Origin of the sequence: Reyranella sp. (assembly GCF_044224635.1) — a bacterium.
Classification (GTDB): Bacteria; Pseudomonadota; Alphaproteobacteria; order Reyranellales; family Reyranellaceae; genus Reyranella.
Window position 1 is genome coordinate 1 of sequence record NZ_JBGAKA010000019.1, and the last position, 114,422, is coordinate 114,422.

Annotated in this window: 100 protein-coding genes, 1 tRNA gene and 2 pseudogenes (1 of these 103 running past the window's edge); 50 read left to right on the plus strand and 53 right to left on the minus strand. The window is 67.2% G+C overall.

Annotated features, from left to right (window positions below):
- The first annotated feature begins 21 nt into the window (after positions 1-21).
- Together ACILR9_RS17780 and ACILR9_RS17785 are read left to right on the plus strand one after the other, a co-directional pair.
- The gene (locus ACILR9_RS17780) at positions 22-1,236 is read left to right on the plus strand and encodes an acyl-CoA dehydrogenase family protein (protein ID WP_395711288.1); all 1,215 of its coding nucleotides are present in this window, start codon (positions 22-24) and stop codon (positions 1,234-1,236) included.
- A 141-nt stretch (positions 1,237-1,377) separates the two neighbouring features.
- Positions 1,378-2,394, plus strand: a complete 1,017-nt coding sequence (locus ACILR9_RS17785) for an aldo/keto reductase (RefSeq protein WP_395711289.1) — start codon at positions 1,378-1,380, stop codon at positions 2,392-2,394.
- Positions 2,395-3,120: 726 nt separating this feature from the next.
- Here the strand turns inward: ACILR9_RS17785 and ACILR9_RS17790 are convergent.
- Positions 3,121-3,999 (minus strand): TauD/TfdA dioxygenase family protein, encoded by an 879-nt coding sequence (locus ACILR9_RS17790; protein WP_395711290.1) that lies wholly within the window; start codon positions 3,997-3,999, stop codon positions 3,121-3,123.
- Positions 4,000-4,163: 164 nt separating this feature from the next.
- Here ACILR9_RS17790 and ACILR9_RS17795 point away from each other — a divergent pair, with 164 nt between their 5' ends.
- Complete coding sequence (locus ACILR9_RS17795) at positions 4,164-5,972, plus strand: autotransporter assembly complex family protein (protein ID WP_395711291.1); 1,809 nt, start codon at positions 4,164-4,166, stop codon at positions 5,970-5,972.
- A complete protein-coding gene (locus tag ACILR9_RS17800; protein ID WP_395711292.1) occupies positions 5,972-10,207 on the plus strand; it encodes a translocation/assembly module TamB domain-containing protein in 4,236 nt (1,411 codons plus the stop codon). The genes ACILR9_RS17795 and ACILR9_RS17800 overlap by 1 nt, the downstream gene beginning before the upstream one ends.
- A gap of 150 nt (positions 10,208-10,357) precedes the next feature.
- Here the strand turns inward: ACILR9_RS17800 and ACILR9_RS17805 are convergent, their stop codons facing one another.
- On the minus strand, positions 10,358-11,470 hold the full coding sequence (locus ACILR9_RS17805; protein WP_395711293.1) for a glutathionylspermidine synthase family protein: 1,113 nt from the start codon (positions 11,468-11,470) through the stop codon (positions 10,358-10,360).
- A 2-nt stretch (positions 11,471-11,472) separates the two neighbouring features.
- Here ACILR9_RS17805 and ACILR9_RS17810 point away from each other — a divergent pair, with 2 nt between their 5' ends.
- Positions 11,473-11,739, plus strand: coding sequence for a hypothetical protein (locus ACILR9_RS17810; protein ID WP_395711294.1), 267 nt, complete (start codon positions 11,473-11,475; stop codon positions 11,737-11,739).
- A gap of 166 nt (positions 11,740-11,905) precedes the next feature.
- Here the strand turns inward: ACILR9_RS17810 and ACILR9_RS17815 are convergent, their stop codons facing one another.
- From ACILR9_RS17815 to ACILR9_RS17835, 5 genes are all read right to left on the minus strand, one after another.
- Complete coding sequence (locus ACILR9_RS17815) at positions 11,906-12,316, minus strand: DUF350 domain-containing protein (protein WP_395711295.1); 411 nt, start codon at positions 12,314-12,316, stop codon at positions 11,906-11,908.
- An 18-nt stretch (positions 12,317-12,334) separates the two neighbouring features.
- Complete coding sequence (locus ACILR9_RS17820) at positions 12,335-13,102, minus strand: SDR family oxidoreductase (RefSeq protein ID WP_395711296.1); 768 nt, start codon at positions 13,100-13,102, stop codon at positions 12,335-12,337.
- An 11-nt stretch (positions 13,103-13,113) separates the two neighbouring features.
- The gene (locus ACILR9_RS17825; protein ID WP_395711297.1) at positions 13,114-13,926 is read right to left on the minus strand and encodes an enoyl-CoA hydratase/isomerase family protein; all 813 of its coding nucleotides are present in this window, start codon (positions 13,924-13,926) and stop codon (positions 13,114-13,116) included.
- Between the two features lie 231 nt (positions 13,927-14,157).
- Positions 14,158-15,690 carry an anthranilate synthase component I gene (gene trpE / locus ACILR9_RS17830; protein ID WP_395711298.1) on the minus strand — a complete coding sequence of 511 codons (1,533 nt, stop codon included), beginning with the start codon at positions 15,688-15,690 and terminating at the stop codon, positions 14,158-14,160.
- 12 nt (positions 15,691-15,702) lie between these two features.
- Positions 15,703-17,631, minus strand: coding sequence for a peptidyl-prolyl cis-trans isomerase (locus tag ACILR9_RS17835; protein WP_395711299.1), 1,929 nt, complete (start codon positions 17,629-17,631; stop codon positions 15,703-15,705).
- A 256-nt stretch (positions 17,632-17,887) separates the two neighbouring features.
- Here ACILR9_RS17835 and tpiA point away from each other — a divergent pair, with 256 nt between their 5' ends.
- The 5 genes from tpiA to ACILR9_RS17860 all read left to right on the plus strand — a co-directional run bounded on the left by tpiA (position 17,888) and on the right by ACILR9_RS17860 (position 22,897).
- Positions 17,888-18,643, plus strand: coding sequence for a triose-phosphate isomerase (gene tpiA / locus ACILR9_RS17840; RefSeq protein WP_395711300.1), 756 nt, complete (start codon positions 17,888-17,890; stop codon positions 18,641-18,643).
- 51 nt (positions 18,644-18,694) lie between these two features.
- On the plus strand, positions 18,695-19,033 hold the full coding sequence (gene secG / locus ACILR9_RS17845) for a preprotein translocase subunit SecG (protein ID WP_395711301.1): 339 nt from the start codon (positions 18,695-18,697) through the stop codon (positions 19,031-19,033).
- A 99-nt stretch (positions 19,034-19,132) separates the two neighbouring features.
- Complete coding sequence (locus ACILR9_RS17850) at positions 19,133-20,764, plus strand: CTP synthase (protein ID WP_395711302.1); 1,632 nt, start codon at positions 19,133-19,135, stop codon at positions 20,762-20,764.
- Positions 20,765-21,209: 445 nt separating this feature from the next.
- Positions 21,210-21,974, plus strand: a complete 765-nt coding sequence (locus ACILR9_RS17855; RefSeq protein ID WP_395711303.1) for a hypothetical protein — start codon at positions 21,210-21,212, stop codon at positions 21,972-21,974.
- A gap of 2 nt (positions 21,975-21,976) precedes the next feature.
- Positions 21,977-22,897, plus strand: a complete 921-nt coding sequence (locus ACILR9_RS17860; protein ID WP_395711304.1) for a peptidoglycan-binding domain-containing protein — start codon at positions 21,977-21,979, stop codon at positions 22,895-22,897.
- A 155-nt stretch (positions 22,898-23,052) separates the two neighbouring features.
- Here ACILR9_RS17860 and nthB read toward each other — a convergent pair whose 3' ends face one another.
- On the minus strand, positions 23,053-23,670 hold the full coding sequence (nthB, locus tag ACILR9_RS17865; RefSeq protein ID WP_395711305.1) for a nitrile hydratase subunit beta: 618 nt from the start codon (positions 23,668-23,670) through the stop codon (positions 23,053-23,055).
- 14 nt (positions 23,671-23,684) lie between these two features.
- Positions 23,685-24,281 (minus strand): nitrile hydratase subunit alpha, encoded by a 597-nt coding sequence (gene nthA / locus ACILR9_RS17870; protein ID WP_395711306.1) that lies wholly within the window; start codon positions 24,279-24,281, stop codon positions 23,685-23,687.
- A 127-nt stretch (positions 24,282-24,408) separates the two neighbouring features.
- Here nthA and eno point away from each other — a divergent pair, with 127 nt between their 5' ends.
- Entirely contained in the window at positions 24,409-25,689 is a 1,281-nt protein-coding gene (eno, locus tag ACILR9_RS17875; protein WP_395711307.1) for a phosphopyruvate hydratase, read from the plus strand.
- Between the two features lie 155 nt (positions 25,690-25,844).
- Here the strand turns inward: eno and ACILR9_RS17880 are convergent, their stop codons facing one another.
- A complete protein-coding gene (locus tag ACILR9_RS17880) occupies positions 25,845-26,165 on the minus strand; it encodes an antibiotic biosynthesis monooxygenase (RefSeq protein WP_395711308.1) in 321 nt (106 codons plus the stop codon).
- Positions 26,162-26,653, minus strand: coding sequence for an acyl-CoA dehydrogenase family protein (locus ACILR9_RS17885; RefSeq protein ID WP_395711309.1), 492 nt, complete (start codon positions 26,651-26,653; stop codon positions 26,162-26,164). The genes ACILR9_RS17880 and ACILR9_RS17885 overlap by 4 nt, the downstream gene beginning before the upstream one ends.
- A 192-nt stretch (positions 26,654-26,845) precedes the next feature.
- Here ACILR9_RS17885 and ACILR9_RS17890 point away from each other — a divergent pair, with 192 nt between their 5' ends.
- The 9 genes from ACILR9_RS17890 (at position 26,846) to ACILR9_RS17930 (ending at position 35,817) form a co-directional block, all read left to right on the plus strand.
- Entirely contained in the window at positions 26,846-27,676 is an 831-nt protein-coding gene (locus ACILR9_RS17890; RefSeq protein WP_395711310.1) for a helix-turn-helix domain-containing protein, read from the plus strand.
- Positions 27,677-27,722: 46 nt separating this feature from the next.
- Positions 27,723-28,436, plus strand: coding sequence for an alanyl-tRNA editing protein (locus ACILR9_RS17895; protein ID WP_395711311.1), 714 nt, complete (start codon positions 27,723-27,725; stop codon positions 28,434-28,436).
- Positions 28,437-28,689: 253 nt separating this feature from the next.
- Positions 28,690-28,989, plus strand: a complete 300-nt coding sequence (locus tag ACILR9_RS17900; RefSeq protein WP_395711312.1) for a septum formation initiator family protein — start codon at positions 28,690-28,692, stop codon at positions 28,987-28,989.
- Between the two features lie 182 nt (positions 28,990-29,171).
- A complete protein-coding gene (pdhA, locus tag ACILR9_RS17905) occupies positions 29,172-30,224 on the plus strand; it encodes a pyruvate dehydrogenase (acetyl-transferring) E1 component subunit alpha (RefSeq protein ID WP_395711313.1) in 1,053 nt (350 codons plus the stop codon).
- A 5-nt stretch (positions 30,225-30,229) separates the two neighbouring features.
- Entirely contained in the window at positions 30,230-31,612 is a 1,383-nt protein-coding gene (locus ACILR9_RS17910; RefSeq protein ID WP_395711314.1) for a pyruvate dehydrogenase complex E1 component subunit beta, read from the plus strand.
- Positions 31,613-31,625: 13 nt separating this feature from the next.
- Complete coding sequence (locus tag ACILR9_RS17915; RefSeq protein ID WP_395711315.1) at positions 31,626-32,936, plus strand: pyruvate dehydrogenase complex dihydrolipoamide acetyltransferase; 1,311 nt, start codon at positions 31,626-31,628, stop codon at positions 32,934-32,936.
- 9 nt (positions 32,937-32,945) lie between these two features.
- A complete protein-coding gene (gene lpdA, locus ACILR9_RS17920) occupies positions 32,946-34,358 on the plus strand; it encodes a dihydrolipoyl dehydrogenase (protein WP_395711316.1) in 1,413 nt (470 codons plus the stop codon).
- 6 nt (positions 34,359-34,364) lie between these two features.
- Entirely contained in the window at positions 34,365-35,324 is a 960-nt protein-coding gene (gene lipA / locus ACILR9_RS17925) for a lipoyl synthase (RefSeq protein ID WP_395711317.1), read from the plus strand.
- 7 nt (positions 35,325-35,331) lie between these two features.
- Positions 35,332-35,817, plus strand: a complete 486-nt coding sequence (locus tag ACILR9_RS17930) for a type II toxin-antitoxin system RatA family toxin (protein ID WP_395711318.1) — start codon at positions 35,332-35,334, stop codon at positions 35,815-35,817.
- Here the strand turns inward: ACILR9_RS17930 and ACILR9_RS17935 are convergent.
- Both ACILR9_RS17935 and ACILR9_RS17940 read right to left on the minus strand, forming a co-directional pair.
- On the minus strand, positions 35,777-36,268 hold the full coding sequence (locus ACILR9_RS17935) for a CinA family protein (protein ID WP_395711396.1): 492 nt from the start codon (positions 36,266-36,268) through the stop codon (positions 35,777-35,779). The genes ACILR9_RS17930 and ACILR9_RS17935 overlap by 41 nt on opposite strands.
- A gap of 262 nt (positions 36,269-36,530) precedes the next feature.
- Positions 36,531-37,697, minus strand: coding sequence for a bifunctional 2-C-methyl-D-erythritol 4-phosphate cytidylyltransferase/2-C-methyl-D-erythritol 2,4-cyclodiphosphate synthase (locus ACILR9_RS17940; protein WP_395711319.1), 1,167 nt, complete (start codon positions 37,695-37,697; stop codon positions 36,531-36,533).
- 125 nt (positions 37,698-37,822) lie between these two features.
- Between ACILR9_RS17940 and dusB the strand changes: the two genes are divergently transcribed.
- The 11 genes from dusB (at position 37,823) to ACILR9_RS17995 (ending at position 49,821) form a co-directional block, all read left to right on the plus strand.
- Positions 37,823-38,830, plus strand: a complete 1,008-nt coding sequence (gene dusB, locus ACILR9_RS17945) for a tRNA dihydrouridine synthase DusB (RefSeq protein WP_395711320.1) — start codon at positions 37,823-37,825, stop codon at positions 38,828-38,830.
- 1 nt (position 38,831) lies between these two features.
- Positions 38,832-39,944 carry a nitrogen regulation protein NR(II) gene (locus ACILR9_RS17950; RefSeq protein WP_395711321.1) on the plus strand — a complete coding sequence of 371 codons (1,113 nt, stop codon included), beginning with the start codon at positions 38,832-38,834 and terminating at the stop codon, positions 39,942-39,944.
- Entirely contained in the window at positions 39,941-41,419 is a 1,479-nt protein-coding gene (gene ntrC / locus ACILR9_RS17955; RefSeq protein ID WP_395711322.1) for a nitrogen regulation protein NR(I), read from the plus strand. Before ACILR9_RS17950 ends, ntrC begins: the two co-directional genes overlap by 4 nt.
- 4 nt (positions 41,420-41,423) lie before the next feature.
- Positions 41,424-43,661: an ATP-binding protein gene (locus ACILR9_RS17960; protein ID WP_395711323.1), complete on the plus strand. Its 2,238-nt coding sequence runs from the start codon at positions 41,424-41,426 to the stop codon at positions 43,659-43,661.
- 34 nt (positions 43,662-43,695) lie between these two features.
- On the plus strand, positions 43,696-45,102 hold the full coding sequence (locus tag ACILR9_RS17965) for a sigma-54-dependent transcriptional regulator (protein ID WP_395711324.1): 1,407 nt from the start codon (positions 43,696-43,698) through the stop codon (positions 45,100-45,102).
- A gap of 243 nt (positions 45,103-45,345) precedes the next feature.
- Positions 45,346-46,209, plus strand: a complete 864-nt coding sequence (locus tag ACILR9_RS17970; RefSeq protein WP_395711325.1) for a D-amino-acid transaminase — start codon at positions 45,346-45,348, stop codon at positions 46,207-46,209.
- Positions 46,206-46,862 (plus strand): HAD family hydrolase, encoded by a 657-nt coding sequence (locus ACILR9_RS17975; RefSeq protein WP_395711326.1) that lies wholly within the window; start codon positions 46,206-46,208, stop codon positions 46,860-46,862. The genes ACILR9_RS17970 and ACILR9_RS17975 overlap by 4 nt, the downstream gene beginning before the upstream one ends.
- A gap of 105 nt (positions 46,863-46,967) precedes the next feature.
- A complete protein-coding gene (hfq, locus tag ACILR9_RS17980; protein ID WP_020696000.1) occupies positions 46,968-47,216 on the plus strand; it encodes an RNA chaperone Hfq in 249 nt (82 codons plus the stop codon).
- A 1-nt stretch (position 47,217) separates the two neighbouring features.
- A complete protein-coding gene (gene hflX, locus ACILR9_RS17985) occupies positions 47,218-48,597 on the plus strand; it encodes a GTPase HflX (RefSeq protein ID WP_395711327.1) in 1,380 nt (459 codons plus the stop codon).
- 80 nt (positions 48,598-48,677) lie between these two features.
- Positions 48,678-48,965, plus strand: a complete 288-nt coding sequence (locus tag ACILR9_RS17990) for a co-chaperone GroES (RefSeq protein WP_395711328.1) — start codon at positions 48,678-48,680, stop codon at positions 48,963-48,965.
- A 4-nt stretch (positions 48,966-48,969) separates the two neighbouring features.
- On the plus strand, positions 48,970-49,821 hold the full coding sequence (locus ACILR9_RS17995; RefSeq protein ID WP_395711329.1) for an inositol monophosphatase family protein: 852 nt from the start codon (positions 48,970-48,972) through the stop codon (positions 49,819-49,821).
- A gap of 180 nt (positions 49,822-50,001) precedes the next feature.
- Here ACILR9_RS17995 and mazG read toward each other — a convergent pair whose 3' ends face one another.
- The 10 genes from mazG to ACILR9_RS18045 all read right to left on the minus strand — a co-directional run bounded on the left by mazG (position 50,002) and on the right by ACILR9_RS18045 (position 60,208).
- On the minus strand, positions 50,002-50,835 hold the full coding sequence (mazG, locus tag ACILR9_RS18000; RefSeq protein WP_395711330.1) for a nucleoside triphosphate pyrophosphohydrolase: 834 nt from the start codon (positions 50,833-50,835) through the stop codon (positions 50,002-50,004).
- A 76-nt stretch (positions 50,836-50,911) separates the two neighbouring features.
- On the minus strand, positions 50,912-51,556 hold the full coding sequence (locus ACILR9_RS18005; protein WP_395711331.1) for a hypothetical protein: 645 nt from the start codon (positions 51,554-51,556) through the stop codon (positions 50,912-50,914).
- Positions 51,557-51,631: 75 nt separating this feature from the next.
- Positions 51,632-52,414 (minus strand): MBL fold metallo-hydrolase, encoded by a 783-nt coding sequence (locus ACILR9_RS18010; protein WP_395711332.1) that lies wholly within the window; start codon positions 52,412-52,414, stop codon positions 51,632-51,634.
- Positions 52,405-53,193, minus strand: a complete 789-nt coding sequence (locus ACILR9_RS18015; protein WP_395711333.1) for a TatD family hydrolase — start codon at positions 53,191-53,193, stop codon at positions 52,405-52,407. The genes ACILR9_RS18010 and ACILR9_RS18015 overlap by 10 nt, the downstream gene beginning before the upstream one ends.
- Positions 53,194-53,196: 3 nt before the next feature.
- Positions 53,197-54,750 carry a methionine--tRNA ligase gene (metG, locus tag ACILR9_RS18020; RefSeq protein ID WP_395711334.1) on the minus strand — a complete coding sequence of 518 codons (1,554 nt, stop codon included), beginning with the start codon at positions 54,748-54,750 and terminating at the stop codon, positions 53,197-53,199.
- A 51-nt stretch (positions 54,751-54,801) separates the two neighbouring features.
- Positions 54,802-55,944, minus strand: coding sequence for a DNA polymerase III subunit delta' (locus ACILR9_RS18025; protein ID WP_395711335.1), 1,143 nt, complete (start codon positions 55,942-55,944; stop codon positions 54,802-54,804).
- A gap of 208 nt (positions 55,945-56,152) precedes the next feature.
- Positions 56,153-56,794, minus strand: coding sequence for a dTMP kinase (gene tmk / locus ACILR9_RS18030; protein ID WP_395711336.1), 642 nt, complete (start codon positions 56,792-56,794; stop codon positions 56,153-56,155).
- Positions 56,791-58,083, minus strand: a complete 1,293-nt coding sequence (locus ACILR9_RS18035) for a D-alanyl-D-alanine carboxypeptidase family protein (protein WP_395711337.1) — start codon at positions 58,081-58,083, stop codon at positions 56,791-56,793. The genes tmk and ACILR9_RS18035 overlap by 4 nt, the downstream gene beginning before the upstream one ends.
- Positions 58,067-59,080 (minus strand): septal ring lytic transglycosylase RlpA family protein, encoded by a 1,014-nt coding sequence (locus tag ACILR9_RS18040; protein ID WP_395711338.1) that lies wholly within the window; start codon positions 59,078-59,080, stop codon positions 58,067-58,069. Before ACILR9_RS18040 ends, ACILR9_RS18035 begins: the two co-directional genes overlap by 17 nt.
- 234 nt (positions 59,081-59,314) lie before the next feature.
- Positions 59,315-60,208 carry a lytic transglycosylase domain-containing protein gene (locus ACILR9_RS18045; protein WP_395711339.1) on the minus strand — a complete coding sequence of 298 codons (894 nt, stop codon included), beginning with the start codon at positions 60,206-60,208 and terminating at the stop codon, positions 59,315-59,317.
- Positions 60,209-60,520: 312 nt separating this feature from the next.
- Here ACILR9_RS18045 and ACILR9_RS18050 point away from each other — a divergent pair, with 312 nt between their 5' ends.
- The 4 genes from ACILR9_RS18050 to ACILR9_RS18065 all read left to right on the plus strand — a co-directional run bounded on the left by ACILR9_RS18050 (position 60,521) and on the right by ACILR9_RS18065 (position 63,517).
- Positions 60,521-61,504 (plus strand): Bug family tripartite tricarboxylate transporter substrate binding protein, encoded by a 984-nt coding sequence (locus ACILR9_RS18050; protein WP_395711340.1) that lies wholly within the window; start codon positions 60,521-60,523, stop codon positions 61,502-61,504.
- A gap of 10 nt (positions 61,505-61,514) precedes the next feature.
- The gene (locus ACILR9_RS18055) at positions 61,515-62,375 is read left to right on the plus strand and encodes a TauD/TfdA dioxygenase family protein (protein WP_395711341.1); all 861 of its coding nucleotides are present in this window, start codon (positions 61,515-61,517) and stop codon (positions 62,373-62,375) included.
- 11 nt (positions 62,376-62,386) lie between these two features.
- Positions 62,387-63,211, plus strand: a complete 825-nt coding sequence (locus tag ACILR9_RS18060; protein ID WP_395711342.1) for a phytanoyl-CoA dioxygenase family protein — start codon at positions 62,387-62,389, stop codon at positions 63,209-63,211.
- Positions 63,212-63,427: 216 nt separating this feature from the next.
- Positions 63,428-63,517: transfer RNA gene (locus ACILR9_RS18065), tRNA-Ser, on the plus strand.
- 241 nt (positions 63,518-63,758) lie between these two features.
- Here ACILR9_RS18065 and ACILR9_RS18070 read toward each other — a convergent pair.
- The 7 genes from ACILR9_RS18070 to ACILR9_RS18100 all read right to left on the minus strand — a co-directional run bounded on the left by ACILR9_RS18070 (position 63,759) and on the right by ACILR9_RS18100 (position 68,399).
- Positions 63,759-64,166: a hypothetical protein gene (locus ACILR9_RS18070; RefSeq protein ID WP_395711343.1), complete on the minus strand. Its 408-nt coding sequence runs from the start codon at positions 64,164-64,166 to the stop codon at positions 63,759-63,761.
- 267 nt (positions 64,167-64,433) lie between these two features.
- Positions 64,434-64,652, minus strand: a complete 219-nt coding sequence (locus ACILR9_RS18075; protein WP_395711344.1) for a hypothetical protein — start codon at positions 64,650-64,652, stop codon at positions 64,434-64,436.
- A gap of 182 nt (positions 64,653-64,834) precedes the next feature.
- Positions 64,835-65,824 (minus strand): Bug family tripartite tricarboxylate transporter substrate binding protein, encoded by a 990-nt coding sequence (locus ACILR9_RS18080; RefSeq protein ID WP_395711345.1) that lies wholly within the window; start codon positions 65,822-65,824, stop codon positions 64,835-64,837.
- A 131-nt stretch (positions 65,825-65,955) separates the two neighbouring features.
- Positions 65,956-66,843, minus strand: a complete 888-nt coding sequence (locus tag ACILR9_RS18085; RefSeq protein WP_395711346.1) for a DMT family transporter — start codon at positions 66,841-66,843, stop codon at positions 65,956-65,958.
- A 61-nt stretch (positions 66,844-66,904) separates the two neighbouring features.
- Positions 66,905-67,210 carry a hypothetical protein gene (locus ACILR9_RS18090; protein WP_395711347.1) on the minus strand — a complete coding sequence of 102 codons (306 nt, stop codon included), beginning with the start codon at positions 67,208-67,210 and terminating at the stop codon, positions 66,905-66,907.
- A gap of 828 nt (positions 67,211-68,038) precedes the next feature.
- A complete protein-coding gene (locus tag ACILR9_RS18095; protein WP_395711348.1) occupies positions 68,039-68,230 on the minus strand; it encodes a hypothetical protein in 192 nt (63 codons plus the stop codon).
- A 25-nt stretch (positions 68,231-68,255) separates the two neighbouring features.
- Positions 68,256-68,399 carry a hypothetical protein gene (locus ACILR9_RS18100; protein WP_395711349.1) on the minus strand — a complete coding sequence of 48 codons (144 nt, stop codon included), beginning with the start codon at positions 68,397-68,399 and terminating at the stop codon, positions 68,256-68,258.
- A 137-nt stretch (positions 68,400-68,536) separates the two neighbouring features.
- Between ACILR9_RS18100 and ACILR9_RS18105 the strand changes: the two genes are divergently transcribed.
- Positions 68,537-69,688 carry a sterol desaturase family protein gene (locus ACILR9_RS18105; RefSeq protein ID WP_395711350.1) on the plus strand — a complete coding sequence of 384 codons (1,152 nt, stop codon included), beginning with the start codon at positions 68,537-68,539 and terminating at the stop codon, positions 69,686-69,688.
- A gap of 44 nt (positions 69,689-69,732) precedes the next feature.
- On the opposite strand, the gene ACILR9_RS18110 is transcribed toward ACILR9_RS18105, so the two are convergent.
- Positions 69,733-70,758, minus strand: a complete 1,026-nt coding sequence (locus ACILR9_RS18110) for an amino acid ABC transporter substrate-binding protein (protein WP_395711351.1) — start codon at positions 70,756-70,758, stop codon at positions 69,733-69,735.
- Between the two features lie 23 nt (positions 70,759-70,781).
- The gene (locus ACILR9_RS18115) at positions 70,782-73,391 is read right to left on the minus strand and encodes a tetratricopeptide repeat protein (protein WP_395711352.1); all 2,610 of its coding nucleotides are present in this window, start codon (positions 73,389-73,391) and stop codon (positions 70,782-70,784) included.
- Between the two features lie 195 nt (positions 73,392-73,586).
- Between ACILR9_RS18115 and ACILR9_RS18120 the strand changes: the two genes are divergently transcribed.
- Entirely contained in the window at positions 73,587-74,576 is a 990-nt protein-coding gene (locus ACILR9_RS18120; protein ID WP_395711353.1) for a Bug family tripartite tricarboxylate transporter substrate binding protein, read from the plus strand.
- Between the two features lie 4 nt (positions 74,577-74,580).
- The gene (locus ACILR9_RS18125) at positions 74,581-76,218 is read left to right on the plus strand and encodes a thiamine pyrophosphate-dependent enzyme (protein ID WP_395711354.1); all 1,638 of its coding nucleotides are present in this window, start codon (positions 74,581-74,583) and stop codon (positions 76,216-76,218) included.
- A 194-nt stretch (positions 76,219-76,412) separates the two neighbouring features.
- On the opposite strand, the gene ACILR9_RS18130 is transcribed toward ACILR9_RS18125, so the two are convergent.
- Both ACILR9_RS18130 and ACILR9_RS18135 read right to left on the minus strand, forming a co-directional pair.
- Positions 76,413-77,507, minus strand: a complete 1,095-nt coding sequence (locus tag ACILR9_RS18130) for a mandelate racemase/muconate lactonizing enzyme family protein (RefSeq protein ID WP_395711355.1) — start codon at positions 77,505-77,507, stop codon at positions 76,413-76,415.
- Complete coding sequence (locus ACILR9_RS18135) at positions 77,504-78,043, minus strand: hypothetical protein (RefSeq protein WP_395711356.1); 540 nt, start codon at positions 78,041-78,043, stop codon at positions 77,504-77,506. The genes ACILR9_RS18130 and ACILR9_RS18135 overlap by 4 nt, the downstream gene beginning before the upstream one ends.
- A gap of 60 nt (positions 78,044-78,103) precedes the next feature.
- Here ACILR9_RS18135 and ACILR9_RS18140 point away from each other — a divergent pair, with 60 nt between their 5' ends.
- A complete protein-coding gene (locus tag ACILR9_RS18140) occupies positions 78,104-79,243 on the plus strand; it encodes an alanine racemase (RefSeq protein ID WP_395711357.1) in 1,140 nt (379 codons plus the stop codon).
- Positions 79,244-79,426: 183 nt separating this feature from the next.
- On the opposite strand, the gene ACILR9_RS18145 is transcribed toward ACILR9_RS18140, so the two are convergent.
- Positions 79,427-80,194: a glucose 1-dehydrogenase gene (locus ACILR9_RS18145; protein WP_395711358.1), complete on the minus strand. Its 768-nt coding sequence runs from the start codon at positions 80,192-80,194 to the stop codon at positions 79,427-79,429.
- 58 nt (positions 80,195-80,252) lie between these two features.
- On the opposite strand from ACILR9_RS18145, the gene ACILR9_RS18150 reads away from it, so the two are divergent.
- From ACILR9_RS18150 to ACILR9_RS18165, 4 genes and pseudogenes are all read left to right on the plus strand, one after another.
- A complete protein-coding gene (locus ACILR9_RS18150) occupies positions 80,253-81,014 on the plus strand; it encodes an SDR family NAD(P)-dependent oxidoreductase (protein ID WP_395711359.1) in 762 nt (253 codons plus the stop codon).
- A gap of 53 nt (positions 81,015-81,067) precedes the next feature.
- A complete protein-coding gene (locus tag ACILR9_RS18155; protein ID WP_395711397.1) occupies positions 81,068-82,213 on the plus strand; it encodes a CynX/NimT family MFS transporter in 1,146 nt (381 codons plus the stop codon).
- Positions 82,210-82,869, plus strand: a complete 660-nt coding sequence (locus ACILR9_RS18160) for a DsbA family oxidoreductase (RefSeq protein WP_395711360.1) — start codon at positions 82,210-82,212, stop codon at positions 82,867-82,869. Before ACILR9_RS18155 ends, ACILR9_RS18160 begins: the two co-directional genes overlap by 4 nt.
- A 357-nt stretch (positions 82,870-83,226) precedes the next feature.
- Positions 83,227-83,352, plus strand: a pseudogene (locus tag ACILR9_RS18165) (helix-turn-helix domain-containing protein); the annotation flags it as partial.
- A gap of 361 nt (positions 83,353-83,713) precedes the next feature.
- On the opposite strand, the gene mfd reads toward ACILR9_RS18165, so the two are convergent.
- Together mfd and ACILR9_RS18175 are read right to left on the minus strand one after the other, a co-directional pair.
- Positions 83,714-87,205 (minus strand): transcription-repair coupling factor, encoded by a 3,492-nt coding sequence (gene mfd, locus ACILR9_RS18170; protein ID WP_395711361.1) that lies wholly within the window; start codon positions 87,203-87,205, stop codon positions 83,714-83,716.
- A 182-nt stretch (positions 87,206-87,387) separates the two neighbouring features.
- Positions 87,388-87,657: a succinate dehydrogenase assembly factor 2 gene (locus ACILR9_RS18175; RefSeq protein WP_395711362.1), complete on the minus strand. Its 270-nt coding sequence runs from the start codon at positions 87,655-87,657 to the stop codon at positions 87,388-87,390.
- An 82-nt stretch (positions 87,658-87,739) separates the two neighbouring features.
- On the opposite strand from ACILR9_RS18175, the gene recG reads away from it, so the two are divergent.
- Positions 87,740-89,821, plus strand: a complete 2,082-nt coding sequence (recG, locus tag ACILR9_RS18180) for an ATP-dependent DNA helicase RecG (protein WP_395711398.1) — start codon at positions 87,740-87,742, stop codon at positions 89,819-89,821.
- Between the two features lie 341 nt (positions 89,822-90,162).
- Here recG and ACILR9_RS18185 read toward each other — a convergent pair whose 3' ends face one another.
- The 9 genes from ACILR9_RS18185 to ACILR9_RS18225 form a co-directional block, all read right to left on the minus strand.
- Complete coding sequence (locus tag ACILR9_RS18185) at positions 90,163-92,199, minus strand: DUF4139 domain-containing protein (RefSeq protein ID WP_395711363.1); 2,037 nt, start codon at positions 92,197-92,199, stop codon at positions 90,163-90,165.
- Between the two features lie 179 nt (positions 92,200-92,378).
- Complete coding sequence (locus tag ACILR9_RS18190; protein ID WP_395711364.1) at positions 92,379-94,757, minus strand: PAS domain S-box protein; 2,379 nt, start codon at positions 94,755-94,757, stop codon at positions 92,379-92,381.
- A 146-nt stretch (positions 94,758-94,903) separates the two neighbouring features.
- Positions 94,904-95,311, minus strand: coding sequence for an iron-sulfur cluster assembly scaffold protein (locus ACILR9_RS18195; protein WP_395711365.1), 408 nt, complete (start codon positions 95,309-95,311; stop codon positions 94,904-94,906).
- Positions 95,308-96,528: an aminotransferase class V-fold PLP-dependent enzyme gene (locus ACILR9_RS18200; protein WP_395711366.1), complete on the minus strand. Its 1,221-nt coding sequence runs from the start codon at positions 96,526-96,528 to the stop codon at positions 95,308-95,310. The genes ACILR9_RS18195 and ACILR9_RS18200 overlap by 4 nt, the downstream gene beginning before the upstream one ends.
- Positions 96,525-98,177 carry an NTP transferase domain-containing protein gene (locus ACILR9_RS18205; RefSeq protein WP_395711367.1) on the minus strand — a complete coding sequence of 551 codons (1,653 nt, stop codon included), beginning with the start codon at positions 98,175-98,177 and terminating at the stop codon, positions 96,525-96,527. The genes ACILR9_RS18200 and ACILR9_RS18205 overlap by 4 nt, the downstream gene beginning before the upstream one ends.
- Positions 98,174-98,902: an XdhC family protein gene (locus ACILR9_RS18210; protein WP_395711368.1), complete on the minus strand. Its 729-nt coding sequence runs from the start codon at positions 98,900-98,902 to the stop codon at positions 98,174-98,176. Before ACILR9_RS18210 ends, ACILR9_RS18205 begins: the two co-directional genes overlap by 4 nt.
- Before the next feature lie 2 nt (positions 98,903-98,904).
- Entirely contained in the window at positions 98,905-99,225 is a 321-nt protein-coding gene (locus ACILR9_RS18215; RefSeq protein WP_395711369.1) for an XdhC family protein, read from the minus strand.
- A 3-nt stretch (positions 99,226-99,228) separates the two neighbouring features.
- Positions 99,229-100,467 (minus strand): VWA domain-containing protein, encoded by a 1,239-nt coding sequence (locus tag ACILR9_RS18220; RefSeq protein ID WP_395711370.1) that lies wholly within the window; start codon positions 100,465-100,467, stop codon positions 99,229-99,231.
- A 206-nt stretch (positions 100,468-100,673) separates the two neighbouring features.
- Entirely contained in the window at positions 100,674-101,597 is a 924-nt protein-coding gene (locus ACILR9_RS18225) for an AAA family ATPase (RefSeq protein WP_395711371.1), read from the minus strand.
- 117 nt (positions 101,598-101,714) lie between these two features.
- Here ACILR9_RS18225 and ACILR9_RS18230 point away from each other — a divergent pair, with 117 nt between their 5' ends.
- Together ACILR9_RS18230 and ACILR9_RS18235 are read left to right on the plus strand one after the other, a co-directional pair.
- Positions 101,715-102,458, plus strand: a complete 744-nt coding sequence (locus tag ACILR9_RS18230; protein ID WP_395711372.1) for an SDR family NAD(P)-dependent oxidoreductase — start codon at positions 101,715-101,717, stop codon at positions 102,456-102,458.
- 21 nt (positions 102,459-102,479) lie between these two features.
- Entirely contained in the window at positions 102,480-103,886 is a 1,407-nt protein-coding gene (locus ACILR9_RS18235; RefSeq protein ID WP_395711373.1) for an amidase, read from the plus strand.
- Positions 103,887-103,930: 44 nt separating this feature from the next.
- Here the strand turns inward: ACILR9_RS18235 and prpB are convergent, their stop codons facing one another.
- From prpB to ACILR9_RS18260, 5 genes are read right to left on the minus strand one after another with little or no spacing between them, the layout of a single operon-like run.
- Positions 103,931-104,851: a methylisocitrate lyase gene (gene prpB / locus ACILR9_RS18240; protein ID WP_395711374.1), complete on the minus strand. Its 921-nt coding sequence runs from the start codon at positions 104,849-104,851 to the stop codon at positions 103,931-103,933.
- Positions 104,852-104,868: 17 nt separating this feature from the next.
- A complete protein-coding gene (locus ACILR9_RS18245) occupies positions 104,869-105,750 on the minus strand; it encodes a DMT family transporter (protein ID WP_395711375.1) in 882 nt (293 codons plus the stop codon).
- A gap of 6 nt (positions 105,751-105,756) precedes the next feature.
- Positions 105,757-106,710, minus strand: a complete 954-nt coding sequence (locus ACILR9_RS18250) for a hypothetical protein (protein ID WP_395711376.1) — start codon at positions 106,708-106,710, stop codon at positions 105,757-105,759.
- 11 nt (positions 106,711-106,721) lie between these two features.
- The gene (locus ACILR9_RS18255; protein WP_395711377.1) at positions 106,722-107,393 is read right to left on the minus strand and encodes a DUF1007 family protein; all 672 of its coding nucleotides are present in this window, start codon (positions 107,391-107,393) and stop codon (positions 106,722-106,724) included.
- Complete coding sequence (locus tag ACILR9_RS18260) at positions 107,390-107,776, minus strand: acyl-CoA thioesterase (RefSeq protein WP_395711378.1); 387 nt, start codon at positions 107,774-107,776, stop codon at positions 107,390-107,392. The genes ACILR9_RS18255 and ACILR9_RS18260 overlap by 4 nt, the downstream gene beginning before the upstream one ends.
- Positions 107,777-107,885: 109 nt before the next feature.
- Between ACILR9_RS18260 and parE the strand changes: the two genes are divergently transcribed.
- The 3 genes from parE to ACILR9_RS18275 all read left to right on the plus strand — a co-directional run bounded on the left by parE (position 107,886) and on the right by ACILR9_RS18275 (position 111,638).
- Complete coding sequence (gene parE / locus ACILR9_RS18265; protein ID WP_395711379.1) at positions 107,886-109,901, plus strand: DNA topoisomerase IV subunit B; 2,016 nt, start codon at positions 107,886-107,888, stop codon at positions 109,899-109,901.
- A gap of 96 nt (positions 109,902-109,997) precedes the next feature.
- On the plus strand, positions 109,998-110,561 hold the full coding sequence (locus ACILR9_RS18270; RefSeq protein WP_395711380.1) for a hypothetical protein: 564 nt from the start codon (positions 109,998-110,000) through the stop codon (positions 110,559-110,561).
- A 33-nt stretch (positions 110,562-110,594) separates the two neighbouring features.
- Positions 110,595-111,638 carry a quinone-dependent dihydroorotate dehydrogenase gene (locus ACILR9_RS18275; RefSeq protein ID WP_395711381.1) on the plus strand — a complete coding sequence of 348 codons (1,044 nt, stop codon included), beginning with the start codon at positions 110,595-110,597 and terminating at the stop codon, positions 111,636-111,638.
- Positions 111,639-111,731: 93 nt separating this feature from the next.
- On the opposite strand, the gene ACILR9_RS18280 is transcribed toward ACILR9_RS18275, so the two are convergent.
- Together ACILR9_RS18280 and ACILR9_RS18285 are read right to left on the minus strand one after the other, a co-directional pair.
- Positions 111,732-112,706 carry a Bug family tripartite tricarboxylate transporter substrate binding protein gene (locus ACILR9_RS18280; RefSeq protein WP_395711382.1) on the minus strand — a complete coding sequence of 325 codons (975 nt, stop codon included), beginning with the start codon at positions 112,704-112,706 and terminating at the stop codon, positions 111,732-111,734.
- 24 nt (positions 112,707-112,730) lie between these two features.
- A pseudogene (locus ACILR9_RS18285) lies at positions 112,731-113,590 on the minus strand (alkylhydroperoxidase-related (seleno)protein).
- Between the two features lie 62 nt (positions 113,591-113,652).
- Between ACILR9_RS18285 and ACILR9_RS18290 the strand changes: the two are divergent.
- Positions 113,653-114,422: the 5' portion of a DMT family transporter gene (locus ACILR9_RS18290; RefSeq protein ID WP_395711383.1), read on the plus strand. Its footprint extends 136 nt past the window's final position; 770 of the gene's 906 nt are visible here — the first part of the coding sequence; it begins with the start codon at positions 113,653-113,655; the stop codon falls past the right edge of the window.

Here is a 114,422-nt window from a genome sequence, read left to right on the forward strand (position 1 = left end):
GACAGCGAAGCGGAGTAGCGAATGGACCTCGCATTCAGCAAGGATGAGCTCGCCTTCCAGAAGGAGGTGCGCGACTGGATCAGCGCCAACATGCCGGTCGAGGTGGCGGAGGAGAGTCGGCGCAGCCGCACCAGCCACGTCTCCAAGGAACGCCTGCTGCAGTGGCAGAGGAAGCTCGCCGAGCGCGGCTGGCTCTGCCCGAACTGGCCGAAGGAGCACGGCGGGCCGGGCTGGAGCTCGACGCAGAAATTCATCTTCGAGATGGAGATGGCGCGCGCCGATTCGCCCTACCTGTCGTCGTTCAGCCTCAAGATGGTGGCGCCCGTCCTGATGAAGTACGGCAGCGATGCGCAGAAGAAGCGCTTTCTGCCGAAGATTGCCGCCGCCGAGGAGCTGTGGTGCCAGGGCTACTCCGAGCCGGGCTCGGGCTCCGATCTGGCGAGCCTGCGCACCAGGGCCGAGCGGCAGGGCGACCACTACATCGTCAACGGCCAGAAGATCTGGACGACCAACGCCCATTTTGCCGACTGGATCTTCTGCCTGGTGCGCACCTCGAACGAGGGCAAGCGCCAGGAGGGCATCTCGTTCCTGCTGATCGACATGAAGTCGCCGGGAATCAGGATCGATCCGATCTACCTGGTCGACGGCACGCGCACGCCGATGCGACACGAGGTCAATCAGGTGTTCTTCACCGACGTCAAGGTGCCGGTCGAGAACCGCGTCGGCGAGGAGAACAAGGGCTGGACCTACGCCAAATACCTGCTCGAGTTCGAGCGTGGCGGCCAGGCGCACGGGCCGCGCCTGCGCAAGGCGTTCCGCCATCTGCAGACCTTGTCGAAGACGCAGCTGGACGCCGGCGAGCCGTTGTCGGCCAGCCCGGCGTGGCGCGAGAAGATGGCGGCGCTCGAGATGGAGATCGATGCCGTCGAGATGAACGAGATGATGTTCTACTCCAGCCTCAAGACCGGCGACGCCCCCGGCAACATGGCCTCGGTGGTCAAGATGCGCGGCACCGAGGTCGGCCAGAAGGTGACCGAGATGGCCGTCGAGGCGGTCGGCTGGTACGGCGCGCCGTTCACCGAGCTGCGCAACTACGACAGCAACATCGTCCCGGTCGGCGGCGAGTATGTCGACGACGTCTCGCCGCGCTACTTCAACACCCGCAAGACCACGATCTACGGCGGCTCGTCGGAAGTGCAGCGCAACGTGCTGGCCAAGGCGATGCTGGGGCTGTGAGGCGATAAGAGGAAAGGTCCCTCGCTGCGCTCGGGATGACAACAGTGGTGGGGAAGCGCCGCTACGCCAATACTGTCATCCCGAGCGCAGAGAGGGATCTTTCTTTTCATCGTCATCCGATCAGCAAGGACAGGAATCACCATGGACTACCGTCGTCTCGGCCGGGCAGGCCTCAAGGTCTCGGAGATCTGCCTCGGCACCATGACCTTCGGCAATGGTGCCGACGAGGCCGAGGCGGCGCGCATGGTGCATGCGGCGTTCGATGCCGGCGTCAATTTCTTCGATACGGCCAACACCTACGTCGCCGGCGTGTCGGAGACCATGCTGGGCAAGGCGCTGAAGGGCCGACGGCAGGATGCGGTGATCGCCACCAAGATGTTCAACCCGACGGGCGGCAGGGTCAACGATTCGGGCATGTCGCGCCTGCACATCAAGCAGGCCGTGGAAGACAGCCTGCGCCGCCTGCAGACCGACTACATCGACCTATACTACATCCACCATGTCGACGTGCAGACGCCGCTCGAGGAGATGCTGCGCGCCTTCGACGACCTCGTGCGCCAGGGCAAGGTGCTCTACACCGGCTGCTCCAACTACGAGACGTGGCGCCTGATGGAGGCGCTGTGGGTCAGCGACACCAACGGCTGGGTCCGTTTCGACGCCTACCAGCCGCAATACAGCCTGGTGGTGCGCGACATCGATGAGGAGCTGGTGCCGGCGTGCGAGGCCAAGGGGCTGGGCGTCGTGGTGTGGTCACCGCTCGCCGGCGGCTACCTCGCGGGCAGGTACAAGCCCGGCAACCTCGAGGCCGACGGCACGCGATCGGCCGAAGGCTGGGGATCGGGAGGTCGCTTCTTCGCGCGCAATCACGCCGAGATCCTGCAGGCTCTGCTCGACACGGCGCGCGAGATCAACCGCTCGCCGGCGGAGACGGCGCTGCGCTGGGTGATGGACCAGCCCGCCATCACCAGCGCAATCGTGGGCGCGCGCAACGCCCGGCAGCTTGGCGAGACGCTGAGCGCCGGCGGTTGGCGCCTGCCGGCCGAGGCGCTCGAGCGGCTGAACAAGGTCTCGGCGCAACCGCACCGCTACCCGCGCGCCTTCGAGGAGACCATGGTCGAGCGGCGCCAAGCCGCGATCAAGATGCCGGGGAAGAAGTAGCGACCAACTCATCCTCTTCGCTGCTAGGGAGTGGACACATCTCGAATCCCTCCCCCGTAATCGGGGAAGGTGCCCCGTCATACGGGGCGGAGGGGAAAGCCACACTCGAGATCTTTCTTGATTCCGACGTCGGAATCTAGTCGATCTCGTTTGAGGCCTTCCCCCTCCGCCCCCTTCGGGGGCACCTCCCCCGTAAGACGGGGGAGGAATGGAAATGTGTCATGGCCGGCCACCATGACTGAATCAGGGGGCTTTTCTGTTGGGAGGGCTTGCCAAGCTCCGGAAGATCGCAAGTATCGTTCGCCAGGGTGATGCGCCTGGCAGCCGAATGGTGGTGCAAGTCGATGATGTCGTGGATGCGTCGCATCTCGTGCCGGCAACAAGAAGACCGACGCACTGACGCAATACGGATTTGGCGAGTGGCCTTGCGTCAGCCTCAAGCCATTGAAAAATCGGGAGGACTGACGCACTGACGCAACTGACGCAAGAATCGCCCCTGAATCTCCACGCGACGAAAGGAGCAGAAATCATGCGCTGGGAGCGTGCCACTGCTGGCGGAGCAACCTCCGCTCACCGATGGCGCTCCTCTTGTCGACCCCTTAGCCCATGAGCGCCATCGGATCTGCCTGCGCGAAGCCCAAGCGGCTTCCCTTCGGCGAAGGCAGGGTGGCGCTCTCAGCGGAAGAGTCTGTTCCTTGTCTCAGCAACGAGTCGTGACACTACTTATTACCCCGCGAGCACCGGCTCGCCGACGATCTGCGTGCGGTGCATCAGGCGGTGCAGGCTTTCGTCGAAGGCGTCGCGGCGATGCATCACGCAGCGATTATCCCACATCACGAGATCGCCGACGCGCCACTTCTGGTACCATGCGAAGCGCTCCTGGGTGGCATGTTTCCACACCGCGTCGAGCAGCCGCTCGCTGTCCTCGACCGACAGGCCATGTATGTAGGCGCCCGGCCTGCGACCGAGGAACAGGGCGTTGCGCCCGCTCACGGGATGTCGACGGACGAGCGGATGGACGGCGCCCGGTGTCCGGCGGATATCGAGCGTCCGCTGGAAGCCCTTGCGCAACTCACCTGCCGAGTTGCGGCTCGAATCGTGGATGCAGGTCCGGCCATCGATGGCGCGCTTGAGATCGTCGGGCAACGTCTCGTAGGCAGAGTACATATTCAGGAAGCCGGTGTTGCCGCCGTCGGGCGGCACCTCGAGCGCATAAAGCAGGCTCGCGCGCGGCGGCAAGGGGTTGTAGGACATGTCGGTGTGCCAAACGAGCTCGTAGCTTCCCAGTCCGCCGACCGGCTTGCCGTCGTGCACGACGTTGGAGATCACGGCGACCCAGGCCTCGGCCTCCTTCGCCAGGCCCGAGTTTGTGCGGTCGAGGCTGGCCGCCGCGATCGGCACGCGATCGAGCTCGCCGAAGCGCGCACTGAAGGCCATCAGCATGTCGTCGCCGATCTTCTGCCCCGAGAAACGCAGGACCAGATGATCGCTCCACGCCTCAGCGATGCGCTGAAAGACAGAGCCGCTGACCTCCCGCGAAAGGTCGACCCCGTGTATGTCGGCGCCCAGCGCGCCACCGGTCGGCTGAACCCACACATCGCTCATCGCCGTCTCCTCGCTGGTGCCAGTTTGGCACAATTGCGTGCGGCCACGCATCCATTTGCGTGGCCGGGCGTTGGTGTTCCGTAGATATGCGTCGTTGGCATCCAATCACTGTCGTCTGGTGCGCATGCACCACGGAGCGGGCTTGGTTGGGTTGCGTCCTGGCGATGGCTGTCCTTCTGGTTCTCGGCCCCTGCAAGATCGCCGAGGCGCGAACCGGCCGCATCGTCCTGGTCGTCACGGGAGACGAGACCATTCAGGGTGACCTGAAGGAACTCGTCGAGAACTTCGAGAAGACGCAACCGCTCTCCGGCGACAGCCTGGGTGTCCTGCAGGGTGCCCAGTCGATCGTGGCCAGGATCAACAATGCGCTGCGCTCGCGTGGCTACTACGACGGCAGGATCAACGCCACGGTCGACGGCCGTCCGATCGCTGAAGCGGATGCGTTGGACGCCATCGATGCGAAGCCGGAGAACGAACCGGTTTCCATCTCCGTCGAGGTCGCCACCGGGCCGCGCTATCGCATCACCGAGATCGCCATCCGCCCGCCGCAGTCCCAAACCTCCTTGCCCGACGTCGATCGCGACAAGCTCGGTCTGGCGAAAGGCGACCCGGCCGATGCCGCCGCCATCCTCGCCGCCCAGGACAAGCTGCTGATCGAGCTGCGCCGGCACGGCTACGCGCTCGCCCGGATCAAGCGCGAGGTCGTGGTCGATCACGCGACGCACGACGCGGAAATCACCTTCACCGTCGAGACCGGCCCTCTCGCCAAGATGGGGCCGGTGCGCTTCTCGGGCAGCGAGAAGGTCGACATGGTCTGGCTGCAGCGTCGAGTCCCCTTCAAGGAGGGCGAGCCGTACGATCCCGAGAAGGTCGAGGCGATGCGCGGCCGGCTGACCTCCCTCGGTGTCTTCAATACAGTGCGCATCAACCAGGCGGGGACCCTGAATGCCAACGGCGAGCTGCCGTTCGATGTCGAGTTGACGGATCGCGCGCCTCGCACGATCGGCTTCGGCATCAGCTACGAGACCCAGCTCGGCTTTTCCGTCAACGGGTTCTGGACCCACCGCAACCTGTTCGGCCAGGCGGAAAGCCTGCGCCTGTCGGCCGAGATCAACCATATCGGCCAGCAAGGCTATTCCGCGCTCGACACTGGCTTTGCCTTTCGGGCCGCCTTCCGCAAGCCCGACTGGTGGCTTTCCGGCCAGGACGCCCGGCTCGAGGCAGCAGGACTGCGAGATGTACTGGATGCCTACACGCGCAATGCCGTGACGGCCTATGCCGGGTTCGACCGTGTCGTCTCGCCGAGACTGACGGCGCGGGCAGGGCTCGCCGGCGAGATCTCTCGGATCACCCGCAACGGCATGACGATGGACTATCAGCTGGTCGGGCTGCCGCTCTCGATCCTGTACAATCGCGCCAACAGCGACGTCGATCCGACCAAGGGCTATCGCATCGATGCCGAGGTGACGCCGTGGATCGGCAACACTGACTTCTTCACCGTCCTGCGCGTCACCGGCCGCACCTATTTCGATCTCGGCGAGCCGGGTCGGACGGTGCTGGCGACCCGCGCCTCGCTCGGCAGCGAGCCGGCCATCAGCATCGGCGGCATTCCACCCGACAAGTTCTTCTATGCCGGCGGCGGCGGCTCGGTGCGCGGCTTCGTCTTCCAGAGCGCCGGCCCGCGCGATGCGTTCAACAATCCGCTGGGCGGCGCCAGCGTCGTCGAGGCCAGCGTCGAGCTGCGCCAGCGCATCGGCAAGTCGTTCGGCGCCGTGGCCTTCGTCGACGCCGGCAGCGCCTATCCCTACTTCTTTCCCGACTTCTCGCTGTTCGCCCCTCGGATAGGCGCGGGCGGCGGCATCCGCTACTACACCGACTTCGGGCCGGTGCGTCTCGATGTCGGCTTCCCGGTCAACCGGCGCGAGGGCGATCCGGCGTTCGGCCTCTATGTCAGCCTGGGACAGGCGTTCTGATGCGCTGGCTGCGACTCCTCGGCAAGATCATCGTCGGCTTGGTGGCCGTGCTGGCGTTCGCCTTCGCCGCCCTTCAGACGGCTCCGGGGCAGCGCGCCCTCGCTTCGCTCGTCTCGAAGCTGGCGACCACGGCCGATGGCGGCCTGGAGATCGCGGGCCTTCACGGCTTCTTTCCAACCGACCTGACGGTCGAGCGGCTTGCCTATCGCGATCGCGACGGGCCATGGCTCACCGCCGACAACCTTCGTCTTCGCTGGTCCTTCGCATCGCTGTTCGAGCGGCGACTGCAGATCGAGGTGCTCTCCGCCGATCGCATCGGCGTCGTGCGCCCGCCGCTGCCCGACAAGCAACCTGCCGCGGAGAAGAGCGGCGAGCCGTTGTCGCTGCCGCTGGAGATCGATCTGCAGGCGCTGTCGATTGCCGATCTCCATCTCGGCGCCGCGTTGGCGGGTATCGACTCGCGCTGGAAGATCACGGGCAACGCCCATCTGCCGCCTGATCTCGTGCAGGGGCGGCTGGTGCTCGATGGCACGCGCATCGACGGTCCGGCCGGCAAGCTCTCCGCCAACGTCCGCTTCGATGCCCGGCAGAGGTCGATCGATGGCGAGGTGAGCCTGAGTGAGCAGCGCGGCGGGATCGTCGCCGTGCTGCTGGAGCGGCCCGACATCGAGGACCTGTCGATGCGCCTCGTGGCGCGCGGCGACGCCCGCACCGGCCAAGCCGACCTGAACGTGACCGCCGCCGACGCCGTCCGCATCACGGGCAAGCTGACCTGGGAACCCCAAGGCGCCACCACCAAGGTTGTCGCCCGCATCGACTCGGCAGCGCCCGGCCTGCCGCAGAACCCGGTGGCCGATGCCCTGCGCGGACCGATCCGCCTCGACGCCCAGGCCACGATCGACGACAAGGTCGTCGTGCTGAGCGGCTTCAAGCTCGCAACCACGCCGGTCACGGTCGATGCATCGGCGCGCTACGACATCGAGGGCGACCGGCTCGATGCGACGGCGACGGTCGACTCGCCGGAGCCGGGGGCGCTCGGCCCGCTAGCAGGTGGCGCCTCCTGGCGCGGGCTGCGGGTGCAGATCAAGGCCGATCTCGGATCGCTGGCGACCTTGCCGCAGGGCTCGGTCACGCTCACCGGGAGCGCCGCCGACGTCTCGCTGGTCGCGATCAATCCGCAGATTCCGGCATTGGGGCCGATACGGCTGCAGGCCAATCTGGGCTTTGCCGACGGCAAGGCCACGGTGCAATCGCTCGACGTCCGCTCGACGCCGGCCTCGCTGATCGGCACCGGGTCCTATGTCCTGGCGAGCAAGGCCGGGGAGTTGAAGGCAACTGTCACACTGCCGGATTTCGCCGTGTTTTCGACCCTGGCCGGCCAGCCGCTGGCAGGGCAGGGCGCCTGGGACGTGACCGCGACATCGGACGCCAAGGGCTTGTCCGTGTCCTGGCAGGGAACGGTCAGCGACCTCGGGGCGACCGGCCTGCCGCCACAGCTCGTGAATGCTCGGGTAGCGCTCTCGGGGGCGGCGACCTGGCAGTTCGACCAGTCCTGGACGTTGAAGGACGTTCGCGTGGCGGCTGCCGACAACGCCGTGCTCAGCATCAGTGGACGAGGGCAGGCGGAGACCGCCGATCTCGATCTGTCGCTCGACCTGCCAAGCCTTGCCTGGGTGCAGCCGGATGTCGCCGGCAGGGCCAAGATCACAGCGGCCGTTCGCCAGAGCACCGCCGGCACCGATCTTCGCGTTACGGGCGAGGTGAGCGATCTCCATCACGGCCCGCTGACGTCGCGCCGCGTGTCGCTCACGGCGTCGCTGTCACGCGACCCTGCCGGCGCGATCCAGGGCACGATGACGACCAACGGCGATCTGGTCGACCAGGCGCTCTCCCTGGAGGGGCGCTTTCGCTACGATTCAGGTGGTCTTGCCGTGCCGACCTTCCAGGGCAAATGGGCGAGCGCCGTGTTGGACGTCGTCGATCTGGCGATCACGCAGACACGGCGATCGGGGCGCGCGCAGTTGAAGATTGCGCGGCTGCAGGATGTCGCGCCGCTGGCCGGCACCGAACTCGCCGGCTCGATCGACCTTGATTTGACAGCCGCCGATATCCCGGCCGACAGCCAGGCGACGACCGATCCCGCTGCAGCCGGCCAGGTGACCGTGACCCTGCAGGGCAAGGGGCTGCGCAGCGGCGCCACGTCGATCGCCTCGCTCGCTCTCAAGGGCACGGTCAAGGATCCGCTCAATGCCGCCATCACCGATGCGACCCTCACGGCCAACGGGATGGGTGGAGTGGCCGACATCGATCGCGTCACGGTGACGGCCAACGGCAATCGCAAAGGGCTGGTCGTCGCACTGCAGGCTGCGGGGGCGCGAACCGGCGCCGATCTGCGAGGCAAGGTGGAGCCTGACGGAAACGACATCCTGATCAGCCTGTCGCGCCTGGACGGCCGTCATTCGGGTATCCCGGTCGCGCTCGCCGCGCCGACGCGGGTGCGCATTGCCGGACAGCGCGTCGTCCTCGATCCGACAAACCTCCGACTGGGCGGCGGCCGGCTGTCGGCGCGCGGCACGATCGATCCGACCGCGAGCGATTTGCAGCTCGAATTGGCGGCCTTGCCGCTGTCACTGGTCGACGCCGTGGCGCCGGGTACCGGCCTCGAGGGAACGGCGCAGGCGAAGGTGCAGGTGCGCGGCGCGCTGACGGCGCCCCGGATCGACGCCACCTACGGCGTCACAGGCCTGCGTCTGCGCCGTCCGGACACGGCGCTCGTGCCGCCCTTGTCGATCCAGGGCTCGGGCACGATGTCGGGCAACCAGGCAAGCGTCGATGCCCGGCTCAGCGCCGGCGGTGCAACGAACCTCACGGTCAAGGGCAGGGTGGCCATTCCACGCAGCGCCGGCGCGCCGTCGGGCTCGGCCACGGTTACCGGCGCGCTCGACATCGCGCCGTTCTCACCGCTGCTCGGCAACGACCTGCGCAATGTCACCGGCACGCTGCGCCCGAACCTCACGGTCGACCTGTCGGGATCGAAGATCAGCGGCAGCGGCACCATCGATTTCGCCAACGGCGCGCTCGCTTTGCCCGAGTCGGGCCTGCGGCTGAGCGGCGGCGAGGGGCGGCTCGCGCTGCAGGGCGACACGGTGCAAATCCAGCGTCTCAACTTCCAGACCGGCCGCAACGGCACCCTGTCGCTCGCCGGCACCATCCGGCTGGATGCGCAGCAGGGCGTGATGCCCGATATTTCAGTGACAAGTCGCAACGCCCTGCTGGTCAACCGGCCCGATCTCATGGCGGCCGTTTCGACAAATCTCAAGGTGTCGGGGTCGACGGGCACGGCCATCGACATTTCCGGCCCGATCACCATCGACCGCGCCGAGATCTCGATCGGCGGTCAGCAGTCGGCATCGTATCCCACGCTTGACGTGCGCGAGGTCAACAGGCCGGGCAGTTCGCCGCCGGTGCCGACCGCGCAGCCGGCGGCCCGGCCGCGCCAGCCGCCGCCCCCGACGGCAACGCCGATCCGGCTCGCGCTCAAGATCCAGGCGCCGCGTGCCGTGTTCGTGCGCGGACGCGGCCTCGATGCCGAGATGGGAGGCGAGCTCCAGGTCAGCGGATCGCCGACGGCGCCCGCCGTCGCCGGCGGCCTGACGATGCGCCGCGGCGAGTTCGACCTGCTGGGGCGGCGCCTCACCTTCAGTCGCGGCGTGGTAACGCTCGACAATCTCGACGCGATCGATCCGCGGCTCGACTTCCTGGCCAGCACTACCGTGCAATCGACCACCGTCAACGTGGAGATCAAGGGCACGGCGCGGGCGCCGATCATCAGCGTCAACGCAGGCGGCCTGCCGCCCGACGAGGCGATGGCCATGCTGCTGTTCGGCAAACCTGCATCGGGTCTCAGTCCGTTCGAGCTCGCCCAGGCCGCACAAGGGCTCGCCGAGTTGACGGGAGCCTCACCGGGGTCGGGCGTGCTGAGCCGTCTGCGCGGCGGTCTCGGTCTCGACCGCCTGTCGGTCGGATCGAGCGGCAGCGGCGCCAATCCGCAGATGTCGATCGAGGCCGGCCGCTATGTCGCGCCCGGCGTCTATATCGGGGCGCGCCAGGGCGCGTCCGGCAATTCCAGCCGCGGCGTCGTCCAGATCGACGTGCTCGACAACGTCAAGATCGAGGGCGACATCGGCGCCGATTCCAACGGCCGCGTCGGCGTGAAGATGCAGTGGGATTATTGACCCTTCTTTATCCTCCCCAAGCTTCGCTTGGGGAGGTGTCCGCGTAATCGCGGACGGAGGGGTCATAGGCCACCTCTCGTTGCTCATGACCCCTCCGTCGCCGTATGACGGCGACACCTCCCCAGCGAAGCTGGGGAGGAAGCCGATCAATCACTCGAAATAGTGCGGTACGAAGCGGCTGTTGTTGTGGGTGATCCGGCGTTCGTCCTCGCGCATGCCGATGCCGGCCGGCTTGCCGTCGATGATCCAGGAGCCGACGAGCGCATAGCAGCCGTCGAAGCGGGGCAGCGGCTGATAGGCCTGCCACACGAAGCCCTCGCTGCCGTAGTCGCCGCCGGCCGTGTCGAACACGCCGGGTCCGACCACCGTCACGTTGTGGCCCTCGCGGCCGAAGATCGGCTTCTTGACGAACGAGCGGCCGAGATCGGCATGCTCGCTCTCGAACGCCGGCAGCAGGTTGGCGTGGTTGGGAAAGCCCTCCCAGAGGAGCGGCAGCAGCATCTTGTTGGACAGGATCATCTTCCACGCTGGCTCGATGAAGGCGGTGGTGTCGGTGAGCACGTGCACGCCGAATTTCTCGCGCGCCATCCATTCCCAGGGATAGAGCTTCGACATGACCTGGATCGGCATCTCGTCGAGATCGGTGAAGCGGCGGCCGTTCCAGCCGATGTCGGGGACGGCGATCGGCTTGCCGGCGAGGCCGGCCTGCAGCGCGGTATCGCGCAGATATTCCGAGGTCGCGAGATCCTCGGGATGGTCCTCGAAGCGGGCGAAGTGGACCAGGCCCTCGGGCGGCAGGCGGCGCAGGACGCCGCGCCAAGCCTCGATCAGCTTGTCGTGGATCGAGTTGAACTGATCGGCCTCGGGCTTCACGTCCTTCAGCCAGTACCATTGCACCACCGCGGCCTCGTAGAGCGCGGTCGGCGTGTCGGCGTTGTACTCCAGGAGCTTGGGCGGCTCCCTGCCGTCGTAGGCGAGATCGAAGCGGCCGCACAGGGTGGGATCGCTGCGCCGCCACACGCGCTCGAGGTAGTCGCCCCACACCGGCGGGATGCGCATGCGCTCCCACAACTTGTTGGCGACGACGTACTCGACAGCCTTCAGGCAGAGGCCATGCAGCTCCTCGCTGGCCGCCTCCAGCTCGTCGATCTCGGCCGAGGAGAAGGCGTAGCAGGCCTGCTCGGTCCAATAGGCCTTGCCTTCCAGATTGTAGAAACTGAAACCGATCTGCTCGAGCTTCTGCTGCCAGCCCGAACGGGGCACGGATGCTTCGCGGCGCATGTCAGCTCGATGAACTGTGCGACGATCCGGTCGAGCCGAACCCGCCGCGCTGGCTCGTCGTCGACGTGGCGCCGCTGCTCTCCGACGTCGAGGAACTTCTGCTGCTGCTGCTCGTGCTGCTGCCGCTCCTGGACGACGATGCGGTCCCCGTGCTGCTGGAGCTGCTGCCGCTGCTCGTGCCCGTGGCCTGTTGCTGCGGCGGACAGACTTGCCCGGGCGGGCAGGGCGCGGCGGCGACCGGCGGGCGATAGAACGGGTTCGGCAGGAACCAGAGGTAGGGCAGCGCCCCCAGCCCGGCGCCGACGCTCGGCGCGCAGGAATACAGCAGTGCCGCGCCGGCCACGCCCATGACCGCGAGCTTGACGCCGCTCGACATGCGCGAGCCGCTGGGCTGCGGGGGTGAGGCCTTGGCCATTGTCAGGACGTAAGGCAGGCCGCGTTGATGAGCCCGAAGCAGGTGGCGAAGCCGCCCGCGGCAATGCCGGCTGCCGCCTTGTCCTCCTCGATCGCCTGCTTCAGTCCCGGCAGCATGACGCGCAGGCCGACATGGACCAGGACCTGCACGAGCAATGCCACCAGCGCCCACACGACGACGTCGGTCAGGCTCACCGAATGGGCGATCGTGTTGGCAAGTGGCAGGCAGAAGCCCAGCAGTGCCCCGACCAGCGCCGTCGCCGCGGCGGAGTTGCCGGCGCGGATCAGCCTGAATTCCGGCCATGGCGTGACCAGGACATAGACCCACAGGAACAGCGCCGCCAGCGCGAAGCCGACGACGACATAGCGCGCGAAGTTGGGGAAAGACTGGACCAGCCAGGCGAGCTCGGGCATGGGGCGACTCTCGTCGGCTCAGCCGTGCATGGTCAAGCCGCCCGACACGCTGATCGTCTGGCCGGTGATGAAGGAGGCATCGTCGCTGGCCAGGAAACACACCGCGCCCGGGATGTCCTCGGGCTGGCCGACCCGCTTCATCGGGATGGCGCCGACCAGCGCCGCCTGGAAGCGCTCGGCGCGTTCGCCGACACCGGCGGCCGACGCCAGCAAGGGCGTGTCGGTCGGGCCGGGACAGACGGCATTCAGCGTGATGCCACGCCGGGCCACTTCGCGCGCCACGGTCTTGGTGAAAGCGATGATGCCGCCCTTGCAGGCGGAGTAGACCGCCTCCTGCGAGGAGCCGACGCGGCCGGCGTCGGAGGCGATATTGACGATGCGACCATGGCCGCGCGCCACCATGCCTTTCAGCACGAAATGGCTCATGTTGAGCGGGCCGCGCAGGTTGATGTCGATCAGCTTGTCCCAGAGGTCCGGCGTGGTGTCGATGAAGTTGATGAAGGTGTCCCAGCCGGCATTGTTGACCAGGATGCCGGTCGGGCCGATCTCGCTCTCGAACGCCGCGATCGCCTTGCCGACGCCGGCATAGTCGGCGATGTCGACATCGGAGACAAATGCCCGCGCGCCCGCCTTGCACACCTCTTCGGCGACACGCTTGCCGCCCTCGGGGTTCTTGTCGAACACGCCGACATTGGCGCCATAGCCGGCGAAGCGCCGGCAGATAGCGCTGCCGATCGCGCCGCCGCCGCCGGTGACGATGACGTTCTTGCCTTGCAGTCCACGCATCGCGCGCTCCGTCAGATGGGCGAGTAGGGGTCGAACTTGGGCTTGCGCTTCTCGAGATGCGAGGCGAGCCCTTCCTTCACCTCGGGGCCGAGGAAGCCCAGCATCTCGAGCGCCGTCGAGGCGTCGAACGACGGGCCCATCATGCGCAGCCAGTTGTTGAGCGCGTACTTGGTGAAGCGGATCGAGGTCTGGGCGCCTTCGGCGAGCTTGGTGGCGACCTCGAGCCCCTTGGCCTCGAGCTCTGAATCCTCGACGCACAGCGAGACCAGGCCGATGCGCTCGGCTTCCTCGCCGTCGACCGCCTCGCACAGCAGGAGGTAGTACTTGGCCTTGGCCATGCCGCAGAGCAGTGGCCACACGATCACCGCGTGGTCGCCCGCGGCGACGCCGAGCCTGGTATGACCGTCGATGATCTTCGCCTTCTTCGAGGCGATCGACACGTCGGCCAGGATGCCGGCAACCAGGCCGGCGCCGACCGCCGGACCGCGCATGGTGCTGACGATCGGCTTGGAGCAGTTGATCACGTTGTAGACGATGTCGCGCGCTTCCTTCCAGGTCCGCAGCAGCGCATTGTAGTCCTTCATGTTCTTTTCGATGATGTCGAAGTCACCGCCAGCCGAGAACACCTTGCCGCCGGCGCCCTGGATGATCACGCAGTTGACCGTGTCGTCGCCGTCGATGTCGCGCCAAACGTCGACCAGCTCGCGATGCATGATCGCATCCGTGGCGTTGTACTTCTCCGGGCGGTTCATGGTCACCCGCAGCACCTTGGGATGCGGGCGGTCGAAAACCAGGCGTTGGTAGCGCTTCTGCCAGTCGGACATAGAGTTCCTCCGTTGCCAAAGGACCCTAGAGCGCTTTCCGATTGGATGGAACAGCCGAACCGAATCCGACCGTTCCATCGCATCGTTCCTGTCGTCCTGAGCGCAGCGAAGGATCTCATCGCCAGCGGTTCCGCAGCACACTCATGGCAGCCGGCGATGAGGTCCTTCGCTGCGCTCAGGACGACAAGAAGCTTGCGGATCCGCTATGGCCCGTCCGATACCGGGCCGGCCTCAGCGCCGCGTGTTGCCCGCGCTCCACTGGCCGGCATTGGCGAAGCGAACCGCCTCCTCCGCCGCGCGAACCAGGGCGCGCGCCTTGTGCACGCTCTCCTGGTACTCGGCCTCGAGGTCGGAGTCGGCGACCACGCCGACGCCCGCCTGCACGTACATGATGTTGTCCTTGACCAGGCCGGTGCGCAACAGGATGCAGGTGTCCATCGAGCCGTTGGCGGCGAAGTAGCCGGCGCATCCGGCATAGATGCCGCGCCGCACCGGCTCGACCTCCTCGATGATTTCCATCGCCCGGACCTTGGGGGCGCCCGACAAGGTGCCCGCGGGGAAACCGGCCTTCAGCGCATCGATCGCCTCCAGCCCGTCCTCCAGCCGACCTTCGACGTGGCTGCTGATGTGCTGGACGTGGCTGTACTTCTCGATGGTGAACTGCTCGACCACCCGGACCGAGCCGATCTTGGCGACGCGGCCGACGTCGTTGCGCGCCAAGTCGAGCAGCATCAGATGCTCGGCGCGCTCCTTGGGATCGGACAACAATTCGTCGGCCAGGCGCTTGTCCTCGTCCGGGGTGGCGCCACGCGGTTTGGTTCCGGCGAGCGGGCGGATGGTGACGATGTCGTCGCGCAGGCGGACCAGGATCTCTGGGCTCGAGCCCACGATGGAGAAGTCGCCGTAGTCGAAGAAGATCAGGAAGGGCGAGGGGTTGATGCGGCGCAGCGAGCGGTAGAGCGACAGCGGCGGCAGCTTGAAGGGCAGCGAGAAACGCTGCGACGGCACGATCTGGAAGGCGTCGCCCGCACGGATGTACTCCTTGCAGGTCTCGACCATGGCCTTGAAATCGTCCTTCGACATGTTGGCCTGCGGCTCGGGCAGGCCGTCGAGCGCATCGGCACCCTCGCGCCGGAAAGGCAGGGAGCGCTCGAAGTCGGACACCGCATCGGCCAGCCGCTCCTGCGCCGATTCGTATGCGGCGCGCGCGCCGATCCCGTCCTGCGGCCAAGCCGGCGTGACCAGGGTCACGTTGTCCTCGAGGCGGTCGAAGATGCAGATCAGGGTCGGCCGTACCATGATCGCGTCGGGCAGGCCGACCGGATCGGGGTTGGTATCGGGCAGCCGCTCCATGTCGCGGACCATGTCGTAGCCCAGGAAGCCGAACAGACCGGAGGCCATCGGCGGCAGGCCGGGCGGCAGGTCCATCTGGCATTCGCGGATCAGCTGCCGCAGCGTCTCGAGCGGCCGTCCTTCGAGCGGCACGAAGGCGCGCGCGTCGCTGCGCGCCCGGCGATTGATCTCGGCCTGTCCCTTGATGCAGCGCCAGATGACGTCGGGCTTGAAGCCGATGATGGAATATCGGCCGCGCACCGAGCCGCCTTCGACCGATTCCAGCAGGAAGGAGTTGGCCCGCCCATCGGCGAGCTTGAGGTAGGCGGAGACCGGCGTCTCGAGATCGGCGACCAGCTTGGTCGACACGAGCTGCGGCTTGCCGGCACGGTAGCACGCCTCGAAGGCGTCGAAGTCGGGCGAGATCGTCATGGCCGGACCCGCCTATTGCTGCGGCTTGAAGGCCGCCATGAAAGCCGGCTCGTCGACCGTTACGCCAAACTTGGCGCGCAACGCACTGACCAGCTGGAGGATCAGGTCGTTGGCGACCATGGTGTCGAGCTGCTTGCCGAAGCGATCGATCGCTTCCTTGTCCTTGGCAAGGTCGATCGGCTCGATCTTGTCCAGGCGGACGATCACGCTGCCCTCGCCAGTGCGCACCGATTGCACCTTGCCGGCCTCGAGCTTGAACAGCGCCTGCACGGCTGTCTGGTTGAGGTAGTTACCCTGGTCGGCCTCGAAGCGCGTCACCGCCTTGGCCGTCCTGAGCTCGAGTCCCAGGTCCTTGGCGATGGTCGCGAGATCAGCACCGGCATTGGCCTTCTCGACCGCTTCCTTGACCTTGACTTCAGCGAGCTTGCGTCGCTCCTCGGTCTGCCAGGCATCGGTCACCTTGCCCTCGACCTCGGCGAGCGTCGGCACGCGGGCGGGGGTGATGCGGTCGGTGCGGACGACGAAATACTCGCCCTTCGGCGTTTCGAGGAGCTCACTCTCGGCGCTCTCGCGGGTGGCGAAGGCAGCTTGCACCAGCTCGGCCGCGGCCGCACCGATCACCACCTGCTTGCCCGACGCATCCTGGCCGCGCGCATCGACGTTCTCGTAGGTCTTGACCTTGAGGCCGAGATCTTCGGCCGCCGTTTTCATCGACTGCGTCTTGGACAGCAGGCGTTCGAAGTCGGTCACCAGCTTGATCAGGAGGTCGGGCGCCTGCTGCGCCTTCAGCTCGGCCTCGAGCTTATCCTTGACCTCGTCGAACGACTGCGACGTGCCGGCCTCGATCTTGTTGACGCGCACCACGTGCCAGCCGAGCGGCGACTGGATCGGCGCCGGCGCCACACCCTCCGGAATGCCAAAGACGCCGTCGGCCAGCGGACCGGGCGGCAGGTCCTTCTTGGTGACTGCCCCGAGCTTGATCACGCCATCGGTGTTGCCGAGGACCTCCTTGGCCGCATCCTCCAGCGACTTGCCGCCCTTGACGCCGGCAATGATGGCCTTGGCCTTGTCCTCGCTGTCGGCCATCGCCTGGTCGACGTCGCGCTTCTCGGGCGTGCCGAACTGCGCGGAGCGCGCGGCGTATTCTTGCTTGAGCTGATCCGGGGTGATCGTGATCTGAGGCAGGATGTCGTCGACCGACAGCAGCACGTAGGAGAAGGCGCGAAATTCGGGAATTTGGAACCGGGTCTTGTTGGCCTCGAAATAGGCGTTGAGCTGCTCGGCCGTCGGCTTGGGCACGTCGGTGATGATCGCGTCGGGAATGTAGATCGTCTGGGCGACGCGCTTCTCGCCTTCCATCTTGAAGACGTCGTCGCGCAGCGATCTCGGCGCCAGCCCCTCCGCCCGCACCACGCCGAACAGCTGGCTCGCCGCGATCTCGCGCCGGACATCGACGACGTACTGCGCCTCGCTGATGCGCGCCTGCTGCAGGCGATTGCGGTAGAGCAGGGGATCGAACGCTCCGCCGGTCCCGGCGAAGGCTGGGTTGCGCGCGATCGCCGCGCGCACCTCGGCATCGCTCACCACCAGGCCGAACTGCTGGATGGCATAGTCGAGCACGGTGCGCTGGATGACCTCCTCGAGGGCGCGGACATGCAGGCCATAACGCATGGCCTGCTCGGGCTCCGGCCGCTGGCCGGTCTGGCGCTGGATGCCTTCGAGCTGGCGGTTGAACTGCTCGCGCACCTCGTTGATCGACACCGCGGCACCACCGACCCAGCCGTACAGCGGGATGTGCGTGCCGCCGACATGGGCGACTTCGGTGCTGCGGCCGCCCATGCGCAGCATGTCACCGACACCCCATAGGCCGAAGCTGATGATCAGCATGCCGAAGAGGATGGTGAGGACGACGTACTTGGCGTACTTGCGGAAATTATTCACGGTTTGCCGGGGCGGTTTGTTTGCGGCGCATGCCTAGCACCCGACCTGCGGACAGGCAACCAACCGGCCTTTGACCAGCGCATCAGCGGCCGCTAGAGACGCCTCTTCTGCCCTCCCCAGCGAAGCTGGGGAGGTGTCGCGTCTTACGCGACGGAAGGGTCATGAGCCATAGTCGCGACGCTCATGACCCCTCCGTCCGCGATTACGCGGACACCTCCCCAGCGAAGCTGGGGAGGAGACATGAAGGGGAGAAATCATGGCGCGTTCGCGGCAACCTCTGATCGCCGGCAACTGGAAGATGAATGGCCTCCGGGCCGACGCTCTGACGCTGGCCAAAGGGGTGGCCGACGGCGTGCGCCAGGCGGCATGGCAGGACCGCGCGGTGCTGGTCTGCCCTCCGGCCACCCTGCTGGCGGCGGTTGCCGAGTCCGTGAAATCGAGCGGCGTGCTGGTCGGCGGGCAGAACTGCCATGCCAAGGCAAGCGGCGCCCATACCGGCGATGTCTCGGCCGAGATGCTGCGCGATTGCGGTGCCAGCCACGTGATTGTCGGTCACTCGGAGCGGCGGGCCGACTACGGTGAGACGGACGCCATCGTCCGCGCCAAGGCCGAGGCGGCCTGGCGGGCCGGGCTGGTGCCGATTGTCTGCATCGGCGAGACGCTGGCCGAGCGCGAGGCCGGCAAGACGCTGGCCGTGCTCGAGGCCCAGCTGCGCGGCAGCGTGCCCTCGGGGGCGACCGCTGCCACACTGGTCGTGGCCTATGAACCCGTCTGGGCGATCGGCACGGGCAAGACACCGACCACGCCGGAAGTTGCCGCAGCGCACGCGCATATTCGCGGGGTGCTGGGCAGCCTCACGGCCGACGCGCAGTCCGTGCGGCTTCTCTACGGCGGTTCGGTGAATGGCAGGAATGCCGCCGAGCTGCTGGCGGCGGGCGACGTCGATGGCGGCCTGGTCGGCGGCGCGAGCCTCAAGCCCGACGAATTTTTGGCTATCGCCAAGTCAGCCTAAAGCGGCTAGAAGCGCCGGCTTGCGGGCATCACCTCGCGATTCTGGACGGAAATGGACGCGGTAAGAGGCTTTCTGCACGATTGGCGCCTGGTGCTGCTGATCATCCATGTCGGCGTGACCGCCGCGATGATCGTCGTCATCCTGCTTCAGCGCAGCGAGGGCGGCGGCCTCGGCATGGGCCGCACGGATGCCTTGTTCTCGGTGCGCGGACAGGCCAATGTGCTGTCGCGCATGACGGCGATCTTTGCTGGAATCTTCTTCTTCCTGAGCCTCGTCATGGCCTGGAGCATGTCCGATCCCGGCAAGAATGCCCGGTCGATCATGGATCGCGCCCCGACGGCGCCCACTGCGCCTGCTCCGCCGCCGCAACCGGCGGCGCCGACCCGCTAGGAACATCACCCTTGTCGAGCCGTTCTCTCCGCCGAAGCTTCTTCGGCGGAGCGATATCCCCATGGCTGCGATCCACTCGGTTTGGTAGGTTGTAGGCCCATGACGCGCTTTATCTTCATAACGGGCGGCGTGGTTTCCTCGCTTGGCAAGGGTCTTTCATCAGCGGCGCTGGGCGCGCTGCTGCAGCGCCGCGGCTATCGGGTCCGGCTGCGCAAGCTCGACCCTTACCTCAATGTCGACCCTGGTACGATGAGCCCGTACCAGCATGGCGAAGTCTTCGTGACCGATGACGGCGCCGAGACCGATCTCGATCTCGGCCACTACGAGCGCTTCACCGGTGTCGATGCGCGGCAAAGCGACAACATCACCACCGGCCGCATCTATTCGACCGTGATCCAGCGCGAGCGGCGCGGCGACTATCTCGGCGCTACGGTGCAGGTGATCCCGCACGTCACCGACGCGATCAAGGAATTCGTGCTGACCGACACGGCCGAGGAAGATTTCGTCCTGGTCGAGATCGGCGGCACGGTGGGCGACATCGAAAGCCTGCCCTTCCTCGAGGCGATCCGCCAGATCGGCAACGAGCTCGGCCGCGAGGTCGTGATGTACGTGCATCTGACCCTGCTGCCGTGGGTGCCGACCGCGGGCGAGCTCAAGACCAAGCCGACCCAGCATTCGGTCAAGGAACTGTTGAGCGTCGGCATCCAGCCCGACCTGCTGGTGTGCCGCAGCGGCGACAAGGAGATCCCGGCCAACGAGCGGCGCAAGATCGCCCTGTTCTGCAACGTGCGGACCGAGCGCGTGATCGAGGCGCGCGACGTCGACACCATCTACCAGGTGCCGATCGCCTACCACGAGCAGGGCTTCGATCGCGAGGTCTGCCGCTATTTCGGCCTCGACGCCGACACCGAGCCGAACCTCGACCGCTGGCGCGGCATCGTCCGCTCGGTGCGCGAGCCCGAGGGCAAGGTGACGATTGCCGTGGTCGGCAAGTACACGGTCCTTCTCGACGCCTACAAGTCGCTCTCCGAGGCGCTGACCCACGGCGGCTTCGGCAGCAACGTCAAGGTCGCGATGGAATGGATCGACTCGGAGATCTTCGAGCGCGACGACGCGGTCAGCCATCTCGAGCACGTGAACGGCATCCTGGTGCCGGGCGGGTTCGGCGAACGTGGGACCGAGGGCAAGATCCACGCCGTCCAGTTCGCCCGAGAGCGCAATGTGCCGTTCCTCGGCATCTGCTTCGGCATGCAAATGGCAGTGATCGAGGCCGCCCGTAACCTGCTTGGCCTGGAAGGCGCGTCATCGACCGAGTTCGGCCCCTGCGAGCACGCGGTCGTCGGCCTGATGACCGAATGGATGAAGGGCAACGAGCTCGAGAAGCGGGCCGCCAACGGCGAGCTCGGCGGAACGATGCGGCTCGGTGCCTATCCGGCCCGTCTGCGGCCCGGTACCAAAGTTCACGAGATCTATGACCAGGACGTGATCAGCGAGCGCCACCGCCATCGCTACGAGGTCAACGTCAACTACAAGGACCGGCTCGAGCAGGTCGGCCTGCGCTTCTCGGGCATGTCGCCCGACGGCATTCTGCCGGAGATCGTCGAAATCCCCGACCATCCCTGGTTCATCGGGGTGCAGTACCATCCCGAGCTGAAATCGCGACCGTTCGCGCCGCATCCGCTGTTCAGCTCGTTTGTCGGTGCGGCCAAGAAGCAGAGCCGCCTGGTCTAGAGCATGATTGGTTTACGGAGGACCAACTCGGCATTTATTGCGTCATCCTGAGCGCCGCGAAGGATCTCATCGCCAGAAATTTCAAAGTGCTCCCGTTGCAGGCGACGATGAGGTCCTTCGCTGCGCTCAGGACGACAGAAAAACGTCGCTCAGTTCCAAGCGAACCGATCAGGCTCCAGAGCGTGATTTTCCTGGTTTGAAACGCCAAAGAACTCCTCGCCCTGAGGAGCCACGCGAAGCGTGGCGTCTCGAAGGAGGGTCGGCAACAGAGGTGATTTCGGCCAACCCTTCGAGACGCGGCCTGCGGCCACTCCTCAGGGCGAGGACCTCTTTGTCGCTTCGATCAAAGAAGATCAAGCTCCAGGCGGACCGGTCACCATCCAGGGAGCGGTCAGCGCCGGGAGGGTCGTATTTCGGTCAAGTTTGTAGGTTGGAGTCGGAGGCCATGCATCGTCTGCTCGCCGTTATCCTGCTCGCAGCCATAGCTGCAGCGCCGGGCGCCTGGGCCCAGCCTGCCTCGCAGTCGCCGTACGGCAAGGCGGAGCGACGTGACCCGGTGTTCCTGCGCTTTCCCGAGATGGCGGAGCGCTACTGGGTCAACTCGGAGACCAATGCCGCCAGCCATAAGGTAGTCGCCGTCCCGCTGCCGCGGCAGTGCGCGTTCGTCTATGCCGATTCCTACTCGCGGGGGCAGATGAGCGAGAGCGAGGTGCAGCAGCTCGCGCTGTCGAACTGCAATCGCAAGCTCGCCGAGCTGGGACCGCTCGGCGAGAACTACAATGTCGATTGCCGCTGTCAGGTCGTGATCAGCAACGAGACCTACGTCGTGCCGCGCAACGTGATGCCCGACGCCTCCTACGGTCCGGTCTCGATCTTCTATCGCGACGACCGTGGCAACGTCGCCCGGCTGAATGGCGTCGCGCGATACGGCGCCTTGATCGGCCGCGATCGGTCGGTCACCTTCAACGTCGAGAACCTGCGCGGCGAATCGGTTTGCGAGGGCACGTTCACCAACGAGGCACCGGGCAGCGGGCGATTCTCACTGTCGTGCTTCGCCGGCAAGTTCTCCGGTAACGGCAGCTATCAGAGCCGGATGGGCGCGCCGAACGACCATATCGTGGGCCGTGGCCAGACCGGACGTGGCCTGCCGATCGTGATGGTGATCGGCCTGCCGGCCCAGCTCGCGCTCAACACCTACGGCGGCATCTGACCATGCGACGCAGCACCTTTGCCTTGTTCGCCCTGGCGGCGGCGCTGCCCGTCGCGGCGCTTGCCCAGAGTGCCGGCGAGGTCGAGCGCTGTTTCCAGAACCCGGCTGCCTGCCATCAGGGTGGCGGCGCACCACCCGCAGCGCCGCCGGCCGCGCCTTCTGTCACGGTGACCCGTCCGGCTCACCCGGCAGCCCCGGCGCCCGACTACGCGACGGTGCTGCAAGGCTCTGAAGCCGAGCGCAAGAAGATCCAGGAATCGTTGCGAACACTCGACAAGTACAACGGGCCGATCGACGGCAACCTGCAGTCCGACGCCACGCAGAAGGCGATTGGCGACTGGCAGAAAGGCCGCGGAACTCCGCCGGTCGGCAAGCTGACGCCGCAGGAGGCGCAACAGCTCAACGCCGAAGCGACCCGTGCGCCGATCCGGCGCATTGAGCCGCCGACCCAGACTGCCACGCCGACACCGCTTTCACCTGCCGCACCGTCGAACGCCGATGCGTTGAAATCGCTGCAGGCCAGGCTCGCCGAACGGCGCAAGGCCGCCGAGCCCAAGGCCGAGGCGGCGAGCCAGGCCCTGATCCGCGATCTCAAGGCCTATGTCGCAGCCGACGGGAAGGGGATCGCCGGCGAGCAATTCGCGGCCTTCGCCAAATGGTACGCCGACAACAAGGCGGCGGGCCGGGCGATCGGCGACATCACCCCGGCGATCGACGACTACGGCGAGGCCAAGGCCGGCGCCGCCGTGTCGAGCGAGATCAACTTCCAGACCAGGCAGGGCGACGCGACCTTCTCGCAATGCCTGATGTTCGCCTGGATCGAAGGCAACCCGCGCAAGAACCCGCAGGTCCTCTCCTGCGACGACGTCGCCGCCGTCGAGAAGTGGAAGACCGACCAGTCGCTGCGCAGCGCCTGGCGCTGAACGACCTCAAGTTCCTCCCCAAGCGTAGCTTGGGGAGGTGTCGCCGTCTTCGGCGACGGAGGGGTCATGAGCAACCCGACCTGATGCCTCTGACCCCTCCGTCCGCGATTACGCGGACACCTCCCCAGCTCCGCTGGGGAGGGGGATGACATGGGTCAGTCCATCCGCTCCAGATAGCTCTCGAACACGCCGACATGGACGAAGGCCGGGTCGGCGGAGTTGGGCCACAGCTCCTCGGCGTTGAAGCGGACGTCGTAAGTCGGCTCGTCGACCGCCTCGACGCCGTGGGCGTGGGCATCGGGGAACGGGTAGGCGGGGGATACGCCCACGACCACGCCGGTCTTGCCGCGAATGTAGCCGGGCATGCGAACATGGCCGGGCACGTAGTCGGCTCGCACGCGGACGCGGTCACCAGGCTGGAGGCGCTGGCGACCGTCGACATTGCCGCGGCCGGGAGCGCTCGGCGAGGACAGCGGAAACTGTCCCTGAGCGCGGCGCTCCAGCTCCTCGCGCGTCACGATTCCCTTCTCGACGCACAGCGTCGCCAGGCTGGTCAGCGAGCGCTCGTAGTAGCTCGCCGACAGGTAATGTCGCGGCTCCATGCGCTCGATCGCATGGCGGTACTCGTCCATGTTGAAGATGCCGAGCTTCACCGCAAGCGAGTAGAGCGCGTTGACCCGCTTCTCCCACGGCTCGTGGAATGTCTGGGCCTTGAGCGAGTAGCGGACCCGGCCGAAGCCCTGCTTGCCGCCGAGATCGTGCATGCCGTCCATGAGCCTCTCCGGTCCTACAGGCGGGCGACGCCGATCATCGAATCCTTGGTGACGAGCTTGGCGAGCTTGTCCTCCGGCCAGCCTTCGGTCCCGGCCGGCCGCACCGGCAGCACCATGTAGCGGGTATCCGCCGTCGTATCCCACACGCGGATCTCCATCTCGTGCGGCAGGTCGAGTCCCATCTCCTTCAGCACGGTGCGCGACTGGCGCACAACGCGGGCGCGATACTCGAGATCCTTGTACCAGTCGGGCGGCAGGCCGATGATCGAGAAGGCGGTGCACGAGCACAGCGTGCAGCAGATCACGTTGTGCACCGTCGGCGTGTTCTCGAGCACCACCAGATGGCGATGATGGGCCGGCATGGAGAGGCCGAGCTCGGCCACGGCATCGCGGCCGTTGGCCATCAGGCGCTGCTTGAAGGCAGGGTCAGTCCACGCCCTGGCGACGACGCGGGCACCGTTCTCCGGCACCCATTGCTCTTCGGCCAGGTGCTTGAACTCCTCGACGAAGGCGCCGGCCTTCAGGCCACGCTCCTCGAGCGCATCCTGGATGGCGTCGACGCGGCGCTCCACGGGTGCGACGGTCTGCTGAATGTGGGTCTGATCGGGCATGGCCTCGCTCCCGCAATGGTCAGAGGGTCTGGATGTTGGCCGGACTATAGAAAACTGCCGCAGCCCCGTCACTTGCTCCCCATCCCCCGGCTGGGTAGACAGGCCGCGCCCAACAGGAGTCGTTTCCATGAGTGCCATTGCCGAAGTCCGCGCGCGTGAAATTCTCGACAGCCGGGGCAATCCGACGGTCGAGGTCGAGGTCGAGCTGGACAGCGGCGTGATGGGCCGGGCGGCCGTTCCATCGGGCGCTTCGACCGGTGCCCACGAGGCCGTCGAGCTGCGCGACGGCGACAAGACGCGCTACGGCGGCAAAGGCGTGCTCAAGGCCGTCCAGGCGGTGAACGGCGAGATCATGGATCTGCTGGCCGGTCTCGATGCCCTGGAGCAGATCAAGATCGATCGCGCCCTGATCGAGCTCGACGGCACGGCCAACAAGGGCCGGCTCGGCGCCAACGCCATCCTCGGCGCTTCGCTCGCCGTGGCCAAGGCCGCGGCCAGGGAATGCGGCCTGCCGCTCTACCGCTACGTCGGCGGCAGCCAGGCCTCCATCCTGCCGGTGCCGCTGATGAACATCATCAATGGCGGCGTCCATGCCGACAATCCGATCGACATCCAGGAATTCATGATCATGCCGGTGAAGGCGGACCGCTTCGCCGACGCCCTGCGCATGGGGTCGGAGGTCTTTCACGCCTTGCGCAGCCAGCTCCGCGAGGCCGGTCACAATACCAATGTGGGCGACGAGGGTGGCTTTGCGCCCAACCTCGCATCGGCCGACGAGGCCTTGTCCTTCATCATGAAGGCGATAGAGCGCGCCGGATACAAGCCGGGCGAGGACATCGTGCTGGCCCTCGATCCGGCGTCGACCGAGTTCTACAGCGGCGGCAAATACAAGCTGGTCGGCGAGAAGAAGGTGCTCGATGCCGGCGGCATGGTCGACTACTACGCCGAGCTGGTGCGGCACTATCCGATCGTCTCGATCGAGGATGGCATGGCCGAGGACGACATGGCCGGCTGGAAGACCATCACCGAGCGTCTTGGCAGCAAGATCCAGCTGGTCGGCGACGACCTGTTCGTCACCAATCCGGAGCGCCTGGGCAAGGGCATCAAGGAGGGGCTGGCCAACGCCATCCTGATCAAGGTCAACCAGATTGGAACGCTCACCGAGACCATGGAAGCCGTCTCGATGGCGAGCCGTGCGGCCTACGGCGCCGTGATGTCGCATCGCTCGGGCGAGACCGAGGACTCGACCATCGCCGACCTCGCTGTCGCGACTAATTGCGGACAGATCAAGACCGGCTCGCTGTCGCGGTCCGACCGGCTCGCCAAGTACAACCAGCTGCTGCGCATCGAGGAACAGCTCGGCACCCAGGCACGCTACGCCGGCCAATCGATCCTGCGCGGAGTGTAACATCATCTTCCTCCCCAGCGAAGCTGGGGAGGTGTCGCCGTCTTCGGCGACGGAGGGGTCAGGAGTCACGTGAGGGGGCCTATGACCCCTCCGTCCGCGATGACGCGGACACCTCCCCAGCAAAGCTGGGGAGGAGAAGAGTGGAGCGTCGGCTCTCACCCTTCATCCGACGGGAACGACGTCACTTCGTAGTGAGTAGCGAAGTCATCGAAGGCGGCGAGCACGGCGCGGGCTTCGGGTTCGACGACCGCGACGCTGATGTCCTGGCCGGCAAAGGCTTCAATCGCTGCTCGCGAGTCCCAGAGCGTGAGGACCCGGATCTCGATCCGATCGTCGGCCTGCTCGCGCAGCAGGTGCGCGCCGCGGAACCCGGTGAGATGCCTCAACTCCGGCACGACGGTCTCGCTTAGATGCCTGGCATAGGCATCGGCATTTGCCGCACCGATCGCCTCACCGCGCCACATACGGCCAATCATGAAACACCTCGGTATTCGGTCTCTCCCGCCAACGCGCGGGCAATGACGAGTCGCTGGATGTCGGACGTTCCGGCCGAGATGCCATTCTTGCCGGCGGCCGGATCGGTCACGGCGAAGACCAGGGCAAGATCGGCGCTGGCTCCTGAGGTGATGAATTGCTTGGTGCCGCAGAGCGCAAACCGGTTGCCGCGCCGATAGGCGCGCGTGGTGATCGCGCCGGCGTCCGATCCCGCACCGGGCTCGGTGAGGCAAAAGGCACCGAGCTGCTCGCCGCGGGCGAGGGGACGCAGATAGTGTTGCTTCTGCTCGGGCGTGCCGTGCCGCAGGATGGTCTGACAGACCAGTGAGTTGTGGACCTGAAAGGCGGTCGACGTCGCGCCATCGGCGGCGGCGATCTCGATCACGGCGAGAACGTATGAAACGTGATCGACGCCGGCGCCGTCGAACGCCACCGGCACGGTCATGCCCAACAGGCCGAGCTCTGCCATGCGCTGGAATGCCTCCCGCGGAAAGCGCGGGACCCGGTCTCGATCTCCCCGCGGTCGGCGCCAGCTCGCGTTGGGCGAACTGACGCACCATGTCGCGCACCTGGCGCTGCGATTCGGTAAGCATGCCGGCAGGCTAGGCGCGAGAGGGCCGGGGGGTATTGGCCAAAATTGATGGTGCAGGTACCTTTCGGCGTGGCGCGCATCGACCCGAGGAATGTCACCCGATACTGGTGGGACCGGCACTTGCCGGGCCTCAGCCTGCTGCGCGCCGACTTTACCACCCACGAATACCCGCCGCACACTCACGAGGCTCTCGTCGTGGCGGTGACGGAGCACGGCGGATCGGTCATCAAGAGCCGGGGCCAAGTCGAGGACGCCGAGACCTCGCGGCTCTTCATCTTCAATCCCGCTGAACCACACGCCGGCTGGATGGGACGCAGCGAGCGCTGGCAATATCGCTCGCTCTACCTGACGCAACTCGCACTCGGCCGGTTGGCCGATTGCCTGGACATCGAACAGGTGCCGTACTTCACCAATAATGCGTTCGAAGACGCCGACCTGGTGAGCGGGTTCCTGGCCATGCATCGCGCGATCGAGCTCGGGCGCGACGTTTTTCAGGAACGCGAGCTGCTCGTCGGTACCTTCGGCCTGCTGTTCCAGCGCCATGGCAGTGGCGGCAGCCGAATTGCGCCAGCTCCGCGAGATCGGACGCTCCTGGCGCGGACGACCGGGCGCATGCGCGCCGACTACGCGCAGGATCTTCACCTCGAGGAGCTTGCCCGGGATGTCGGCCTTTCGACGTTTCAGCTGATCGGCTTGTTCAAGCGGGCGGTCGGCCTGACGCCACACGCTTACCTGACGCAGGTTCGACTGAGCGCGGCCTGCCGGCACCTGCGGCACGCCCAACCCATTGCCGAGGTGGCCGCCGACGTCGGCTTCTACGACCAGAGCGCGCTCACCAAGCACTTCAAGCGCTGCTACGGGATCACGCCGCTCCAGTTCGCACGCGCCGCGGCGGCCTGACAATTTTCGCCAATATCGGCTGCACGACGGCGGCTATGCGTCTGTCATGCATCTCTATTGCCATGACTACCCTGAAGCCTTGACCGTCGAGACCACGGTCGCCGCCGCCTCGCCCGGCAAGGTCACGCTCGCCGACACGCCCTTCTACCCCGGCGGCGGAGGGCAGCTTGCCGATCGGGGGGTGCTGCGCTGGCGGGGCGGCGAAGCCAAGGTCATGGGCTTCGAGGTCAGTGCCGGCAAGCTGTGGCATCTCCTGGACAACCAGGCCGAGCTCGACGGGGCCGTCGAGGCCGCGGTCGATCCTTCCTTTCGCCAGACCATGCGCCAGCTCCATACCGGCACGCACATCCTGAACGCGTTCGTTTTCCAGAGCTTCGACGGTGCGCTGGTGACCGGCGTGCAGATGGCCGACGACGGCACCGCACGCATGGACTTCGACGTACCGGGTGCCGACAATGACCGGTTGCGGGCGCTTGAGGGGCCGATCAACGACGTGATCAGGCAGGACATCGCTGTGAGCTTTGCCTACGTGCCGATGGCGGAGGCGCAGGCGGAGCGTGGGTTGATTCGCAGCCGCTCTGTTGCGCCACCGCCCACGCCCGACGGCAAGATCCGGATCGTCGAGATTGCCGGGGTCGACCGCCAGGCCTGCGGCGGCACCCATCTCGCCTCGACCGGCGCCTCACCACCGATCCGCATCCTCAAGGTCGACAACAAAGGCCGGCACAACCGGCGGGTTCGCATTGCGCTGGTGCGGTGACTCTTCGCTGGGACCGCGCCACTCCGATGGCGCTCATCTCATTCTCCTCCCCAGCTTCGCTGGGGAGGTGTCCGCGTAATCGCGGACGGAGGGGTCATGAGCAACCCCTCCTGTGCCCTTGACCCCTCCGTCGGCGGAGACGCCGACACCTCCCCAGCAAAGCTGGGGAGGAGAATGAAAGGTTGCCGCCTGCCTCAAATCCGCTTGACGAGCGGATACCAGATGTTGCCTTATGGGGTTAGGGAATCGGCATATGTTGTTGCGGCCGCGACAAATTCTTGCTCCGATCATCTTTGCGACGGTGTTCGGATATTTCGGCTATCACCTCGTCAACGGTGATCGCGGACTGCTGGCCATGGCGCACCTGCAGCGCGAGGTGCTGATCGCGGAGCAGAACCTCGCCGAGGCCGAGGCGACGCGGAAAATCTGGGAGCGCCGCGTGGCCGCCCTGCGCAACCAAAGCCTCGATCCCGACATGCTCGACGAGCGGGCTCGCGTGCTCCTGAACTACGCGCGCAAGGACGACATCATCGTCTTCATCCCGACTCGCTGACCAGCGCCACGCCGTTCGCCTTGCGGGCGGCCGAAAGAAACTGTCCAGCGCGCCGGTCTGCTCGAAAACATTCGCTCAATTGCTGCGGCGCACTGCTCAACATTCTGGTTTTTCCTGTTGGATCAACCACATCGCCTCACGCGATGCTATAAGCCCGAACGTGATCAACGTGGGGGGATCGAATGGCGAAGCCGGCCACCAAGCCCAAGGTCGATATTGTTTCTGCCGGTTCGAAATCGCCAGGCAAACCGCCCAGTAGCGGCGACAACAGCGTGAGCGCCGACCAGCTCAAAGCATTCTATCACGACATGCTGCTGATTCGGCGCTTCGAGGAGCGTGCCGGCCAGCTGTACGGCATGGGGCTGATCGGCGGCTTCTGCCATCTCTACATCGGCCAGGAAGCGGTCGTGGTCGGCATGCAATCCACCATCGACGGCAAGGATGCGATCATCACCTCCTATCGCGACCACGGCCATATGCTGGCAGCGGGCATGGATCCGAAGGGCGTGATGGCGGAGCTGACCGGCCGCGGCTCGGGCTACTCCAAAGGCAAGGGTGGCTCGATGCACATGTTCAGCCGCGAGAAGAATTTCTATGGCGGCCACGGCATCGTCGGCGCCCAGGTACCGATCGGCACCGGCCTCGCGTTCGCCCACAAGTACAACGGAGACAAGAATGTCTCCCTGACCTATTTCGGCGACGGAAGCGCCAACCAGGGACAGGTCTACGAGGCGATGAACATGGCGGCGCTGTGGAAGCTGCCGGTCATCTACATCATCGAGAACAACCGCTATGGCATGGGCACCTCGGTCGAGCGCGCCTCGGCGACCACCGAGCTCTACCGGCATGGTGAGGCCTTCGGCATCCCGGGTGAGCGGGTCGACGGCATGGACGTGCTCGCCGTCCGGGCGGCGGGCGAGAAGGCGGTCGAGCACGCCCGCAGCGGTGCCGGGCCCTACATCCTGGAAATGCAGACCTATCGCTATCGCGGTCATTCGATGAGCGATCCCGCGAAGTACCGGACCAAGGAAGAGGTCGACAGGTACCGCAACGAGCGCGACCCGATCGACCACGTGCGCAAGATGCTGATCGACGACAAGCTCGCCGACGAAGCCGCACTGAAGACGATCGACGCGGAGATCCGCAAGATCGTGAACGATGCCGCAGAGTTTGCCCAACACAGTCCCGAGCCGGATCCGTCGGAGCTTTGGACCGACGTCCTGATCGAGGCCTGATCACCATGTCCATTCCGGTTCTGATGCCCGCCCTGTCACCGACGATGACGGAGGGCAAGCTTGCCAAGTGGCATGTCAAGGTCGGCGACGCCGTCAAGTCGGGCCAGGTGATCTGCGAGATCGAGACCGACAAGGCGACCATGGAGGTCGAGGCGGTCGACGAAGGCACGGTCGCTCAAATTCTGATCGAAGAGGGCGCCGAAGGCGTGGCTGTGAACACGCCGATCTGCATCCTGGCCGCTGAAGGCGAGAGTGTCGCCGACGCCGCCAAGGCCGCTCCCGCCGCCGCACCGGCGCCGGCCAAGGCCGAGGCTCCCAAGCAGGCACCGCCGCCGTCTGCGGCGGCGACTGCACCGGCAGCGCCGCATGTCGCCGCTCCGGCGCCTGAGCCGGAATGGAAGGGCGGGACCACGCAGATGACGGTGCGCGAAGCCCTGCGCGACGCCATGGCGGAGGAGATGCGCCGCGACGAGAAGATCTTCCTGATGGGCGAGGAAGTCGCGCAGTACCAGGGCGCCTACAAGGTGAGCCAGGGCCTGCTCGACGAGTTCGGCGCGCGGCGCGTGATCGATACGCCGATCACCGAGCACGGGTTTGCCGGGCTGGGCGTCGGCGCGGCATTCGGCGGCCTGAAGCCGATCGTCGAATTCATGACCTTCAACTTCGCCATGCAGGCGATGGATCAGATCATCAATTCGGCGGCCAAGACCCATTACATGTCGGGCGGCCAGATGACCTGCCCGATCGTGTTCCGCGGCCCCAATGGCGCGGCCGCGCGCGTCGCTGCCCAGCACTCCCAGTGCTACGCCAGCTGGTACGCCCACGTGCCGGGCCTGCGCGTGCTGGCGCCGTGGAATGCCGCCGATGCCAAGGGCCTGCTCAAGGCCGCCATCCGCGATCCCAATCCGGTGATCTTCCTGGAGAACGAGATCCTCTACGGCCAGTCGTTCGACGTGCCGCAGGATCCCGAGTTCATCCTGCCGATCGGCAAGGCCAAGATCGAGCGGGCAGGGAAGGACGTCACGATCACGGCTTTCTCGATCATGGTCGGCAAGGCGCTAGCTGCCGCCGAGGAACTCGCCAAGCAGGGCATCGATGCCGAGGTCATCAACCTGCGCAGCCTGCGGCCGTTCGACACCGAGACCATCGTCGCATCCGTGAAGAAGACCAACCGCCTGGTTTCGGTCGAGGAGGGCTGGCCCTTTGCCGGCATCGGCTCCGAGCTCGCCGCCCAGATGATGGAGCAGGCCTTCGATTGGCTCGACGCACCGGTCAAGCGGGTGCACGGGCTCGACGTGCCGCTGCCCTACGCCGCCAATCTGGAGCGCATGGCGTTGCCGCAGCCCGAGAATATCGTCGAGGCCGCGCGCGCGGTCTGCAATCGCTGAGGCGGGGGCGGCTATGTCCATCAACATCCTGATGCCCGCGCTGTCGCCCACGATGACCGAGGGCAAGCTCGCCAAGTGGCACGTCAAGGTCGGCGACGCCGTGAAGTCCGGGCAGGTTATTTGCGAGATCGAGACCGACAAGGCGACGATGGAAGTCGAGGCGGTCGATGAAGGCAAGGTCGGCCAGATCGTCGTCGAGGAAGGCGCCGAGGGCGTGAAGGTGAATGCCGTCATCGCCGTCCTGCTCGAAGAAGGCGAGAGCGAGATGCCCAAGCGCGCGGCTGCACCAGCCCCAGCCGCCGCAGCACCGACGCCGGCCGCCGCGAAGCCGGCAACGCCACCAGCGAGTGCGCCAGCAGCGGCGCCTCCAGCTCCCAAGCCTGCATCGGCGCCAGCGGCCGCTCCGGCCACTGCGCCCGGCGGCGGCCGCATCTTCGCCTCGCCGCTGGCCAAGCGCATCGCCGCGGAGAAGGGGCTGGACCTTTCGCGCATCAAGGGCAGTGGGCCGAACGGGCGCATCGTGAAAGCCGATGTCGAATCGGCTCAGCCGGTGCCGGCCGCGGCACCGCCCGCCGCCAAGCCGGCGGCGAAGCCAGCTCCCGTGCCGGCCGGCGCGCAGCCGGTATTCGTGGCGCCCGGCGACACGCGCGTGCCGCACACGTCGATCCGCAAGGTCATCGCACGGCGCATGCTCGAGTCCAAGCAGACCGTGCCGCATTTCTATCTCACGGTAGAGCTCGAGATCGACGCGCTGCTGGCGGCGCGTCAGGCCATCAATGCCGTGATCGAGAAGAAGGGCACCAAGGTCTCGGTCAACGACATGGTGATCAAGGCCTGTGCCAAGGCCTTGCGCGATCATCCCGAGTGCAACGCCGCGTGGACGGAAGACGAGATGATCCAGTACGGCGCGGTCGATATCTCGGTTGCCGTCGCCACCGATCGCGGCCTGATCACGCCGATCGTGCGCAGCGCCGACATGAAGGGCCTGGCGCAGATCGCGACCGAGATGAAGGACCTCGCCGCACGCGCCAAGACCGGCAAGCTCAAGCTCGACGAGTTCCAGGGCGGCGGCTTCACGATCTCCAACCTCGGCATGTTCGGCATCAAGGACTTCGCCGCCATCATCAACCCGCCGCAGGCCATGATCCTCGCAGTCGGGGCGGGCGAGGAGCGGGCGGTCGTGCGCAAGGGCCAGATCGTGGTGCGCACCATGATGAACTGCACGCTCGCGGTCGATCACCGCGTGGTCGACGGCGCGATGGGCGCGCAATGGCTGCAGACGCTGCGCGGCTATATCGAGCAACCGGCGGCGATGCTGGCGTAGGAGCGCACGATGGCCGAGACGAATTTCGACATCATCGTGGTCGGCGGCGGGCCGGGCGGCTACGTCGCCGCCATCCGCGCCGCCCAGCTCGGCATGAAGACCGCCGTCGTCGAGCGCGAGCATATGGGCGGCATCTGTCTGAACTGGGGCTGCATCCCCACCAAGGCGCTGCTGCGCACCTCCGAAGTCTACAGCCTGATCAAGCATGCCGATTCCTTCGGCCTGTCGGTCAAGGAGGTCGCCTACGATCCCAAGAAGATCGTCGAGCGCTCGCGCAAGGTCGCGAACCAGCTCAGCAACGGCGTCAAAGGGCTGATGCGCAAGAACAAGATCACCGTGTTCGACGGCACCGCCAGGCTCGCCGGCACCGACGGCGGACAGCGCAAGCTCGCGGTGGCGATGAACGACAAGAGCAACGTCATGCTTACCGCCAGGAACGTGATCCTGGCGACCGGCGCGCGCGCCCGCCAGCTGCCCGGTCTCGAGTCGGACGGCAAGCTGGTGTGGACCTACAAGGAAGCGATGGTGCCGCCCGACTTCCCCAAGTCGCTGCTGGTGATCGGCTCGGGCGCGATCGGCATCGAGTTCGCGAGCTTCTATCGCACCATGGGAACCGAGGTGACGGTCGCCGAAGTCGTCGATCGCATCCTGCCTGTCGAGGACGAGGAGGTGTCGGCCTTCGCCAAGCGCGCCTTCGAGAAGCAGGGCATGAAGATCCTGACCGGCGCCACGGTCGGCAATCTCAAGAAGGCCAATGACAAGGTGACGGCCACCATCACGGCCGGCGGCAAGAGCCAGGAGATCACCGTCGATCGCGTGATCAGCGCCGTCGGCATTGTCGGCAACGTCGAGAATCTCGGCCTCGAAGGCACCAAGGTCAAAGTCGAGAAGACCCACATCGTGATCGACGCCTGGGGCTTCACCGGCGAGCCAAACGTCTACGCCATCGGCGACGTGGCGGGCCCGCCGTGGCTGGCGCACAAGGCGATGCACGAGGGCGTGCTGGTGGTCGAGAAGATCGCCGGCGTCAAAGGCGTGCACCCGATGAATACCAACAACATCCCGGGCTGCACCTACTGCCAGCCGCAGGTCGCCAGCATCGGCCTGACCGAGGCGGCTGCCAAAGCCAAAGGGCTGCAGGTCAAGGTCGGGAAATTCCCGTTCATCGGCAACGGCAAGGCGATCGCGCTGGGCGAGCCCGAGGGCTTCATCAAGACGATCTTCGACGCCAAGACCGGCGAGCTTTTAGGCGCCCACATGATCGGCGCCGAGGTCACCGAGCTGATCCAGGGTTACAGCGTCGCCAAGACGCTGGAGACGACCGAGGCCGAGCTGATGGCCACGGTGTTCCCGCATCCGACCCTGTCGGAAATGATGCACGAGTCGGTACTGGCAGCCTACGGCCGGACGCTCCATATCTAGACGGCGATGGACGGCTCGATCGACAAGGTTCCGCTGAGCCGGGCCGAGCGCCATCCCGAGAAGGCGCACCGCCCGGACAATCCGATTCCGCGCAAGCCGGTGTGGATCCGGGTGCGCGCCCCCAATTCGCCGGAGTATGCCGAGACGCGCCGCCTGATGCGCCAGTACGGGCTCGCCACTGTTTGCGAGGAGGCGGCGTGCCCAAACATCGGCGAGTGCTGGAAGCAGAAGCACGCGACCTTCATGATCATGGGGGACACCTGCACGCGCGCCTGTGCGTTCTGCAATGTCGCCACCGGCAAGCCGGGCGCCCTCAATCCGCACGAGCCTGCGAATATCGCCGAGGCCGTCGGCAAGCTCGGCCTCGGCCACGTCGTCGTGACATCGGTCGATCGTGACGATCTGCCGGACGGCGGGGCAGCGCATTTTGCCGCGGTGATCAGCGCGCTGCGCCAGTCGGCGCCCGATACGACCATCGAGGTCCTGACGCCCGACTTCCTGCGCAAGGATGGTGCCGTCGAGATCGTGGTCGCGGCGCGGCCCGACGTGTTCAACCACAATCTCGAGACCGTGCCGCGGCTCTACCCGACCATCCGGCCCGGCGCACGCTACTTCACGTCCCTGCGCCTGCTGTCACGCGTGAAGGAGATCGATCCGGCGAGCTTCACCAAGTCCGGCCTCATGGTTGGCCTCGGCGAAACACGCGAGGAGATCCTGCAGGTGATGGACGATCTGCGCGCGGCCGATGTCGATTTCCTCACGATCGGGCAGTACCTCCAGCCGACACCCAAGCATGCGCCGCTCGATCGCTTCTGGACGCCGGCCGAGTTCGACGAGCTGGCCGTGCTGGCGCGCGCCAAGGGCTTCCTGATGGTATCGGCCTCGCCGCTGACCCGGTCGAGCTATCACGCAGGCGACGATTTCGCGCGCCTCAGGGCAGCCCGCACCGCCAATCTCGAGGCCTGAGCGCGACGTGCTGACCCGTCATGCCGAACGCCGGGTGGTGGCCTATGCGCCGCGCCAGCTGTTCGATCTGGTGGCCGATGTCCGCCGTTATCCCGAGTTCCTGCCGTGGTGCCAGGCGGCCCGGGTGCGCAGCCGCACGGGTCAGACCGAGATCGCCGAGCTGGCGATCGGCTTCGGCCCGTTTCACGAGCGCTTCGTGTCGCGCGTTGAGCTGGCGCCGGATCGCGCCGGCGGCCCCCGCATCGACACGACGGGAATCGAAGGCCCCTTCCATCGGCTGGTGAGCCGATGGACCTTTCATCCGCATGCTGACGGCACCGAGATCGAGTTCGAGCTCGAGTTCGAGTTCCGCTCGCTGTTGCTGCAGCAGACCGTCAGGCTGCTGTTCGCAGAGGCCGTCCGCCGCATGGTCGCGGCGTTCGAGGCCCGCGCCGCGCAATTGTATGGCAAGCCTAGCGTTCGGCCAGGGCAGCCAGCATCGCAAGCGCCGTAAGCACCGAGACGCGGCGAATCGCATCGCGATCGCCGGGAAAGACGTGGCGCTCGACGATGGGGTCGTAACCGGAGCGCGCCGCCGCGAAATGAACCAGGCCGACGGGCTTGTCGGGCGAACCGCCGCCCGGACCGGCGACGCCAGTGACTGAGACAGAGATATCGGCTGCGGAGCGGGCGAGGGCGCCCGCCGCCATGGCGCGTGCCACGGGCTCGCTCACCGCGCCGTGGCCCAGCAGGGCGTCCCACGGTACGCCCAGCATCTCGCGCTTGGCCTCGTTGGCGTACGTGACGAAGGCGCGCTCGACAACATCGGACGATCCGGCGATGGCGGTCAGCGTCGCGGCGACGAGGCCGCCCGTGCACGATTCGGCTGTCACCACCTTGAGCCCGCGCTTGCGGCATGCCTGCAAGACGCGATCGGCAGCGTCCCTCATCTCGTGATCGAACATGTTCATCCCTCTTCTTCTTCCGGACCGCGAGCGTTCGTGGTTGGGAACACGCCACTCATAGGCGCTAACTTAACTTTTGGGCTCTCCTCCCCAGCTTCGCTGAGGAGGTGTCCGCGTCTTCGCGGACGGAGGGGTCATGGGCAACGGGACTGGGGCTCATGACCCCTCCGTCGCCGTAAGACGGCGACACCTCCCCAGCGAAGCTGGGGAGGAGAGCTGAAAAGTTAGCGCACATGAGTGGCGCGCTCCCAGCCATGAACTCTCAAGTCCGTGGCATCTCTATCGTCGCCACGGCCTGGGCGGCAATGCCTTCGCGGCGGCCGGTGAAGCCCAGTCCTTCGGTGGTCGTCGCCTTGACGCTGACGCGGCCAGGCTCGACGCCGGTGATGCGGGCGATGGCCTCGACCATCGCCTGGCGATGCGGTCCGATACGCGGCGCCTCGCAGATCAGCGTGAGATCGAGATGCACGATGCGCCCGCCGGCGGCCTGCAGCAGGCCCGCGGCGTGGCGCAGAAAGCGGTCGGACGAGACGCCGCGCCACTGTGGATCGGACGGCGGGAAATGCTTGCCGATGTCGCCGGCGCCGATCGTGCCCAGCACGGCATCGGTCAGCGCGTGAAGCGCCACGTCGGCGTCGGAATGTCCGACAAGCCCGCGGGCATGCGCGATGACGATGCCGCCCAAGGTCACCGACTCGCCGGGACCGAAGCCGTGAACGTCGAAGCCGAAGGCGGTGCGGGTTTCCATGGCTGTGGTCAGATGGAGGTCCTCGGCAGTGGTGATCTTGCGATTGTCCTCATGGCCTCGGACCATGACCACCCGCAGGCCGGCGCGCTCCGCGACGGCTGCGTCGTCCGTCAGCGCCGTGCCCTCGCTTGCGGCCAGCGTCGCGGCCGCGCGATGCGCCTCGAGCAGGGGCCGATAGCGAAAGACCTGTGGGGTTTGGGCGCGCCATAGGCCGGCACGCGGAACGGTGGCTGAAATGACTCCGCCGTCATCGGCACGTTTCAGGGTATCGGCGAGCGGCACGCCGAGCACGGCGCCACAGACCTCAGGATCAGCCAGGGCGGCGAGGCAGGCCGCGATGTCGGTCGGCCTTACGAAGGGACGGGCGGCATCGTGCACGGCCACGAGATCGGGAGGACTTCCGGCCAGGGCTTCGAGGCCGTTCAGCACCGACTGCTGGCGGCTTGCGCCGCCCCGGACCGGAGACGGCAGGTCGAGGTCGCCGACGGCCGCCTGATAGGGCGCGTCGTCATCGGCCCCGATCACGACCTGCACATCGTCGATCCCGGGAGCGCCGCGAAAGGCCATGACGGACCGGCGGAGCACCGGTTCGCCCGCAAAAACGGCATATTGCTTGGGCAGTGAGCCGCCGAAGCGGGCGCCGCGGCCCCCAGCGACGATCAGGACGGTACAGGTTGGCACGGATGCCTAATTATCACCGGCGCATATCTGGCGCACGGCCAACGCTTGCACCCGGAGCCGGGACCCGCTATTGCTCGATCAATTATTGTGCACTGCACAAGATGCCTACTTGTTGATCACACGCCATGGATTGCCCGCCTCGCCTACAGCCCATCGACATCGGCCCGGTCCGCCTTGAGGATCCCGTGATCCTGGCGCCGATGTCTGGTGTCACCGATATGCCGTTCCGCCGCCTGGTCAAGCAAGGCGGCGCGGGGCTGGTCGTGTCGGAGATGATCGCCTCAGCAGCCATGGTCCGCGAGAACCGCAAGACCCTCCTGATGGCGAAGAATTCGCCGGAGGAGTTCCCGATGTCGGTGCAGCTCGCCGGCTGTGAGCCCGAGGTCATGGCCGAAGCGGCCAAGCTGAACGAGGATCGCGGCGCCGCCCTGATCGACATCAATTTCGGCTGCCCGGTGAAGAAGGTCGTGAACGGCCATGCCGGCTCCTCGCTGATGCGTGACGAGGTCCATGCCGCGAAGATTCTCGAGGCGACGGTCAAGGCAGTGAAGCTGCCGGTCACGCTGAAGATGCGCACCGGCTGGGACGACAACAATCGCAATGCCCCCAGCCTGGCGCGTATCGCCGAGTCGTGCGGCATCAAGATGCTGACGGTGCATGGCCGCACGCGCTGCCAGTTCTACGACGGCCACGCCGATTGGCAGTTCGTCGCCAAGGTGAAGGCAGCGACCCGCTTGCCGGTCATCGTCAACGGCGACATCGACAGCCTCGACGCCGTCGATCAGGCGCTCACCCAGTCGGGCGCCGACGGCGTCATGATCGGCCGGGGAGCCTACGGGCGCCCCTGGTTCCTCAATCAGGTGATCCACTATCTGCGCACCGGCGAGCGGACGGCCGATCCGACATTGGCCGAGCAGTACGCGATCGTCCGCCAGCACTTCGATGCCATGCTGTCCCACTACGGCGAGGACACGGGCGTGCGCATGGCCCGCAAGCATCTCAGCTGGTACTCCAAGGGCCTGCCGGCTTCGGCTGATTTCCGCGCTACGGTGAATCGCGAAGCCGATGCGAACAAGGTGCGCGCCATGCTGGCCGCCTTCTTCCTGCCCGTGCTCGATCGGCAGGCTGCCTAGGATGGCCGTTCATCCCCTCAAGAGGACGGCGGCGCTGGGCGGCCAATTTCCGACCGCGATCCTCGACTCGCTGTCGGAGGCCGTCGTCGTCGTCGATGCCAGCGGCTTGATCCATTATGCCAACCTCTCGGCCGAGCAGTTCTTCGGCGTCGGACGGGCCCGCCTGATCGCCCATCCGCTGAGCGAGTTCATGCCGGAGGACGCACCCCTGTTCTCGCTGCTGGAGCAGGTCATCGCGACCGGCGGCGCGGTGGCGGAGAATGGCGTCACCCTGGTGTCGCCGCGCATCGGCAACCGGTTCTGCGCGCTCCGCCTGTCGCCGGTCGTCGACAGCGACGGCCTGGTCGCGGTGTCGCTGGTCGAGCAGACGATCGCCCGCAACATCGATCGACAGATGTCTCACCGCAGCGCGGCACGCTCCGTGAGCGCGCTCGCCGCCATGCTGGCGCACGAGGTCAAGAACCCGCTGTCCGGCATTCGCGGCGCCGCCCAACTGATCGAGCAGTCCGTGCCCGATTCCGAGCGCGAGCTGACCCGGCTGATCTGCGAGGAGACCGACCGCATCGTCGCCCTGGTCGATCGCATGGAGGCGTTCGCCGACGGCCGGCCGATCGAGCGCAGCCCGATCAATATCCACCAGGTGCTGAACCACGTGCGCCGCATCGCCCAGAACGGTTTCGGCAAGGGCGTGCGCTTCATCGAGACCTACGACCCCTCGCTGCCGGACGTTCACGGCGACCGCGATCAGCTCATCCAGGTATTCCTCAATCTGGTGAAGAATGCCTGCGAGGTGCCATGCGACGGCGACCGGGAAATCGAGTTGTCCACAGCCTACCGCCACGGCTTGCGGCTGGCCGTGCCGGGCCAGCAGGCCAAGGTGAACCTACCCCTGGTCGTATCCGTCCGCGACAACGGCAGGGGCGTCCCGGAGGAGATCCGGGCACACCTTTTTGACGCTTTTGTTACGAACAAGCCGACCGGAACTGGCCTGGGTCTTGCCTTGGTGGCCAAGATCATCAACGACCACGGCGGGGCCACCGAGTTCGAGAGCGAGCCCGGCCGCACGGTATTCAGGGTCATGTTGCCGTTGCAGTTTCCCCAGGGCATGTCATGAGCACCGCCGCCACCATCCTGGTCGCCGACGACGACCGGGCTATCCGAACGGTCCTGCACCAGGCGCTGGGCCGCCAGGGCCACAACGTGCGCAGCACCGGCGCTGCCGCCACCCTCTGGCAATGGGTCCAGGAGGGCGAGGGGCAGCTCGTGATCACCGATGTGGTCATGCCCGACGAGAACGGCCTCGACCTGGTGCCGCGCATCCGCAAGCTGCGGCCCGATCTGCGGATCATCGTGATGAGCGCGCAGTCGACACTATTGACCGCCGTGCGCGCCAACGAGCGCGGCGCCTTCGAGTACCTGCCCAAGCCGTTCGACCTCAACGAGCTGATCTCGGTGGTGAACCGCGCCCTGTCGGCGCCGGCCTCGTCGGCGGCGCGCAGCGCGCAGATCCAGGAGGAGGGCGAGCGCCTTCCTCTGATCGGCCGGTCGCCGGCCATGCAAGAGATCTACCGGGCGCTGGCCCGCCTGATGTCGACTGATCTGACGGTGATGGTCACCGGCGAGTCGGGCGCCGGCAAGGAGCTGGTGGCGCGGGCGCTGCATGATTACGGCAAGCGTCGCAAGGGTCCTTTCGTGGCGCTCAACATGGCGGCGATCCCGCGCGAGCTGATCGAGAGCGAGCTGTTCGGCCACGAGCGCGGCGCATTCACCGGCGCCGTCCAGCGCTCGGCCGGCAAGTTCGAGCAGGCGTCCGGGGGGACGCTGTTCCTCGACGAGATCGGCGACATGCCGCCCGAGGCGCAGACGCGCCTGCTGCGCGTGCTGCAGGAAGGCGAGTACATGACGGTCGGCGGCCGCACGCCGATCAAGGCCAACGTCCGCATCGTCGCCGCCACCCATCGCGACCTGCGGCGCCTCATCAATCAAGGGCTGTTCCGCGAGGACCTGTTCTATCGGCTGAATGTCGTGCCGATCAGGCTGCCGCCCCTGCGCGAGCGGCTCGACGACATTCCCGAGCTCGCCAACCACTACCTGCGGGCGGCGAGCGCCGACGGGCTGCCGGTCAAGGTGCTGTCGCCCGAGGCCATGGCGCGGCTGAAGCAGCATCGCTGGCCGGGCAACGTGCGCGAGCTGGTCAATCTCGTGCGCCGCCTGTCGGCGCTCTATTCCGAGGAAGTCATCGGCGTGGAGACGATCGAGGCCGAGCTGGCCGACGCCATCGCCGCCGCCGACCCTGGCTCGCCGGCAACCGATGGCGCTGCTGCCGACCTGTCGCTGGCCGACGCGGTCGACCGGCATTTGCAGGCGCTGTTTACCGCCCATGGAGACCGCCTGCCGCCCGACGGCATGTACGATCGTGTCATTTCTGAGGTCGAGCGCCCGTTGCTGTCCCTGGCGCTCGGCGCGACACGCGGGAATCAGTTGCGCGCCGCCCGCCTCCTGGGGCTCAATCGCAACACGTTGCGAAAGAAGATAAAGGACCTCGACGTCCCCGTGGTACGTACGCCGCAGGTTCGCCGAGGCGGGTGATCCGTTGACAGCTGCGCTGGGCGTTTCACGCTTGGGCGTCATCACCAATGCAGTCCGCCGCGGGCTGAGCGGGCGGGCTGCTGCCGTGTCGCTGGGCGTCCTGGCGCTGCTGGCCGGTGCGGCGACGTACATGTGGCTGGCCGGCTTCGCGCCGACGGCGCTCAACACGCGCGGCTGGATCACCGGCCTTCTGGTCGCCGATCTCCTGATCGCCGTCGCGCTGGTCGCCGTGCTGGCGGTGCGCCTGACTCAGCTCTGGCTCGATCGACGGCGCGGTGCCGCGGGCTCGCGGCTTCACATGCGGCTGGTGCTGGTGTGCAGCATCTTCACCATCACGCCGACGCTGATCATCGCCGTCTTCCTGTCGCTGCTGGTCACCAGCCTGACCGATTTCGTCGTCCGGCCGGCCAAGGAGTCGTACGAGGCGGCGCGGACGATCGGCGAGCCGGTGCGGCGCGCCCGCGAGGAAGAGATCCTGCGCGACATCGGCGCGATCTCCGGACCGTTGCAGGGCGTCGGCGTCGAAGGCTTCTCCGATGCCGATACGATGAACCGCATGCTGCAGCGGTTGCTCGAAGGCCGGCCGATGATCGAGGCGCTCATCGTCGATGTCGACGGCGACAAGGGCGTCATCGCCCGTGCGGTTGCGCCCGGGGCCGAGGGACGCTCCGATCCGGTGCCGACAGCGCAGACCATCTGGCAGGCGGTCAATCAGGGCGGGCCGGTCGAGATGGCGTCGCAGACCGGTGCGTACTTCGTGATGCAGCTGTTCTTCGGCGAACCCCTGTTCCTGGTCACCGGCCATGCCGTCGATCTGCGGGTCGTCGACTACATCAAGAAGATCGAGCTCGCCGGCTCGTTCTATGCTCAGATCGAGCAGACGATGCAGCGCGGCCAGCTCATCGTGTTCCTGGTCTGCGGCGCCATTGCCCTGCTGATGCTGCTGGCCGCCGTCTGGCTCGCCATTCTGTTCGCCTCGCGCCTCACCGAGCCGATCGGCGGCCTGATGTCGGCGGCCGAGCGGGTGCGTGGCGGCGACCTGACGGCCCGGGTCGAGGAGGGGCCGCCCAACGACGAGCTGGGCCAGCTTGCGCGCTCGTTCAACCGCATGGCCAGCCAGATCGAGCAGCAGCGCGGCGAGCTGGTCGATGCCAACAAGGAGCTCGACACGCGGCGCCGTCTCACCGACGCGGTGCTGGCCGGCGTCTCGGCTGGCGTCCTGAGCGTCGATACTGCGGGCGTCGTGACCCGCAACAACCGATCGGCGCTCGAGCTCCTGGCGCTGCCGGAGGATGGCGTGATCGGCCGGCCTTTGACCGGCCTGATGCCGGAGCTCGGTCCCCTGACGGAGCAGGCAGCCGAACGACCGGATCGGGTCACCCAGGGCCAGATCGAGATCCTGCAGCGCGGCACGCGTCGCATCCTGCTGGTGCGCATCAGCGCCGCATCGGATGCCGGCGCCGTCGTCACCTTCGACGACGTGACCGATCTGATGTCGGCCCAGCGCATGGCGGCGTGGGGCGACGTGGCGCGGCGGATCGCCCACGAGATCAAGAATCCGCTGACGCCAATCCAGCTCTCGGCCGAGCGGCTGAAGCGGCGCTACCTGAAGCAGATCAAGGAGGATCCGGAGACCTTCTCGATCTGCACCGACACGATCATCCGTCAGGTCGGCGATATCGGCCGCATGGTCGACGAATTCTCCTCGTTCGCCCGCATGCCCAGGCCGACGGTCAAGGCCGAGGACGCCAAGGAACTCTGCCAGCAGGCCCTCTTCCTGCAGCGCAACGGCAATCCCGACATTCGCTACGCGTCGACCCTGCCCGATCGGCCGGTGCCGCTCAATTGCGATCGCCGCCAGGTGGCCCAGGTGCTGACCAACATCCTCAAGAATGCCGCCGAGGCGATCGAGGGCAGGGATGCCGCGCCGGGGCAGACGCTGCCGCCGGGCGAGATCACGCTTACCCTGCGCGACGACGACACCACCATCCGCGTCATCATCGAGGACAACGGCAAGGGGTTGCCCAAGCAGGGGCGCGAACGGCTCACCGAGCCGTACATGACGACGCGCAGCAAGGGCACCGGTCTCGGTCTCGCCATCGTCAAGAAGATCATGGAGGACCATGGCGGCCTGCTCGCCCTCGATGATCGCGAGGGTGGCGGGGCGCGCGTCAGTCTGGTATTTCGGCGGGACGCGAAGGAAGTCGCGTCGGCACGCGCGCAAGCGACAGCCGCACAATGATCCGCCTGATGCATCGCGGACAGCTTGAAGAGTCATGGGCCACGACATTCTCATCGTCGACGACGAGCGCGACATCTGCACACTGATCGCCGGCATCCTGGAGGACGAGGGGCACACCGCACGCCGGGCGCACAACAGCACCGAGGCGATCGATGCCGTGCGCCAGCGCCGGCCGTCTCTGGTGATCCTCGATGTATGGCTGCAGGGCAGCGAGCTCGACGGGTTGCAGATCCTGGAGATCATCCGGCGCGAGGAACCGCCGGTGCCGGTGGTGATGATCAGCGGCCACGGCACGATCGACACGGCCGTGTCGGCCATCAAGACCGGTGCCTACGACTTCATCGAGAAGCCGTTCAAAGCGGACCGGCTGCTGCTGGTCGTCGATCGGGCGATCGAGGCGGACCGCCTGCGGCGGGAAAACGCCACGCTGCGCCGCCGCGCCGGCGGCGAGGTCACGTTCGTCGGCTCCTCGAGCGCCGCCACCAGCGTGCGCTCCCAGATCGAGCGCGTGGCGCAGACCGGCAGCCGGGTGCTGATCTCGGGCGCGTCGGGCGCCGGCAAGGAAACCGTGGCGCGGCTGATCCACCAGGGATCGAAGCGGGCCGACGGGCCGTTTGTCGTGGTCAATTGCTCGGCGATGCCGGCCGAGCGCCTGGAGCTCGAGCTGTTCGGCACCGACGGCGAGGGGGCGAGCGACGCCCTGCGCGTCACCGGCGCCTTCGAGATGGCGCATGGCGGGACCCTCGTCCTCAAGGAGGTCGCCGATTTGCCGCTGCCGCTGCAGAGCCGGCTCGCCCGCGTGCTGCAGGAGCAGTCGTTCACGCGCAATGGCGGCAAGACGCGGGTCGAGGTCGACGTGCGCGTCCTTGCCTCGACTGCGCACGCCCTGCAGGAGGAGAGCGCCGCGGGAGGTTTTCGCGAGGAGCTCTTCCATCGCCTGAACGTGGTGGCACTGCGCGTGCCGTCGCTCAGCGAACGCCGCGAGGACATACCGGAGCTTGCCGCCGATCTTCTGAAGCGCGTCGCCGATGCCACGGGGCTGCCGTCACGCGTCATCGGCGAGGACACGTTGGCCGCGCTGCAGGGTCACGATTGGCCGGGCAACGTGCGCCAGCTGCGCAATGTCATCGAGCGCCTGCTCATCCTGGCGCCGGCAGGCGGCGGACCGATCCGCGCCGACGTGCTGCCGAGCGACGTCAGCGAGGACGCGCCGTCGGTGCTGCGCTGGGAGAAGGGCGGCGAGATCATGCAGCTGCCTTTGCGCGACGCCCGCGAGGTGTTCGAGCGCGAGTACCTGCTGGCCCAGGTGACCCGCTTCGGCGGCAACATCTCGCGCACCGCGACTTTCGTCGGGATGGAGCGGTCGGCGCTGCATCGCAAGCTGAAATCACTGGGGCTTCATGGCGGCGGCGACGAGCGCGGCGAGCCGGCTACGGTGTAGAGCGTGATCTGCTTTGGTTGAAGCACCACAAAATCTCCTCACCCTGAGAGCCCGTGACTTTTCTGATCGTCGCTCTTTAGCGATAGATGATTTCGCCACAGCGAACTTTTCTGTCGTCCTGAGCGAAGCGAAGGACCTCATCGACGCTGGGTGCGAGTGTACTTTGGAACTTCTGGCGATGAGATCCTTCGCTTCGCTCAGGATGACAGAAGAGGGGCGACTGCGTTCAATGAGGAGTTGGCCATGGCGCGCTATGCCTATGTAAACGGACGCTACGTCGATCACCGCGAAGCCCACGTCCATATCGAGGATCGCGGCTATCAACTGTCGGATGGCGTCTACGAGGTCGTGGGCGTGCGCGATGGCCGGCTGATCGACGAGACACCGCACATCGACCGCCTCGATCGCTCGCTCCGCGAGCTGCGTATCGCCTGGCCGGTCTCGCGCCCGGTCCTGGGCTTCATCCTGCGCGAGCTGATGCGCCGCAACCGGTTGCGCGACGGGTTGATCTACATGCAAGTCACGCGCGGCGTGGCGCGTCGCGATCACGCCTTCCCGACCGGCCCGGTGAAGCCGGCGCTTGTCATCACCACCCAGCATCGCAAGCGCGCCGAGGCCGATCCCGGGCAGGGCGTCGCGGTGAAGACGACCCCCGACATCCGCTGGGCGCGTTGCGATATCAAGACTGTCGCGCTGCTGCCCAATGTGCTCGCCAAGCAGGCAGCCCGCGAGAGCGGCGCCTTCGAGGCCTGGATGGTGGACAGCGAGGGCCGTGTCACCGAGGGCGCCTCGACGAATGCCTGGATCGTCACCAAGGACGACGAGCTCGTGACCCGCCAGACCGACCACGGCATCCTGGCGGGCATCACGCGCCATACCTTGAAGTCGCTCGCCAGCGCGCTGCAGCTCAAGCTGGTGGAGCGTCCGTTCACCCTGGCCGAAGCCAGGAAGGCCAAGGAGGCGTTCATCACCAGCGCCACGTCCTTCGTGACGCCCGTCGTGAAGATCGACGGCGAGCCGGTGGGTGACGGCCGGGTCGGCCCGACCGCCCGCCGCCTGCGCGAGGAGTACGTGCGGTTTTCCGCGTCGGGCGAGGCGGTCACGTGACGCTCGCAGGTCGGCACGCGAGACCCCGGGCAATTCTGTTCGACTGGGATAACACCCTTGTCGACACCTGGCCGACGATCGTCGAGTGCTACCACGACACCTTCACCATGCTCGGCGTGGCGCCATGGACGGCGGACGAGGTGCGGGCGCGGGCGCACGGCTCGCTGCGTGACGTTTTCCCCACCTTGTTCGGCGAGCGCGCCGGCGAGGCCGAGAAGGTCTTCTACGAGACCTTCCATCGCATCCATCTGGAGCGCCTGCAGCCGCTGCCCGGTGCAGACGATCTGCTGGCGCGCTGCCGGGATCTCGGTTGCTATGTCGCGGTCGTCAGCAACAAGGTGGGCGACAATCTGCGGACCGAGCTGGCGCATCTCGGCTGGCAACGGTGGATATCGCGTGCCGTCGGCGCGCGCGACTGCCTGCGCGACAAACCGGCGCCCGACCCGATCCTGAGGGCGCTCGATGGCACGGGAATTGCCCCCGATGAGACGGTATGGATGGTCGGCGACACCCCGGCAGACCTGAAATGTGCGCACGCCGCGGGCTGTCTGCCCGTGCTTGTCGGAGGCCCGGAAGCGCTGTCGGAGATGTTCCTGCGCCACCCGCCCGGGCTTCGCGCGCGCAATTGTCATGAGCTTGCGGCATTGCTTTGAACCGTTCGTCGCCTATATTCGGCTTAACTCGGTCGCAGGTCCTGGCCTGCACCCTTCGAACAGGCACCCTCACGGTGGCCGGCTGCCCAACAAGAGGCCAAGAACATGAGCGAGAAGGCACAGAACGTTCAGGACGTCTTCCTGAACCACCTTCGCAAGAACAAGACGCCCGTCACGATCTTCCTGGTGAACGGCGTCAAATTGCAGGGGATCGTCACCTGGTTTGACAATTTCTCCGTCCTGCTGCGCCGCGACGGCCATTCGCAGCTTGTCTACAAGCATGCGATCTCGACCATCATGCCGGTGACGCCGGTGCAGCTGTTCGACGGCGATAAAGCCGATGCAGCAGGCTGATTTGGACGAAGTTCAAGGCAAAGAGCACCACGACGGTCAGAGACGCAAGGCGGTCGATACCGCCCGGCCGGCGACGGTGGCGGCGGTCGTGTGCCCGGTCGCGAGCGGCGGGCGCGGCGAGGAGCGGGATCGTGAGGCGCGGGTAGCGGAGGCCGTCGGCTTGGCGCGCGCCATCGATCTCGACGTCCGCCTGGCCGAAGCGGTGCCGTTGCGTCGGCGGACGCCCGCGACCTTGCTCGGCAAGGGCGCGGTCGAGCGCCTGCAGGAAGCGGTGGAGAGCGAGAGCATCGGCCTCGTCATCGTCGATGATCGACTGACGCCGGTGCAGCAGCGCAACCTCGAGAAGGCCTGGCAGACCAAGGTCATCGATCGCACGGGCTTGATCCTGGAAATCTTCGGCGCGCGCGCGCGTACCCATGAAGGGCGCCTTCAGGTCGAGCTCGCGGCGCTGGATTATCAGCGCGGCCGGCTGGTGCGTTCGTGGACCCATCTCGAGCGTCAGCGCGGCGGCTTCGGCTTCCTGGGCGGCCCCGGCGAATCGCAGATCGAGATCGACCGTCGCCTGATCGGCGAGCGCATCGTGCGCATCAAGCGCGATCTCGAGGGCGTGCGACGGACCCGCTCCGTCAACCGCGCCGGGCGTCGCAAGGCCCGCCTCCCGACGGTGGCGCTGGTCGGCTACACCAATGCCGGCAAGTCGACGCTGTTCAACCGCCTGTCCGGTGCCGAGGTCATGGCCAAGGATCTGCTGTTCGCGACGCTCGACCCGACGATGCGCGCCATCAAGCTGCCCAACGGCCTGGGATGCGTGATCTCCGATACGGTGGGTTTCGTTTCCGACCTGCCGACCCATCTGGTCGCGGCGTTCCGGGCGACGCTTGAGGAGGTGATCGAGGCCGACCTGATCGTCCACGTGCGCGATATCTCGCACCCGGACAGCGAGCGCCAGCGGCTCGATGTCGAAGCCGTGCTGCGCGAGCTCGGCGTGAGCGAGGAGGGCGGCATCGGAAGCGCGGTCCGGCCGTTGATCGAGGCGCTGAACAAGATCGATGCCCTGCCCGAAGAGGCACGCGAGGCCCTGCGGGTGCGCTGCGCGACCGGGGCAGAGCGGGCGCGCCAGTATCCCGTCTCGGCGGTGAGCGGCGAGGGGGTCGATGCCTTGCTCGAGGCGGTCGAAGACTATCTCGGCCGCGCCAGCGAGACGCGCGAAGTGGCGGTGCCGCTCAGCGACGGTGCCACCATCGCCTGGCTCTATCGCCACGGCGAGGTGCGCAGCCGGCACGACGACGGCGAGCTCGCCCGCCTGACGGTGGCGCTGGATCCGGCCGCCGCGGCGCAGCTCGAGCGCCGGCTGGTCGAGCATCGACCGGTCAAGCACTGACTGTTCAATCCCGACCTGGCGCGTTGACACAAAGCGCCGGGCCTACCTATAAGCAGCCCGTTCCAGACGAGGAAAACGTCATGAAATTCAAGCCCTTGCACGATCGCCTGCTGCTGAAGCCGATGACCGCCGAAACCAAGACCAAGGCCGGCATCATCATTCCCGACACTGCCCAGGAAAAGCCCATGCAGGGCGAGGTGGTCGCGGTCGGCAAAGGCAAGCGCATGGAAGACGGCAGCCTGCACCAGCTCGACGTCAAGGTCGGCGACAAGGTCCTGTACGGCAAGTGGTCGGGCACCGAGGTCAAGCTCGATGGCGTCGACCACGTCATCCTGAAGGAAGAGGATCTGTTCGGCATCCTCGGCTGACGCCATGCTCGGCTCGGGCGATGCGGAACGGGTCGCCGAGCTGATGCGCAGCACCGCGGCGGTCGAGCTGCTGCCGCGTTTCCGCGCCCTGGCCAAGGATGACGTCCGCCTGAAGCGGCCTGGCGACGTCGTCACCGTGGCCGACGTCGCGTCCGAGCAGCGGCTGGCCAGCGGCCTGGCAAAGATCCTGCCCGGCGTGCCGGTCGTCGGCGAGGAAGCGGTCGAGCAGGACCCTGGCCTGATCGAGCTGATCGGACGCCCGGACGAAGCTTGCTGGATCGTCGACCCGCTGGACGGCACGGCCAATTTTGCGGCCGGTCGCGACCGGTTCGCCATGATCGTGTGCCTGGTGCGCGACAGGCGGGCGATCGCCGGGTGGATCCTCGACGTGCCGTACGGACGCATGGCGATCGCGATCGAAGGTCAGGGCGTCACCCTGGAAGGGGCGTCGCTTGGGCCGGCACCGGGTGGGCGGCCGCTGGTCGGCTACGTCGGCTACAAGATACGCAAGGCCTTCGACCGCAACCTGCCGCCGGCGCAGCGCCGCGGGCTCGGGAGGGTGTCGACGCTGGCCTGTGCCGGCAACGAGTACCTCGACATCCTCGCGGGAACGGCCGACTTCAGCCTGTACCGCATGACCAAGCCCTGGGACCACGCCGCCGGCACCCTGATGCTCGCCGAGGCGGGCGGCGGCGCGGTGCGCTTCGACGGCCAGGCCTACAGCCCGGCGCAGCCGGTCAATGCCGGTCTGATCACCGCACCATCGCCCGCCATCCTGGCCGAGGCGCAGCGCCTGTTCAACGCCGTTCGCCAGCCGCTGCTGGCCAACCTGGCGGTGGACGGCGACAAACACTGACAAGGGCCCTTCTCATTCTCCTCCCCCAGCGAAGCTGGGGAGGTGTCCGCGTCATCGCGGACGGAGGGGTCATGAGCGGCGGGACTGAGGCCTATGACCCCTCCGTCTCGGATTACCGAGACACCTCCCCAGCGAAGCTGGGGAGGTGGGTGAAGAAGAGCGCCGCGTCGTCAGCAGTGCCTACACGCCGCTCTTTGCCTCCTGCCAGAGCGCTTCCATTTCCTCCAGGGTGGCGTTGCTCGGCGTGCGGCCGCCTTCGGCGAGGCGGCGCTCGATGTAGCGGAAGCGGCGCTCGAACTTGTCGTTGGTCGCCCGCAGGGCGGCCTCGGGGTCGATCTTGAGGTGCCGGGCGAGATTGGCGACGGCGAACAGGACGTCGCCCAGCTCGTCGGTAAGCCGATCCTGTGCGACCGTTCCCCTGGCCAGCTCGGCGCGCAGCTCATCCAGCTCCTCCTCGATCTTGTCGATGACCGGGGCGGTGTCTTTCCAGTCGAAGCCCACGCGGGCCGCTCGCTTCTGGATCTTCTCGGCGCGCAGCAAGGCGGGCAGGGCGAGGGCGATCCCGTCCAGGGCGCCGGCCGGCCGAGCGTCGTCGCTCTTCTTGGCCGCCCGTTCAGCCGCCTTGCGAGCCTCCCAGGACACCGTCTGGGCCTCGGCGGTCGCCACCTTGGCGTCACCGAAGACGTGCGGATGGCGGTCGACCATCTTGTCGGCAATGGCGGCGGCGACGTCGGTGAAGTCAAAGGCGCCGGCCTCGTGCGCCATCTGGGCGTGGTAGACGACTTGCAGCAACAGGTCGCCGAGCTCTTCCTTGAGTGCCGGCAGATCGCCGCGGGCGATCGCGTCGGCAACCTCGTAGGCTTCCTCGATGGTGTACGGCGCGATGGTCCGGAAGCTCTGCTCGATGTCCCAGGGGCAGCCGTGCCGGCGATCGCGCAGCCACGCCATCACCGCCAGCAGCCGTGCCAAGGGCTCGGCGGGCAGGGATTCGACGGTCGGGCGGGCGGTGTCCATTCGGGGCTGATCCTGTATCCGATTATCGTATAATATATATTATGACAAATGTTTCTACGGTACTATTATCAAATAGTTACCAGATTATTGTCATGTTTCGCTTTAAGAGTGCCAGCAACCGCAACCCGCGCTCGGCCTGGCTCGCGGGCACGCCGAGCGTCAGCAGGACGCCCTCCTTCGGGTTGCCCGGCTTCTGCATCACCAGGTCGAACACCTGCCGGGTCTCGCTGTCGCCCTGCGCCCGGGCGACGTTTTCGTAGACGATCAGGAAGGTGCCGTCACCCAGCTTGCGGGCGCGTGCCTGGATCGTTGGACGGCGGGCCTGAATGGAGCCGGTCTTCATCGCCGCGTAGTGCTCGGCGTCCTTGGCGCCCTCGAAGGCGAAATCGACCCGCCAGATGATCAGGCGGAAGCGCTTGTCGGTGCTGTAGGCAACGCCCCGCTCCCAGTCCTCGGTGGCCTGCCAGCCAAGCGGCAAGGCCATGTCGACCCGGATCGAGGCGAACTGCACGCGCGCCAATCCGTTAGCCGCATCGATGCCCAGGATGCGCGACGATACCTGGTTGGGACCCCCGGCGATGATCGGGTCGCCGCGGGTGAAGCTCGCGCCGTTGTCGTTTACCGCAAAGTCACGAAACGTCAGCCCGGCAGGGTCCAACGCCTCTTGTGCGGACGCCCGGCTGGAGACAAGGCCGGTGGCCAGCGCCGCCAGCAGGAACATTCGCCGGCCGGGCTTCCTTTGTCCCGCCTTGAGCGATCTATTAAATATCATCGGCAAGCCATTGTTATTATTGATTCAGTCTCCATCCGTTTCAATCGTCATTCCATCATGGCAGGGGCTGACATGAGCCGGCGTCAGCCGGTCGACCTCGGCATAGTCCATGTCGACATGCAGATTGGTCAAGAAGGCGCGCTGTGGACTGACTCGCTCGACCCATTCGAGCGCCAGGTCGAGATGGGCGTGGGTCGGGTGCGGGCGGAAGCGCATGGCGTCGACGATCAGCACCTCGACGCCCTTCATCGCCTCGAAAGCGTCGGTCGACAGGGCGACCACGTCGTTGGCGTAGGCGATCCGGCCGAACCGGAAGCCGAGCGAGGTCGTGGTGCCGTGGTCCTGGGTGAACGGCACGACCGGAATGCAGGACGCGGCGAGGAAGGGGCCCTCGATCGGCCGGTGCCGGTAGATCGGATTGTAGAAGCCCCCGCCCTCGGCCTCGAAGCAGTAGCCGAAGCGGCGGCGCAGGATGTCGAAGGTCCGCCGGTCGGCCCACGCCTCGATCGGCCCCTGGCGCAGCGCGTAAGGCCTGAGATCGTCGATGCCATGCACCTGGTCGGCATGCTCGTGGGTCCAGATCACGGCGTCGACGCGCTCGACCTCGGCGCCGAGCAGCTGGTCGCGCAGGTCGGGCGAGGTGTCGACCAGGATGGTTCGGTCGCGGGACTCGACCAGGATCGAGCAGCGCCGTCGCCGGTTGCGCGGGTCGGCCGGGTTGGCCGCTCCCCACTCCCCCTTGCCGCCCTTCCCGCCCGGCCGGGGCACGCCGCCCGACGTACCGCAGCCCAGGATCGTCACCCGCACCGGACGCGCTCCGCCTTGGCGAACAGCCGGAAGAAATTGTCGGTCGTCGCCACGGCAAGCTCGGCCGGGCTGACGCCCTTGAGCTCGGCGACCTTGGCCGCGGTGTGGGCGACGAACGCCGGCTCGTTGGTCTTGCCGCGCTTGGGCACCGGCGCGAGATAGGGCGCGTCGGTCTCGACCAGCAGCCGGTCGAGCGGGATGTCGCGCACGATGTCGCGCAGCTCGTTGGCCGCCTTGAAGGTGACGATGCCGGAGATCGAGACGTAGAAACCGAGCGCCAGCGCCCGCTCCGCCACCCGACGCCCCGAGCTGAAGCAATGGATCAGCCCGCCATAGGCCCCCTTGGCAAACTCCTCCTCGAGGATGTCGCCGGTCTCGCCGTCGGCGTCGCGCGTGTGCACGATCAGCGGCAGGCCGGTCTGGCGCGCCGCCGCGATATGGGCGCGAAAGCTCTCGGCCTGCTCGGCGCGCGGGCTGTGCTCGTAGTAGAAATCGAGCCCGGTCTCGCCGATGCCGACCACCTTGGGATGGCGCGTCGCCTCGACCAGGCGGTCGGGGGTGCGCTGCCCCTCCTCCTTGGCCTCGTGCGGATGGACCCCGACCGAGCACCAGATGTTGTCGTGGCGCTCGGCGATGGCGCGCACGCCCTCGAAGCGGTCGAGCCGCGTGCCGATGGTCAGCATGCCGGCCACCCCGGCGGTACGGGCGCGCGCCAGCACGCCATTTTCGTCGGAGGCAAGCTCGGGAAAGTCGAGATGGCAGTGGCTGTCGATCAGCATCGGCTAGCTCGCCGCCTTGGCCGTCTCGACGAAGCGCGGGAACACGCCCTGCGGCGGCGGCAGCGCCGTGCCCGGCTCGAGCGCGTGATCGAAGGCCGCGAAGTGACGGTGTTCGGGCGGAACGCCGAGCTGGTCGAGGATGCGGCCCGAGGCATCGGGCATGAAGGGCTGCACAAGCAGGGTCACCCGCCGGATCGTCTCGGCCAGCACCCACAGCACGGTGTCGCGCCGCGCCGGATCGGTCTTGGCGAGCGCCCACGGCGCCTGCGCATCGACGTAGCGGTTGGCGTCGGCGATCACTTCCCAGATCGACGTCAGGGCACGATGGAACGCCTGCTCCGCAAGCTCCGCGCGCACGAGGTCGAGCAGCTTGGCCGCGCGCTCGAGCAGCGCCGTGTCGGCCTCGGCCAGCGGACCCTTGGCCGGCACCTTGCCACCGCAGTTGCGCGCCACGATCGACAGCACGCGTTGGCAAAGGTTGCCGTAGGCATTGGCGAGATCGCCGTTCAGCCGGCCGATCAGCGCCCGCTTCTGGAAGTCGCCGTCGTTGCCGAACGGCACCTCGCGCAGCAGGAAGTAGCGCACCGGGTCGAGCCCGTAGGTATTCACCAGCTCGACCGGATCGATCACGTTGCCGAGCGACTTGGAGATCTTCTGGCCCTCGTTGGTCCACCAGCCGTGCGCGAACACGCGCTGCGGCGGCTCGACGCCAGCGGCCATCAGGAAGGCCGGCCAGAACACGCAATGGAAGCGGATGATGTCCTTGCCCACCATGTGCAGGTCGGCCGGCCAGTACTTCCACAACGGCGCGCGCTCGTCCGGGTAGCCGCACTCGGTGATGTAGTTCGTCAGCGCATCGAGCCACACATACATGATGTGGCTGGGATCGCCCGGCACCGGCACACCCCAGCTGAAGCTGGTGCGCGACACCGACAGGTCCTGCAGGCCGCCCTTCACGAAACTGATCACCTCGTTGCGCCGGCTCTCCGGCGCGATGAAGCGCGGGTTGCGCTCGTAGAATTCGAGCAGCCGGTCGGCCCAGGCCGACAGCTTGAAGAAATAGGACGGCTCCTCGACCCAGTCGACCTCGGCGCCGGTCGAGATGGCGCGCCGCTTGTTGTCCGGCCCGACCTCGGTCTCCCCTTCGACGAAGTAGGTCTCGTCGCGCACCGAGTACCAGCCGGCGTACTTGCCGAGATAGATGTCGCCGGCCGCCGCGAGCTTCTCCCACAGCGCCTGGCAGGCCGCGTAGTGCCGCTTCTCCGTGGTGCGGATGAAATTGTCCGGGCTGTAGTTCATCCTGGTGACGAGGTCGCGGAACGACACGCTCACCTTGTCGGCGAAGGCCTGCGGCGCCAAGCCGACGGCGGCGGCCGCCTTCTCGATCTTCTGGCCGTGCTCGTCGGTGCCCGTAAGAAAATGGACATCGCGCCCGTCGAGCCGCATGAAGCGCGCGAGCACGTCGCAGGCGAGCGTGGTGTAGGCGTGCCCGATATGCGGCACGTCGTTCACGTAGTAGATCGGCGTGGTGATGTAATAGGTGCTGCGGCCCGACATGATGACTCGTCTCCGGACTGTCGCCCCTCCCGGAGCGCCATCATCAGCGCCTCAACGCATCGCCGATTGGAGTTCCAGGAAGCTGCCGAGCACCGTCTGCTTGCGGTCGAGATTGATGACGTCGGCGCGGGACAACAAGTGGGCGACCTTGTCCCATGCCTCCATCCAGCGATCAAGGCTCGCCGCGGCCAGCAGGCGGGCGTGCAGGCCCGCCTCGGCCGGCGCGATGGCGGCGGCTTGCGACTGAGCGTCGCTGCCCAGTGCCGCGCGGCGCGCCAGGCCCTTGACCCAGCCATCGAGCAGGTAGCCGAGAGAGCGCCAGTCGGCGTTCGCCTCCTCGCCGCGGCGCGCGAAGCGCTCGGCGAAGCCGTGCAGGCGCACCATGTCGAGCTCGGGCAGCGTCGCCAACACGCCCACCATCTCGCGGTAGAGCGCGAGGCTGCCGGCGTTGGCGAGCTCGAGCGCGCGGCCGATGCTGCCGTCGCTGAGCCGCGCCAGCATGGCGCGCTCCTCGGCCGGCATCTGCGGCGCGTGCTCGGCCAGCAGGCGGACCACCAATTCGTCGGCGAGGGGCTTCAGCACCAGCCGGCGGCAGCGCGAGCGGATGGTCGGCAGAAGGCGTCCGGGCGCATGCGCCACGATCAGCAGGACGGCGTTGGGCGGCGGCTCCTCGAGGATCTTCAGCACCGCGTTGGCGCTGTTGCGATTCATCTCGTCGGCGGCGTCGACGATGGCGACCCGCCACTGCCCCATCGCCGGCGTCATGTGCATGAAGGCGCCGAGGCCGCGGACATCCTCGATGACGATCTCCGAGCGTATTCGGCTTTCCCTTTCATGCATGGTCCGCCGGAGATGGAACAGGTCGGGATGCGAGCGCGCATCGACCAGCGAGCGGCCGGGCGCATCGGCCGCCACGCTGAGGCCTTCTGGTGCATCGCCGAACAGGCCGCCGCCTCCCTGCCCGCACAGCAGGAAGCGCGCGAAGCGCCAGGCAAGCGTCGCCTTGCCGATGCCGCGTGGGCCCGCCAGCAGCCAGGCATGGTGCAGCCGTCCGCTGCGATGGGCGGCGAGCATCGCCGCCTCCGCCGGCTCGTGGCCGAGCAGCCGCGCGGTGCGCCACGGCGGCGACCAGTCGTACGGCCATTCGAGCTTCTCGAGCTCGCTCGCATCGACGCTCGTCCTCGCGCGCGCCATTACTGCACTCTCCTTCCGGACCGCGAGCGCCCTTCGATTCTCCTCCCCAGCTCTGCTGGGGAGGTGTCCGCGTCTTCGCGGACGGAGGGGTCATGAGCAGCGGGACTGCGGCCTCTGACCCCTCCGCCCCCGATTACGGGGGCACCTCCCCAGCAGAGCTGGGGAGGAGAATCGAAGGGCGCTCGCGGTCCGGAAGAGCATGAACTCTTCATCGGACACCGAGTCGTTCGGCCGTCACTTGCGTGATCGCATCTGCTGTCGCATCGACATCGCCGCTGGCGTCGATCACGGCGCAGCGCTCGGGGTATTGGCGCGCGATCTCGAGGAAGCCTGAGCGGACGCGGGCATGGAAGCCGGCCGGCAGGCTCTCGTAGCGTGTCTCCGTGCCGCGCCGCTTGGCCGCGCGCGCCAGGCCGATCTCGATCGGCAGGTCGAGGATCAACGTCAGGTCGGGCCGGAAATCGCCGACCGCAATGCCGTAGAGTCGATCGAAGACGCTGCGGTCGACGCCATGGCCATGCCCCTGATAGGCGAGCGTCGAATCGGCGAAGCGGTCGCTGATCACCCAGGTGCCCTGCGCGAGCGCCGGCCACACGGTCGAGCGCAGATGGTCGCGCCGGGCGGCGAAGTGCAGAAGCGCCTCCGTCATGCCGTCCCACCGTTCGACCGGGCCCTCGACCAGCAGCTTGCGGATCATCTCGGCGCCGGGCGATCCGCCAGGCTCGCGCGTCGTGGCGACCGCGAGACCGCGCGCCTCGAGCCAAGCCTTGAGCCGCAACGCTTGTGTCGATTTCCCGGTGCCCTCACCGCCTTCCAGTGTGATGAAGCGTCCGCGCGACGCTCCACTCACGACCACCAGCCGAACAGGTAGTGACCGATCATCGCCGTCACGCGGCCGAGCACGCCCTTGCGCGGCACGTCGGCGCCGGCCTCGAGCGGATACTCGATGACGCGGCCATCCGGCAGGGTGACCGCGGCGACGCCGAGCTTGGTGCCCTTGGCGATCGGCGCCGGCAGCGGCCCGTCATACTTGGCGATCACGCGCGGCGATACCGCCTGCCCGGTCGGCGCCGTGACCTGCACCATGCGCGGCACGACCAGCGGCACCTTGTCCTGGGTGCCGAGCCACACCGGCGCCTCGGCCACCGTGTCGCCGGCGCGGAACACCGTGGTGTTGGTGAACTCGCGGAAGCCCCATTCCATGACCCGCGACGTCTCCTGCGCGCGCTCGGCCATCGAGGTCATGCCGTTCACCACCAGGATCAGCCGCCGCCCGTCGCGGATCGCCGACGTCGCCTGGCCGTAGCCGCCTTCCTCGGTGTGGCCGGTCTTCAGCCCGTCGGTGCCGGCGGTCGTCCTGAGCAGCCGGTTGCGGTTGTCCTGCTTGATGTTGTTGTAGATCCAGTTGGTCTCCGAATAATACTTATAGTATTGTGGGAAATCGTCGATCGTCCGCCACGCCAGAACGGCGAGGTCGCGTGCCGTCGTCCACTGACCTTCGGCCGGCCAGCCTGACGAGTTCTTGAACACCGAGCCGGTCATGCCGAGCTCCTTCGCCTTCTTGGTCATGCGCTCGGCGAAGCTTTCCTCCGTGCCCGATAGGCCTTCGGCGACGACCACGCAGGCGTCGTTGCCCGACAGCACGATCATGCCCTTGATCAGGTCCTCGACCGAGACCTCGCTGCCCAGCTCGACGAACATGCGCGAGCCGCCCATGTTGCGCGCCCGCTCGCTGACACGGAACTTCGTGTCGAGCTTCAGCCGGCCCGCCGCGAGCTCCTCGAAGACGATGTAGATCGTCATCATCTTGGCCATCGACGACGGATGCATCGGCTTGTCGGCATCCTTGAACAGCAGCACCGTCGAGGTCTGCGGATCGACCATGAAGGCCTGCTTGGCGAGCGTGCCGATGCCGATCTGCGACGGCGGCAGCGCCTCGGTCTTGCTGGCGATCGACTGGCCTGGCTTGGTCGGCGCCGGGCGCGGCTTGGCCGGCGGTTTCTGCTGCTGCTGCGCCTGCTGGGCCGGTTTCTTCGGCGCGTCGCCCTGCTGCGCCCAAACGTCGAGCGACGGTGCGGCCAGCGCCGCAACCGCAATCAGCCCCGCAAGGAGGCGCAGTCGATCAGTTAGCCACGACACGAGCATCACCATAACCTGAACGCTTCAACCGGTCGGCGACTATGCCGGCGGCATCCGATGTTGTGTAGGGCCCGAGACGGACGCGAAAGACGTCGCGCCCGCCGGCCGAGCCCCGGAAAACTTCCGTCGCGCCGTAGCTGCGCACGGCGTCGCGCTGGCGCTCGGCATTCTCCGCCGTCGAGAAAGCGCCGGTCTGGACATAGAAGGCGCCGGCGTTCGGCGCCGACGCGGCCGGGCTGACCAGCGATGCCACCGTCACGCTGCTCGCCGGCGCCCCGTTATTGGTCTCTACCACGACCTGCTGCGGTGCGCCGTTCCACACCATCATGGGCGGCTGCTGAGGCTGGGGCTGGGGCTGCGGCTGGGCTGGTGGTGCCGGCGGTGGCGGTGGAGGCGGCGCGGCGACCTCGACTGCGCGGGACGCCGCCGCCGGCGTCCGCCGGCCGGAAGAGAGCTGGGCCACTGCGGCATGCTGCTCGGCCGGGCCGCCGCCGCTCAGGGCGACTTCCTTCACCGCGAGGCTCTCGGCCTGGAGCTGCTCGATGCGCACCCGCGCCGTGCCCTTGCCGACGACGTCAAGCTCCTCGGCGGCCGTGCGCGACAGGTCGATGACCCGGCTGCGCGCGAACGGGCCGCGATCGTTGATGCGCACGACCGTCGACTGGCCGTTCTCGAGATTGGTGACGCGGACGATCGAAGGCATCTGCAAGGTCCGGTGGGCCGCCGTTCGGTCACTCTGGTCGTAGCGCTCGCCGTTGGCGGTCGATTTGCCGTGGAAGCCCGGCCCATACCACGAGGCGACCCCGGTTTCGACGCGGTTGAACTCTTCCTTCGGTGTATAGACCACGCCCTCGACCGTATAGGGATTGCCGATCTTGTAGGTGCCGCGCTGCGGCGCCGCGGCCGAGGCCCCTCCGCCCTTGCTCGACGAGCCGCAGGCACCAAGGGAAACCATCAGCAAGGCGGCCAGTCCGAGACGGACAGGAAACCGGGACACAGGCGAGTATCTAGCTAGGGCTAGAGGCATGCGCGCAGCATGATACATCATCTTGGGATGCGCTGGCAGGCCATTCGCCTCTGGACGTTCTCTCATTCTCCTCCCCAGCTTCTCTGGGCAGGTGTCGCCGCTTGACGGCGGCGGAGGGATCATGGGTCATGATCCGATGACCCCTCTGCCCGGTCTGACGGAGCACCTCCCCCGCGAAGCTGGCGAGGAGAACGAACGGCGCAATCACGCGGCAGCGATCTTGTCGGACAGGAGCCCGACAGCGAGGCCGAAGAAATCGGACTGGTTCCAGCGCAGGATGACGCGGAAGTTCTCGCTCGTGGCGAAGGCCGGTCCGTTCGGGCCGCCCGGTCGCACGATGCGCATGTCCTTGCCCACGGCCGTGCCGGCCGGCACCTCCTGGCCCCAGCTCAGCCCCGGGCGCCAGCCGACCCGGCGCAGGTAGTTGACGATCGAGGCGAACACGTCGGCCTTGTTGCCCCAGATATCCATGCGGCCGTCGCCGTCACCATCGGCGGCGTATGCCTGGAAGCTGGTCGGGATGAACTGGCACTGACCCATCGCGCCGGCCCATGAGCCCTTCATGGCGTGCAGGCCGATATGGCCTTGGCTCACGATCTTGAGGGCGGCGATCAGCTGGGTGCGGAAGAACTGGGCGCGGAAATTGTTGAACACCAGCGTGGCCAGGGCCGAAACCACCTCGAATTCGCCGAGCCGCGTCCCGTAGTTGCTTTCGATCCCCCACAGGGCGGTGACGGTCGGCGCCGGGATGCCGGCCGGGCCGGCGAAGCGATCGATCAGCGCGCGGTTCTCGCGCAGCAGTACCCTGCCCCGCTGTACACGCTCGTTGGAAACGACGATCTCAAGATAGCGCTCGAACGTCATCTTGAACTCGGGCTGATTACGCGCTTGTTCCATGACCACGGGCAGCTCCCGGGCCGAACCGAGCGCCTGGTCGAGCGTCCCTGCGTCGACCCCGGCTTTCAGCGCCTCCGCGCGCAGGCCCTGCAGGAAGGCGGAGAAGCGGGCGTCGTTCGGCTGAGCGAGCGCGGGCCATGGCAACAGCGTCGCCGCCCACAGCCCTCGTCGAGTGATCGTCACGGATCGTCGAGTGTTCATGGGGCGGCTCGCCAGCGTTTGCGTCCAAGATTAGGAAAGATACCCAACTAGCTCTAAACCTTGCAAGATCTATGGCAGCTCCACGACGGGGCCACGGGCGATGATTGGCGCCTGGGCGTTGCGTTCGGCGGGTCAGGGTGCCAGGGGCCTTTGAAGTGGCGCGGTCCCAGCCATAAATGCCGGTCCCTGTTGCATGAGCGCGATGCGCAGGTGAGTGTGGACGTGCGGTCCGGCGCGCATCGACTATGCGGCAGGAAGAGGCTGGTGCCGGAAGAACAGGAAATATCCGCGGGCGCCCGTCAGGGAGGAACAATGAAGCTGCATCGCCGGGCGCTTGTCGGCGCCCTTCCCGCTGTCGGCGGGCTCTACGCTGCCGTTGCGTCTGCCCAAGGAACGGATGCTTATCCGTCGCGGCCGGTGACCATCGTCGTGCCCTTCCCGGCCGGCGGCAGCGCCGACCTCAATGGCCGCACCGTCGCGGCGCAGCTCACTGCCGCGCTCGGCCAAAGCTTCATCGTCGAGAACAAGGCGGGGGCCGGCGGCAATGTCGGTACGGCCTTCGCGGCGCGGGCACCGGCCGACGGCTACACGTTGCTGATGAGCAATTCCGGCGCCCTCACCGTCAATCCGCACCTGTTCAGCCAGGTGGGCTACGACGCGCTCAAGGACTTCGCGCCGATCTCGCTGTCGGTGAAGATCTCCAACCTGCTGCTGGTCCATCCCGACCTCCCGGTGCGCTCGTTGCCGGAGCTGTTCGCCTATGTGAAAGCAAAGCCCGGCCTGCTCTATGGCCACAGCAGCGGCTCGAAGCAGCTGTCCGGCGAGGTGTTCCGCGCCAAGGCCGGCATCGACATGCCGCCTGTCGCCTACAAGGGCAGCGCGCCGATGATGGCCGATCTGCTGAGCGGCCACATCAAGATCGGCTTCGACGAGGTGCTGACGTCGATGCCCTACATCCAAGCCGGCAAGCTGATCCCGATCGCCACCACGGGCGCGGTGCGCTGGCCTGCCCTGCCCGACGTGCCGACGATCGCCGAGCAGGGCGGCGCGCTGGCGGGCTACGAGGTCACCGGCTGGTTCGGCCTGCTGGCGCCTGCCGCAACGCCGCCCGCACTCGTCAATCGATTGAGCGAGACGTTGCAGAAGGCGTTTGCCGACAAGGCCTTCCGGCAGCGCATCTACGAGCAGGGCTCCGAGCCGGTCGGCAGCAGCGCCGCCGAGTTCAAGGAGTTCGTCACCACCGAATACAATCGCTGGGGCGACTTGATCCGCACCGTCGGCATCAAGATCGAGTAGCGGCGCGACGATGAGCCTCGCCATCCAGACCGTCTCGCCGCACATCGGCGCCGAAGTGCTCGGCGCCGATCTCGGCCAGCCGGTCGGCGACAATCTCTTCCGCGAGCTGCACCAGGCCTGGGTCGACGCCGACGGGCTGCTGATCGTGCGCGACCAGGTGCTGACGCCGGCACAGCAGATCGCCTTCAGCCGGCGGTTCGGCGAGCTCGCCTCGGCGGACGAGAACCCGGTGATCGCCAAGTACGCCCTGCCCGGCCACCCCGAGATTTTCCGAGTCTCCAACAAGAAGAAGGACGGTGAGCCGCTGGGCCGCGAGGACGCCGGTACCTATTGGCACTCCGACGGGACCTGGCAGGCCTGGCCCTCGAAGGCCTCCATCCTCTACGCCATCGAGATCCCGCGGGTCGGCGGCAACACCATGTTCGCCGACCTCTACCACGCCTGGGAGACGCTCTCGCCGACCATGCAGCGCCTGCTCGATGGCTTGCAGGCGGTGCATGCGATGGCGAACGCCGGCGATACCAGTTACGGCCGCGAGTTCGCCGGCAAGGACGAGGTGATCGCTTCCAAGAGCGCGACTCATCCGCTGGTGATCACGCATCCCGACAGTGGACGCAAGGCGCTGTTCGTCAATCGCGGTTACACCGCGCAGATCGTCGGCATGAGTCGAACCGAGAGTGATGCCCTGCTCGGCTTCCTGTTCCAGCACTCGACCGCGCCCGAGCTGGTTTATCGCCACATCTGGCGTCCCAACGACCTGGTGATCTGGGACAATCGCTGCACAGCGCACTACGCCATCCCCGACTACAAGGCGGTCGGCGATCGCTACCTGCACCGCACGTCGGTGAAGGGCGATCGGCCGATGCAATGATGGAGGAACGCATGTCCCGAAGCCTGCACGGGGTCCTCGATCAGGAGGAGATCACCGCCTACCGTCGCGACGGCTACATCGTGCCGCGTCTGCGCCTCGCCGGCGACGACCTGGCCGCGCTGCAGCAGGCGGTGTCGCATCTGGTGGAGGACAACCCCAGCCTGCTCGACCAGTCGATCGTGGCGCCGCACGTTCCGGGGAGCGGCGTGCAGGGAGTGAAGGTGCGGTCGCCGGAGTACTGGCGGCGCATCGCCCTGCACCCCGACATCCTCGACATGGTCGAGCAGGTGGTGGGGCACGACATCATCCTGTGGGGCACGACGCTGTTCTACAAGCGCGCCCTCGCCGGCCCCGAGACCGGCTGGCATCGCGATGGCCAGGTCTGGCCGATCAAGCCGCTGGAGACGACCAGCGTGTGGATCGCCGCGACCGAAAGCAATCGCAGCAACGGCTGCCTGCGCGTCATCCCGGGCTCGCACGCGGCGCGGCGGATCGGCGAGCACGTGTTCCAGGATCGCAAGGACATGATCGTCCGTCGCAGCCTCGCCGCCGAGGAATTCGACGAGGCCGCGGCGGTCGATGTCGAGCTCGAGCCCGGGCAGATGGTGATGTTCGACGTCTACACGATTCACGGCGCCGCCCATAACCGCGGCGCGATCCCGCGCGCCGGCTATGCGCTGCGCTTCATGCCGTCGACCAGCCATTTCGACCACGACGGCGCGGAGCGCCGTGACGAGCCGGGCTACGCCCACAACACCCGGCCGTTGCTGCTCGCACGCGGAGTAGACCGCTGCGGCCTCAACGACTTCTCCCGCGGACATCCGGCGGCGGCATGAAGACGATGATGCCACTGCCTGCGCCACCCGCCACCCAGGGTGCAAGCCGACTAGACCCGGCGGACGGCCGTCGAAGGCACTGAGAAGCGGCCAGGTTTTGAGTCGGCAGTCGCCGCCGTCGCCAAGCGCAACGCGATCAGTTCGTGGCCAATTCAACTTTCGTTCCGGCGTGACCTTCGTTAAAAGGCGCAGAATCGCTCGACTTCTGAGGCGTTTGGATGGGTGGCCGAGTGGTTTAAGGCACCGGTCTTGAAAACCGGCGTGGGTTCACGCTCACCGTGGGTTCGAATCCCACCCCATCCGCCACATGTGAATCTAAACTGCTCGTGCAGCGCGTCCACGGATTGGTGAGGCCGAGATCGCAACACCAGCTGAACGCTGGCGCCGACCCATCCTCTCCTCCGCGGCCGGCCGCGTCGCCCCTTATGGGTCGAGCAGCCAGGCATTCCCGTAGCGCCGGTCAAGTCGAGGTTGACGACGGAAGGCCGCCGCTTCGGTCGCTCGCGTCGGCCCTTCGATCTTTCAAGCCCCGAGCCCGACGGGGCCGCTAGGAATCCGACCCGGTATCAGCCGCCGAAGCGCTGCTGCTGCCGGACCCCACGAACCGCGCAAGCGCGTAACCCAGCAATGCCGCACCAGCCATCATCATGAAGGGGTGCGCGCGACCGAAATCCATCGCTGACTGCACCAGATCGGAGACTTTCTTTTCATTCAGCTCGTCGGCGAATTCGCTGACCTTGTCCGCCGTGTCCCGAACCTGCCGGGCCAGCGATGGCGAATTGTCGTCGATGAGATCAGCCAGTGCACCAGCTTTCCGACCCAGGCCGGAAGCCAGATCCGCACCCATCTTCAGCGACTGGTCGGCTGCCTGTTCAGCTTTCTTTCCCGCGGCGTCGCCTACCGCATGCGCCAAGTCACCCATCTGCTCGCCTATGCTTTTCGTCGTTTGCGCCATAGCTCCTCTCCATGATTGGGCACACGGTAAACGGCCGTCCCGATTCCAAGTTGCGCACGTCGTCGCGCTCCATTTCCACCAGCCGGCGCGGCTCCTGTCAGGTGCTGGAGCCCCGCGGCTTCCGATCGCGCCTTGCTCCCCGCAGATCGGCATTTTGGCTACCGGGCAGCGCCGCAGCGTTTCGCTTTCGAAGCCTGGGCAGTCGCGGCCTAGTCAGCGGCGCAGTCCCGGGCTCGAGCCGCTCCTGCTCTCGATCGTCCCGGCGCTTCAACGCTTCCTCCGGTCACCGCGGTCGCCTTGCCCGGGCTTGGCCACCGTCCTGGCCTTGCGGCGCCGATCGGAAGCAAGTGACCGGCTGACGTCGACCACTTCCTTGAAGGACGTCCCGCGCTCGTTGCGCCGCACGTAGAGCTTGTTCGTGCCAGTGTCGATCAGCTCCCGCTTTGCTGCCGGCTTGCGCTTTTCCGCTGTCTTGCGTGCTGCCATGTTCAGCCCTCCGTGGTCACCTCCGGGGAAACGCACCACGGGCGCAAAGGTGGCTTGCGGCCTCGAACTTCACGGCACTTAGATGCTCCAGGCGGCCGCCCGTACCCGATGGGCAAGCCGATGCGGCGCCAGGACTCCCGCCTGCCCCGGCTCGAGTCGGCACCTCTCCGTCTGCTTGCCGGCTATTTTGCCCCAGCAGTCGAGGCCGAAAGCTTGACGATGTCGCTCCAACGGCGGACTTCCCCGGCAAGGTAAGCCGCCACCTCGCCGGGACTGCCCCGCTTCTCCTCGACGCCCTGGGCAAGGAGCGTTTCATTGATCTTCGGATTCTGCAGCGCCTTGTTGATCGCGCCGGCGAGCTTGTCGACGACCGGCTGTGGGGTGCCCTTGGCCGCCAGCAGGAAGTAGGCGACGTCGACGGTGAGGTCCGGGTAGCCCGCCTCCTTGAAGGTGGGGATATCGGGAAGCACGCGGGCTCTCGCGTCGCCGGTGACGGCGATCATGCGGGCCTGCTTGGCGCTCTGGACCGGGATGCCCGACGCGATGGGGGTGAACCAGATCTGGATGCGATTGGCCATCAGATCGACCTGTGCATCGGTCGTGCTCTTGTACGGCACCATGACCGTATTGATCTTGGCCGCGCGGTTGAGCATCTCGCCCAGAAATTGCGGCAGGCCGCCGACATAGCCTGCGTAGTTGAGCTTGCCGGGCTGCTGGCGGGCGAGCTCGACGAGTTCGGCCACCGTCTTGGCGGGAAGCTCGTTCGGCACGAAGGTCGAATAGAATGTGCCGCCGCTGAACGCGACCGGCGCGAAATCCTTGGTCAGGTCGGAGGTCGCATTGCCCGTGACCTGGTTGAGTAGCAGGCTGGTGGAAGCAATCAGCAGCATATAGCCGTCAGGCCGCGATTTGGCGACGAAGTCGGTGGCGATGTTGCCGGTGGCGCCGGCGCGATTTTCGACGATGACGCTCTGGCCGAGCGTGCCGGTCATGTCCTGTGCAAGCTGGCGGGCGATGATGTCGTTGGCCGTGCCGGGGCCGAACGGAACGACAATGGTGATCGGTTTGGCCGGAAAGTCCTGCGCTCCTGCCGCAGCAGCCATCGCCATGGCGGCAATGCCGGAGATGGCTGCCGCAACGAGTGTACGGCGCGAACGCTTGTTGGCCTGCATGGACGCTCTTCCCTTCGTCTCCCAATTGGCTCGTTCCCAGAATACGGTTCCCGAGCGCCGGCTCGTCAACCATGAGCGGCCGCCTGGCGGATGGCCGAGCGGACAGAGACGCGTGCCACTGCCGGAATTCTTCACGACCGGCGCGGCAATGGGCCTCCGCTGGCCAAGTAGACGCCGACGCTGATAACGACGATCCCGATCCATTCCTCGGCGGCCGGCCATTCGTGCAGGATCGGGATGGCGAGCAGTGTGGCAATGACCGGGCCGAGCGCGATGAAGGCGCCTGCGGCCGATGCGCCGAGCAACGCAACGGCACGGCCGAACAGGACGAGAGAGACGACTCCCGTCAGCACACCTTGATAGAGGCCCTGCCATCCGAGCTCGTGCCAGGGTGCTGCGAGAATGCGCGGGCCGAACAGGGCGAGATAGATCGGGATGTAGACGATGAGCGAGGCGACGCAGGCAATCGCCGTGGCATGCAGGCCGTCGAGCCGTGCCTTCCGCAAAGCGACGGTATAGGCCGCCCACAGGAAGGTGGCCGACAGGAAGATCGCCTGGCCGATGCTCTCGCGTCCGCCGAAATCGCCGGGGCCGAGGCCGGCGATCATCACGGCGCCGGCGATGATCAACACGATGCCGATCCTGCGCCACGCGGTGAGCCTTTCCTTCAGCACGATCACCGCCATGATCGCGGTCGTCAGCGGCAGCACGCCCTGGGTGAAGGCGCTGGCATGCAACACCGGCGCGAAGGACAAGCCGGCGCCAACGGCAAGCGTGTAGGCCGCGCCGCCGCCGATCGCGATGGCGGCAAAGCCCGTAGGCCCAAGCTGGTCGAGCGCCCAGCCCCGGCGCACGATCACCGGCACCATGACGATACCGGCGACGGCGAAACGCAACGCAATCAGGTCGACGACGGCGAGATGATTTGCCATGCCCACGCGCATGACGACGAGCCAGCCTGCCCAGATCGTGATGGTGACGACAGCGCAAAGCGCACCCAACAGATAGCGCGACGACATGGCGCGACCTTAGCAGCGCGGCGGCTTTCGGATAGCCGGCAGCGAGCCACCGAGGCGTCGTCTATGGCTTGAACTCCCTGCCCGGTATCGAGACCCGGTTCTCGCGCAGCTTTTTCTCCAAAACCGGGATACCCTCGGGGTTGCCCTTCCGACAGGCTTCGAGTGCGTACGTTGCGTCAAGGTCGGCGCCCCATCCCGCAGGAGGCAGCACGAAACGGCGATAGAGATCGGCGAGCTGGCGACAATAGGCTGTGGTGTCGTCGGCGGAGAAGTTTTGCCCGGCGACGGGGGTGGACGCGCCGAGGAGGATGGCGAACTTCAACAACGCGGGCCGCATCAGCCTGAGCCATGTCATCAGGATGGCCATCCACCATTGTGCCGCCCGCACATGCGAGGCTGGCGATTGTCAGAGGTCCGCGCGGGTCCTGTCAACGTAGGGCGATCGCGTGAGGCCCATGGGTCCTGGACGAAAGGTCGATGCGTTCCTGATCCAACGGCCGCTGTACCCTTGGCGGGCCTGCTGCCTGCGGGCCTGGACTGGATGCCGCGCCGGTTGTGGCAAAGTCGGCGCTCGGTAACGAGCCAGGACACTGTCGCGCGAGGAACGTTGCCGGCAGCGAATATCTGCCGCAGTAAGGAGGAAGGGCCGCCGTGGGTGCGGCGGCCCTTCTGGTACGGGGCAATTTGGGGTGTGTGCCCCGTGCTGTGGGTGACGGGAAGGTGCGATGAACAGTGCAGGTTTGCCAGTGATCAACCTGTGATCCGCCGGGGGGTGCCAGCCCCATCCAGCTCCGCATCGAGTACGCCCCCCCCTCCGCGCGTCGATCGGCCCATCCCGATCGGATGCCGGCCGACCCCGCATCGGGCTGCTGTGCAGCCTCTATGACGACCCGCGCTCGGCCTACCGGGCAGGGTCGAAACGGACCGCGCGCATCCTGGTGACGAAGCTTTGCGCACATCAGCTGTACAAAGAAAAAGGCGGGTCTAAACTGGCGACCCGCCTGGAGTTGAGGGGAGAAGAAGGGCCTGATGCCCTGCGGCCCCGGAATGACCGCCCGCAAACTCTAGTACAGTGACTTATTAACTCAAGCGGTTTTTGGCTTCTTTCGCCGGTTTTCCGCAGATTTCTTTGCGGACAAGCCTGTACCTCTGATATCGAACCAAAAACTGCCGAGATATCAATAAGTTGCGATTGTCAGCTCTTTAAAGCATTAGCTGGTGCTTCTACCCGGTTCCAGTTGCTTGATTTCGAGGCGCTCGTCGATGGATTGGCATTCTTGTTGGCGACCAGGCTGATCTGCGTGCCGGAGAATCCGGCGGCCTCCATCGCTTCCACCGCGCGGCGGGCCTGATCGTAGGTGTCATCGACACGGGCAATTGCCTGCATGGCCTGCTCTTGTCGGCATGAGTGATCAGAATCCCGCCTTGAAGACCACGTTGCCCTTGTAGTCGACGGCGACCTGACCGGGCTTGCCGTTCCACTCGGCAGTACCGCGCCAGATGCCGTCAGGATCCTTGGCGAGGCTGGAAATGCTCGTGGCGCCCCAGGCAAGCACGCGGTCCCTCGCCTGACCTTCGCTCCGCCGATGCCAAGTCAACACTCCAGCATCGATCGGGTTGCCGTGTGCACGGAGCCAGGACCGGCAGATCGCATGGCAAGATGGCGACGCGGACTGTGGTAACATTGTCTTTCATGAAGACGCCAAAGCTCGCCCGGAAGACCACCGCCGTATTCGCCCAGAGCGGCGCGATGGACGTCGGCAAGGGCAAGATCACCGGAGTGATCGCCTTTGCGCTGGGCGGCATGGCCGTGCTGTCGGTTCTGGCCTTCCACTTCCCACAATATCTCACCACACCGGACCTGCGGAAACAGTACGACGTCGAGTTGCTGCGCGAGGTGCTGCTGGTCGGCATGGTGATCGCGGGCGGCCTTGCGCTGGCTAACCTGATCCGGCTGCGCAATCGCTGGCTGAACGGCATGGCGCTGGCGCTGGTCCTGCTCGCCGCCGCGCTGGGCGGTCATCGCGTGCAGGTCGGCGACTTCCCCGGCAACACGCCATACATCGGTCTCGACTGGTTCCTGCTCGACCTTCTGGGGTCCAGCCTGGTGTTCATCCTGATCGAGAAGATGTTCCCGCTGCATCGCGACCAGCCGGTATTCCGGCCGGGCTGGCAGACCGACTTCACGCATTTCATCGTCAACCACCTGATGGTCGGCTTGGCGCTGATCATCGTGAACTTCGCCATCCATCGCCTGTTCGGCTGGCTGGTCTGGCCGCCCCTGCAGAAATGGATCGGCGGGCTCCCTTTTTTCGCCGAGCTGTTGCTGGTGCTGCTGGTCGCTGACCTGGTGCAGTACTGGACGCACCGCGCCTACCACGAGATTCCGTTCCTCTGGCGCTTCCACGCCGTCCACCACAGCGCCGAGTACATGGACTGGATGGCCGGCTCGCGCCTGCACCTGTTCGAGCTGCTGGCAACGCGCGTGTCGATCCTGGGGGTGCTCTACGTGCTTGGCTTCACCGAGGCCGCGATGAACGTCTACATCGTGATCGTGGGCTTCCAGGCCGTCTTCAACCATGCCAACGTCCGGCTGCCCGAGGCATTCGCCCGGGCGCCCCTCAAATGGCTGATCGTGACGCCCGATTTCCACCATTGGCATCACAGCTCGGAGCGCGAGGCGATCGATCGCAACTACGCCGCCCACTTCGCCTTCATCGACTACATCTTCGGCACAGCCGTGAAGTCGGACCGCCGCTTTCCCGGCAAGTACGGCGTGCTTGGCGATTACATGCCGCCGGGCTTCGTCCGCCAGCAACTGTTTCCGTTCACCTGGAAGGGGTGAAGTGAATCATGCATCTCCCCGGCGAAGCTGGGGAGGAAAGCGGGCTACCGCATCGGCGGGGCGTACTGCATGCCGCCCTGGGTGGCGAGGGCGTTCAGGCTGCGCGGGATCCGGAGGTTGGAGCCGCTGCCGACATTGCGATCATAGACCTCGCCGTAGTTGCCGACCTGCTTGATGACGTTGTAGGCCCACTTGTCGTCGACATTGAGCGACTTGCCCATGCCGGGCGTCGCGCCCAGCAGGCGCTTGATCCTGGAGCTCTCGCTGCTCAGCATGCCGTCGACGTTGGTCGAGCGGACGCCGAGCTCCTCGGCCTCGACCATGGCGTAGAGCGACCAGCGGACGATTTCCCGGAAGGCGGTATCGCCCTGCTTGATGATCAGGCCGAGCGGTTCACGCGACGGGCTTTCCGGCAAGACGAGGAAATCGTTCGGGTTGCTGGCATGCGACGCGCGCGCGGCATAGACCGCCGAGCGGTCGGCCGTCAGGGCGTCGCACCGGCCGGCGAAGAACGCCGTGCGCATGTCCTCGAGCTTGTCGAAGCTCACCGGGCTGTAGGTCATCTTGTTGTTCCGGAAGTACTCCTCGGCATTCTCCGCCGTGGTCGTGGCGGATTGCACGCAGACGGTGTTGCCGCTCAGGTCCTTGGCGCTCTTCTTGCCGAGCTTGCGCGGCACCAGGAAGGCCTGGCTGTCGTAGTAGTAGACGGCGACGAAATCGAGCCCGGCAGTAAGCGCCCGCCCCATCGTATAGGTCGTCCCCGACACCAGCAGGTCGACCTGGCCGTTCTGCAGCGCCGGAAAACGCCGCGGTGCGTCCAGCGGAAAGAACCTGACCTTGTCGGCGTTGCCCAGGATCGCCGCCGCCACGGCCCGGCAGATGTCGACCTCGAAGCCGAAGAACCGGCCTTTGTCGTCCTTGCGGGCAAATCCGTGCGTGTCGCCGCGCACGCCGCAATTCAGCTCGCCGCGCACCTTGATCGAATCGAGCACGGCACCTGCCGCCGCTTCCTGCGGCAGCGCGGCCACCGCAAGGCCGATCGCTGCCAGAACAGCCGCCAAGTGCCGCATGCCCCTCTCCTCCAAGTCAGGCGTCAGCGGACGCCGTAATTCGCGAATTCTTCGGCGACGTTCGGCAGCATCGCCTTGGCCATGGCGATGTCGGCGTCGCCGCCCGACTTGTCGCCCATCTTGAGCTTGGCCATGCCGCGGCCGTAGTAGGCGCGCGCCCGGCGCCCGTCGATGGCGAGCGCGGCGTCGTACTGGGCGATCGCCCGCGCGAACTCCCCGCGCTTGAGCTCGATCAGGCCGCGATTGAGGATGGTGAACGGATCACGCGGGCTCAGCGCCTGCGCCGCATCGCAATCGGCTGCCGCGCCGTCCAGATCCTTGCCCAGGACGGCCTTGGTCATGCAGCGGTTGTTGAGCGCCTGGAACATCTTCGGATCGGCCTTCAACGCCTCGCCGTAGTTGGTGATGGCATTCGCCCAGTCGCCCTTGCCGAAATAGGCGATGCCGCGATTGAGGTACTGCGTCGCGTCCTTGGGCCTGAGCCTGATCGCCTGGTCGAGATCGTCGATCGCGCTGTCGTAGTCGCCGAGCTCGAGATAGATCATCGCGCGCGCCGCGTAGGTGCGCGGATTGGCGGGCTGCAGGCGCTGGGCGGTGTTATAGTCCTCGAGCGCCTGTTCGGTGTTGCCGCGCAGCGCCTGGATCTGGGCGCGGTAGAAGACCGCCGTCGGATTGTCCGGCGCCAGCTCCAGCGCCTTGGTATTGTCGGCGAAGGCGTCGCCGAAATCCTTCTTCAGGCCGTAGGCGAAGCCACGCTGGATCAGCGCGTTGACGTCGTCGGGACTGATGCGCAGCGCCGAATCGAAATCATCGATCGCATCGTCGATCTTGTTGACGAAGATCTCCGCCATGCCGCGGTTGATGTAGGCCAGCGGCTCCTTGGGATCGAGCCGGATCGACTCGGTGTAATCGGCGATCGCGCGCTTGTAGTCCTCGACGCGATGGAAGGCCGAGCCACGCTCGAAATAGACATTGGCCCGCCCGGGCGCCAGCTCGATCGCCTTGTCGAAGTTGGCGAGCGCCTCCTTGGCCTTGCCCTGCCTGAGGTAGGCTGCACCGCGCCCCAGGTAGGGTCGCGCCTCATCGGGCGTGATCTCGAGCGCTCGGTTGAAATCCTCAAGCGCGCCGTCGTAGTCCTGCTTGTCGATCAGGGCCATGCCGCGCTGGTAGTAGGCATGGGCGACCTGCTCGGCCAGCGCCGCCGCCTTGCGGTCGCGGTTCTTGGGCAGCACCGCGAGCAGGTTGGCCGTGCGCAGTCCGAGCGAGATCGCGCGCCGGAAATCGGTGATGGCGCGATCCGGCTCGTTCTTCTGGCGGTACGTGATACCGCGGTTGATGAGGGCGTTGATCTCTTCGGGATTGAGCTTCAGCGCTTCGTCAAAGTCGGCGATCGCGGCGTCGAACTTGCCCTTCTTGGCGTAGAGCACGATGCCGCGATTGACGTAGGGCAGCGGATCCTTGGGCGTGATCTCGATCGCCGCCGTGTAGTCGGCCAGGGCGGCGTCCGGATCGCCGGTCAGCTGGTAGGCGATCCCGCGCTGAATGTGGGCGAAGGCCTGCTTGGGCGCGAGCCGCAACCCTTCGGTGAAGTCGGCGATCGCCTTGTGGGTCTCGTTCTTGTACATGTACGCAGCGCCTCGCCCGACGAAGGGAGCCGCATCGTCGGGGTTGTAGTAGATCGCCTGGGTGAAGTCGGCGATCGACTTGTCGTAGAGCTGCTTGTCGTAGAGGACGAGGCCGCGCTGGTAGTAGGCGAAGGCGGCGAGCAGCGCCCAGTGATTGTCCTTGTCACGCTGCTTCAGCAGCACCTTGGTGACGTTGTCGGGCAACTCCTTGGTGTTGACCGGCTGGACGTTGGGCGGCAGGCACTTGATGCCGTCGGTGAAATCCTTGATCGCCTGGTCAAGATCGGCCTTGCGCTTGTAGGCGATACCGCGGTTGATCCAGGCTGAGACCTCGCAGTTCTTGAGCGCCAGCGCGGCCGTCAGGTCGGCGATGGCGCCGTCGCTGTTGTCCTTGCGGATGTACAGGATGATGCCGCGATGGATCAGCGGCGCCGTCTCCTTGGGTGCCAGGCGGATGGCGTCGCTGAAATCGACGATCGCGCGGTCGGCCTCGCCGATCTGCTGGTGGACCACGCCGCGCTGGATGTAGAGGTAGGGATTGAGCGGCTGCGCCAGGATCAGATCGCTCAGGATGCGGATCGACTGGCGGTAGTCGGCCTTGGAGCGGGTGTCGCTGCTCGGCCCGCTCTCGGACAGACCGCGTTGAAGGTACGCAACGGCGAGCTCGGGCATGCTGAGGCCGCCCTGGGCGATGGCCTCGTTGCAGGCCTCGACCTTTTTCGCTGCCTTGGCGCCGGTCAGTCCCGTGCAGACGTCGAAGGAGCTCGGGAGGTCCTTGGCGTTGGGCAGTCCGGCCTGGGCCGGCGGCTTGGCTTGCGCTGGAGCCTGGCCAGGAGCCGGGGGTTGCGGAGGCTTTCCCTGGGCCGGTGTCTGCGCGGGCACCGCAGGCTGCTGCGGCTTGGGTTGCGCGGCGACCGGCGGCGCGGGCCCGACCAGTGCCGAAACGGCAAGGCACAACGCCACCGCGCACGTGCCGAGGCTCGCGACCCTGGTCCCGTTATCACCCATCACCCGCACCTTTCACAGCTCGCCCTGCGGCTTGCACCCACCAAACCGCAGTGTAGCGGCAAAAATGACAAGATTTTGCGAGTTTTCAAGCTATTGAAGGGCGTCGTCGGACGATTGCGCACACCCTGTTGTCGACGGCGCCCGCGAGGTTTGTCACTTTCGCGCGGCTTCATGGAAGACTTTGGAGGAAACAAGATGACGAATTCAAATCGCCGGCGCGTGTTAGCCAGCATGGGTGGAGCGCTGGTGGCGCCGGCGATCCTGTCGGGATCGGCCCGCGCCCAGGGTACCTACCCCAATAAGCCCGTGCGCTACATCAATCCCTTTCCGGCCGGTGGTGCCACGGACACCCTGTCACGCCTGTTCTGCGCCAAGATGGCGGAGCTCACCGGCCAGCAATGGATCGTCGAGAACAAGGGCGGCTCGGGCGGCAATGTCGGCGTCGACGCGCTCGCGCAGTCGGCGCCCGACGGCTACACGCTCGGCCTGGGCGGTATCGCCAGCCACGCCATCGCGCCGACCCTCTACGCCAAGCTGCCGTTCAATCCGCGCACCGACTTCACCTTCGTCAGCACGATCTGGTTCCTGCCCAACCTGCTGGTGGTCAACCTCGACCTGCCGGTCAAGGATCTGCCCGAGCTGATCGCCTTCCTGAAGAAGAACCCGGGCAAGTACTCCTATGCCTCGGCGGGACCGGGCACGACGCTTCATCTGTCGGGCGAGCTGTTCAAGATCAAGGCCGGCGTCGACATGCAGCACGTACCCTATCGCGGCGCCGCACCGGCGATGCAGGACATCCTCGCCGGCCAGGTCCATATGATCTTCGACAACATCCCTGGCGCGCTTGCCCAGGTGCGCGCGGGCAAGGTGCGGCCGCTCGCCGTCACCTCCGCCAAGCGTACGCCGGTCGCCCCGGACATGCCGGCGATCGCCGAGTTCATCGAAGGCTTCGACATCGTGTCGTGGACCACGCTGACCGGGCCGGCCAAGCTGCCGACCGATGTCGTCGCGCGTCTCTCGGAGCTGTCCAAGAAGGCGCTGGAGAGCGATGACCTCAAGGCCAAGTTCGCCGACCTCGGCGCCACGGCGTGGTGGAACACGCCGGCCGCCACGCTCGCGTATCGCGACGCCGAGGAAGCGCGGCTGGCGCCCATTATCAAGGCGTCGGGCGCGCGTGTAGAGTAGCCGGATGCAAACCCTCACCACCGCGCAAGCCGTCGTGTCGATGTTGGAAGTGAACGGCATCGACACGATCTTCTGCCTGCCCGGCGTCCAGAACGATGCGTTCTTCGACGCCCTCTACGACCGCACCAACGCGATCCGCCCGATCCATGGCCGCCACGAGCAGGCCTGCGCCTACATGGCGCTGGGCTACGCCATGGCGAGCGGCCAGCCGTCCGCCTACGTCGTCGTACCGGGCCCCGGCTTCCTCAACACCACGGCGGCGCTGTCCACCGCCTATGCGGTGAACGCGCCGGTGTTGGCGCTGAGCGGCCAGATCCAGCAGGCGATGATCGGCCGCAACGCCGGCCTGCTGCACGAATTGCCGGACCAGCTGTCGATCATGCGCGGCCTCACCAAGTGGGCCGACCGCATCAACGCCCCCGCCGAGGCGCCTGGCCTGGTCAACGAGGCGTTCCGCCGGATGCTGTCGGGACGGCGCCGTCCGGTCGGCCTGGAATGCGCCATGGATACCTGGGCGCGGCGCGGTCCTGTCGAGCTGATCACGACGCCGGCCGCAGCCGATCCCAGCCCGGTCGACGAGGACGCCGTCGAGCGCGCGGCCAAGCTGCTGGGTGGCGCCAAGCGGCCAATGATCGTGGTCGGCGGCGGCGCGCAGGGTGCCGGCGCGTCGGTGCAGGCGATCGCCGAGGTGCTCGAGGCGCCGGTCATGACGGGGCGCATGGGCCAGGGCGTGATCGACGGCCGGCATCGGCTCTCGGTCACCATGCCGGCCGGCTACCGCCTGTGGGGCGAGGCCGACGTCGTGCTGGCGGTCGGCACGCGCCTGCAGCCGCAGCAGCAGAACTGGGGCATGGACGACGATCTCAAGATCATCCGCATCGATGCCGACAGCGCCGAGCTCGACCGCTTTCGCCGGCCGGAGATCGGCATCGTCGGCGATGCGACGGCGACCCTGGCGGCGCTCGCCAGCCGGATCGGCAAGCATGCCGGCAAGCCCAATGGCCGGGCCGAGCACGTCGCCGAGACCAAGGCTGCCGCGACCAAGATGTTGCGCGAAAAACTCGGGCCGCAGATCGGCTATCTCGAGGCGATCCGCGGGGCGCTGCCGGAAGACGGCATCCTGGTCGACGAGCTGACGCAGATGGGCTACGCCGCCCGCCTCGCCTATCCGACCTACAAGCCGCGCACGTTCCTGTCGCCGGGCTACCAGGGCACCCTGGGCTGGGGCTATGCCACGTCGCTCGGCGTCAAGGTCGCCAAGCCCGACACGCCGGTCGTGTCGATCAACGGCGACGGCGGCTTCCTGTTCACCGCCATGGAGATGGCGACGGCGGCGCAGCACGGCATCGGCGTCGTCGCCGTGGTGTTCAGCGACGGCGCCTACGGCAACGTGCGGCGCATCCAGCAGCAATCGTTCAACAACCGCACCATCGCCAGCGACCTGCGCAACCCCGACTTCGTCAAGCTGGCCGAAAGCTTCGGCCTCGCCAGCGAACGGGTGAAGTCGCCGGACGAGCTGAAGGCTGCGATTACGCGCGGCCTCGCGCGCGGCGGCCCGACCCTGATCGACTGCCCGGTCGGCGAGTTGCCCGACCCATGGTCGATCGTGCAAGTGCCGCGTATCCGGCCGCGGAAGGCATGACGCCTTCCTCCTCCCCAGCTTCGCTGGGGAGGTGTCCGCGTAATCGCGGACGGAGGGGTCATGAGTCATGAGAGATGGCGGGGCCCATGGCTCATGACCCCTCCGTCGCGTAAGACGCGACACCTCCCCAGCGAAGCTGGGGAGGAGAATGAGAAGAGCGCCACGGAGTGGCGCGCTCCCGGCGAAGACGACGCCTAATCCCCGTACGTCTTCATCACATCCGGATCCGGATCGCACCCAAGCCCCGGTCCCGTAGGCACCACGAAGCCGCCGTCGACCGGGTTCACGAGATCGCCGGAGAGGCTCGCTTCCAGATCCATGTGGTAGCGCTCGATCATGCCGCCGGGGCCGCCGCGCGCCGCGAGCAAATGAAGCGTCGCGAGGAAGCCCGGGCCGAAATACGGCGAGTGCGGCATCAGGGTCACGCCAGCGGCGTCGGCCAAGGTCGCCACCTTCAGGAACTCGGTGACGCCGCCCACCTTGGTGACGCTGGGCTGGGCGTAGTCCACCGCCCCGGCGGCGAACATGTCGCGGAACTGGAACGAGGTGCAGTTGTTCTCGCCCGCCGCCATGGCGACCCCGGTGCCCTCGCGCAGCCGCGCGATGGCGGCGAAATCCTCCGGCGGGAAGATCGGCTCCTCGAGCCAGTGCAGATCATAAGGCCTGAGCTTCAGGGTCATGAGTCGCGCCTGCTCGGGCGTCCACGGACAGTTGGTGTCGACCATGATGGCGACGTCGCCGCCGGCCGCCTCGCGCGCCGCCTTGATCTCGGGTTCCTCGGTCTCGTGCAGCTTGATATGGCGATAGCCCTGCTGCACGGCGAGCCGGGTGCGTGCCGCCACCCGCTCGGGATCGCGGTACTTCAGCAGGCTGGCATAGGCCGGCAGCCTGGCGTGGCCGCTGCCGCCCAGCAGTTGCACCAGCGGCAGGCCGGCCGCCTTGCCGGCGATGTCCCACAGCGCGATGTCGAGACCCGACAGCGCGAAGATGGTGATGCCGTAGCGGCCGAACAGATGGAGCTTCTGCTGCAGGTCGTAGGACAGGCGGGCAATGTTGGACGCGTCCTCGCCGACCACGATCGGCGCGATCATGTTGTGCAGGGCGGCGCGCACGGCGTCGGTGCAGCCGTAGCAGAACGCCTCGCCCCAGCCGACGATCCCGTTGTCGGTCTCGACCCGCACCAGCAGGATGTTGTTGGTCGTCCAGTTGCGTCCGCCATAGCCGGTCGGGTTGCCGTCGAAGGTGAACGGCACCTTGATCGAATGGCTGTCGACGCGCGCGATCTTCATTCAATTCTCCCCTTGCGATGGATGTCGGCCAGCAGGCGCTGGGCGTGCGCCTGGTCGGTCAGGTACTTCGAGGCGAAGCGCGAATCGCCGGCCGGGACGGTCGCCAGCAGATGGCCGGCGAGCAGCGCCGGCAGCGGCGGCGGCTCGGTATCGTCTTCCGGCATCTCGACCTCGGCCTGGGCGAAGTAGGTGCTGCCGTCGTCGCGCTTGAAGAAATCGACGTCCCAGTGGAAGGCGCCGTCGGGCCACGAGTAGCGCACCTTGCTGAGGCTCTGCTGGCGCCGCGTCCACAGGCGCGCGAAGTCGCTGGCGCTGATCGCCGTCTCGATCTCGACGACCTGGCCGTCGACGGTGCATTTGTAGGTGAAGACGTGGCGCGTGCCGTCGGGACCTTCGACCGAGCGGATGCGCACGCCGGCGGAATCCAGGTAGGCCTGCTGCAGCAGGCTGCGCTCGACGCCGGGCGCGGCGCCGACGCGCGCTTCGAGCCCGCCGTCGTCGTTCAGGACAAACTTGCGCTCGTTTTCGATCGGCATGCTCGATTTGACCGCCTGCAGGATGATGGAAAGAATGGAACGACCACGAAAGAACAGACAATGGCCAGCCAGACCCTCGACGACCTGCCGACACCCGCCCTCATTCTCGACCGCGCCATCCTGCGCCGCAACCTCAAGCGCATGAGCGAGCGGCTGAAGCATGCCGGCGTCATGTTGCGGCCGCACGTCAAGACGGCGAAATCGATCGAGATCGGCCGCATGGCCGTCGAAGGCCACGATGGCCGCATCACCGTGTCGACCCTGGCCGAGGCCCGCTACTTCGCCCAGGGCGGCTTCACCGACATCCTCTATGCCGTGGGCGTGGTGCCCTCCAAGCTCGCCGCCGTCAGCGCGCTGCGCCGCCAGGGCGTCAATCTGCGCGTCGTCACCGACAATCTCGCCGTGGCGCGGGCGATCGCCGACGCCGGGCGCGATGGCGATACCTTCTCGGTGCTGATCGAGATCGACAGCGGCGCCGGCCGCGCCGGCCTGCCCTTCCCCAAGCTGGCCGGGCTTCTAGACATCGCGCGCGTCCTCCACGAGGCCTCGGGCGTCGAGCTGGCGGGCGTGATGACCCACGCCGGTCATTCCTATCACGAGAACACGCCGGACGGCATCGCCGTCGTGGCCGAGCAGGAACGCCGCGCGATCGTCGGCGCCGCCGACCGGCTTCGGGCGGCGGGCATCCCCTGCCCGATCGTCTCGGCCGGCTCGACGCCGACCGCCGTGCATTCGCGCGACTTCACCGGCATTACCGAGATGCGGCCGGGCGTCTACGTCTTCAACGACCTCGACCAGGAATTCATCGGCGCCTGCGGCGCGGGCGACCTCGCCCTCTCGGTGCTGGCCTCGGTGATCGGCCACTACCCGCATCGCAACCAGGTGCTGGTCGATGCCGGCGCGCTGGCCCTCTCCAAGGACATCAGCGCCCAGGAGTTCAAGCCGCAGGTCGGCTTCGGCACCATCGTCGATGCGCCGGCCAGGGACATGGCGGTGGTCGCCTGCTCGCAGGAGCACGGCTTTGTCGGCGCCGACGAGCCGATCCCGTTCGGCAACCTGCCGGTCGGCGCGCGGGTGCGCATCCTGCCCAACCACGCCTGCATCACCGCCGCCGCCTACGACCGCTACTTCGTCGTCGACAGCGAGCTCGACGGCGGCCGCTCGGTGGTGGCGACGTACGACCGCATAAACGGGTGGTGAGTTACCTTCCTCCTCCCCAGCTTCGCTGGGGAGGAGGAAGAGCTTTCCTCCCTAGCGAAGCTGGGGAGGTGTCGCCGTCTTCGGCGACGGAGGGGTCATGAGTTACAGTCGCGATGCTCATGACCCCTCCGTCGGCGATTACGCCGACACCTCCCCACGCAAAGCGTGGGGAGGCGAATGAAATTACAGCGAGTTCACCGTGTGGCCGCCGTCGACGGTGATCACGCTGCCGGTCATGAATGAGCCCGCTTCCGACGCCAGCAGCAGCAGCGCGCCGTCGAGATGCTCGGGCTTGCCGATGCGGCGCTGCGGGATGCGATCAATCAGGCGCTTGCCGCCGTCGGTCTTCCAGAAGTCGCTGTTCATCTCGGTCTCAATGTAGCCCGGGCAGATCGCGTTGACGCGGATGTCGTGGCGCGCCCATTCCATGGCGAGCGCACGCGTCAGGTGAATGAGGCCGGCCTTCGAGGCGTTGTAGGGCGCCACCTGGCCGATCGTGCGCAGGCCGAGGATCGAGGCGATGTTGACGATGCTGCCCGGTCGCTTCGCGCCGACCCAGCGCTGTCCCGCGGTCTGCGCCACCAGCCAGGCGCCGCGAAGGTTCGTGTCGACCACGGCATCCCAATCCTCCTCCGGCATGACGAGCGCCGGCTTGACGATCGAGATGCCGGCATTGTTGACGACGATGTCGAGCTTGCCGAGGGCCGCCTCGGCCGCGTCGAAGGCAGCACGCACGGCCTCGCCTGACTGGACGTCGAGCGACACGGCGATGGCCTTCGCTCCGCCCTTCTCCAGGTCAGCCTGAAGAGTCGCCAGCCGCACGGCGCGGCGCGCCGCGATAGCGACCGAGGCGCCGGCGGAAGCGAGCGTGCGCGCAAAATGGACGCCCAGCCCCGACGACGCCCCGGTGACCAGCGCCACCTTGCCTTCGAGATCGAAACGCTTGGACATATCGGTCGCTCCCCTGTTTCATGCCCGCCGACTAGCGAATGAACTTGCGGGAGATACCATGGACCTCGGCCTGGCGGGCAAACGCGTTCTGGTCACCGGCGGCACGAAGAGTATCGGCCGCGCCATCGTCGACGCCTTCGTCGCCGAAGGGGCCGTCGTCGGCTTCTGCGCGCGCGACGGCAAGCTGGTGAAGGAGCGCGAAGCGGAATGGCAGGGCAACCAAGCCCGGGTCACCGGCACCATGCTGGATGTCACCGACGATACCGCGCTAAAGCGCTGGATCGACGGGTTTGCCGGCGACGGCGGCCTCGACCATTTCGTCGCCAATGTCAGCGCGCTCGGCACCGAGAATTCGCCGGCCGGCTGGCGCCGTTCCATCGAGGTCGACCTGGCCTCGACGGTGAACGCTGTGCTCCATGTCCGCCCGCATCTCGAGCAGCGCGGCAGCGGCTCCACCCTCACCATCATCGGCACCGTGTCGTTCGTCGAAGTCTCCGGGCCGACCGCGCCCTACCGCTCGGTCAAGGGTGCGCTGATGCCCATGGTGAAGTCGCTCGCCATCGACATGGCTCCCAAGGGCGTGCGCGCCAACATGGTCTCGCCCGGCACCATCCTCGAGGACGGCAATACCTGGGGCCGCCAGCGCGACGCCGGCTCCGAGCGCTACAAGCGCATGCTGGCACGCAATCCGAGCGGCCGCATGGGCACGCCGCAGGAAGTCGCGGCGGCCACCGTGTTCCTGGCCGGCGCGCCGGCATCGTTCGTGAGCGGCATCAATTTCATCGTCGACGGCGCCATGACGGCGCGGGTGCAATACTGAATCCGCCTACCCGCACGCATTGGGGCCTGGTCGGCCTGCTGGTCGTCGCCGGCATCGTCGGCGCCTTCAATGTCGGCAAGGCGCCGCCCGCACTGCCGTCGATCCGCGAGGAGCTGGGGGCGACGCTCAGCCAGGCGGGCTGGATCCTGTCGATCCTCAACCTGACCACGGCGCTGAGCGGGATGGTGATCGCGCTCACCGCCGACCGCATCGGCCATCGCCGCCTGGTGCTGGCAGGCACCGCGATCTGCCTCTTGGCAAGCCTGCTCGGCGCCTTCGCCGGCAGCATCGAGATGCTGCTGCTCACGCGCATCGCCGAGGGGTTGGGGTTCGTTGCCATGACGGTGGCCGCGCCGCCCCTGCTGATACGCCTCGCCGCCGCCCGTGATCACCGCCGGGTGATGACCCTGTGGTCTTCCTACTTTCCGGCTGGCACCGGTCTCATGATGCTGATCGCCGCCGTCATCCTGCCCAGCACGTCGTGGCGGGTCGTCTGGCTGGTCGCAGCCGGCGCATCCGCCGCGATGGTCGCGGTGCTGATGCTGAGCATGTCGTCGCGACCGAAACTCGACCCACAGCCCTCCGAGCGCCGGCCCATCCTGAACGAGATGGCAGAGGTCGCGAGCAGCGGCGGTCCGCTGGCTCTGGCAATCTGCTTCGGCGCTTATGCCTGCTGCTGGTTCGTGATCGTGGGTTTCCTCCCGACCCTGCAGGTCGAGCGCCTCGGCATGGCCACGTCGATCGCCGCGATCGTGACCGCCGGAGTTTGCATCGCCAACATCGTCGGCAATCAAATGGCGGGATGGCTGCTCCGCGGCGGCTTGCCGCGGGTCACTCTCATCGTCGGCGCCGCCCTGTCGATGTCGCTTTGCGCCGCCGGGATCTTCGCCGACGGCGTGCCCGACCTGGCGCGCCTCATACTCGCTGCGATCTACTCCGCGGTGATCGGCGTCATTCCCGGGGCGCTGTTTGCGGCGCTGCCGGTCCATGCGCCGCGGCCGGAGCTGATGGGCGCCTCCACCGGGCTGATGCTCCAGGGCTCCAACATCGGCACCCTGCTGGGCCCGCCGATCACCGGCGCCCTGGTGACGGCGGGCGGCTGGTCGTCCGCCGCATGGCTGACATCGATCTCCCTGGGGGTGACGGCGGCCGCCGGCATCTTCCTGCACCGGCGCGAAAGGCGTAGGCTGCAAAGATGATCTATGTAGACATCGTTTCCGATACGATCTGCCCGTGGTGCTACATCGGCAAGCGGCGCTTCGAGCGCGCGCTGGTGCAGGCGGGCCGCACCGACATCGCCGTGGCCTGGCGGCCATTCCAGCTCAATCCCGACATGCCGCCCGAAGGCATGACACGCGACGACTACATCCGCGCCAAGTTCGGCGGCGGCGACCGGCCGCGCCAGATCTACCAGGCGATCGCCGAGAGTGGCCGCGAGGCCGGCATCGAGTTCCAGTTCTCCCGCATCCGGCGCACGCCCAACACGGTGCTGTCGCACCGACTCGTCCATTGGGGCGCCAAGCGCGAGGCCCAGGAAGAGGTCGTCGACGAGCTGTTCAAGGCCTATTTCGAGCAGGGTCTCGACATCGGCGACCTCGACACGCTGGTCGAATGCGCCCGCCGCGCCGGCATCGACGCCGAGAGCACGCGCAGCTTCCTGCTGAGCGACGAGGGCCGCCACGAGGTCGTCACCTCCGACGTCTACGCCCGCCGCCTCGGCATCAACGGCGTGCCCTGCTTCATCGTCAACCGCAAGTACGCCGTCTCCGGCGCCCAACCGCCATCGGCCTTCGTCGAGGTTTTCAACCTCGCCGAACGCGACGCCGCGACCAGTGCCGCCCAGTCGGCGGCGTGAGGCCAGCTCTCCAACTCCCCTCCCCAGCTTCGCCAAGCGACGCTGGGGGTGTCGGCGCAATCCGACCGAGCTTCCTCTCCTCCCTAGCGAAGCTGGGGAGGTGTCCGCGTCTTCGCGGACGGAGGGGTCATGAGCAGCGGGACTGCGGCCTCTGACCCCTCCGTCGGCGATTGCGCCGACACCTCCCCAGCTTCGCTAGGGAGGGGAATGATAAGAGCGCCACTGTCGCTCTTGTTCCTCCCCAGCTTCGCTAGAAGCCAGGATATGATGATAATCATATGATATGATCATAATCATACCATTGGTGTCCCCCTGCCGCCCTCCCCCCTCCGCAAGGCACAGACCCGCGCCGAGATCCTGCAGCATGCCGCCCGGCTGTTCCGGCTGCGCGGCTACCATGCGACGACGATCGACGATGTGATGCTGGCGGCCGGGCTGACGCGCGGCGCGTTCTATGCCCACTTCGCCTCGAAGGACGCGCTGTTCGCCGAGATCGTGCGGACGGGGCCCGGGCTGCTGGCGCAGCTTCGCGGCGGCGAGCCGGCGGCCGTGCTGCGCGCCTATCTCGACAAGGCCAATCTTGGCGAGACGGCGCAGGGCTGCACCCTGGCCGCCCTGCCAGGCGACGTCGCGCGAGCGCCGCTGACGGCGCGGCTGGCCTACGCCGGCATGCTCTACGCCACCATCGCCGCGCTGGCGCGGGCCAAGGTGCGCAAGCTCGATTCCGACGCCACGGCGGCGGCGATCCTGGCCGTCGGCGCGGTCACGCTGGCGCGGGCGTCGGGCGACACCCGGCTCTCCGACTGGCTGCTGCGCTCGGCCCGCCGTGCCGCGCTGCCGCTCCTCAAGCCGCGAGCTTCGCCAAAGCGGAAACGATCGAGGTCACGCCGGAAAGCCGCTGGCGCTCGTCGTTCCAAACGCGCTGCACCATCACGCGGTGGTCAGGCCGCAGGCGCACCAAAGGCGCGTTCTTCTGCAGCCAGGCGATGAGCTTGTCGGGGTTGGCGAACTTGTTGTCGTGCAGGGACAGCACGACAGCCTTCTCGCCGGCGTCGATGCGCTCGACGCCGGCGGCGCGGCACAACAGCTTCAGCGCCACGGTGTTCAGCAGAAACTCGGCTTCGGCCGGCATCTTGCCGAAGCGGTCGACCATCTCGGCGGCGAAGGAATCGATCTCGCCCTGGCTGGCGAGCGCGCCGATGCGCCGGTAGAGGCCCATCCTCACCGACAGGTCGGAGACGTACTCCTCGGGAATCAGCACCGGGATACCGAGATTGAGCTGGGGCGACCAGTCGGCGCGCTCGGCCTCGCGCGCCTGCCCGCGCGCCGCCTCGACCGCTTCCTCGAGGAGCTGCTGGTAGAGCTCGATGCCGACCTCGCGGATATGGCCCGACTGCTCCTCGCCCAGGAGGTTGCCGGCGCCGCGGATGTCGAGGTCGTGGCTGGCGAGCTGGAAGCCGGCGCCCAGCGTGTCGAGCGTCTGCATGACCTCGAGCCGCTTGGCCGCCGCCTCGTTCAGCGCCTTGCCCGGCGGCACGGTGAGATAGGCATAGGCCCGCGTCTTGCCGCGACCGATGCGGCCGCGCAGCTGGTAGAGCTGGGCCAGGCCGAACATGTCAGCGCGATGGATCACCATGGTGTTGGCGTTGCGGATGTCGAGCCCGCTCTCGACGATGTTGGTCGACAGCAGCACGTCGAACTTGCCGTCGACGAATTCCTGCATGGTGTTCTCGATGGTGGTCGGCGGCAGCCGGCCATGCGCCATGGCGAGGCGGATCTCGGGCACCAGCTCGCGCAGGTCGTTCGCGACCTGTGCCATGTCCTCGATGCGCGGGCAGACATAGAAGCTCTGGCCGCCGCGATACTGCTCGCGCAACAGGGCTTCGCGGATCGTGACGCCGTCGAACGGCGTGACGAAGGTACGAACCGCCAGCCGGTCGACCGGCGGCGTGGCGATCACGCTCATGTCGCGCACGCCGGTCAAGGCCAGCTGCAACGTGCGCGGGATCGGCGTCGCCGTCAGCGTCAGCACATGGACGTCGGCGCGAAGCTCCTTCAGCCGCTCCTTGTGGGCGACGCCGAAATGCTGCTCCTCGTCGACGACCAGGAGGCCGAGGTCCTTGAACTCGACGCTCTTGGCCAGCAGCGCGTGGGTGCCGACGACGATGTCGAGCGTGCCCTCCTTCATCGCCTCCTTGGTGGCCTTGGCCTCCTTGGCGCCGACCAGCCGCGACAGCCGGCCGATGCGAACCGGCAGGCCAGCGAAGCGCTCGGCGAAGGTGCGATGGTGCTGGCGCGCCAGCAGGGTCGTCGGCCCGATCACCGCCACCTGCTTGCCCGACAGCGCCGCTGCAAAGGCGGCGCGGAGCGCAACCTCGGTCTTGCCGAAGCCGACGTCGCCGCAGATCAGGCGGTCCATCGGCTTGCCCGACGACAGGTCCTCCATGACGTCGGCGATCGCCTGCAGCTGGTCGTCGGTCTCGGCGTAGGGGAAGCGGGCACAGAACTCCTCGTACAGCCCGTCGGGCGGGCTCATCGTCTCGCCGTGGCGCACGGCGCGCTCGGCGGCGATCTTGATCAGCCGGTCGGCCATGTCGGCGATGCGCTGCTTCAGCCGCGCCTTGCGCGACTGCCAGGCGACGCCGCCCAGCCGGTCGAGCGGCGCCCCCTCCTCCGCGGCGCCGTAGCGGCTCAGCACGTCGATGTTCTCGACCGGCACGAAGAGCTTGTCGCCACCCTCGTAGGTGAGCCGCAGGCAGTCGTGCCGGGCGTTCTGGATCTCCAGCGTCACCAGCCCTTCGTAGCGGCCCACGCCGTGCTCGCGATGGACCACGAGGTCACCCTCGCTCAGTGCCGAAGCCTCGGCGATGAAGCGTTCGGACGGCCGCCGCTTCTTGGCCGGGCGCGACAGGCGGTCGCCGAGGATGTCCTCCTCGCCGATGACCTCGAGCGCCTCGAGCACGAAGCCGTGGTCGAGCGGCCACACGGCGATGCCGAGCGCCCCCGGCGGCAGGCCGAGCACCGTGGTGAAATCGGCCACCGGCACCGGTGTCGTCGCGCCGTGCTCCTGCAGCAGGTGCTGCAGGCGATTGGCAGAGCCCTCGGTATAGCCCGCGATCACCACCCGCCGACCGGAATCGTTCGCCGCCTTGACGTGCTCGGCCACCTTGTCGAACAGGTTGACGCCCTGCGCGGTGCGCGCCCGCGCGAAGCCCTCGTGCCGGCGGCCGTGCAGATCGACGGCGTTGGCCATGTCGGGCGTGGTGTCGAAGGTGGTGAGCTGTGCCACGGTGTGGCCGTCGAGCAGGCGCTCCCATTCGGACGGCTTGAGATAGAGCCGCTCGGGCGGCACCGGGCGGTAGTCGGCGGCGCCGGTCATGCCGCCCTTGGCACCGGTCCTCAGGCGCGCGTCGTAGTAGTCGACGATCAGCTCGTGGCGCGCCTGGAAGGCCTCGGCGATCTGGTGGTCGGCCGTGACGATCGCCTCGTCGCAGTAGTCGAGCAGCGTCTCCAGGCGCTCGTGGAACAGCGGCAGCCAGTGCTCCATGCCGACATGGCGCTGGCCGGCTGAGATCGCTTCGTAGAGCGCATCGTCGGCGGCGTTGCCGAACAGCTCGCGATAGCCGCTGCGGAAGCGGGCGATCGAGGCTTCCGTCAGCAGCACCTCGCTGACCGGCAGCAGCACGACCTCGTCGCGCGTGCCGGTCGAGCGCTGGCTCATGGGATCGAACGAACGGATCGTCTCCAGCGAATCGCCGAACAGGTCGAGGCGCAACGGCTCGTCGGTGCCGGGCGGATAGAGATCGATCAGGCCGCCGCGCACGGCGTATTCGCCGGGCTCCATCACCGTCTCGGAACGCCCGTAGCCGTTCTCGCCGAGGAAGCCGGTCAGCCAGGCGACGTCAACGGTCTGGCCGCGCCGCAGGACGACGGCCGCTTCTGCATAGAGGCCGCGGGCCGGGACCTTCTGCAGCGCCGCGCCGACCGAGGCGAGGATGATGCGGGCCGGCGCCCCCGGCTTGCGCGACGCAGCCAGGCGCACCAGCGTCTCGAGGCGCTCGGCGACGATGTCAGGATGCGGTGACATGCGGTCGTAAGGCAGGCAATCCCAGGCCGGGAAGACCAGCACCTCGCGATCGGGCGCGAAGAAGCGCAGGCCGTCCTGCAGCCGCTCCAGCCGCTGGCTGTCGCGCGCCACGTGCAGAATGTCCCGCCCGCCCGTCGTGCGCGCGAGCTCGGCCAGCACCAGGGCGTCGGCACCTTCGGGCAGGCCGGCGACCGTCCACCGCCCGGCCCGCCGCGGGATCGCGGCGAGGGTTTCGGAAAGCGGGGTCATCTCAGATCCTCCTCCCCAGCTTCGCTGGGGAGGTGTCGCCGTCTGACGGCGACGGAGAGGTCATGAGCCATGAGTCATGAATCGCGAAATCATCACTCATGACTCATGACCCCTCCACCCCGTAAGGCGGGGCACCTCCCCAGCGTAGCTGGGGAGGACAGTAGAGAAACGCACTCATGACCCTAAAACCTCACGCGGAACGCCATCAGCTTGCGCAGGACCGGCGAGTCCGCCTCCGGCGGGACGTCAGCCTGGCCGGAGACCCAGTCGAAGATATCGTTGTCGGCGGCCGCCAGCAGGCGTTCATATTGGTCGAGCTCGGCCTCATCCAAGGTGGCGATATGGGCGCGCGCGAACTGGCCCAGGAGAATGTCGTTCTCCTTGTTGCCACGGTAGACGCTGCGGTAAAGCAGCCGCTTGCGTCTGAAGTCGAGGTCCGCCTCGCCCGTCATGTTTTCCCCAGGTCCGGCCCAAAAGGGGCGTAGCATATAGGCGGCAGCAATGGCCAAGTCACGTGGCCCAAGCTTGGCAACCATGCGCCCGCAGAGCCTTATCCCCCTCTTCGCCCAAACGACGTCGCTGCCCGGAATCGGGCCGCGTCTGGGCAAGCTGTTCGAGAAGCTGGCCGGCCCCCTTCTCGTCGATCTGCTGTGGCGCCTTCCCTTTGCCGTCATCGACCGTCGCCATGCCCCCGAGATCGCCCAGGCACAGGCCGGCGAGATCGCGACGCTCACCGTCACGGTCGACGAGCACCATGTGCCGCGCTCGCCGCGCCAGCCCTACCGCGTGACGTGCAGCGACCACACCGGCCGGATCACGCTCACGTTCTTCAATGGGCGCGAGGATTACCTCAAGAAGCTGCTGCCCGTCGGCGAGCAGCGCATCGTGAGCGGCAAGGTCGAACTCTACCAGGGCGAGGTCCAGATGACCCACCCCGACCACGTCGTGCCGCTCGAGCAGCGGGACCAGGTCCTGCGGGTCGAGCCGGTCTATGGCCTTACCACCGGGCTGACGCAGAAGGCCGTGCAGAAGGCGATCGCGTCTGCCCTCGAGCGGGCGCCCGAGCTGCCCGAGTGGCAAGACCCTGCCTTTCTCGCGCGCAACCGATGGGCCGGCTGGCGATCGTCGCTGATACAGGCCCATGCGCCGGGTGAGGAAACCGATCTCGCGCCCGACCATCCTGCCCGCGCCCGCCTCGCCTTCGACGAGCTGCTGGCAAGCCAGCTTGCCGTCGCGCTGGTCCGCCATCACAACCGCACGATTGCCGGCCATGTCACGCAGGGCGACGGCCGGTTACGCGCGAAGGCGCTCGAGGCGCTGCCCTTCGCGTTGACGGGCAGCCAGCGCACGGCGCTCGGCGAGATCGCCAGCGACATGGCCAAGCCTGAACGCATGGTGCGACTCCTGCAGGGCGACGTCGGCAGCGGCAAGACTCTGGTCGCTTTCCTCGCCATGCTGATCGGCGTCGAGGCGGGCGCCCAGGCGGCGCTGATGGCGCCGACCGAGCTGCTGGCCCGCCAGCATCACGCCACCATCGCGCCGCTCGCCGAGGCGGCCGGCGTGCGCCTGGCGCTGCTTACCGGCCGTGATGGCCAGAAGCAGAAGCGGAAAACCCTGCAGGGCCTCGCCGACGGCTCGATCCCGCTGGTCATCGGCACCCATGCGCTGGTCCAGGAGGATGTCGAGTTCGCCGACTTGGGCCTCGCGGTCGTCGACGAGCAGCACCGCTTCGGCGTGCATCAGCGCATGGCGCTGTCGTCAAAGGGGCACGCGGTCGACCTGCTGGTGATGACGGCGACACCCATCCCACGCACCTTGATGCTGGCGGCCTACGGCGATCTCGACGTCTCCAAGCTCACCGAGAAACCGGCCGGCCGGCAGCCGATCGACACCCGCGCGCTGCCCCTGGAGCGGATCGGCGAGGTGGCCGATGGCGTCGGGCGGCAGATCGCCAGCGGCGCCCGCGTCTACTGGGTCTGCCCCCTGATCGAGGAATCGGAGGAAATCGACCTCGCCAATGTCGAGGAACGGTTTGAGCTGTTGAAGGTGCGCTTTCCGGGAAAGGTCGGTCTGCTGCATGGTCGCCTCAAGAGCGCCGAGCGCGAGGCGACGATGTCGGCGTTTGCCGAGGGGCGCCTGTCGCTGCTGGTCGCCACGACAGTCGTCGAGGTCGGGGTCGACGTGCCCGCCGCCACCGTGATGGTGATCGAGCATGCCGAGCGCTTCGGCCTGGCGCAGCTTCACCAGCTTCGCGGCCGCGTCGGCCGCGGCAGTGTCAGATCGACCTGCCTGCTGCTCTATGCCCAGCCGCTCGGCGAGACCGCCCGTGCCCGCCTGGCGATCATGCGCGAGACCGAGGACGGCTTTCGCATCGCCGAGGAGGACCTGCGCCTGCGCGGCGCCGGCGAGCTTCTGGGCACGCGCCAGAGCGGCCTGCCCGACATGCGCCTGGCCGACCTTGCCGCGCATGCCGAGCTGCTCCAGGCGGCGCGTGACGATGCCCGGCTGGTGATCGACCGCGATCCCGACCTGGAATCCCCGCGCGGCGCCGCCCTGCGCGCCCTCCTCTACCTGTTCCGCCGGGACGACGCGGTGCGGACATTGCGGGCGGGGTGACGCTTCCCTCCTCCCCAGCTTTGCCGGACGCAGCAACATCGGGCAGCTGCAGCGCCGAGGCGCCGCCAAACAATCCAAAGCGCATGAGAAGATCCTCTGCGACTATGCGGCCATGCGGTGATCCCTCATGGCCGCATTCATCTCTTGTCATCCTGAGCGCAGCGAAGGATCTCATCGCCAGAAGTCTCGACGTACATCAGCTGCAAGCGACAACAAGGTCCTTCGCTGCGCTCAGGACGACAGAAGAGCGGCCATGGGGCCGCTCCTCAAGATGAGAGTTGCTCTTGGAACTCCCGTGCTGCCAGCGCCTACGAGCAGCGTGGTCCTGGCAGACGAGCGCTCTACCCGAGCTGCGCCACGTAGGTTCGCAGCGCATCGCGCGCCGCCTCGACGGCCTTGTCGGCGTCGGCGCGGCGCTTGGCGATCGCCTCGAGCTCGGTCTCCTGCTTGTCGAGCGTCGCAAGGTAGCGGCGCTGCAGATCGCTGTTGGCAGGCACGCGCGCCAGGTTGTCGCGCAGCCGCGACTGCTCCTGGACGATCTGCTGGCGTTCCTGGTCGGTCTGCGTCAGCCGGCGGTGGGCGTCGGCAACGTTGGCCTGGAGCTGCAGCACACGCGCCAGCGCCTCGCGGGTCTTGGCATCGAACTCGCGCGCATCGACGTAAACCCGGATCTGGTCAGCCGAAGCATCGATCAGGCGCAGCTCCTGGTGCTGGGTCTGCTCCTGCACGACCTCGAAGACCTGGGTCTGCTCGCCGCCGGGCAATTGGAAGGGGATGCGATAGTTGCCTTCGCTCAACTCGACGCCCTTGGGCTCGGGCTTCACGAGGGTCCAGCCCGGCAGGCGGCGCTGCACGACGATCAGCTGGCGCGGCTCCTTGGCCGGGCCCTTGACGCGGTAAGTCATGGTCTGGCGGGCGACACGCGCGATCTGCAAAGCGCCCCGGGCAATCGTGCCCGTGGCCAGCCGGTCGGTCTGCGCCGTATCGCGCTCGACCACGATCTTCTCGTCGAGCGCATAGGCCAGCAGCCTGGTCTCGCCGATCGGGAACACCGACAGCCGGGCGTCGCCGACATAGGCCACCGTGCCCGCCTTGTCGCGCTCATAGAGCGTGATGATGCCGGGCGGCAGGCCGGTGTCGCCGTCGTTGGTCAGGCGGACCGCGGCCAGCGGATTGCGCGCCGCTGTCTCGGCCTGGTAGAGCGCCAACCGCATGGCCGGCACCTGGCGATCGATGATCGGGATCGACAGCGTACGCCCGTTGTCGACGGTGACCGCGCGCGGGAACTTGAACACGACCTGGGTCGCCGCATCGGTCGCCTCGACCTGGTCGGCGCCAGCCGCCATGTCGGCCGGTGCGGCACGCCCGCCGGCTGTCGTCTCGGCCTGAGCGCGGCGATTCTGCATCGGCGCCGTGGCCGGAGCCGGCGGCGGAGGCGGCGCTTCCTTGTAGCGCTGGTAGTTGTTCGCATTCACGCCGCCGCGATCGACGCCCGGCATCAGCTTGCCGGCGACTTCGATCGGCACCTCCGGACGCGCCACGTAGTAGGCATTGTAGAGAGCCTGGCGGAACGCCACCGGCCGGCCCGACACCAGGGTCAGCTCGACATTCTTCCAGTCCTGGCCGCTCATGTTCTCGACCGTGGCCCAGCCCTGCAGGCCCGAACGCGGCGCCGCCGGATCGGCGCCGAGCGTCAGGCGGTAGGACGCCTTCCACACCGGCACCTCGACGATGTAGGCGACGCGTACCGTGCGCCTTCCCTCCCCACGCATCGCGAGGTCGAGCGTGCGCGCTTCCTTGGCGCGGTTGGTCTGGATGGCGAGCAAGGCCTGGCCGACCTTGTCGCGCAGCGCGGCATCGGCAAATTGCAGGTTCTCGGCATCCTCGAGAATGAACTGCTGCAGGCCGCGATCGGTGAGCAGCGTCACCCGCGTGCGCGTCGTCGTGGCCTTGCCGTCGCCGAGAGCCGCCGTCTCCTGTTGAACCGAGACGATCCGGCCCGTCATGGACCGGCCGCCGCCGACGGTGACCACCGCCCCTTTGAGCGTCGACAGCAATTCTGCGGGCGAGCCCAGCGATTCCTGGTCGAACGGCAGATCCTTGAAGGCCTGCGCCAGCGGCTCGCGCCCCGGCAGGCTCAATCCGCCGACACCGCCCTTGTCGTCATAGACAACCAAGCTCTTCAGCACGTCGTCGACCTGCTGCAGCCCAACCGTGAGCTTGAGTGTCGCGTCGCCCTCGACCGTGGCCTCGTACTCGAAATATCCCAGGCCGCCGGACGACAGCATGACGCGCTTCAACGCGAGATCCTGGGCGGTGGCCAGGGTCGAAAACGCAAACAGGCCCACGAGGGCCATGACGAACAGAGGATAATGCATGAGCACTCCCAGGCGATGCTCGCTTACCGTGAGCGCCGACTGTGACCCCACCGCGGCGAGAGCGCGACGAAACTGAGCGCAGTTCTCCGCGGAGTAACCTCCGCCGACAGTGGCGCTCAAGCTCTTCCGGACCGCGGCCGTCTCGCCCGCGGTCCGGAAGGGCTTGAGCCCCTTTCCCCCTACCTTGCCTTCTCGAGCGTCCGCCGAACGGCGCGCGCAAGATCCTCCTTGCGAAAGGGCTTCACCAGGATGTCGAAGTCTGCAACACGATCGCGGGCAGCGCCGTCATTGTCGCCGGCAAAGCCGGTTGTCAGCAGGATGCCGAGACGTGCCCAACGTCCGCGCGCGATCCGGCTGAGCGCCGAGCCATCGATCTTGCCTGGCATGACCATGTCGCTCATCAGGAGATCGAACTTGCCGGCGCTCTCCTCGAGCAGCTGCAAGGCGGCATCGCCATTGACCGCCTCGGTCACGCGATAGCCCAGCGACTTCAGCGTCTCGGCCACGGTTTCCCGCACGGCATCGTTGTCGTCGACGAGAATGACGTTCTCGGTGCCGCGGGGGTACTTCGCGGCGGCGGCGTTCACCGGGATTGCCGCCGGCACGGCTGACCGCGGCAGGAAGACCCGCACCGTTGTGCCCTTGCCCACCGTGCTGGCGAGCCGGATCGCGCCGCCCGATTGATGCACGAAGCCATGCACCATGCTGAGGCCGAGACCGCTGCCGCGACCAGCCCCTTTGGTCGAGAAGAAGGGATCGAAGGCCCTCGCCAGCGTCGTGGCGTCCATACCGATCCCGCAATCCCTGACCTCAACCAGAACGTGATCTCCGGCAGGAGCGTCGGCCATGTCGGCGGACGCGTTGCGCACCTCGATCGTCACCGTGCCGCCCGACGGCATGGCATCGCGCGCATTGTTGGCGAGATTGATCATCGTGCTGTCGAGCTGCGCTCCGTCGATCTTGACCGGCCACAGGTTGGGCGCCACCCGCAATTCCAGCGCGATTCGCTCGCCGACCGTACGCCTCAACAGCCGCACGACGGCGCCGATGTGTTCGCCGACGTCGAGCACCTTGGGGTCGAGTGGCTGACGCCGCGAGAAGGCGAGCAGGCTACGCGTCAGCTCCGCGCCGCGCTGCGTCCCGGAGATCGCTGCCTGAACCAGCTTGGTCGCTTCCGGGTCGCCCTGTCCACGCTCCGCGAGCATGTCGAGGTTGCCCATGATCACGGCCAGGTAGTTGTTGAAATCGTGCGCCAGCCCGCCGGTCAACTGGCCGATCGCCTCCATGCGCTGCGCCTGGTAAAGCTGCTGCTCCATCATCTTGCGGTCATCGATGTCGAGCACGACGCCCTCTAACGCCATGACCTCGCCGCTCTCCGAACGGATCGCCTTGGCCCGGTCCAGGACCCAGCGCCACCTCCCGTCGGCCCGACGTACCCGATACTCCGCCTCGAAGGAGTCACCTATCGCCAGGTCGGCCTGCACCTTCGCTCGAACCCCCGCCTGTTCGTCAGGGTGGATCAACATCTGCGCGCATACACGGCCACTCATGAGATCGTCGGGGGGCACGCCGATCAAGGCACGGCTTCCTTCGCTGGCGAACTCCAGTGTCCACAGCGTGCCGTTCTTGTTGGTGCGATAGACCATCCCCGGCACGTTCGACATGAGGGTACGCTGAAAGCGTTCACTCTCGGCAAGCTCCGCAGTCCGCTCGGAAATGCGCTTCTCGAGAGTGTCGTTCATCTCCGCCAGGGCTTGGGCTGCTTCACGCGCTTGCCGTTCGCTTCGTTTGCGCTCGGTGACGTCGAGGTAGATCGACACCATCCCGCCCGGTCCGGAGAGCCGGCCCCGGCGCACCTCGAAGGCAAGGCCGTTCGGCCGGACTTGCTCGGCGAGATCGATTTCGCCTGCGAGCAGGCGCGCCACCATCCGGTCGGCAAACGCCTCCGGATCGTCGCATGGACCGTACTCGCCGGCCTTTGCCCGAGCGACCGCGACATCGCGCCAGGTCATTCCGACATGGACACCGGCGGAATCCAATCCGGCTATGCCAATCCAACGCTCGTTCCAGGCGACCAGCTCGTAGTCCTTGTTGTAAACGGCGATGCCGGCCGGGACATTGGCGAACACGGCCTGCAGCAGATCCGATTGACGTTCGAGCTCGGCCTGGCGTTGCTCGAGCGCGGTGCGCGCTTCCAGCAAAGCCGTGATGTCACGACCGACTCCGCGATAACCCTCGAAGGCGCCGGTGCTGGCGTATTTCGGGTTTCCGCTCACTTCGCACCACCGTGCCCGTCCATCCCTGGAATCGATGACGTACGGCAAGTTGCGAAATGGTTCGCGTGCCCGCACCTTCTCGTTGATGTTTTCGAGGCGGGCGAGATTTTCAGGGTCCTTCCGGGCGAAGTCGCTGCGGGCGCGGCCCAGCAGGCCCGCCAGGTCGAGGCCCTGCTGTGTCTCGGTATTGGAGAAGTAGGTGAAGCGACCGTCGCTGTCGGTCTCCCAGAACCAGTCGGCGCCCATGAGCGCAAACTCCTGGAAGCGCTGTTCGTTGAGCATCGACGTACCCCCGCAGCCAGACTGGTCGCACGTTCCCCTATGGCCAGGGACCTGACCCTGGCATCACTCCCCGGCGTCACAGTATTACTGTCGCCCCAAACATCACTGCTATCATCCCGAAGCGCACCAAGGAACCTTTCCCTTCTTCAGCGGAGCGCCTCTCCGAGGGCCTCGAACGGCAGCAAAACACATTCCTGGCGGGATTTGTGGGACTTCACCGGGGCGAATGCAGCGAACGGTCCGGCGGGCTCGCCAAGTTCGCGGCCGATGGCGCGTTCGGCGTCGTGGCGAAGGGCGGCGATACCGGCCTTGTCGCGGCCGACAGCGGCCGAGGCCAGAGCGGACGCTGAAGCCTGGCACAATAGGCAACCACGCACCTGATGGGCGATCTCGGCGATGCGGCCGTCGTCGCCCAGGCGGACGTCGATGGTGACGCGATCACCGCAAAGCGGGTTGTCGCGCCGCGCCGATTTGGCAGGCGGCGCCAGCTTGCCCGCTCCGGTCTTGGCCTTGGCAAGGGCGACGATGCGGTCCTGGTAGAGCTGGTCGTTCATCGGAGGGTGCGGGCCGCGTGCTTCACGCCGGTGAGCAGGGCGTCGATGTCGGTGTTGTCGTTGTAGGGTGCCATCGAGACCCGCGTCGTGCCGTCGAGGTCGAAGCGATCCATCAGCGGTTGGGCGCAATGGTGGCCCGCCCTCACCGCGACGCCGAATGAATCGAGGGTCTGGGCGACGTCGTGCGGGTGCACGCCATCGAGCATGAAGGACACGACGGGATAGCGGTTCTGCAGGCTGGCCGGCCCGAGGATCTTGGTGCCATCGATTTCCTGCAGGCCGTCCATCAGCCGCTGCACCAGCGCCATCTCGTGGGCATGGACGTCGGGCCAGTCGAGCTGCCGCATCCAGGCGCAGGCTGCGCCGAGGCCGATCGCCGGGCCGATCGGCGGCGTGCCGGCCTCGAAGCGCCGCGGCGGCGGCGCCCAGGTCGTCTCGGCGAAGGTGACGCGGCCGATCATCGAGCCGCCGCCATGGAACGGCGGCATGGCTTCCAGCAATTCGGGCCGCGCCCACAACACGCCGATGCCGTTCGGTCCATACGCCTTGTGGCCGGCGAAGGCGTAGAAATCGACGCCGAGCCCCGGCAGGTCTACCGGGCCATGCGGTGCGTACTGTGCGCCGTCGAGCATCACCCGCGCGCCAACCGTCCCGGCCGCGGCGACCACGGCCCGCACGTCGAGCAGCGCGCCGGTGACATTGGACACATGGGCGAGTGAGATCAGCCGGGTGCGCGGCGTCAGCAGGCGCGGCAGGGCCTCGATATCGATGCGGCCGTCCAGGGTCACCGGGATCATGTCGATCTCGATCCCGCTGCGGGAACGCAGGAGCTGCCAGGGCACGATGTTGGAATGGTGCTCGAGCTCGGAGAGGAGGATGCGATCGCCGGGCTTCAGCAGCGAGCCGTAGGAATAGGACACCAGGTTGATCGCCGCCGTGCAGCCGCCGGTGAACACGATCTCCATCGGCGCCACGCCGAGAAACGCCGCGACTTCGGCGCGCGCGTTCTCGTAGGCCTCGGTCGCGCGCTCGGCGAGCCGATGGACGCCGCGCAGCACGTTGGCGCGACCGGTCGTCTCGTAGGTGCGCACCGCCTCGAGCACGGCGTCAGGCGTCTGCGCCGAGGCGCCGTTGTCGAGATAATGGACGGGCTGGCCGCCGATGATCGCGGACAGGATGGGAAACTGCCGGCGGATTCCGGCGACGTTGAAGCTCATGTCGTGCTCCGCGCTCGCCAAGCGGCAAGCGCCTCCGGCGTGTCGATGTCGGTGACGGCCGCTTCGCCGTTCATCTCGACCTCGCAGACGAGGTCGGCATGCTCGCCGATCAGGTGCTTGGCGCCACTGTCGCCCGACAGCTTGGTGATCTCCGGGAAGAACCGGCGCGCCCACAGGACGGGATTGCCACGCTTGCCGCCGACCGTCGGAACGCAGATCGAGCGCCCTTCGACCGGGCTGAACGCCGCCATCAGGCGGTCGAGCAGCGGCGCGCCGACCCCCGGCATGTCGCCGAGCTGCACGACGGCGGCGTCGATCGTCGACCCGAGGGCGGCAACGCCGGTGCGCACCGAGGTGCTGAGCCCGTCGGCAAAATCGGGATTGACCACGAAGCGCAGGCGGGATCCGGCGGGGATGGCCTTCTCGATGGCCACGCGCACCTCGCCTGCCATATGGCCCAGCACGACCACGACCTCGACCGCCTGCGAGGCGAGCGCCGCCTTCACGGCATGCACGACCAGGGGCTCGCCGTCGGCCTCGACCAGCATCTTGTTCGGGCCGCCCATGCGGGTCGAGCGGCCGGCCGCCAGCACCAGCACGGCCACGCGCGGCGCCTGCTGCGGCCCCTCGCCTTCGGCCTCGCTGTCGTCGCGCGGCTGCGGACGGCTCGCGATCTCGGCCAACAGGCCGCCTGCCCCCATGCGGACGATCTCGGCACGGCCGACCGGCAGGCCTGCCGCCAGCCGCTCCAGCACCATGTCGAAGCCGTTGTACTTGGGCGACTTGGCGCAGCCCGGCAGGCCGAGCACAGGCTTGCCGTCGAGCCTGGCCGTCAGCAGCAGATTGCCCGGATCGACCGGCATGCCGAAATGGATGACCTCGCCGCCCGCTTCCTCGATGCCGGCCGGCACGACGTCATGGCGGTCGACGATCGCCGAGGCGCCGGCGATCAGGAAGATGTCGCAACCTTCGCCCTTGAGCTCCCTGAGGGCGCCAGCGATCGCCTCGGCCTCGTGCGCCACGCGGCGCTCGCCGACCAGGCTGCTGCCGAGCGAGGTGAGCCGCTTGGTCGTCGTGCCGACAGCCTTGTCGAGCACCTTGTCGCGCGTCCCAGGCAACCGTGTCTGCACCAGCCCCGCGCGCATCGCCTTGAACGGCGCCACCGAGACCAGCGGCTGGTTGGCTTCCTTGGCGACCTCGAGGGCGCGCTGCACGGCCATGCGCGGGGCGGCATAGGGAATGATCTTGATGGTCGCAACCATCTGGCGCGGCTCGACGCGGGCGAACGGCGGCAGAGTGGCGACGGTGACCGATTCGTCGAGCTCGTTCAGCGCATCGATGCGCGCGTGATCGACCACGGCCAGGCCGGCATCGCGGGCGAAGTGGTTGCAGCGGCCGGTGAAGGGCGCGGTGACCTCGATGCCCTCGCCGGCCAGCGCGCGGGCCAGGGTCGCCGCCGCCTCGTCCTCGTGCAAATCCTCGGCATCGAGGCGGGCGGCGATGATGCTTTCGGCGCCTGCCGCCTTGAGCTTGGCGACGTCTTCGCCCGACAGCACACGGCCCTTGGCGAAGTTGACTCCGTTGGCGCGCCAGCTGTGCGCCAGGATGGCCCCTGTCGCCTCGTCGATCGGGGTTTCGCCGAATTTCACGCCGCAACCACCTTCGGCCCGGCCAGCTCCTCGATCCTGCGCGCCCGCACCTCGACGATCTGGCCCATGATGGATACGGCGATCTCGGCCGGCGACTTGGCGCCGATGTTGAGGCCGACCGGACCATGGATGCGCGCGAACTGCTCGTCAGTGATGCCGGCCTCGGCCAGACGATCCTTGCGCTTGGCATGGGTGCGCCGACTGCCCAGCGCGCCGATGTAGAAGACGTCCGACCTCAACGCCGCTTCGAGTGCCGGATCGTCGAGCTTGGGATCGTGCGTCAGGGTCACCACGGCCGTCGAGACGTCGAGGCCCATCTTCTCGAAGGCCTCATCGGCCCAGTCCTGCATCACCTTGACGCCGGGGAAGCGGCTGTCGGTGGCGAAGGCGCGCCGCGGATCGACCACGGTCACATCGAAGTCGAGCAGCGACGCCATCGGCGCCAGCGACTGCGCGATGTGCACCGCGCCGACGATGATGAGGCGCGGCGGCGGCACGTAGACATTGAGAAAAATGCGCTGGCCGCCCACCTCGACCGTCTCGCTGCGGCCGATGCCGAGCGCGCGCCGTGCGGCCGCGACAACGGCTGCATCGCCCGCGAGCGCGCCTTCGGCCCGGTCGGTGTAGATCAGCGCTTCGGCGGCGTCGCTGAGCCGGGTGGCGAGCGCCAAGGCTTGACGCTGCGTGCGGGCGTCCTGCAGAGCGGCCAGGGTCTTGGCTTTCATGGTCAGTTCACCTTCTCGACGAAGACCTGCACCTTGCCGCCGCAGGCCAGGCCGACATCCCAGGCCTGCTCGTCGGTGACGCCGAAATCGAGCAGCCGCGGCTGGCCGTCGGCGATCGAGGCCAAGGCCTCCTTGACCACCGCACCCTCGATGCAGCCGCCCGACACGGAGCCGACCATGGCACCCGTCTCGTCGACGCCGAGCTGGCTGCCGACGGGACGCGGCGACGAGCCCCAGGTGGTGATAACGGTGGCGATCGCGACACCCTTGCCGCTCGCCTTCCACTTGCCGACCTGGTCCAGGACATCGAGTGCGTCGCTCATGGTCTAGTTCCTCTCCTTGCGCAGTTCCGTCTGCCAGCCTGTCAGCCGCTTGTCGCCGGCCGTCGGCACCGTCCCCAGGGCTGCGATAAGTCCTGCAAGACTATCGAGATTGTGCACCGGACGGAATTCATCGACGTGAGGCAGCATCGCCTTGTTGCCCTGAGACTTGGGCTCGTAGGCACCATACCGCAAGAGCGGGTTGAGCCAGATAAGGCGTGAGCAGGATTTGTGCAGGCGTTCCATTTCCTCGGCCAGGCCGGCCGCGCCCTCGCGGTCGAGCCCGTCGGTGATCAGCAGGACCACGGCGCCCTGCCCCAGGACGCGGCGCGACCAATTCTTGTTGAATTCGTGCAGGGTCTGGCCGATGCGCGTGCCGCCGGACCAGTCCTCGACCTGGGTGGAGGCCTTCTGCAAAGCGACATCGACGTCCTTGTTGCGCAGCGCCCGGCTGACGTTGCTCAGCCGCGTGCCGAAGGTGAAGCAGTAGACCCGGTCGCGGTCGTTGGTGATGGCGTGCATGAAATGCAGGAACATGCGCGTGTAGCGGGCCATTGAGCCGGAGATGTCGCACAGGATGACGAGCGGCGGCGGCCGGCGGCGCGGCTCGCGCTTGCGCAGCTCGGTCAAGCCTTCCGGCCGCAAGGCGCGGCGCAGCGAGGCGCGAAAATCGACGCGCGGGCCGCGCCGCGCCGCCTGGTAGCGTCGCGTGCGTCGCTCTGGCACGGGCAGGCGCAGGCGCGCGATCGCGCGCAGTGCCTCGTCGATCTCCGCCTGCGACATCTGCTCGAAGTCGCGGTGCTGCAACACCTCGCGGTCAGACACCGTGAAGGTCGCCTCGATTTCCACCTCGGGCGGCTCGTTCTCGTCCTTGGGCCCTTCGCCCCGACCGGGCTGCAGTGCTTCCTGCAGGCGACGACTAAGCTGCTTGCCCTTCTCCTGCTGCCCCGGCACCTCGACCTGCGGCAGCAGCATTTCCATCATCTTCTCGAGCAGGCGCGGATTGCGCCAATAAACGTGGAACGCCTGGTCGAAGATCTCCCGCTGGTCGCGTCGGTTCACGAACACCGAGTGCAGCGTCCAGTAGAAATCGTCGCGCTTGCGCAGGCCCGCCGCCTCCACCGCCTCGATGGCGCGCAGCACCTGGCCCGGCCCGACCCGCAGGCCGGCGGTACGCAGCGTCCGCGCGAAGTGAACGATGTTGGTGGCGAGCCGGCCGGGGGGCTCCGGTCCCGCGGAAGACATGGGAGCGTTCATGGTCTTGCGGACCGCGAGCCATCTTCTCCCCCCCACGCTTTGCGTGGGGAGGTGTCCGCGTAATCGCGGACGGAGGAGTCATGAGCAACGGGACTGAGGCTCATGACCCCTCCGTCGGCGAAGACGCCGACACCCCCCAGCGAAGCTGGGGAGGAGAATGAGGCGGCCCAGAAGAAGAAAGTCTCGCCACCGTCTCACCCCAGCGGCTCGGCGGCGATATCCGACTTCACCTTGCGCAGGATCTCGGCTGCTTCCGTGCCCTGCAGGCGCTGGATGTCGTCCTGGTACTTCAGCAGAATGCCCAGCGTGTCGTTGATGGTGCGCGGGTCGAGGTCGAGCTTGTTGAGTTCCGACAGCGCCGTCGCCCAGTCGATCGATTCGGCGACGCCCGGCGACTTGAACAGGTCGAGCTTGCGCAGCTCCTGGACGAAGCCCACGACTTGGCGAGACAGGCGCGCACCAGCGTCGGGTGCCTTGACCTCGAGGATCTGCAACTCGCGCTTCAGGTCGGGATAGTCGACCCAGTGGTAGAAGCAGCGTCGCTTCAGCGCGTCGTGGATCTCGCGGGTGCGATTCGACGTGATGATGACGATTGGCGTCTGCGCCGCCTTGACCGTGCCGAGCTCTGGAATGGTGACCTGGAAGTCCGACAGCAGCTCGAGGAGGTAGGCCTCGAACGGCTCGTCGGTACGATCGAGCTCGTCGATCAGCAGGATCGGCGCACCCTCGGCATGGGGCTGCAGCGCCTCGAGCAGAGGACGGCGAATCAGGAATCGTTCGTCGAAGATATCGGCGGCGAGCTGGCCGCGGTCGTGCACGCCCTGCGCTTCGGCTAAGCGGATCTCGATCATCTGGCGGGCATAGTTCCATTCGTAGACTGCCGACGCGACATCGAGGCCCTCGTAGCACTGCAGGCGGATCAATGGCCGGCCGAGGGTCGCGGCCAGCACCTTGGCGATCTCGGTCTTGCCGACGCCGGCTTCGCCTTCGCAGAACAGCGGGCGGCCGAGCTTGAGCGCGAGATAGAGCACGGTCGCGAGGCTGCGGTCGGCGATATAGTTGCCGCCCTTCAGGAGATCGAGGGTGGCGTCGATGGATGCCGGCGTTGCGGAGGACATGAAGCTCCCGGGAAATGCAATGCGGCGCCCGATGGCGCCGAGGCTCAGTGTAGCCGATGGGGCGGCGTGCCGATATGGTAGGAATTGGCAGCGAATTCAAGGATTTGGGAGGCAGCCATGGGGGCTGAGTTGTTCAAGGGCCGGACCGCCATCGTGACCGGCGGCGCGCGCGGGATAGGCCTTGCCTGCGCCGCCCGGATCACCGCCGGCGGCGGCCGGGTCGCCCTGTGGGACCGCGACATGACGCGCGCGCGCCAGTCGGCCGCCTCCCTCCCCGGCGCTATCGCCGTCGAGGTCGACGTGACCGACGAGGGGTCGATCAACAGCGCCCTCGGCGAGACGGAAGCGCAGATCGCCCCGCCCGACATCCTGGTGGCCAGCGCCGGCATCACCGGTCCCAACACCACGGTCGTCGCCTATCCGGTCGATGCGTGGAAGCAGGTGATCGACATCAACCTCACCGGCGTCTTCCTGTGCAATCGCGCGGTGGCGGGCGGCATGGCGGTGCGCGGGCGCGGCCGCATCGTCAACATCGCGTCGGTCGCCGGAAAGGAAGGCAACCCGAACGCCTCCGCCTACTCGGCGTCGAAGGCGGGCGTGATCGGCCTCACCAAGTCGCTCGGCAAGGAGCTGGCAGCCACCGGCGTGCTGGTCAACTGCGTGGCGCCCGCGGTGGTCAAGACCGAGCTGTTCAGCCAGATGACTGAGCAGCATATCCAGTACATGCTCTCCAAGATCCCGATGAACCGCTTCGGCGAGGTGGACGAGGTTGCCGAGATGGTCGCTTGGCTCGCCTCCGACCTCTGCACCTTCTCCACCGGCGCAACCTTCGACCTGTCCGGCGGCCGGGCGACGTATTAGCTTTAGAGGACCCTCCCCACCATGAACCTGCATGATCTCACCCTGGTCGAACTAGGCGCCGGGCTTGCTGCCAAGCACTTCTCCTCGCGCGACATCGTCGACGGGCTGCTGGCGCGCATCGAGAAGGCCGACGGCAAGCTGCATGCGTTCACCGAGGTCTACGCCCGGGAGGCCCGCGCGCTCGCTGATGCGGCAGATGCTGCCCGCGCCTCGGGCTTTCCGCTCGGCCCCCTGCACGGGCTGCCGGTCGCCTACAAGGACCTGTGCGACATCGCCGGGCGGGTCGGCACCGGCGGCTCCAAGATGTTCGAGAAGCGCGTGGCGGGCGAGACCTCGACCACCGTCGAGCGACTCACCGCCGCCGGCATGGTGCCGCTCGGCAAGCTGCACATGGTCGAGTTCGCGTTCGGCGGCTGGGGCACCAATCCCTTGATGGGCGCGCCGTGGAACCCGTGGGACCTCGCCACACATCGCGTGCCGGGCGGCTCGTCGAGCGGCACCGGCGTGGCCGTCGCGGCGCGCCTCGCGCCCGCCGGCATCGGCAGCGACACCGGCGGCTCGGTGCGTATTCCATCGGCCTTCAACGGCCTCGTCGGCCTGAAGGTCACATTCGGACGCATCGGGCTGCACGGGACCATCATGCTGAGCTGGACGTTCGACTCGATCGGGCCAATGGCGCGCTCGGTCGAGGATTGCGCCCTGATGCTGAATACCCTCGCCGCGCCCGATCCGCGCGACCCCACGACGCTCGGCCAGCCGCTCGAGGACTTCACCCTCGCCACCCAGCCGGGCTCGATCGAAGGCATGCGCGTGGCCATGCCCGATACCGACCAGCTGCCGAACTTCATGCATCCGGACGTGGTCAAGTCCTGGCAAGCGGCCGGCCTCACCTTCGAGAGCCTTGGCGCCACGGTCGAGGCGGTGCGCGTGCCCGGCTGGTTCTTCGACTTGTCGCGTCCGGCCGGAACCCTGATCGCCTCTGAAGCCTACTCGCTGCATCGCGACTACATCGAGGACACCAGCAAGCCGATCGGCCCCGGCGTGCGCAGCCGCGCGCTCGCCGCCAAGGGGCTGCCGACCGCCGCCTATGCTGAAGAACTGCGCGCCGTCGACGCCCGCCGCCGCGCCTTCGCGGGCTGGATGACACCCTATGATGCCCTGCTGCTGCCGACGGTCGCCGTGCCGGCAATCCCCCTGTCGGAGGTCGACGAAGCCTCGCCGATCCCGGGCTATCTCACGCGACCGGCAAACTATCTCGGCCTGTGCGGCCTCGCCCTGCCCTCCGGCCAATCGGGCGGCCTGCCGCTCGGCATCCAGATCGTCGGCAAGCCGTTCGCCGAAGGCACCGTCCTGCGCCTCGGCAAGGCCTTCCAGGACGCGACCCGGGAGCACAAGCGCGCACCGGACCTGTCGGCGCTGGGGTTGTAAATTTCTTCTCCTCCCCACGCTTCGCGTGGGGAGGAGGATGATCATCACACCTGCGGCATGCCCTGCGGTACGACCGTCTCGACGATCGACGAATCGAGCGCCTCGAACTCGTGGTAGCCGATTGTCTGGTAGAGCTCGGCGCGGGTCTGCATGCGGTCGAGCATGTTCTGGGTGCCGCCGTCGCGGCGGATCGCGGCGTAGAGGTCGTGCTGTGCCTTGTTGGCGACCCTGAGCGAGGAGACCGGCCAGATCACCATCTTGTAGCCCATCGCCTCGAACTCGCTGGCGGTGAAGAACGGCGTGCGGCCGAACTCCGTCATGTTGGCGAGCAGCGGCACGCCCGGCATGGCGCGGACGAAGGCGCGGAACATCTCGGCGTCGTTCAGGGCTTCGGGAAAGATCGCGTCGGCGCCTGCCGCGAGGTACTGACGCGCCCGCGCCACCGCGCCCTCGATGCCCTCGCTCGCCGCCGCGTCGGTGCGGGCGATGATGAACAGATGCCGCCGAGCCTTCGCCGCCGCCGCCACCTTGACCGCCATGTCGTGCGGCGAGGCGAGCTTCTTGTCGTTCAGGTGGCCGCACTTCTTGGGCAGGATCTGGTCCTCGATGTGCACCGCGCCGGCGCCGGCATCCTCGAACGCCCGCACCATGTGCATGACGTTCAGTGCCTCGCCGTAGCCGGTGTCGCCGTCGACCAGCAGCGGCAAGCCGCTGGCGCGGCCGATCTGGCGGACGAAGAACGACACATCCTCGACCGTGATGACGCCGAGGTCGGGCAACCCCATCGACGCCGACATCGCCGCACCCGACAAATAGAGCGCATCGAAGCCCGCCGCCCGCGCCTGCAGCGCCGCCATGCCGTTGTGCACGCCGGGAAGCTGCAGGATGCCGGGCCGCGTCAGCATTTCGCGAAAACGCTGCCCGGCAGGCGCGTTCGGCAGGTCGGCGGCGACGAGATAAGGCATCCTCTCCTCCTTCGAGCTCAGATCCTGCGAGACTGCCATCCAACCAGGAGACCGGCACCGACGATCAGGCCCGAGCCCAGCCAGACGTAAAGATCGGGCATCTCGGCGAACATTAGGTAGCCCACGATCACCGAGCCGATCATCTGCGTGTAGTTGAAGGGCGCCAGGAAATTGGCCGAGGCGTAGGTCATCGCCTGGGCGATGCAGTAGTGACCGAGGCCGCCCAAGGCGCCCAGCGAGCACAGCAATGCCCAGTCTACCCAGTTCACCGGCGTCTTCCACACGAACGGCACCACGACCGACATCAGGACCGTGCCCAGCAGCACGCTGTAGAAGATCGACGTCGCCGGATGGTCTGTGCCGGCGACCCGGCGAATGATGATCTGATACATGGCATAGCAGAGCGCGCTGCCGACCAGCAGCATCGAGGCCCATTGGAACACGGCGCTGCCCGGCCGGATCACCACCAGCACGCCGGCGAAACCCAGCAGCACCGCCCCGAGACGCACCAGCGTGATGCGTTCGCCGAGCAACGGCCAAGCGAGGAACACGACCGCGAGCGGCGCCACGAAGCTGACCGCGATCGCCTCGGCGACCGGGATGTCCTTGACGGCGAAGAAGAAGCAAAGCGTCGACAGCAGCATCATGACCGAGCTCGCCGCCTGCAGGCCGATGCGCCGCGTGCGGAACAGCCCGAGGCCAAGGCGCGGCACGAACACCAGCGGCACCAGCACGAGATGCATGGCAATGCGGAACCATACGATCTGCGCCGGATCGTAGGTCTGGACCAGCAGCTTCACGAAGCCGTTCATGATCGGGAACAGCGCGCAGGCCGCGCACATCAGCACCAGGCCGACGACCGGCCGCGACACCCGGGCGGGCGCCTGGGAAACCGCCATACTGGTTCAGCGCAAGAAGCGTTCGAGGGAGCCCAGCAGCAGGGTGCCGGCGGTGGCGATCACGATCAGCGACGCGGCGATCGCGGTGTAGCGGCCGATCTCGCGCGCGCTGCCGTCGCCGATGATCAGCCGGTGGGCCGCCATCGACGCCATGCCGATCCCCGCCAGGGTGATCGCCATGCCAAGGGCGATGGCGAGCACGCCGACCACGCCGGCCCAGACGACGTTCAGGGCGATCGAGAGAAGGACCACCACCAGGGCGCCGGCGCAGGGTGCGATGCCGGCCGCCGTCAGCAGCAGCCATCCGGCAATGGTGCGCTGGCGCTGCCCGCCATCGTGATGATGATGATGATGATGATGATCGTGATGATCGTGGTCGTGATCATGAGCGTGGGGGTGATGATCGTGGCCATGGCGATCGTGGTCGCCATGCCCATGGCCATGCTCGTGCAAGCGGCCGGTGATACCGGCCCACAGGCGCCAGAATCCGATCGCCAGGATCAGCGTGTAGGAGACGATCTCGACGTTGCGGACCTCGCGCAGCGCCCCGAACAGGCCGACGACAGAGAAGACCTTCAGCGCCGTGGCCAGCAGCAGGGCGGCGAGCGTATGGGTGAACGCGATCCAGGCGCCGGCGAAGATGCCTTCGATCCAGGCGCGCGGTCGGCTGCTGTCGAGGAAATAGGCGACGACCACGGCCTTGCCGTGGCCCGGCCCCAGCGTATGCACCACCCCATAGCCGAAGCAGACGACGACCAGGGTCCACAGCGCCGCCGATCCGGAGCCCGACTGGACATCGCGCAGCGCTGTCGACAGCACCTGCTGGATGCGCCGCTGATAGTCCGCCGAGAAGCGCGCCAGCTCGGCCGCGCTGTCGCTGAAGGTCAGCGCGCCCACCAGGGCTGCGACCAGCAGGACGCCGATCCACAGGAACGGCGAACGCAGCGCGCGAGAGTTCACGGTAGCTGGCCTCATGGCAACTGACACGTCACTTTGTCGGCGAAGACGGGATGGCCACGAACGAACTCGGCCTTGTAGGTAGAATGCTTGGCCAGCGTGCAGCCGGCCGGCAGCGAGGCCTTGTCGACCTCGATCCGCATGAAATCGTCGGGATCGTAGGTCGTGACCGACACCATCTTCGCCGGCTCGGGCAGAGCGAACTTCATGACGTAAACGAGATTGCGCGGCCCTCGCTTGTGCGGTGACGATGGCGCGTTCGCCCGCTTGTTCGGCGGCATCGCCATGCCGCTGTCGCCCGCCGAGCGATCCCAGTCGGGCAAGGTGAAGCTCGCCGGATCGTCGATGCGGGCGGAGAATTGCGGCAGCTTGGCCGGCCGGAAATCCTTGTCTCCGGTGCTGATCCAGGTGAGGTAACCGACCTTGGCCAGTTCGGGCAGCATCTCGCCGCCCAGCACCTTGATTTCGCGGGCCGAGAACTTGCCGTCCTTGTCCTCGTCGATCAGCGGGATCTCGATCTCGCTGGAAAACGGATCGAAGCGCCACTCGATCTCGATATGAGTGTACTTGCCGTCCTTGGCGACGACTCGCACGTGCTGCTGCAGCCAGAGATGCGGATGCGCCAGGGCCACGCCGCCGGCCAGCCAGGCCACGATCAGGCTGGCGAACGCCAGAACGGGCCTCATGCCGCCGCTCCCGCCGGCACGGGTCGCGGCCGCCCCTCCTCGTCGATGGCGACGAACACGAAGGTGCCGTGGGTGACCTGGATGTCGGTCGCCTCGTGACGCCGTTGGACCATGGTCTCGAGGTCGATGGTGATCGAGGTCCGGCCGACCTTCTTCACCTCGCCGTAGATCGACACCATGTCTCCGACCTTGATCGGCTGGACGAAGGTCATGGCGGCGATCGCCACCGTGGCCACCCTGCCCTTGGCCACCCGGGCCGCCAGAACACCGCCCGCGACGTCCATCTGCGACAGCACCCAGCCGCCGAAGATGTCACCATTGCCGTTCATGTCGGCAGGCTGCGGCACCGTCCTGATGATCGGATCGCGGCTCCTCTCAGCCATCAAACCTTCCCCGGATTTGGTTGATTTTCCGCGGTTTTCCTACCATATCGATGTTTGACCGGCCAACAAGCGATCCCCTCGCGCGGCCGCGGAAAGACAAGAAGCAGCCATGGCGAAAGAAGGCGATCTGTTCGATCGAGCGGGCGGAAAGCGCGCGACGAGCAAGGACAACTCCTACACGGCGCGCGACATCGAGGTTCTGGAAGGTCTGGAACCCGTCCGCAAGCGCCCCGGCATGTATATCGGCGGCACCGACGAGCGGGCTATGCATCACCTCGTCGCCGAGGTGCTGGACAACGCCATGGACGAGGCGGTCGCCGGCCATGCCGATACGATCCATGTCGAGCTGCTCGAGGGCAACCGGGTGCTGGTGCGCGACAACGGCCGCGGCATCCCGATCGATCCGCACCCGAAATTCAAGACCAAGTCGGCGCTCGAGGTCATCCTCACGACGCTGCATTCAGGCGGCAAATTCAACAACAAGCTCTACGCAACATCGGGCGGCCTGCACGGCGTCGGCGTGTCGGTGGTCAATGCGCTGTCCGACGACCTGGTTGTCGAGGTCGCGCGCGACCGGCAGGCCTGGATCCAGACCTATTCGCGCGGCAAGCCCGCAAGCAAGTTGAAGTCGGCCGGCGCGGCGCCCAACCGGCGCGGCACGACCATAACGTTTCATCCTGACCCGGAGATATTCGGCAAGCTGGCTTTTGCGGCTGAACGCCTCTACCGCATGGCGCGGTCGAAAGCCTACCTGTTCCGTGGCGTCGAGATCCGCTGGCGCTGTGGCCAGGCACTGCTGCCCAAGGGCGGCGGCGTGCCCGCGGAGGAGTCGTTCCACTTCCCCGGCGGCCTGAAGGACTACCTGATGTCGGAGGTCGGCGAGCGGCCGACTGTGGTGCCGCAGCCGTTTGCCGGCGAAGCCAGGAGCGAAACCAACGGAACGGCCGGCGGCCGGGTCGAATGGGCGGTGTGGTGGCCGACCGACGAGGAAGGTTTCATCCGCTCCTACTGCAACACCGTGCCGACGGCCGAAGGCGGCACCCACGAGTCGGGCTTCCGCAGCGCGCTGGTGCGCGGCCTCAAGCGCTATGCCGAACTTACCGGCAACCGAAAGGGTTCGATCGTCACCGCCGACGACGTGCTCGACGGGGCGGCCGGCCTGGTCTCGCTGTTCATCGAGCAACCGCAGTTCCAGGGCCAGACCAAGGAGAAGCTGGTCAGCGTCGAGGCGACCAAGCTCGTCGAGACCATCGTCGGCGACAATTTCGAGCACTGGCTGACCGGCGACAAGGACGCAGGCAACGTGCTGCTCGAGCACGTCGTCGCCAAGGCGGAGGAGCGCCTGCGCCGCAAGCAGGATCGCGAGCAGCAGCGCAAGACGGCGACGCGCAAGCTGCGCCTGCCCGGCAAGCTCGCCGACTGCAGCAACACCGCTGCCGAGGGGACGGAGATCTTCCTTGTCGAGGGCGATTCGGCGGGCGGCTCGGCCAAGGCCGCGCGCAACCGCGAGACCCAGGCGATCCTGCCGCTGCGCGGCAAGATACTGAACGTCGCCAGCGCCAGTGCCGAGCGCCTGCGCGAGAACCAGGAGATCCAGGACCTCATCCAGGCGCTGGGCTGCGGCACCGGGGCCCACTACAACGACGAACGCCTGCGCTACGAGCGCGTCATCATCATGACCGACGCCGACGTCGACGGCGCGCACATCGCCTCGCTCCTGATGACGTTCTTCTATCGCGAGATGCCGAAGCTGATCGAGAACGGCCATCTGTTCCTGGCCCAACCACCGCTGTTCCGCTTGAGCCGCGGCGATCGTATCGAGTATGCCCGCGACGAGGCGCACAAGGATGAGCTGATCCGCGACGTGTTCAACGGCGCCAAGGTCGAGATCACCCGCTTCAAGGGGCTGGGCGAGATGCAGTCGGTGCATCTGCGCGAGACCACCATGGACATCACCCGGCGCACCCTGCTCAAGGTCGACGTGCCGACGGCCCCCGATGTCGAAGCGAGGACCGACGCCATGAGGACACGGTCGCTGGTCGAGGACCTGATGGGGCGCAAGCCAGAGAAGCGCTATGCCTTCATCCAGGAGAACGCCAGGTTCGCCCGCGACCTCGACGTCTGAGGCCCTTACGCCGACCTGACGAAGTGCGCGCAGCAAAGTGACGTGACCGCAATCGACGCCTATTATTGACAGCGCGTACCAGAGAGGACGTCCTTCATGCGTCTCAGGAACAGGCTAGCCGCTGCATTGCTCGGTCTTGCGGCCATCCCGGCCGCGGCGGCGGCGGCCGTCATCGGCGGAACGTACTATGCGCCGCAGTACGACTATCGCGAATTCTTTGCGGCGACCGACGGCCGCAATTTCCAGGTGGTCCTGGCCGGCACCCCCTTTCCGGGTCAGGACCCGGCCACGGTGGCGCGCGACCTGCTGCCGGTCATGCAGGCGGCCAAGCCTCGGCCCGCCCTCACCTTCACCTACGATGTGCCCGCCGAGAGGCCGCGGCCAGATTACCGGCTGGTGCTGATCGCCGATCCCGCGCTCGACCTCGGTTCCGATTCGGTCTGCAAGGGCATCACGCGGTTCAGGCCCGGTCAGCCCGGCACCTTCTACGTCTACGCCGTCTATTGCCGTAACGACCAGGTGATGTCGGAGACGACGGCTTGGACGCAGGCGACCGGACCCAACGACCCGCGCATCAACCAGCTGTTTCGCGAGCTGTTCCAGGTCGTGTTCAGCGATTCACCGGCACTGCGACCGCAGCAGGGCAACGATCGCCGCTAACGCTCCACAGGGAAGCTCTGGTAACCAGGCAGCATGGCCGTCTGGTACCCCCTCGCCAACCTGTACCTGTCGCGTATCGACCCGGAGAAGGCGCACGCCTTCGCCCTGAAGGCGCTGGCGAAAGGATGGGCAGGCGGCGATCCTGGGTCTGACCCGCCCTCGCTCGAGACGAAGATCTGGTTCAAGACCCTTCCCAATCCAATCGGCTTGGCCGCCGGGTTCGACAAGAATGGCGAAGTTCCCGATGCGCTGCTGGGCCTGGGTTTCGGTCTGGTCGAGGTCGGCAGCGTGACTCCGCAACCTCAACCCGGCAACGATCTGCCGCGCCTGTTCCGCCTGCCCGCGGATCGCGGCGTCATCAACCGCATGGGATTTCCCGGCCACGGACTGGCGGCAGTGCGCAATCGCCTGATCGGCCGCAAGCGCCAGGGCTTCGTCGGAATCAACATCGGTGCCAACAAGAACAGCCAGGATCGGGTGCAGGACTACGTCGCTTGCGCCGCCGTCCTGGTGCCTCATGCCGACTACCTCGTGTGCAACGTCTCCTCGCCCAATACGCCGGGGCTGCGCGATCTGCAGGGCCGCGCCGCCCTCGCCGAGCTGCTGAGGCGCGTGCGCGAGGTCATCGGCATCAAGGCCCCGCCGCTCCTGGTCAAGATCTCGCCCGACGCCACTGAGGACGACCTCGACGACATCGTGACGGTGTGCCGCGACCAGCGCATTGACGGTATCATCGTCGGCAACACGACGTTGTCGCGGCCGCCGTCGTTGCGCAGTGCTCATCGGACCGAGGCGGGCGGCCTGTCCGGCGCGCCGCTCATGGCGCTCTCAACCGAGGTGCTGCGCCGTACCGCGCAGCGGGTCGAGCGCCAGTTCCCCCTGATCGGCTGCGGCGGCGTCGGCTCGGGCGCCGACGCCTACGCCAAGATTCGCGCCGGCGCCAGCCTGGTGCAGCTCTACTCCGCGATGGTCTTCGAAGGCCCGACGCTGGTTCGCCGCATCAAGAAAGAGCTGGCCGCCCTGCTGGCCCGCGACGGCTTCGCCTCGGTCAGCGACGCGGTGGGCGCAGATTTGTAGCGTCGGCTCAAGCTCTTCGCTGGGAGCGCGCCACTCATAGGCGCTAACTCTACCGAAGGAGCGCCACAGGAGTGGCGCGCTCCCAGCGAAGACTTACTCCACTTTGGCGCCCGACTGGCGGATCAGCTCGGCCCAGACCGGCGTCTCGCGGGCCAGCACGTCGGCCAGCTCCTTCGGAGTCGAGCCGACCGGCGTCTGGCCCTGGGCGACCAGCTTGTCGGCGACGGCAGGTTCGTCGATGACGGCTTTGATGGCCCGCTGCAGGCGGTCGATGATGTCGGCTGGCGTGCCGGCCGGCGCGTAGGCCGCCACGAACAGGTTGAGGTCGAAACCGGCGACGAGCTGCTCGCCAAAGGTCTTGAGCTGCGGCATCGACGCCGACCGCTTGGCGCCGGCGACGGCCAGCGGCTTGATGCGGCCGGCCGTGATCTGCGGCTTGGCGCTGGTCGGGCTCGCCCAGGTGATGTCGAGCGTGCCGTTGGCGACATCCTGCAGGGCCGGCACATCACCGCGGTAAGGCACGTGGTTGTATTTGCCGCCCAGGGCGCTCTCCAGCATGAGGCCGTACAGATGGCCGCTCGAGCCGATGCCCCAGCTGCCGTAGGTCGCCGGCCGGCCGAGGCCCTTGACCCACACCCCCATGCCGCGCAGGTCGTCGAATGGCGCGTCGGCCTTCACCGCCAGCAGAATCGTGCCGAGCGAGATCAGCGAAACCGGGATCAGCTCCTTGGCGGGATCGAACGGCAGCTTGGCGTGCAGGCTGGGATTGTTGGTGTGCGTCGAGTTGGTCGTGATCAGGAAGGTGTAGCCGTCGGGCGCCGCCCGCGCGACGATCTCCGATCCGACGATGGTGTTGGCGCCGGGCTTGGGATCGACCAGCACCTGCTGCCCGAGCCGCGGCGTCAGCCCCTCGGCGATGACCCGCACCAGCGCGTCGATGGCGCCGCCCGGATTGAACGGCACGATGATGTGGATCGGCTTGGTCGGCCACGTGGTCTCGGCGCGCGCCGCGAACGGCATCGCCAGCGCGCCGGCGACGAGAGCTCGTCTCCCGATTTTCTGATTCATGTCCACACTCCCAATCCCCGGCTCCTACACCTTCCTTGCCCAGAAATCATCGATGCCGAGGTGGAAACGCCAGTCCGCGGTGGCGGCGGCCTTTTCCAGCTCCAGCGGAATGCCCGAGCCGTCGGCGACGCGGGTAATGGCATCGAAGCCGGCGATGACCGCGGCGGCATCCATCATCGCCCGCTCGCCCAGCCGGTCGACGACCGCGTCACGCGCCGCATCGATCTCCGCTGCGCCGTCGAGAACCGCATCGACGAAGGCGAGCAGCGCCGTCTCCGCCGCAACGCCACTGCTCGCGACGCGGTGGCTGCCGTCGCCCTGGACGATGCCCGTGAAGTCGTAGTCCTTGCCGCTATGCCTGCCGCTCGCCCGGAGCAGGTGCAGATGGCTGGTCGTTCAATAGACGCACTGGTTGCGCACCGCCACGCGCGCGGCCAGCATCTCGATCTGTGCATGCTCGATGGCGCGGTACTCGCGGGCGAAGTCGCGCATGGCGTCCTGCGGCAGGTACATCGTCTCGAACAGGTCCCAGAACTGCATCATCGCCCGCGGCACCAGGCTCAGCGCACGGTGCACGTTGCCGCCGCTACGTCCGGCCGATGCGTAGAGCGGCGGATCGTCCGCGCCGACATCCGCAGGCGCCAGCATGGGCATCCAGCCGAGGCCGGGCTTCGCCCCTTTCGGTCGCCGTCGCGTCGGGCCGCCAGGAAGCACCTCGGGCGACTCGGCAGCAAGGCCGCCTTGCGTGCCCTGCACAGGGCGCAGGCACGCGCCGTGCGCGTCTCGCACGCGATCGCCGCGCGTTCGGCGCCGGACCACCATTCGCCGGGCTCGCCCAGCGCCCGCCATGCCACGGCGAGTGCGTTGCGCAGTTCTTGTCGCATCGTGAAAATCAATCTAGCAGACGGCGCAACACCGACGCCATAGACTGGCCGGCGGAGGAACCGTGCCGCTCTGGATACCGATAACCGTCTTCGCCGCGCTGTGTCAGAACATCCGCACCACCATGCAGCAGAAGATTCGCGGCGTGCTGAGCGTCGACGGCGCGAATTTCGTCCGCTACCTCTATGGTGCGCCGCTGGCGCTGGGGGCGCTGACCTTCCTGGTCCTCGGCACCGGCCGCCATGTGCCCAGCCTGTCGGCGTCGTTCCTGTTGCTGGTCACGATCGCCGGGATCGCCCAGATCGTGGCGACATCGCTCATGATCCACGCCTTCTCGCTGCGCAACTTCGCGGTCGGCACCGTCTATTCGAAGACCGAGACAGTGTTCGTGGCGCTGTTCGCCACCTTCATCGCCCACGAGCCGCTGAAGCTCGGCGCATGGACCGGGATTCTGATCTGCCTGGGCGGCGTGGCGATCCTGAGCGTACGCGGCTCGTTCGCCAACATCCGCTCGGTCCTTGCCGACCTCACCCACAAGGGTGCGCTCTACGGCATCCTCTCGGGAGCCATCTTCGCCATTGCCGCCGGAACCATCCGCGAAGCCTCCAAGCTGCTGCCCGACGGCGACTTCATGATCCGCGGCATCACCGTGCTCGCCTGCATGAACACTATCCAGGTCGTGCTGATGGCGGCCTACCTCGCGCGCCGCGACCGGCCGCAGCTCGGCAAGGTCTGGGTCAACTGGCGCTCCTCGGTGTGGGTCGGCATCTTCAGCGTGCTCGGCTCGGCCGGCTGGGCGCTCGCCATGACGCTCGAGAACGCTGCCCTGGTGCG

Bases quoted from the DNA above. Each gene is read 5' to 3' on its own strand.
- ACILR9_RS18130 (WP_395711355.1), bottom strand. From the start codon at position 77,507: ATGAAGATCGCGCGCGTCGACAGCCATTCGATCAAGGTGCCGTTCACC.
- ACILR9_RS17820 (WP_395711296.1), bottom strand. From the start codon at position 13,102: ATGCGTGGACTGCAAGGCAAGAACGTCATCGTCACCGGCGGCGGCGGC.
- ACILR9_RS18120 (WP_395711353.1), top strand. From the start codon at position 73,587: ATGACGAATTCAAATCGCCGGCGCGTGTTAGCCAGCATGGGTGGAGCG.
- ACILR9_RS18255 (WP_395711377.1), bottom strand. From the start codon at position 107,393: ATGAGGCCCGTTCTGGCGTTCGCCAGCCTGATCGTGGCCTGGCTGGCC.
- lpdA (WP_395711316.1), top strand. From the start codon at position 32,946: ATGGCCGAGACGAATTTCGACATCATCGTGGTCGGCGGCGGGCCGGGC.
- ACILR9_RS18195 (WP_395711365.1), bottom strand. From the start codon at position 95,311: ATGAACGACCAGCTCTACCAGGACCGCATCGTCGCCCTTGCCAAGGCC.
- hfq (WP_020696000.1), top strand. From the start codon at position 46,968: ATGAGCGAGAAGGCACAGAACGTTCAGGACGTCTTCCTGAACCACCTT.
- mfd (WP_395711361.1), bottom strand. From the start codon at position 87,205: ATGACCCCGCTTTCCGAAACCCTCGCCGCGATCCCGCGGCGGGCCGGG.
- ACILR9_RS18090 (WP_395711347.1), bottom strand. From the start codon at position 67,210: ATGGCCATCCTGATGACATGGCTCAGGCTGATGCGGCCCGCGTTGTTG.
- nthA (WP_395711306.1), bottom strand. From the start codon at position 24,281: ATGCCCGATCAGACCCACATTCAGCAGACCGTCGCACCCGTGGAGCGC.
- ACILR9_RS18050 (WP_395711340.1), top strand. From the start codon at position 60,521: ATGAAGCTGCATCGCCGGGCGCTTGTCGGCGCCCTTCCCGCTGTCGGC.
- ACILR9_RS18280 (WP_395711382.1), bottom strand. From the start codon at position 112,706: ATGAATCAGAAAATCGGGAGACGAGCTCTCGTCGCCGGCGCGCTGGCG.
- ACILR9_RS17895 (WP_395711311.1), top strand. From the start codon at position 27,723: ATGCATCTCTATTGCCATGACTACCCTGAAGCCTTGACCGTCGAGACC.
- ACILR9_RS18150 (WP_395711359.1), top strand. From the start codon at position 80,253: ATGGACCTCGGCCTGGCGGGCAAACGCGTTCTGGTCACCGGCGGCACG.
- prpB (WP_395711374.1), bottom strand. From the start codon at position 104,851: ATGCCTTATCTCGTCGCCGCCGACCTGCCGAACGCGCCTGCCGGGCAG.
- lipA (WP_395711317.1), top strand. From the start codon at position 34,365: ATGGACGGCTCGATCGACAAGGTTCCGCTGAGCCGGGCCGAGCGCCAT.
- ACILR9_RS17910 (WP_395711314.1), top strand. From the start codon at position 30,230: ATGTCCATTCCGGTTCTGATGCCCGCCCTGTCACCGACGATGACGGAG.
- ACILR9_RS17780 (WP_395711288.1), top strand. From the start codon at position 22: ATGGACCTCGCATTCAGCAAGGATGAGCTCGCCTTCCAGAAGGAGGTG.
- ACILR9_RS18045 (WP_395711339.1), bottom strand. From the start codon at position 60,208: ATGAACACTCGACGATCCGTGACGATCACTCGACGAGGGCTGTGGGCG.
- eno (WP_395711307.1), top strand. From the start codon at position 24,409: ATGAGTGCCATTGCCGAAGTCCGCGCGCGTGAAATTCTCGACAGCCGG.
- ACILR9_RS18230 (WP_395711372.1), top strand. From the start codon at position 101,715: ATGGGGGCTGAGTTGTTCAAGGGCCGGACCGCCATCGTGACCGGCGGC.
- ACILR9_RS17795 (WP_395711291.1), top strand. From the start codon at position 4,164: ATGGCTGTCCTTCTGGTTCTCGGCCCCTGCAAGATCGCCGAGGCGCGA.
- secG (WP_395711301.1), top strand. From the start codon at position 18,695: ATGGACGCGGTAAGAGGCTTTCTGCACGATTGGCGCCTGGTGCTGCTG.
- ACILR9_RS18115 (WP_395711352.1), bottom strand. From the start codon at position 73,391: ATGGGTGATAACGGGACCAGGGTCGCGAGCCTCGGCACGTGCGCGGTG.
- ACILR9_RS17855 (WP_395711303.1), top strand. From the start codon at position 21,210: ATGCATCGTCTGCTCGCCGTTATCCTGCTCGCAGCCATAGCTGCAGCG.
- ACILR9_RS17990 (WP_395711328.1), top strand. From the start codon at position 48,678: ATGAAATTCAAGCCCTTGCACGATCGCCTGCTGCTGAAGCCGATGACC.
- ACILR9_RS17885 (WP_395711309.1), bottom strand. From the start codon at position 26,653: ATGGCAGAGCTCGGCCTGTTGGGCATGACCGTGCCGGTGGCGTTCGAC.
- mazG (WP_395711330.1), bottom strand. From the start codon at position 50,835: ATGGACACCGCCCGCCCGACCGTCGAATCCCTGCCCGCCGAGCCCTTG.
- ACILR9_RS17965 (WP_395711324.1), top strand. From the start codon at position 43,696: ATGGGCCACGACATTCTCATCGTCGACGACGAGCGCGACATCTGCACA.
- ACILR9_RS17900 (WP_395711312.1), top strand. From the start codon at position 28,690: ATGTTGTTGCGGCCGCGACAAATTCTTGCTCCGATCATCTTTGCGACG.
- ACILR9_RS17825 (WP_395711297.1), bottom strand. From the start codon at position 13,926: ATGTCCGACTGGCAGAAGCGCTACCAACGCCTGGTTTTCGACCGCCCG.
- ACILR9_RS17800 (WP_395711292.1), top strand. From the start codon at position 5,972: ATGCGCTGGCTGCGACTCCTCGGCAAGATCATCGTCGGCTTGGTGGCC.
- ACILR9_RS17785 (WP_395711289.1), top strand. From the start codon at position 1,378: ATGGACTACCGTCGTCTCGGCCGGGCAGGCCTCAAGGTCTCGGAGATC.
- ACILR9_RS17860 (WP_395711304.1), top strand. From the start codon at position 21,977: ATGCGACGCAGCACCTTTGCCTTGTTCGCCCTGGCGGCGGCGCTGCCC.
- ACILR9_RS18110 (WP_395711351.1), bottom strand. From the start codon at position 70,758: ATGCGGCACTTGGCGGCTGTTCTGGCAGCGATCGGCCTTGCGGTGGCC.
- ACILR9_RS18200 (WP_395711366.1), bottom strand. From the start codon at position 96,528: ATGAGCTTCAACGTCGCCGGAATCCGCCGGCAGTTTCCCATCCTGTCC.
- ACILR9_RS17790 (WP_395711290.1), bottom strand. From the start codon at position 3,999: ATGAGCGATGTGTGGGTTCAGCCGACCGGTGGCGCGCTGGGCGCCGAC.
- dusB (WP_395711320.1), top strand. From the start codon at position 37,823: ATGGATTGCCCGCCTCGCCTACAGCCCATCGACATCGGCCCGGTCCGC.
- ACILR9_RS18070 (WP_395711343.1), bottom strand. From the start codon at position 64,166: ATGGCGCAAACGACGAAAAGCATAGGCGAGCAGATGGGTGACTTGGCG.
- ACILR9_RS18270 (WP_395711380.1), top strand. From the start codon at position 109,998: ATGCGTCTCAGGAACAGGCTAGCCGCTGCATTGCTCGGTCTTGCGGCC.
- ACILR9_RS18080 (WP_395711345.1), bottom strand. From the start codon at position 65,824: ATGCAGGCCAACAAGCGTTCGCGCCGTACACTCGTTGCGGCAGCCATC.
- ACILR9_RS18275 (WP_395711381.1), top strand. From the start codon at position 110,595: ATGGCCGTCTGGTACCCCCTCGCCAACCTGTACCTGTCGCGTATCGAC.
- tpiA (WP_395711300.1), top strand. From the start codon at position 17,888: ATGGCGCGTTCGCGGCAACCTCTGATCGCCGGCAACTGGAAGATGAAT.
- ntrC (WP_395711322.1), top strand. From the start codon at position 39,941: ATGAGCACCGCCGCCACCATCCTGGTCGCCGACGACGACCGGGCTATC.
- ACILR9_RS17935 (WP_395711396.1), bottom strand. From the start codon at position 36,268: ATGTTCGATCACGAGATGAGGGACGCTGCCGATCGCGTCTTGCAGGCA.
- ACILR9_RS18075 (WP_395711344.1), bottom strand. From the start codon at position 64,652: ATGGCAGCACGCAAGACAGCGGAAAAGCGCAAGCCGGCAGCAAAGCGG.
- parE (WP_395711379.1), top strand. From the start codon at position 107,886: ATGGCGAAAGAAGGCGATCTGTTCGATCGAGCGGGCGGAAAGCGCGCG.
- ACILR9_RS18260 (WP_395711378.1), bottom strand. From the start codon at position 107,776: ATGGCTGAGAGGAGCCGCGATCCGATCATCAGGACGGTGCCGCAGCCT.
- ACILR9_RS18185 (WP_395711363.1), bottom strand. From the start codon at position 92,199: ATGCATTATCCTCTGTTCGTCATGGCCCTCGTGGGCCTGTTTGCGTTT.
- pdhA (WP_395711313.1), top strand. From the start codon at position 29,172: ATGGCGAAGCCGGCCACCAAGCCCAAGGTCGATATTGTTTCTGCCGGT.
- ACILR9_RS18125 (WP_395711354.1), top strand. From the start codon at position 74,581: ATGCAAACCCTCACCACCGCGCAAGCCGTCGTGTCGATGTTGGAAGTG.
- ACILR9_RS18215 (WP_395711369.1), bottom strand. From the start codon at position 99,225: ATGAGCGACGCACTCGATGTCCTGGACCAGGTCGGCAAGTGGAAGGCG.
- ACILR9_RS18095 (WP_395711348.1), bottom strand. From the start codon at position 68,230: ATGCAGGCAATTGCCCGTGTCGATGACACCTACGATCAGGCCCGCCGC.
- ACILR9_RS18015 (WP_395711333.1), bottom strand. From the start codon at position 53,193: ATGCTGATCGACAGCCACTGCCATCTCGACTTTCCCGAGCTTGCCTCC.
- ACILR9_RS17810 (WP_395711294.1), top strand. From the start codon at position 11,473: ATGCTTCGCGGCGCATGTCAGCTCGATGAACTGTGCGACGATCCGGTC.
- ACILR9_RS17880 (WP_395711308.1), bottom strand. From the start codon at position 26,165: ATGATTGGCCGTATGTGGCGCGGTGAGGCGATCGGTGCGGCAAATGCC.
- ACILR9_RS18220 (WP_395711370.1), bottom strand. From the start codon at position 100,467: ATGTCTTCCGCGGGACCGGAGCCCCCCGGCCGGCTCGCCACCAACATC.
- ACILR9_RS18245 (WP_395711375.1), bottom strand. From the start codon at position 105,750: ATGGCGGTTTCCCAGGCGCCCGCCCGGGTGTCGCGGCCGGTCGTCGGC.
- ACILR9_RS17915 (WP_395711315.1), top strand. From the start codon at position 31,626: ATGTCCATCAACATCCTGATGCCCGCGCTGTCGCCCACGATGACCGAG.
- ACILR9_RS18025 (WP_395711335.1), bottom strand. From the start codon at position 55,944: ATGGCGCGCGCGAGGACGAGCGTCGATGCGAGCGAGCTCGAGAAGCTC.
- ACILR9_RS18140 (WP_395711357.1), top strand. From the start codon at position 78,104: ATGGCCAGCCAGACCCTCGACGACCTGCCGACACCCGCCCTCATTCTC.
- ACILR9_RS18210 (WP_395711368.1), bottom strand. From the start codon at position 98,902: ATGAAAGCCAAGACCCTGGCCGCTCTGCAGGACGCCCGCACGCAGCGT.
- ACILR9_RS18175 (WP_395711362.1), bottom strand. From the start codon at position 87,657: ATGACGGGCGAGGCGGACCTCGACTTCAGACGCAAGCGGCTGCTTTAC.
- ACILR9_RS18190 (WP_395711364.1), bottom strand. From the start codon at position 94,757: ATGCTCAACGAACAGCGCTTCCAGGAGTTTGCGCTCATGGGCGCCGAC.
- ACILR9_RS18235 (WP_395711373.1), top strand. From the start codon at position 102,480: ATGAACCTGCATGATCTCACCCTGGTCGAACTAGGCGCCGGGCTTGCT.
- recG (WP_395711398.1), top strand. From the start codon at position 87,740: ATGCGCCCGCAGAGCCTTATCCCCCTCTTCGCCCAAACGACGTCGCTG.
- ACILR9_RS17815 (WP_395711295.1), bottom strand. From the start codon at position 12,316: ATGCCCGAGCTCGCCTGGCTGGTCCAGTCTTTCCCCAACTTCGCGCGC.
- ACILR9_RS18055 (WP_395711341.1), top strand. From the start codon at position 61,515: ATGAGCCTCGCCATCCAGACCGTCTCGCCGCACATCGGCGCCGAAGTG.
- metG (WP_395711334.1), bottom strand. From the start codon at position 54,750: ATGTCGGGCCGCAGCACCTATTACATCACCACGCCGATCTACTACGTG.
- ACILR9_RS17970 (WP_395711325.1), top strand. From the start codon at position 45,346: ATGGCGCGCTATGCCTATGTAAACGGACGCTACGTCGATCACCGCGAA.
- ACILR9_RS17850 (WP_395711302.1), top strand. From the start codon at position 19,133: ATGACGCGCTTTATCTTCATAACGGGCGGCGTGGTTTCCTCGCTTGGC.
- ACILR9_RS18145 (WP_395711358.1), bottom strand. From the start codon at position 80,194: ATGTCCAAGCGTTTCGATCTCGAAGGCAAGGTGGCGCTGGTCACCGGG.
- ACILR9_RS17995 (WP_395711329.1), top strand. From the start codon at position 48,970: ATGCTCGGCTCGGGCGATGCGGAACGGGTCGCCGAGCTGATGCGCAGC.
- ACILR9_RS18005 (WP_395711331.1), bottom strand. From the start codon at position 51,556: ATGTTCCTGCTGGCGGCGCTGGCCACCGGCCTTGTCTCCAGCCGGGCG.
- ACILR9_RS18085 (WP_395711346.1), bottom strand. From the start codon at position 66,843: ATGTCGTCGCGCTATCTGTTGGGTGCGCTTTGCGCTGTCGTCACCATC.
- ACILR9_RS18160 (WP_395711360.1), top strand. From the start codon at position 82,210: ATGATCTATGTAGACATCGTTTCCGATACGATCTGCCCGTGGTGCTAC.
- trpE (WP_395711298.1), bottom strand. From the start codon at position 15,690: ATGACGATCTCGCCCGACTTCGACGCCTTCGAGGCGTGCTACCGTGCC.
- ACILR9_RS18135 (WP_395711356.1), bottom strand. From the start codon at position 78,043: ATGCCGATCGAAAACGAGCGCAAGTTTGTCCTGAACGACGACGGCGGG.
- ACILR9_RS18225 (WP_395711371.1), bottom strand. From the start codon at position 101,597: ATGTCCTCCGCAACGCCGGCATCCATCGACGCCACCCTCGATCTCCTG.
- ACILR9_RS18060 (WP_395711342.1), top strand. From the start codon at position 62,387: ATGTCCCGAAGCCTGCACGGGGTCCTCGATCAGGAGGAGATCACCGCC.
- ACILR9_RS17950 (WP_395711321.1), top strand. From the start codon at position 38,832: ATGGCCGTTCATCCCCTCAAGAGGACGGCGGCGCTGGGCGGCCAATTT.
- nthB (WP_395711305.1), bottom strand. From the start codon at position 23,670: ATGGACGGCATGCACGATCTCGGCGGCAAGCAGGGCTTCGGCCGGGTC.
- ACILR9_RS18105 (WP_395711350.1), top strand. From the start codon at position 68,537: ATGAAGACGCCAAAGCTCGCCCGGAAGACCACCGCCGTATTCGCCCAG.